General features: G+C 69.4%; 63 protein-coding genes, 1 tRNA gene and 1 pseudogene. 33 read left to right on the top strand and 32 right to left on the bottom strand.

The annotated features are described in order from the left end of the window. On the bottom strand, positions 1-610 hold a 610-nt coding region (locus AAEX60_RS00005; protein WP_342100104.1), incomplete at its 3' end, for a DegT/DnrJ/EryC1/StrS family aminotransferase. Beyond that, positions 607-1,254 carry an acyltransferase gene (locus AAEX60_RS00010; RefSeq protein WP_342100106.1) on the bottom strand — a complete coding sequence of 216 codons (648 nt, stop codon included), beginning with the start codon at positions 1,252-1,254 and terminating at the stop codon, positions 607-609. The genes AAEX60_RS00010 and AAEX60_RS00005, both read right to left, overlap by 4 nt. 135 nt (positions 1,255-1,389) lie before the next feature. Here AAEX60_RS00010 and AAEX60_RS00015 point away from each other — a divergent pair, with 135 nt between their 5' ends. Together AAEX60_RS00015 and AAEX60_RS00020 are read left to right on the top strand one after the other, a co-directional pair. After that, complete coding sequence (locus AAEX60_RS00015; protein WP_342100108.1) at positions 1,390-2,055, top strand: hypothetical protein; 666 nt, start codon at positions 1,390-1,392, stop codon at positions 2,053-2,055. Beyond that, positions 2,055-3,368, top strand: coding sequence for an O-antigen ligase family protein (locus AAEX60_RS00020; RefSeq protein WP_342100110.1), 1,314 nt, complete (start codon positions 2,055-2,057; stop codon positions 3,366-3,368). The genes AAEX60_RS00015 and AAEX60_RS00020 overlap by 1 nt, the downstream gene beginning before the upstream one ends. Here AAEX60_RS00020 and AAEX60_RS00025 read toward each other — a convergent pair. Further along, the gene (locus AAEX60_RS00025) at positions 3,329-4,579 is read right to left on the bottom strand and encodes a glycosyltransferase (protein ID WP_342100112.1); all 1,251 of its coding nucleotides are present in this window, start codon (positions 4,577-4,579) and stop codon (positions 3,329-3,331) included. The two genes, AAEX60_RS00020 and AAEX60_RS00025, sit on opposite strands and share 40 nt — an antisense overlap. Then, complete coding sequence (locus AAEX60_RS00030; RefSeq protein WP_342100114.1) at positions 4,576-5,931, bottom strand: O-antigen ligase family protein; 1,356 nt, start codon at positions 5,929-5,931, stop codon at positions 4,576-4,578. The genes AAEX60_RS00025 and AAEX60_RS00030 overlap by 4 nt, the downstream gene beginning before the upstream one ends. A 43-nt stretch (positions 5,932-5,974) precedes the next feature. On the opposite strand from AAEX60_RS00030, the gene AAEX60_RS00035 reads away from it, so the two are divergent. Further along, positions 5,975-7,096 (top strand): glycosyl transferase, encoded by a 1,122-nt coding sequence (locus AAEX60_RS00035; RefSeq protein WP_342100116.1) that lies wholly within the window; start codon positions 5,975-5,977, stop codon positions 7,094-7,096. Positions 7,097-7,124: 28 nt separating this feature from the next. Here AAEX60_RS00035 and AAEX60_RS00040 read toward each other — a convergent pair whose 3' ends face one another. Then, a complete protein-coding gene (locus AAEX60_RS00040) occupies positions 7,125-8,180 on the bottom strand; it encodes a glycosyltransferase (protein ID WP_342100118.1) in 1,056 nt (351 codons plus the stop codon). A 119-nt stretch (positions 8,181-8,299) separates the two neighbouring features. Between AAEX60_RS00040 and AAEX60_RS00045 the strand changes: the two genes are divergently transcribed. After that, on the top strand, positions 8,300-9,652 hold the full coding sequence (locus AAEX60_RS00045) for a lipopolysaccharide biosynthesis protein (RefSeq protein WP_342100119.1): 1,353 nt from the start codon (positions 8,300-8,302) through the stop codon (positions 9,650-9,652). Positions 9,653-10,102: 450 nt separating this feature from the next. Here AAEX60_RS00045 and AAEX60_RS00050 read toward each other — a convergent pair whose 3' ends face one another. The 4 genes from AAEX60_RS00050 to AAEX60_RS00065 are packed head-to-tail and all read right to left on the bottom strand — an operon-like array spanning position 10,103 to position 15,784. Further along, positions 10,103-11,368 (bottom strand): hypothetical protein, encoded by a 1,266-nt coding sequence (locus AAEX60_RS00050; protein ID WP_342100120.1) that lies wholly within the window; start codon positions 11,366-11,368, stop codon positions 10,103-10,105. After that, positions 11,365-12,918: a glycosyltransferase family 87 protein gene (locus AAEX60_RS00055; RefSeq protein ID WP_342100121.1), complete on the bottom strand. Its 1,554-nt coding sequence runs from the start codon at positions 12,916-12,918 to the stop codon at positions 11,365-11,367. Before AAEX60_RS00055 ends, AAEX60_RS00050 begins: the two co-directional genes overlap by 4 nt. 3 nt (positions 12,919-12,921) lie before the next feature. Further along, positions 12,922-15,372 (bottom strand): transglycosylase domain-containing protein, encoded by a 2,451-nt coding sequence (locus AAEX60_RS00060; protein ID WP_342100123.1) that lies wholly within the window; start codon positions 15,370-15,372, stop codon positions 12,922-12,924. After that, positions 15,365-15,784 (bottom strand): DUF5318 family protein, encoded by a 420-nt coding sequence (locus AAEX60_RS00065; RefSeq protein WP_342100124.1) that lies wholly within the window; start codon positions 15,782-15,784, stop codon positions 15,365-15,367. Before AAEX60_RS00065 ends, AAEX60_RS00060 begins: the two co-directional genes overlap by 8 nt. Before the next feature lie 92 nt (positions 15,785-15,876). On the opposite strand from AAEX60_RS00065, the gene AAEX60_RS00070 reads away from it, so the two are divergent. The 3 genes from AAEX60_RS00070 (at position 15,877) to AAEX60_RS00080 (ending at position 18,450) form a co-directional block, all read left to right on the top strand. After that, positions 15,877-16,761: an aminodeoxychorismate lyase gene (locus tag AAEX60_RS00070; RefSeq protein WP_342100127.1), complete on the top strand. Its 885-nt coding sequence runs from the start codon at positions 15,877-15,879 to the stop codon at positions 16,759-16,761. A gap of 249 nt (positions 16,762-17,010) precedes the next feature. Further along, complete coding sequence (locus AAEX60_RS00075; protein WP_342100128.1) at positions 17,011-18,219, top strand: MFS transporter; 1,209 nt, start codon at positions 17,011-17,013, stop codon at positions 18,217-18,219. A 39-nt stretch (positions 18,220-18,258) separates the two neighbouring features. Then, positions 18,259-18,450 (top strand): hypothetical protein, encoded by a 192-nt coding sequence (locus AAEX60_RS00080; RefSeq protein WP_342100130.1) that lies wholly within the window; start codon positions 18,259-18,261, stop codon positions 18,448-18,450. 101 nt (positions 18,451-18,551) lie between these two features. On the opposite strand, the gene AAEX60_RS00085 is transcribed toward AAEX60_RS00080, so the two are convergent. Further along, positions 18,552-18,627 (bottom strand) — tRNA-Ala (locus tag AAEX60_RS00085). 118 nt (positions 18,628-18,745) lie between these two features. On the opposite strand from AAEX60_RS00085, the gene AAEX60_RS00090 reads away from it, so the two are divergent. Beyond that, the gene (locus tag AAEX60_RS00090; protein WP_342100132.1) at positions 18,746-19,018 is read left to right on the top strand and encodes a glutaredoxin domain-containing protein; all 273 of its coding nucleotides are present in this window, start codon (positions 18,746-18,748) and stop codon (positions 19,016-19,018) included. A gap of 4 nt (positions 19,019-19,022) precedes the next feature. Here AAEX60_RS00090 and AAEX60_RS00095 read toward each other — a convergent pair whose 3' ends face one another. The 4 genes from AAEX60_RS00095 to AAEX60_RS00110 all read right to left on the bottom strand — a co-directional run bounded on the left by AAEX60_RS00095 (position 19,023) and on the right by AAEX60_RS00110 (position 24,346). Then, positions 19,023-20,195, bottom strand: a complete 1,173-nt coding sequence (locus AAEX60_RS00095; protein ID WP_342100136.1) for a metallophosphoesterase family protein — start codon at positions 20,193-20,195, stop codon at positions 19,023-19,025. A 260-nt stretch (positions 20,196-20,455) separates the two neighbouring features. Beyond that, positions 20,456-21,715 (bottom strand): glucose-1-phosphate adenylyltransferase family protein, encoded by a 1,260-nt coding sequence (locus AAEX60_RS00100; RefSeq protein WP_342100137.1) that lies wholly within the window; start codon positions 21,713-21,715, stop codon positions 20,456-20,458. A 205-nt stretch (positions 21,716-21,920) separates the two neighbouring features. After that, the gene (locus AAEX60_RS00105; RefSeq protein WP_342100138.1) at positions 21,921-23,345 is read right to left on the bottom strand and encodes an ABC transporter permease; all 1,425 of its coding nucleotides are present in this window, start codon (positions 23,343-23,345) and stop codon (positions 21,921-21,923) included. Positions 23,346-23,569: 224 nt separating this feature from the next. Further along, on the bottom strand, positions 23,570-24,346 hold the full coding sequence (locus AAEX60_RS00110; RefSeq protein ID WP_446721205.1) for an ABC transporter ATP-binding protein: 777 nt from the start codon (positions 24,344-24,346) through the stop codon (positions 23,570-23,572). 144 nt (positions 24,347-24,490) lie between these two features. Between AAEX60_RS00110 and AAEX60_RS00115 the strand changes: the two genes are divergently transcribed. The 4 genes from AAEX60_RS00115 (at position 24,491) to AAEX60_RS00130 (ending at position 27,554) form a co-directional block, all read left to right on the top strand. Then, entirely contained in the window at positions 24,491-25,054 is a 564-nt protein-coding gene (locus AAEX60_RS00115) for a DUF4282 domain-containing protein (protein ID WP_342100141.1), read from the top strand. 102 nt (positions 25,055-25,156) lie between these two features. Then, positions 25,157-26,596: a sensor histidine kinase gene (locus tag AAEX60_RS00120; RefSeq protein WP_342100143.1), complete on the top strand. Its 1,440-nt coding sequence runs from the start codon at positions 25,157-25,159 to the stop codon at positions 26,594-26,596. Further along, positions 26,593-27,321: a response regulator transcription factor gene (locus tag AAEX60_RS00125; RefSeq protein ID WP_342100146.1), complete on the top strand. Its 729-nt coding sequence runs from the start codon at positions 26,593-26,595 to the stop codon at positions 27,319-27,321. Before AAEX60_RS00120 ends, AAEX60_RS00125 begins: the two co-directional genes overlap by 4 nt. 50 nt (positions 27,322-27,371) lie before the next feature. Continuing rightward, positions 27,372-27,554, top strand: coding sequence for a hypothetical protein (locus tag AAEX60_RS00130; RefSeq protein WP_342100147.1), 183 nt, complete (start codon positions 27,372-27,374; stop codon positions 27,552-27,554). Between the two features lie 190 nt (positions 27,555-27,744). On the opposite strand, the gene AAEX60_RS00135 is transcribed toward AAEX60_RS00130, so the two are convergent. The 3 genes from AAEX60_RS00135 to AAEX60_RS00145 all read right to left on the bottom strand — a co-directional run bounded on the left by AAEX60_RS00135 (position 27,745) and on the right by AAEX60_RS00145 (position 32,120). Next, positions 27,745-30,024 carry an esterase-like activity of phytase family protein gene (locus AAEX60_RS00135; RefSeq protein WP_342100148.1) on the bottom strand — a complete coding sequence of 760 codons (2,280 nt, stop codon included), beginning with the start codon at positions 30,022-30,024 and terminating at the stop codon, positions 27,745-27,747. A gap of 262 nt (positions 30,025-30,286) precedes the next feature. Continuing rightward, complete coding sequence (locus AAEX60_RS00140) at positions 30,287-31,066, bottom strand: Fpg/Nei family DNA glycosylase (RefSeq protein ID WP_342100150.1); 780 nt, start codon at positions 31,064-31,066, stop codon at positions 30,287-30,289. Beyond that, positions 31,059-32,120 carry a winged helix DNA-binding domain-containing protein gene (locus AAEX60_RS00145; protein ID WP_342100151.1) on the bottom strand — a complete coding sequence of 354 codons (1,062 nt, stop codon included), beginning with the start codon at positions 32,118-32,120 and terminating at the stop codon, positions 31,059-31,061. Before AAEX60_RS00145 ends, AAEX60_RS00140 begins: the two co-directional genes overlap by 8 nt. A gap of 123 nt (positions 32,121-32,243) precedes the next feature. Between AAEX60_RS00145 and AAEX60_RS00150 the strand changes: the two genes are divergently transcribed. Beyond that, positions 32,244-34,703 (top strand): suppressor of fused domain protein, encoded by a 2,460-nt coding sequence (locus AAEX60_RS00150; protein WP_342100154.1) that lies wholly within the window; start codon positions 32,244-32,246, stop codon positions 34,701-34,703. A 121-nt stretch (positions 34,704-34,824) separates the two neighbouring features. Here the strand turns inward: AAEX60_RS00150 and AAEX60_RS00155 are convergent, their stop codons facing one another. Together AAEX60_RS00155 and AAEX60_RS00160 are read right to left on the bottom strand one after the other, a co-directional pair. Continuing rightward, positions 34,825-37,605 (bottom strand): YhgE/Pip domain-containing protein, encoded by a 2,781-nt coding sequence (locus tag AAEX60_RS00155; protein WP_342100157.1) that lies wholly within the window; start codon positions 37,603-37,605, stop codon positions 34,825-34,827. Positions 37,606-37,613: 8 nt separating this feature from the next. After that, positions 37,614-40,556 (bottom strand): MMPL family transporter, encoded by a 2,943-nt coding sequence (locus tag AAEX60_RS00160; RefSeq protein ID WP_342100158.1) that lies wholly within the window; start codon positions 40,554-40,556, stop codon positions 37,614-37,616. A gap of 123 nt (positions 40,557-40,679) precedes the next feature. On the opposite strand from AAEX60_RS00160, the gene AAEX60_RS00165 reads away from it, so the two are divergent. The 11 genes from AAEX60_RS00165 to AAEX60_RS00215 all read left to right on the top strand — a co-directional run bounded on the left by AAEX60_RS00165 (position 40,680) and on the right by AAEX60_RS00215 (position 52,383). Next, positions 40,680-41,294: a TetR/AcrR family transcriptional regulator gene (locus tag AAEX60_RS00165; RefSeq protein ID WP_342100160.1), complete on the top strand. Its 615-nt coding sequence runs from the start codon at positions 40,680-40,682 to the stop codon at positions 41,292-41,294. 79 nt (positions 41,295-41,373) lie between these two features. Then, positions 41,374-42,279 carry a phosphatidylinositol-specific phospholipase C domain-containing protein gene (locus AAEX60_RS00170; RefSeq protein ID WP_342100162.1) on the top strand — a complete coding sequence of 302 codons (906 nt, stop codon included), beginning with the start codon at positions 41,374-41,376 and terminating at the stop codon, positions 42,277-42,279. 366 nt (positions 42,280-42,645) lie between these two features. Beyond that, positions 42,646-43,197: an RNA polymerase sigma factor gene (locus AAEX60_RS00175; RefSeq protein ID WP_342100164.1), complete on the top strand. Its 552-nt coding sequence runs from the start codon at positions 42,646-42,648 to the stop codon at positions 43,195-43,197. Then, a complete protein-coding gene (locus AAEX60_RS00180; protein WP_342100167.1) occupies positions 43,197-44,252 on the top strand; it encodes a hypothetical protein in 1,056 nt (351 codons plus the stop codon). Before AAEX60_RS00175 ends, AAEX60_RS00180 begins: the two co-directional genes overlap by 1 nt. A 205-nt stretch (positions 44,253-44,457) precedes the next feature. After that, the gene (locus tag AAEX60_RS00185) at positions 44,458-45,378 is read left to right on the top strand and encodes an EamA family transporter (protein ID WP_342100169.1); all 921 of its coding nucleotides are present in this window, start codon (positions 44,458-44,460) and stop codon (positions 45,376-45,378) included. Between the two features lie 335 nt (positions 45,379-45,713). Then, positions 45,714-46,205 (top strand): RNA polymerase sigma factor, encoded by a 492-nt coding sequence (locus tag AAEX60_RS00190; protein ID WP_342100171.1) that lies wholly within the window; start codon positions 45,714-45,716, stop codon positions 46,203-46,205. Beyond that, positions 46,198-47,523, top strand: coding sequence for a hypothetical protein (locus AAEX60_RS00195; protein ID WP_342100174.1), 1,326 nt, complete (start codon positions 46,198-46,200; stop codon positions 47,521-47,523). Before AAEX60_RS00190 ends, AAEX60_RS00195 begins: the two co-directional genes overlap by 8 nt. Before the next feature lie 224 nt (positions 47,524-47,747). Continuing rightward, positions 47,748-48,128 (top strand): DUF6394 family protein, encoded by a 381-nt coding sequence (locus AAEX60_RS00200; protein ID WP_342100220.1) that lies wholly within the window; start codon positions 47,748-47,750, stop codon positions 48,126-48,128. Between the two features lie 8 nt (positions 48,129-48,136). Continuing rightward, the gene (locus AAEX60_RS00205; RefSeq protein ID WP_342100176.1) at positions 48,137-49,876 is read left to right on the top strand and encodes a potassium channel family protein; all 1,740 of its coding nucleotides are present in this window, start codon (positions 48,137-48,139) and stop codon (positions 49,874-49,876) included. A 178-nt stretch (positions 49,877-50,054) separates the two neighbouring features. Next, positions 50,055-50,576: a hemerythrin domain-containing protein gene (locus AAEX60_RS00210; protein ID WP_342100179.1), complete on the top strand. Its 522-nt coding sequence runs from the start codon at positions 50,055-50,057 to the stop codon at positions 50,574-50,576. 316 nt (positions 50,577-50,892) lie between these two features. Next, complete coding sequence (locus tag AAEX60_RS00215; protein ID WP_342100181.1) at positions 50,893-52,383, top strand: DUF1846 domain-containing protein; 1,491 nt, start codon at positions 50,893-50,895, stop codon at positions 52,381-52,383. A 257-nt stretch (positions 52,384-52,640) separates the two neighbouring features. Here the strand turns inward: AAEX60_RS00215 and AAEX60_RS00220 are convergent, their stop codons facing one another. From AAEX60_RS00220 to AAEX60_RS00230, 3 genes and pseudogenes are all read right to left on the bottom strand, one after another. Beyond that, positions 52,641-54,518 (bottom strand): hypothetical protein, encoded by a 1,878-nt coding sequence (locus AAEX60_RS00220; RefSeq protein WP_342100182.1) that lies wholly within the window; start codon positions 54,516-54,518, stop codon positions 52,641-52,643. Positions 54,519-54,817: 299 nt separating this feature from the next. Beyond that, positions 54,818-55,129: pseudogene (locus AAEX60_RS00225) on the bottom strand (hypothetical protein); the annotation flags it as partial. A 203-nt stretch (positions 55,130-55,332) separates the two neighbouring features. Then, positions 55,333-57,204, bottom strand: a complete 1,872-nt coding sequence (locus AAEX60_RS00230; RefSeq protein ID WP_342100184.1) for an exo-alpha-sialidase — start codon at positions 57,202-57,204, stop codon at positions 55,333-55,335. Positions 57,205-57,728: 524 nt separating this feature from the next. Here AAEX60_RS00230 and AAEX60_RS00235 point away from each other — a divergent pair. Both AAEX60_RS00235 and AAEX60_RS00240 read left to right on the top strand, forming a co-directional pair. After that, positions 57,729-58,970: a sensor histidine kinase gene (locus AAEX60_RS00235; protein WP_342100187.1), complete on the top strand. Its 1,242-nt coding sequence runs from the start codon at positions 57,729-57,731 to the stop codon at positions 58,968-58,970. Further along, complete coding sequence (locus AAEX60_RS00240; protein WP_342100189.1) at positions 58,967-59,626, top strand: response regulator transcription factor; 660 nt, start codon at positions 58,967-58,969, stop codon at positions 59,624-59,626. Before AAEX60_RS00235 ends, AAEX60_RS00240 begins: the two co-directional genes overlap by 4 nt. 267 nt (positions 59,627-59,893) lie before the next feature. Here AAEX60_RS00240 and AAEX60_RS00245 read toward each other — a convergent pair whose 3' ends face one another. From AAEX60_RS00245 to AAEX60_RS00285, 9 genes are all read right to left on the bottom strand, one after another. Beyond that, a complete protein-coding gene (locus AAEX60_RS00245; protein ID WP_342100192.1) occupies positions 59,894-60,790 on the bottom strand; it encodes a carbohydrate ABC transporter permease in 897 nt (298 codons plus the stop codon). After that, positions 60,790-61,734: a carbohydrate ABC transporter permease gene (locus tag AAEX60_RS00250; RefSeq protein ID WP_342100194.1), complete on the bottom strand. Its 945-nt coding sequence runs from the start codon at positions 61,732-61,734 to the stop codon at positions 60,790-60,792. The genes AAEX60_RS00245 and AAEX60_RS00250 overlap by 1 nt, the downstream gene beginning before the upstream one ends. Positions 61,735-61,771: 37 nt before the next feature. Beyond that, positions 61,772-63,103 (bottom strand): ABC transporter substrate-binding protein, encoded by a 1,332-nt coding sequence (locus AAEX60_RS00255; protein ID WP_342100195.1) that lies wholly within the window; start codon positions 63,101-63,103, stop codon positions 61,772-61,774. 84 nt (positions 63,104-63,187) lie between these two features. Next, complete coding sequence (gene gnpA / locus AAEX60_RS00260; RefSeq protein ID WP_342100197.1) at positions 63,188-65,404, bottom strand: 1,3-beta-galactosyl-N-acetylhexosamine phosphorylase; 2,217 nt, start codon at positions 65,402-65,404, stop codon at positions 63,188-63,190. Positions 65,405-65,754: 350 nt separating this feature from the next. After that, positions 65,755-69,618 carry an endo-alpha-N-acetylgalactosaminidase family protein gene (locus tag AAEX60_RS00265; protein ID WP_342100199.1) on the bottom strand — a complete coding sequence of 1,288 codons (3,864 nt, stop codon included), beginning with the start codon at positions 69,616-69,618 and terminating at the stop codon, positions 65,755-65,757. Between the two features lie 1,133 nt (positions 69,619-70,751). Further along, positions 70,752-71,978 (bottom strand): RHS repeat-associated core domain-containing protein, encoded by a 1,227-nt coding sequence (locus AAEX60_RS00270; protein ID WP_342100200.1) that lies wholly within the window; start codon positions 71,976-71,978, stop codon positions 70,752-70,754. Positions 71,979-72,395: 417 nt separating this feature from the next. After that, positions 72,396-73,655, bottom strand: coding sequence for an ROK family transcriptional regulator (locus tag AAEX60_RS00275; RefSeq protein WP_342100202.1), 1,260 nt, complete (start codon positions 73,653-73,655; stop codon positions 72,396-72,398). Between the two features lie 140 nt (positions 73,656-73,795). Next, positions 73,796-74,995, bottom strand: coding sequence for a galactokinase family protein (locus tag AAEX60_RS00280; protein ID WP_342100203.1), 1,200 nt, complete (start codon positions 74,993-74,995; stop codon positions 73,796-73,798). Further along, a complete protein-coding gene (locus AAEX60_RS00285) occupies positions 74,992-75,783 on the bottom strand; it encodes a nucleotidyltransferase family protein (protein WP_342100222.1) in 792 nt (263 codons plus the stop codon). Before AAEX60_RS00285 ends, AAEX60_RS00280 begins: the two co-directional genes overlap by 4 nt. A 203-nt stretch (positions 75,784-75,986) precedes the next feature. Here AAEX60_RS00285 and AAEX60_RS00290 point away from each other — a divergent pair, with 203 nt between their 5' ends. The 3 genes from AAEX60_RS00290 (at position 75,987) to AAEX60_RS00300 (ending at position 79,596) form a co-directional block, all read left to right on the top strand. Next, complete coding sequence (locus AAEX60_RS00290; protein ID WP_342100204.1) at positions 75,987-77,405, top strand: phosphoglucomutase/phosphomannomutase family protein; 1,419 nt, start codon at positions 75,987-75,989, stop codon at positions 77,403-77,405. 227 nt (positions 77,406-77,632) lie between these two features. Beyond that, positions 77,633-78,664, top strand: a complete 1,032-nt coding sequence (galE, locus tag AAEX60_RS00295; RefSeq protein ID WP_342100205.1) for a UDP-glucose 4-epimerase GalE — start codon at positions 77,633-77,635, stop codon at positions 78,662-78,664. Between the two features lie 191 nt (positions 78,665-78,855). Continuing rightward, positions 78,856-79,596, top strand: a complete 741-nt coding sequence (locus tag AAEX60_RS00300) for a FadR/GntR family transcriptional regulator (RefSeq protein WP_342100207.1) — start codon at positions 78,856-78,858, stop codon at positions 79,594-79,596. An 18-nt stretch (positions 79,597-79,614) separates the two neighbouring features. On the opposite strand, the gene AAEX60_RS00305 is transcribed toward AAEX60_RS00300, so the two are convergent. Then, positions 79,615-80,811 carry a GDSL-type esterase/lipase family protein gene (locus AAEX60_RS00305; protein ID WP_342100208.1) on the bottom strand — a complete coding sequence of 399 codons (1,197 nt, stop codon included), beginning with the start codon at positions 80,809-80,811 and terminating at the stop codon, positions 79,615-79,617. Between the two features lie 136 nt (positions 80,812-80,947). Between AAEX60_RS00305 and AAEX60_RS00310 the strand changes: the two genes are divergently transcribed. From AAEX60_RS00310 to AAEX60_RS00325, 4 genes are all read left to right on the top strand, one after another. Further along, positions 80,948-82,567 (top strand): ABC transporter substrate-binding protein, encoded by a 1,620-nt coding sequence (locus tag AAEX60_RS00310; protein WP_342100209.1) that lies wholly within the window; start codon positions 80,948-80,950, stop codon positions 82,565-82,567. Positions 82,568-82,643: 76 nt separating this feature from the next. Beyond that, positions 82,644-83,609: an ABC transporter permease gene (locus AAEX60_RS00315; protein ID WP_342100211.1), complete on the top strand. Its 966-nt coding sequence runs from the start codon at positions 82,644-82,646 to the stop codon at positions 83,607-83,609. A gap of 1 nt (position 83,610) precedes the next feature. Next, complete coding sequence (locus AAEX60_RS00320) at positions 83,611-85,581, top strand: dipeptide/oligopeptide/nickel ABC transporter permease/ATP-binding protein (protein ID WP_342100213.1); 1,971 nt, start codon at positions 83,611-83,613, stop codon at positions 85,579-85,581. After that, positions 85,578-86,408 carry an ABC transporter ATP-binding protein gene (locus AAEX60_RS00325; RefSeq protein ID WP_342100215.1) on the top strand — a complete coding sequence of 277 codons (831 nt, stop codon included), beginning with the start codon at positions 85,578-85,580 and terminating at the stop codon, positions 86,406-86,408. Before AAEX60_RS00320 ends, AAEX60_RS00325 begins: the two co-directional genes overlap by 4 nt. Positions 86,409-86,520: the final 112 nt, after the last annotated feature.

The following is an 86,520-nucleotide window of genomic DNA, read 5'->3' on the forward strand; positions in this document are numbered from 1 at the left end:
GCTCCACCTCGGCATCCGCGACGGTGATCATGCCACCCTCACCCGAGGTCATGTTCTTGGTCGGGTACAGGGAGAACGCACCAAACGTGCCCCACGACCCCACCGCAGTACCATCCAGCGACGCGCCATGAGCCTGCGCGGCATCCTCGAACAGCAGCAGGCCGTGCTTGTCCGCGATCTCCTTGAGCGCCTTCATGTTGGCCGGATGCCCATACAGGTGCACCGGCATGATGCCCTTGGTCTTGTCCGTGATCGACGCCTCGACACTCTTCGGGTCCAAGCAGAAGGAATCCGGCTCGATGTCGGCAAAGACCGGGGTCGCACCCGTCAACGCCACCGAGTTCGCCGTCGCCGCGAAAGTGAACGACGGCACGATCACCTCGTCACCAGCAGCGATACCCGCGGACAACAGACCAATGTGCAGGGCCGACGTGCCCGAGTTCACCGCCACGGCCTGACGGCCCGGGGTGAACTGCGCCGCGAACTCGGCCTCGAAATCAGCCACCTCCTGGCCCTGGGCCAGCATGCCGGTACGCATCACACGCGTGACGGCCTCGATCTCCTCCTCGCCAACAATCGGCTTGGCCGGCGGGATGAACGCTTCAGTCACTTGTCTTCCTCCATGTCGGTGCTGGCGGACCCCTCGGCCACCAGGGTCAAAACCTCGTTGTCCTCGACGAACACATCGCCCGTCTTCTCGTCGCGGAACTGCTTCTTGCCAGCAGCGTCCGTGCCGTCCTCGGCCAGCGGAAAGCCGGAGCGGCCCACCCATTTGATCCGACGCGCCGGAACACCAGCCACCAGCGCGTAGTCCGGAACGTCCTTGACCACCACGGAACCCGCCGCGACGGTGGCCCAGCGGCCAATCGTCACCGGGGCGACGCAGGTGGCGCGGGCACCCACGGAGCAACCCTCCTTCAGGGTCACCCCCACCGGCTCCCAGTCCGAGGCCGACTTGACCGTGCCATCCGGATTGATCGCGCGCGGGAAATGGTCATTAGTCAGCACCACCGCCGGGCCAATGAACACGCCGTCCTCCAGATGGGCCGGCTCGTAGACCAGCGCGTAGTTCTGGATCTTGCAGTTGTTGCCCACATGCACGCCCTCACCGATGTAGGCGCCACGACCGACGATCACATTGGTCCCGAGCTCGGCGCCGTGGCGCACCTGCGCCAGGTGCCAGACCGAGGAGCCGTCACCGATGGTGACGCCGTCATCCAGATCAGCGGTGGGTTGAATGCGTACGTTGTTCACTTGGCCTCCACAGGCAGGTGTCGAATCTCTCCACAGGCTACCGCGTCCGGTATTGCAGCATGAAGGCGACGCGACGAAAGGCCCACCGAAGCATTCATGACGGGCATGCGGTGTGTGGGCCGGTAGCATCGCAGCGTGGAGAATGACGAGACCTTTGACCTGATCGGCTACGTGACCGGTCTGAAGCGCTTCCTGGTGCCCGCCGCCCTGGTGGGTCTGGTGACGATGATCGCGGTCAGCCTGCTGGGGATGCGGGGCGGCCCCGTCTCGGCTCCCGAGGAGCACGCGGCCAAGGCCCACGTGATGGTGCAGCCGAAGGCCTCCGAGACCGCCATGAGCAATCCGCAGGTGGAGCTGCTGCCCCAGCTGATGCGCACCTTCGTCGCTCTGGAGGACGTGCCGCTGTTCACCGAGGCCGTCTCCAAGAAGCTGGGCGGCACCCCCACCTCCGACGAGGTGCGGGACCGCTGCACCATCTTCTGGGGCGGCGGCTCGCTGCTGCTGGCCATCAACGCAAAGGCGCCCAGCGAGGAGGAGGCCCTCAAGCTGGGCCAGGCGTGCGCCGAGGAGCTGGTGGAGCTGGCTCCGCAGATCATCAAGGAGCCCAAGGCCGAGATGCCCACCCTGGTGCTGGTGGAGGACGCCAAGACGGTGACCCAGACCGACGACGGCACGATGACGGCGCCGTCGCGCTTCGCCGGCGTGCGCAATGGGATCGCCGCCGGCCTGGTGGCCGCCCTGCTGGCCGCCGTCGTGCTGGACTGGCGCAGCGCCCGGCGCCGCAACAAGTCCGCGGCCTGATGCCCGTCATCCCCCGGCTGCTGCTGCCCCGGCTGCGCCTGACCGGGCCGATCGAGCGGCGGGATGCGACGCTGCTGCTCACCCTGGCCGGCGCCCTGATCACGGCCCGGGTGCCGATGAGCTTCCTGGCGCTGCTGGGGCTGCCCGCGGTGGTGATTGCCGTCCAGGGTTGGCGACGCGGGGTGCGCTGGCCGCTGGCGCTGCGTCGGCTGCTGGCCTGGTGCGCGGGCGCCTCGCTGGTCTCGGTGCTGGTCTTTGTCCCGCAGCAGCTGCCCAGCACCGCCAACAACTTCGTGGTGATCCTGGCCGCCATCCTGATGGCCGGCGCGGTCTTCTCCACCGGACGGATGACGCGGGCGGCGGACCGGCTGCTGGACGGCCTCTACCTGGGCCTGCTGCTGACCTGGGCAATCTCGGTCTTCGAGGCCGTCACGGGCTTCAAGTTCATCAGCGTGCTCTACCCCGGCGGGAACACCACGGCCGCCATCGTGCGCAACCGGTTCTATGTCAGCGCCTTCTTCCCGAACTACAACGACTACTCGGTGGCGATGGTGCTGCTGTGCACCGTGATCCTGGCCAAGCTGGTCTTCCAGCACGACGCGTCGCTGCCGGTGCGGCTGGGCCGGTGGGCCATCCTGGGCAGCGCGGCCTTCTTCATCACCCACATGGGCTCCCGCGGCTGCCTGCTGGGCCTGGCCGCCGCCACCCTGGTGATCCTGGCGCTCTCGGTGCGCACGCTGCGGCCCCGGGCCATCCGGGAACGGGCCGTCTTCTGCTTCCTGCTGGTCTGCTCCGGCGGCGCGGTGGGGCTGGCGCTGAGCCCGTGGATGCAGGACAACTCGAACTTCCAGCGGGTGGCGATTGCCCAGCTGATTGGCAAGGTGCTGGCGGGTGAGCCGGTGCGGACCCTGATCGGCTTCGGTTCCTATGCCGAATACACCCGGGCCGCGGGGCTGCGCTTCACCCGCACCCTGATGGACCCGCACAACCTGCTGATTGAGGTGGTGCTCTGGTACGGCCTGCCGGCCCTGGCCTTCTACCTGGCCTGCTGGTGGACCGTCGTGCACCGCGGGCTGCTCACCCGTCGGCCCAATCCCGGCTGGCGCGCGGTCAGCGCCGTCACGGTCACCGCGCTCTACCCGCTGCTGGGCGTGGTCACCTCCTCCACCCTGCGCTATCACCTGGTGTGGCTGTGGCTGATCGTCGCCATGGCGCACGTGCGCCGGTGGCACCTGGCAGAGCGGGCGCAGCAGCTTGCTGCCGCGGACTCCGCTCAGGCCCCGGCCGCGGTGCCGGCCAGGGCCACCAGCTGAGCCATCAGCGACGGGTAGTTCCTGGCCTGGTCATGGCCGTCGGCGACGACCTTCCGGGCGGCCGCGCGCTCCGCCGGATCCTTGGCCCGGCCGTGCCAGCGCCAAAGGGCGTCGGCCAGCTCCGCACCGTCGGGCGCCGCCGAGAGCAGCTCGCCGCCCGGGCCGGCCGCCGGCACCAGGTCCGGGATGCCGCCCACCGCGGGCGCCAGGCTGGGCACGCCGAAGGCCATCGCCTCCATGATGGAGACCGGCACCCCCTCGGACTCCGAGGTGTTGACGAACAAGTCCACCGGGCCGGCGTGGAGGTGCTGCCGGACGGTGGCATTGTCCACGCTGCCGGGCAGCCGGACGTGCAGGTTGGGCAGCCCGGCCAGCGCCTGGACCCTGGCCTGGAGGTCGTCGAAGAGCTCACCGGCGCCGAAGTGGGTCCAGCGCACCTGCAGTTCCGGGTGCTGCCGGCAGAGCAGCTCCAGGGCGTCGACCAGCCGGTCCACCCGCTTGACCGGGTAGAGCTGGGCGGTGCTCAGCAGGTGCAGCTCCCCGTCCGGTGAGCTCGGGGCCGGCTCCGCCGGCAGCTCGACGCCCAGGGGGCTGAGCTGCACGATCCGGGGCGGCAGCCCGTACTGCTCGATCACGGTGCGCCGGCCGTCGGTGGAGATGGCCAGCTGGGCGTCCAGCTGCGGACCCAGCAGCCGCTTCAGCCCCAGATAGCCGCTGGGATGCCGGCTCTCGTACAGGTCCCGGCCGTGCGCGCGGGTGACCACATGCCCGACGCCCGCGCCCTTGAGCAGCTGCGCACCATAGGTCCAGACATCCCACCAGTAGGTATAGACGACGTCGATCGGTCCGTGCTGGGCAATCCAGGCAGCCAGCGCGTCGCGATGCGCCAGGGCGCCGCCGACGCTGCGCACCACCTCCGTGGCGGTGGCCCGGTTCAGCCGTCGGTGGCGGGCCAGCCAGAGCAGTTCCCGGCGCAGCAGGGGGTGGCCAAGCGCCCGCAGCCGGGCGCGCTTGCGCTGGGCCGGGGTGATCCGGTTGATGCAGTCGTCGACGCGGACCCCGTCGGGCAGCGGCCGGGGCTCGCCGTCCATGTGCCAGGGCATCACGATCACCTCGGCGTCCTCCCGGGCCCAGTAGGGCGCCTCGGGCTCGACGAACTGTTCCCCCGGCAGCCAGGGGAAGGCGCGGGTGATGATCACGATCCGGGTCATGCGGGCTCCTCACCGGCGGTGGGGTGGTGGTCGGCGGTGGACGGCGCCGGATCGACGCCCCGGCGGCCACCCACCCCCAGCAACAGGGCGACCACCAGCCACCACCAGAAACTGACGGCGTAGTTCTTGAACAGGTAGAAGTCGAACAGGAAGGCCGGGATGGTGGCCACGACGGCCAGCAGCGGCAGCACGTCGGCAAGCGCGGCGGTTCCCCGCTCCGCGGCCAGGGCCCGCCAGCGTCGCCACGCCACCACCAGCACAGTGCCCAGCAGAACCAGCAGCGGCACCATCCCCAGCAAGCCCAGCTCCACCAGCACCCCGAGGAAGACCGAGTGCGGGTTGGTCACGGCCCGCCCGAAGCCCGTCTGCACCAGCCCCCGCCACGGGATGGGCGCCAGACCGGTCTCGAAGGCATACCAGGGCCACAGCCGCCCGGACCCGATCCCGAAGACCTGGTTCTCCCAGCTGGTCTGCCACGCCTGGAGGGCGGTGGCCAGATTGGCCTGGCGGCCCAGGTCACCGCTGGTCAGCAGCCGGCTGGAGCCGGGGACGAAGGCCAGCACCGCCCCCAGCAGCACCGCCACCCCGCCCAGCAGGGCACCGGCCAGCCGGGCATGACCGCGCAGCCCGTAGAGCAGCACCATCAGCGTGATGAAGCACAGCAGACAGGCCAGCCCGGCCCGGGAACCGGTGAGCAGGATGCCGGCGGCGCACAGGGCGGCTCCGGCCAGGCTCACCACCCGTCGCTCCCCCCGCAGCCCGGCGGCCAGCAGGATCCCCAGGCACAGCAGCAGCACGACGTGGAAGATGGCGGCGCCGCCCATCCCGGTGCCCAGCCGGATGGAGTGCCGGGCCAGCATGGTCCGGGGCCCCGCCAGCAGGGTGGTGGCGGTGATGGTGACGGCCCCCAGCCACAGCGCCTGCCGGGCCCTGGCACCACCGATGGCCGCGGCCAGACCCCAGGCCGCCAGCATGGTGACCACGGCCGTCGCCAGCGGGAAGAACAGGTAGTGCCGCCCGATCACCACCCAGGGCTTCAGGATGCGCGGCAGGATGGTCTGCGACGCGCTCCAGAACGCCCAGCCGAACAGCACCAGGCCGCTGGCCAGGACCACCCGCCCGGCCCGGGTCAGGGCGTCGCGACGCAGCAGCGCGGGCAGGCAGAGCAGGGACAACCCGGTGAAGCCGATCAGGAAGAAGGACCACAGCTCCGGCTTCCCGTGCAGGCCGATCCGCAGGTCGACGAACTGCATCGCGGCCAGCCCCAGGGCCAGCAGGGCCAGGGGAAGATCCGGCCGGGAGGGCACCAACCGGGACAGGCGGGCGGCGGGAAGCTGGGGGGCGGTACTCACGCCAGCAGCCTAGCCCCGGGCGGGGCGTCGGTAGGATCGACGCATGTTCGACACCCAGGCCCGTCGCATGGTCTTCCACACGCCCCTGCCGCTGAACCGCCAGGCCACCACGGCCAGCGGGATCCGCCCGGTGCGGATGCGGGACGCCTTCGAGGAGCTGGGCTACGAGGTGTGGGAGGTCACCGGCTACGCCAAGGAGCGGGCGACGGCGGCCCGTCGGGTCCGGGAGGCGCTGGCCGCCGGCACCACCTTTGACTTCTGCTATTCCGAATCGTCCACCATGCCGACGTCGATGACGGACCCGCACCACCTGCCGCTGCACCCGCGGCTGGACTTCACCCTGCTGGGTGCGCTGCGCGCCGCCGGCACCCCGGTGGGGCTCTTCTACCGGGACATCCACTGGTCCCTGGACAGCTACGGCGCCGGGATGAACCCGCTCAAGAAGCACGCGGCGCTGGCGGCCTACCGCTATGACCTGCGTGCCTACCAGCGCTGCCTGAACGTGCTCTACCTGCCGTCGGCCGAGATGGCGCCGCATGTGCCGGTCGGCACCCTGCGCACCCGGGCCCTGCCACCGGGCCATGCCATGCCCGCGGTGAGCGAGCCGCCCGCCGACGGGGTGCACCTGTTCTATGTCGGCGGCCTGGGCGGCCACTACCACCTGCCCAAGCTGTTGGAGGCGGTGCAGCTGGTGGCCGCGGAGGGCCATGACGTGAGCCTGACCATGTGTACCCACGCCAACCAGTTCGAGGGCCAGAAGGAGCACTACGAGGCCTTCCTGGGTGGCCCGGTCCGGGTGGTGCATGCCTCCGGGGAGGAGCTGGCCCCCTACTATGCGCAGGCCAACACCGCGGCCCTGTTCGTGGAGCCGCACGACTACTGGACCTTCGCCGCCCCGGTGAAGATGTACGAGTACGTCGGTCAGGCCCGGCCGATCCTGGCCAGCGAGGGCACGCTGTGTGGGGAGGTGGTGCGGGAGAACGGCTTCGGCTGGACCATCCCGTACACCGTGGAGGCGGCCGCGGACCTGCTGCGCGACCTGGCCCGACACCCGGAACGGATCCGGGAGCAGCACCAGCAGCTGGTGGCGCATCGCGTCGAGCACTCCTGGCTGCAGCGCGCCCGGACCGTGGCCGAGGACCTGTCCCCCGCCGAGCCGGCCTGACGGCTCACCGGGGCGGGCTCATCGGGGCTCACAGGGGCCTGGGTTCCACCCCAAGGAAGGCGGCCAGCTGGTTGGCGGAGTGGCGCCCGTCGTGCCAGCGCTGGACGAAGGCGGTGCCGCGCGCGGCCGTCTCCCGGGACGCCTCCCGGTCCGCCACCAGGCCCCGGATCACCTCTTCCAGGCTGTCCGGGGTGGCGTCCACCAGGGGTGGGGCCGCCGGCATCACGTCGACGGTGCTCTGCCCCACCGCGGCCACGGTGACCCGGCCGCTGGCCATCGCCTCGATCGCGGTGACGCCGTAGGTGCCGGCCAGCAGCTGGTCGATCACGATGTCCACTGTGCGCAGGAAGCCGGGCACCTCCCGGTGCGGCATCCGCGGCGGGGTGACGTATTCCACCAGTCCCTCGTCGTGCAGCCTGCGCAGCACGGGCTCCACGTACTGGGTGCCCTTGATCGGCGGGACGGCGCGGCTGGGCATGTGCAGCACCCGCGGCACCCGTCGCTCCAGCAGCGGAGCGTCGTTCAGGTAGCCCGACGGGTCCAGGCAGATCGGCAGCCAGGTGGCGTCGGGCTGGTCCTGCAACAGGTCCGGAGTGGAGACGAACAGCGGCACCCCGGCGCTCTGGGCAATCCGGTTGTTGCGGTCCGCGCGGGCCTGCTGCACCTGCCGCCAGGCCTCGTCGCCCTCCAGGAAGTAGGAGTGCTGGTGGCGGGCGATGTGCGCATCGGGCCGACGGATGTCCGTGCCGTGCGCCAGCAGCGCGACGGGGAAGCCGGCCTCGCGTAGGAAGGCGACGTCGGCGGCCAGGTCCCGGCGCTGCGGCACCTGGAAGAAGGTCTGGTAGCCGTCCAGCGCCACATGGCTGTAGCGACGCAGGAAGGACTTCATCCGGGCCTTGCGCAGCAGCGGTGCGAAGAAGACCGGTGCCGGGATCTGACGGTCCGTGTCGAACCGGAATTCATGCCGCCGCACCGGGCCCCGGTTGAAGGAGTCGGCGGGCACCCCGAGGTGGCGCTCGACGGCCTTGGCCCAGGCGTGGGCCTGCCCGGCATAGTTGGCGGGGCCGATCGCAAGACGTGTCATCAGCTCATTCCTTCCCAGACTGCGTCCATGCTCGCACAGGTCACCGACGTCGGCTCTCAGCCGATGCCGGGAGGGCCCGGGTTAGGCTTGCCCCCGCCGACCTTCCCCGTAGGAGACTGATGAGCGAGACCACACCCACCCCGTCCCGGCTGGGAAAGCTGCGCTCCAACCAGTTCCTGCGGCACGTGCTGACGTTGATGACCGGCACCGCCGTGGCCCAGGTGATCCCGCTGGCGGCCCGCCCCATCCTCACCCGGCTCTACACCCCGGAGGACTTCGGCCTCTACGGGCTCTACATGGCGCTGGCGACGGGCGTGGTCACCGTCGGTGCCCTGCGCTATGACCTGGCCGTCGTGATGCCGGAGGAGGACTCCGACGCCCGGGCCCTGGTGAAACTGGCCAGCCGGATCGCGCTGGGGGTCTCCCTGCTGACCACGCTGGTGCTCACCCTCTGGGCACGCCCGATCGCCGGAGCCATGCGGCATCCGGAGCTGGCGCCCTACCTGCCGGCGGTGGGCCTGCTGGTGCTGGCCATGACCCAGATCAGCAGCCGGCAGTACTGGCTCAACCGGCGCAAGCGGTACAAGGAGATGGCCCGCAACCGGATGGGCCAGTCGGTGGGCACCGTCGGCACCCAGTTGGGGGTCGGTCTGGCGCTGGGCGGCCCGGTGGGCCTGGTGCTGGGCAGCCTGGTGGGCCAGTGGTTCAGCAGCCTGAACCTGTGGCGGCTGACCCGACGGGAAACCGCCCCGCAGCCCGGGGACTCGGCGCTGGCGATGGCCAAGGAGTATCGCAAGATGCCGCTGGTCAACGGGCCGAATGCCCTGGTGGACACCTTCCGGCTGCAGGGCATCAACATCCTGATCGGTGTCTTCTTCAGCAAGGCCCTGCTGGGCCAGTTCACCCAGGCCTGGTCCCTGCTGCAGATGCCCATGGGCCTGATCAACGGGGCCCTGAGCCAGGTCTTCTTCCAGAAGCTGGCCACCACCCGTCGCGGCCAGATGTTCGCGGTGGTGCGCAATGCCATGCTCCGCTCCCTGGCGGTGGGCATCGTGCCGTTCACCCTGATCTGGCTGTTGGCGCCGTGGCTCTTCCCCTTCGTGCTGGGCGGCAACTGGCGGCCCGCCGGGGAGATGGCCCGGATCCTGGTGCCCTGGCTCTACCTGAACTTCGTCACCTCGCCGGTCTCCATGCTCTTCCTGACCGTCCGCCGGCAGGGTGTGATGTTGTGCTTCGCCCTGGCCTACATGGCGGTGCCGCTGACCCTGATCTGGCGCTTCCACAGCTCCATCCACCAGACCATGAGCCTGGTCTCCTGGGGGATGGCGGGCCTGCTGGTGATCTTCATGGGCCTGTCCCTGCTGGTGGCCAAGCAGTACGACGACGGCTTCGGCTCCCGGCAGGATGGGGGCGACGGCAGCGAGGTCACCGAGGACGAGAAGCAGGGCATCGCGCAGGCCGAGCAGGACTGATCTGCAGCTGGTTCCTGTCAAGCCGGGCACGCGGACCCGGGTCATGGTGATGGTGCCGTCGGGGCATCCAGGGCCGCCAAGGTCCTGCCCCTCAAGACGCAGCACCCTGCCCTCTCGCGGTGTGAGGCCGTCTCCGTGACCCACGCACCCCCACCTCCCAGCACCCGACCTCACGGGGGTGGACTCGGCACACCCGGCGGTTCTGCTGTTGACAGTGCCCCGGCGCCCGCGCCCATGGCGAAGGTTGATCCCGGCGAGACCCCGTAACGCCGGCGCCCGGGCAAGGGCCCGCCAAAGTTGGCAGACTTTTGTGGATTTGAACGTGTCCAATCGGTTTCTGCGACCGCTGGGCTGCCAACTTTGGCACCGGGTCAACTGACCAGAGTCCTTGGGCGCCAGCATGCGGCGGATCAGCACCTCGCCCATCCTGCGCAAAGTGCCTGCCGCAGGTCAGCTGGCCCAGGCGCCGGTGAAGAACTGCCAAGCCCACCACAGCATCACCAGCACACTGCCGGCGGAGAAGGCGATCACGGCCGCGCGGCTGGCCAGGACCGGCGCCGGCAGCACCGGCCCGCCCGAGGCATGCCGTCCCGCCGCGGCGGCTGGGGCCGTCGCAGCCATCGCTCGATTCCTGCCCTCCGACAGGCCCACGGACCGCCCCACGTCACCACGATCATCGAGGCTGTCGAGGAGTCCCCCGGCCGAAGCGCCGAAGCCCACCCGGGCCAGCTCGGCCAGCAGCAGCCACAGCGGGAACCAGAGCAGCACCGCGCGGTTCACGCTCATGAACCACCAGGAGGTGGCGAAGGCGAAGACCTGCACCCCCACCCAGCCCGCCTCGGCCACGCGTCGCCGCCACAGCAGCACGACGGTCAGCGCGGCGCCCACCGCCATCGAGACCACCTCAGCGGCGAAGACCGTCGCAACGGCCGGCCGGTCCGGCCAACGTGACGGCTTGGCGGCGGCCAGGGTGTGCTCCAGCGCGTCCAGCGGATTGGTGAAGCCGCGGTTCCAGCCGCTCTGCTGGGCCTCGAACCAGGCCTTCCAGGAGCCGGTCAGGTGGTGCAGGTAGGCGGCATAGCCGAACAGCACGACAAAGGCGCCGGCCACCAGGGCGGCATGGGCCAGGCGCTTCGCGGCGGGAAGGCCGTGCTGGGTGAGCGCCAGCAGACCCAGCGCGCCGATCAGGAAGAGCCCCGAGACCCGGAAGCTGCAGGCCAGACCGGTCAACAGCGCCGCCTGCCCCCAGTGCCGGTTGCGGGCCCGTTCCCAGGCCCAGAAGGCGGCGGCGCAGAACGGCGCCTCAGTGTAGCCGACGGCGGTGAAGACCGTCGTCGGCGCGAACAGCCACAGCCCGGCCGCCACCGGGCCCCCCAGCCGCAGCAGCGCCCAGGCGGCCAGGGCGGAACAGACCGCGGCGATCCCCACCCCGGCCAGGCCCATCGGGATCCCGACGGTGTGCGCGGCGCGCAGCAGCAGCGGCAGGCCGGGGAAGAAGGCCCGGTCAATCGGGTTGGCATAGCCATGGGCGGCGATCGCCTGGAAGTGCGCGGCATCCCAGGCACCCAGCAGGTCATGCCCGGAACGACGCTGGGTGATCATCGCCAACAGGGCGACGGCCAGCAGCAGCCCCCGGCTGAGCAGCCAGCAGCGAGCCACCCACCATGCGTCGGAGGAGAGCCGGGCGGGGAGCCGATGGCCGGGCACCGTGCTCATTCCGGGGCTCCCCGACGCGGGCGCGCGGGCCAATCCCCGTCGTTGGGCCCAGCCGCGTCAGCCGAGTCCGTCGCGGCCCCTCCACCCGCTTCCGGGTCCACGGTGGGGTCGGGATCCTCCTCTGCGTGGCCGAACAGGCTGAGCTCCCCTTCCCGGGCCCCCAGCGGCCGGTCGACGGCATGGTCCAGCACGCCGCCAATCGGGTCGTCCACCAGCGGGGTACGCACCGGGTCCAGCCAGGGGTGCAGCACGTCGTAGCGGACCTGGGCCACCAGCCAGCCCAGCACCAGCACCCGCAGCCCGATGGCGCCCCAGTAGAGCACGTCGGGGCTGCCGTCGCCGGGTGAGAGCTGCCCGCCCAGGTGCCCCCAGACCGCCCAGCAGTAGAAGACCTCGGCGGCCGACCAGACTGCCCAGTCGGAGACCTTCGGCCGGGCCAACGGCACCAGCAGCACCAGCCACAGCACCTGCTGCGGCGAGTAGACCTTGTTCAGCAGCAGCCAGCCGGCCACCAGTAGGAAGACCACCTGCCCCACCCGGGGGCGACGCGGGGCGCGCCGCACCAGGTGCGCCACCCACGCCAGCCAGGTCAACATCAACACCAGCACCAGGGTGGACAGCATCGGGATCTGCACCCCGGCCGCCTTGAGCACGAACCAGACCGAGCCTAGGTCCGGGCCGCGACGCTGCCAGGCGGTGAAGAAGGAGGTCCAACCCGACGGTTGGGAGAGCATCAGCGGCAGGTTCACCGCGGCCCACACCAGCGCGGCCCAGCCCGCCGTGGTGAGCCAGGGCGAGGGGCGGCCCGCCCGCAGGCAGAGCATTCCGAGCCCGATCAGCACCAGCACCGGCCAGAAGCCGGCGCAGATCGCCAACCCCAGCAGCACCCCGGTGGCCGTCTGCCGGCGCAGCGCCCAGGCCAGCAGCCCCGCGGCGGTCAGGGCCACCGCCAGCAGGTCCCAGCTGACCAGCGCGCCGGTCAGGATGCCGGGGGCCCCGGCCACCAGCAGCGCGTCCCAGCTGCGCAGGCGGCCCGACGGACTGTGGGCCAGCCCCCGGGCGGAACCGCGCCCCAGCAGCAGCGCGCACCCCACCAGCGCCAGGAAGCAGCAGAAGAGCAGCACCGCGCTGGTCAGGAAGAACAGGTGCGCGCCGTCCACCATCTGCTGGCCGGTGGCCTGGTCGATCGGCTTGGCGCCGAAGACCGTGGCGAGCCCCCGGGAGAGCAGCACCAGCACACCCACCAATGGCGGGCGGTCCAGCGGCACGTCACGGAAGGGCATCCCGCCGCGGCCCAGCAGGGTGTTCTGGTAGAGCAGCGGGATGTCGGAATAGCACAGCCGCAGGAAGGCGTCGACGGGTTTGCCGTCCTGGTACTGCTGGCAGGGCCGGTGCCGCAGCAGGGTCGCCAGCCAGGTCAGCGTCGCCAGAAGCAACGCCCACGGCGCCGGGTTGAACCACAGCCCGCCGCGACGGGCATGCCGCCCCACCGGGCCACCCAGCCTGGCGTCGAGGTCCAGACGGGGTGGGGCGTGGGTCGAGCCGGGCATGGGTCAGCCGTTCCCGCCGGATCCGGCGGTGGCCTTGCCCGCGCCCTGGCCACCGGTGGCCTGACCGCCCGAGCCCTGACCACTGGTGCCGTTGCCCTGACCGGTGGTCTTGGCGGTGGCCTTCTGCGTCGTGGTGGCCCGGGTGGGCTGGGTGGCGGCCTTGCTGGTGGCCGGTGCCGTCGCCTTGGTGCTGGTCTGCTTGGGTGCGGTGGTGGTTTGCTTGGGCGCCGACGTCGTCTGCTGCGCGGTGGCGGTCGGCTTGCTGGTGGCGCCCGGCGCGGTGCCCGTCGCGGTAGCCGAGGGCTGCGCGCTGGCGGTGTCCGGCTTGCTGGCCGACGCCTGGCTGCTCGGCTGCTCGCTGGGCTTCTGGGAGGCGCCGTCGGACGAACCATTGCCCTGACTGGTGGCGGTGCGGCTGGGGCGCGGCACGTAGACCCGGCCCTTCTCCTCGCCGTAGTTCACGTTGGCGGCCTCCGGGAAGGACTTCTCATCCTGGCCCTCCATGGCCACCTTCATGAAGTCCCGCCACACCATGGCCGGATAGGTGCCGCCGAAGAAGGCGCTGTCTCCCGGCTGGCGGTAGTTGTCCAGCGAGCCGTTGCCGTCGTCCCCGGCCACGAACATCACCGCAGTGGAGATCTGCGGGGTGTAGGCGGTGAACCAGGCCGAGGTGATGATGTTCTTCCCATTGCGCTCGACGCCATTGGTGCCCGTCTTGCCGGCCACCTCGAAGCCCATCCCGGAGACCCGGCCACCGGTGCCGCTGCTGACCACCGAGGTCAGGGCGGAGGTGACGTCCCGGGCGATGCCCTTCTCGACCGACTGCTTGCCCTTGGTGTCGGCGGAGTAGATCACCTTGCCCTTGGCGTCCTTGACCTCCTTGACCACGTGGTTGGCCACGTGCACACCGTCATTGCCCAGGGTGGCGAAGCCGCCGGCGTTCTCCAGCGGGCTGACCTCGGCGATGCCCAGCGCCACCCGGCCATTGGGGTCCCAGCCGGCGCCCTTGGGCACGCCCGCGTCATTGGCGGCCTTGATGATGGCCTGCGGGCCGTTGTCGATCTTCTCCGTCATGTCCACGAAGGCGGTGTTGATGGACTCCGCCAACGCCTTGCGCAGGGTGACGGTGCCGTACTGCATCTGGAACTCGTTGCGGATCGGCACCGAATCGCCGCGCGGGGTGTAGGTGTCACCGTTCAGGCTGGAGCGCAGGCTGAGCCCGCCACGCAGACCCGCGATCGTCGCGTAGGTCTTGAAGGTGGAGGCCGCCGGGCGGTCCGTCGTGGCCCAGTTGCGGGTGTTCTTGATGTAGTCGGCGCCGCCATAGGCGGCCAGCACCTCGCCGGTGCCCACCTTGACCGAGGCGATCGCCGGATGGATGGCGGCGGCACCGCCCTCACCATTGGCCCCGACGATCTTCTTGTAGTAGCTGCCCACGTCGACGGCCCGCTTCTGCAGCTTCTCGTCGAAGGTGGTGGTGATCTGCAGGCCACCGCCCTCGATCTGACCCTGGGTGAGGCCCTTGGCCATCAGCTCGTTCTGCACCATCTTCAGCAGGTAGCCATTGGTGCCCGACCAGCGCTGGTTGAGCGGGATGTCCGGGAAGGTGGGCAGCGCCTTGGACCACTGCGCGTACTGCGCGGGGGTGATCTTGCCGGCCTCCTGCATGCCCTGCAGCACATAGCGGTAGCGGCCCAGCAGCCGGTCCTTGTTGCCCTTGGCGGCCGACGGGTCATAGGCCGACGGGTTGTTCAGCACGCTGGCCAGCACCGCGGCCTGCGGAATGGTCAGGTCCTTGGCGTCGACATTGAAGTAGCTCTTGCTGGCGGCCTGGATGCCGTAGGCGCCGCGGCCGTAGTAGATGGTGTTCAGGTAACCCTGGAGGATCTCCTCCTTGGGCATCTCCTTGCCCATCTTGGTGGCCAGCGCCAGCTCCCGCAGCTTGCGGGACATGGTGCGGTCCTGGCTCAGGTAGAGCACCTTGATGTACTGCTGGGTGATGGTGGAACCGCCCTGGACCTCACCACCGCGGGCGATGGTCCAGGCGGACCGGATGATGCCCGACGGGGAAATGCCGCGGTCGCTCCAGAAGCTGCGGTTCTCCGCCGCCACCACCGCGTCCTTGATGGAGGCCGGCATCTGGGCATAGGTCAGGCTCTGCCGGTTCTGGATGGCGAAGCTGCCCAGCTTGGTCTTCCCGTCGTTGTAGTACAGGAAGCTGGTGTTGGTGGTGAAGTCCTTGTTGGGGTCGGGCAGGGTGGTGCGGTTGTAGAAGACCAGGCCCGCGATCATGCCCACCAGTGCCATCAGCAGCACGCCGACGGCCAGCACGCTGGCGATCCGGGCGGCCAGCCGTCGCTTGCTGCGCGGCGCGCCGTCCTTGCCGTTCTTCCCCGCTGGGGCCACGGAGTGCGCCCCGCCGTCGACGGGCTTGTCAGGTGTCTTGTCAGCCATAGATGTCCTCAACTGTTTCCTGGCGGCGCGGCGGCCTGCGCTTCCTGCCATCCCCGAGCTTGTAGGTCAGCACCAAGTGGTTCCAGAAGCAGTCGGGGCACACCTCGACCACCCTGACCGTGAACTCGCCGTACTGTTCCTGCATCTCGACGAGGTCCTCGCTGGACTTGATCCTGCCGCTGAACTGCCCCAACTGGTCGCCGAAGGTGTAGTTCAGGTTGGTGAGCCGCTCGCCGCCGCAGACCGGGCAGTCCTCGTCGCTCGGCTCACCATGGTGCAGGGCGGCGCGCACCAGCAGAGGATCCGCATCACACGGACCGTTCTCGCTGAGGGCACGTTGCGGCTGCTGCAGGGCCACCAGAGCTCGGCGACGCTGCAGCGCATGACTCATCACCTCACGCTGCGACCACATAGATGCCCACCAGAGTATGCGCCCCAGCCTGACACCCGGCTGAGACGGGCCGATGCACGGTGACCGCGCTGGCTGGCAGTAGCCTTTCGGGAATGAAGCCCAAGCCCGGTTCCGCGCCCGCCCAACTCGTCGCCGTCAACGGCCGCGGGATCCTGTCCGCCAAGAAGCACGTCGCGACAGCAGATGACCTGGGCTTCACCCGCGGCGACGGGGTCTTCGACGCCACCCGGGTGGTGACCGCCTCCGACGGGGTCTCCCGCGTCGACAACCTGCCCGAGCACCTGGCCCGGATGGACCGATCCTTCTTCCTGCTGACCGGTCAGCACATTGACCGGGACGCCTGGCGCGCGCTGGTGGAGGAGGCCGTCGAGGCCTGGAGCCACCCCGGCGAGGCCACCCTGAAGCTGATGCAGACCTCCGGGCTGGAGAGCACCCAGGGCATTCCGCTGCTGGTGCTCAGCATCACCGAGATCACCCCGGCCGCCCTGGCCCAGCGCGACGGGATCGACGTCGTGACCCTGAGCCGCGGCATGGCCAGTGATGCCTGCGCCGACGCGCCCTGGTTGCTGGGTGGCGTGAAGTCCTTGAGCTACGGCATCAACATGGCCGCCAAGCGGGAGGCCCACCGTCGCGGCGCCGACGACGTCTTGTTCACCAGCACCGATGGTTACTGCCTGGAAGGCCCCACGGCCGCCCTGGTGATGGCCCGCGAGGGGGTGCTTGTCACCACGCCCGTGGAGGGCACCGGCGTGCTGGACTCGATCACCCAGAAGCAGGTCTTCAAGGCGGCCGCCAAGGACGGTTGGAAGACCGAGTACCGGCTGATCAAGCCGAAGGAACTCACCAAGGCCGACGGGGTGTGGCTGGTCAGCTCGGTCCGGGGCGCTGCCCCGGTGCTGCGGCTCGACGGCCGGGAACTGGCCACGGACAAGAAGCTGACCAAGAAGATCAAGGGCTACGCCGGCTTCGCGGGCTGAGCCGCCCGGGCGGCCCGTTGCCCTGCACGTGGAGTGACCGGCTTACGCGTTGGACGGTTGCCCTCCGATGGTTATTTCCGTCGTAGGGCGACGGTTGGGTCAGCAGGGCAACCGTCCAACGCGCAAGGTGGATGACCGTCGAGCGCAGCCGCGTTACAGTGGCAGTATTCGCACGCTGCGGAACCCACCGCTCCTGACCGTCCGGGAGATGCGTGGCAGGTGATCGACAGGGCGACCCCAAGGGCCGCCATGACTTTCACACGCAATCGTTTCCTCCCCGCCAGCCTCTGGCTGATCTTCTTTGTCAACGGAGCCGTGCTCTCCAGCTGGGCACCACGCATCCCCGAGGTCAAGCACGCCCTCGCACTGGGCGACGGGCAGCTCGGCGCGGCACTGTTGGGCATCGCTGCCGGATCCGTCCCCGCCCTGCTGCTCACCGGGCGCCTGCTGCAGCACCTGCGGCCCGGCCCGGTCTCGGTGGTCTCCGCCCTGGCCTTCGCGGCCTCACTCCCCCTGATCAGCCGCTCCGGATCGCTGTTCGAGCTCATCGGGGCCTTGGTGCTCGCGGGTGCCGTCAGCGGCGTGCTCGACGTCGCGATGAACACCGCCGGGATGGTCCACCAGCAGCAGGCCGGCACCCGCTTGTTGTCCACCCTGCACGGCGGCTACAGCCTCGGCGTGCTCGCGGGTGCCGCCAGCGGCGTCGTCGCCACCGGCACCCAGACCAGCGTCGCACGGCACTTCACGCTCATGGCCGGGCTGCTGATCGGGCTGACCGCGCTGGCGGCCGTGCCGCTGTGGCGGCAGCCAACGCAGCGGAGTACTGCGCCCATGCTCACCGACGAGGATCGCGCGACCGGCCGGCGCTGGTGGCAGACCACGCTGCCGACGACCATCGCGGCGCTGGCCGTCTCCGCGCTGCTCATCGAGGGCCTGGTCACCGACTGGTCCGCCCTGTTGATCACCCGCGACCTCGGGGCGCCCGCATCGTGGGGCGCGACGGCGCTGACGGTCTTCAGCGTCGCCATGTTCGTGTCCCGCTCCGTCGGCGACGCGATGATCGCTCGCGTCGGGGAGGAGCGTGTGCTGGCCAGCAGCGCGGTGACCATCACGCTGGCCATGGTGAGCGGCGCCAGCCTGGGCCAGCCATTGTTGATGATCACCGCCGCCGGCGTGATCGGGCTGGCGCTGGGTCCCGTCTTCCCGCTGGCGGTCACCCGCGCCGGTCGCCTCCATCCCGGCCAGGAAGCAGCCATGACGGCCCGGGTCAGCGCCGTCGGCTACCTCGCCTACCTCGCCGGCCCACCCGGCATCGGTGCGCTGGCCGAACATCTCCCACTTCCCACGGTCCTCGTCCTCGTCGTCGGCCTCGCCAGCGTGGGGATCGCAGCCAGCCGGAGACCGATGGACGCCCGTGACGCCGCGGGCACGGCTGAGGCCCCGCCGCCGGAATTGTAGTTTCGATGATCCGTGCCAACCCGAAGTGAAGGAGCAACCGTGAAGAACCGGGCAACCCAGACCGCCTCGATGATCTTCATCCTGATGTGTGCCCTGACCATCCCGATGTGCGTCCGCGAACCCAGCACCGGCCACCTGGTGTTCGCCGTGCTTGCAATCATCGGGTTCCCGCTGGTGGCCTACCTGCTGACGTCAGCCATCCTCCGCGCCCGCGGCACCCGCGGCCAATGACGGTGACGGGGGCAGCCGACGCCGGGTGAGCTCGCGTGTGGCCGCCCCCAGACGAGTCAGCGATCACTCCCCCAGCGGGAAGTGGCCGCCGGCCAAAGGACTGGTGGAGCGTACGGGGTTCGAACCCGTGACCTATTGCTTGCAAAGCAATCGCGCTACCAACTGCGCCAACGCCCCGTCGCCCCAAAGGGCTACCGGGCAAGTCTACGGCAGCGCTGCGGCGGGCAGCAAAGCGCGCCCTCGGGAGACACCCAGATCGGACGGACCATCCGCTGGAGCTGGCAGGATCGGGGGCATGGAGACCACGCACACCGAAGCCATCACCCGTCGCGGTGAAGACCACGCCATCGTCTACTGGCGCCCAGGCTGCCCCTACTGCGAGCACCTGCTGGCCGGCCTGGACCCCGATGACGGCCGGATCAGCCTGGTTAACATCTGGACCGACCCGGAGGCCGCCGCCTTCGTCCGCGGCCTCCAGGACGGCAATGAGCTGGTGCCCACCGTCGTGGTGGGTGAGCAGGTGCTCACCGCACCCGACGGTGACGAGGTGCTCGCGGCCCTGGCCTGAGGGATCAGAAGGGCAGCGGCGCCGGCTCGGTGATCCGGACGTTCTCCACGGTGTTGACGTCGACGCCCAGGTCCTTGGCATACAGGTTGCGGGTGGTGAACTCACCGGGCTTGCGCTCATCCAGGGTGAAGACCCGGCAGCCACGCAGGTGGTGCTTCTGGGCACCATCCAGGCCATAGGTGCCATAGCCCGTGCCGGGGGCGTAGCCCAGGTGCACGCCGAAGTAGTTGCCCTCGTAGGTGTTGATGTGGTCATGGCCGAAGTAGATGCCCATCACGTCGCCCTGCTCGCGCACCGTGTTGTAGATACCGGAGTTGAACTGGCTGACGTACTCGCGCTCATTGCGCTGCGGATCGGTGATCTGGTGCTTGGCCAGCGCCTTCTTGTGGGACTCCTCGGTCCAGTCGGTGGGCGAGCCGTACCACATGAACCGGGTCTCCCAGACGGGGATGTGCATCCACATCAGGCCGGGAACCGGGCGGCCGCCATTGCGTCGGGTGAGCTCCATGCTCTGCTCGCGGTACCAGGCCACCTGGTCCGAGTGCAGGGTCTCGTAGCTGTACTCCTCCACCTTCTGCCCGTCCAGGGTTTCCTTCTCATAGCGGCCGGAGTCCAGCAGCCACAGGGCCGCGGCCGTCCCCTTGCCCCGGCGCCCGGCAATCGGGAGCAGCACATTGGAATGGCCGTTGAGGGCGTCGTCGCGCACGTTCAGGTTGTGCTCGTAGCCGGTCAGGAAGTCCATGATCCTGGTCTCGGTCATGCCGGACTTGGCCAGCGAGTCCTCGTCGTGGTTGCCGAAGGTCAACGCCCACGGCACCTTGGCGGCCTCGACGGGCGCGATCACGTTGTTGTAGGCCTGCTTGACCTGCTGGGCGGTGGCCGGATCCCCGTTGATGATGTCACCGTTGAAGACCACGAAGTCGGGCTTCTCGCGCTCGACGGCCTTGGTGATCAGCTCGATGGTGCGCTTGTCGGTCAGGTGCCCGTCCTGGGTGTCGTTGAACTGCAGGACGGTGAACTTGCCGTCGCTGCCGAAACGCAACTTGGCCTTGGGGTTCTTCTTCTTGCCGCGACGGCCTTCCGGCAGCGCGCTGGCCTGGCTGCCAACAGCGGCAGCGGCGGTGACTCCGGCGCCCAGGGCGAGCACGCCCCGGCGTCCGACGGTGAGGTTGGACATTGTTGCCTCTTCCTGAGGTGAGTGGGTGATGCCCCACCGACGCTAGGACTCCCCGGCAACGGCCCGGTTTCCCTGTGGGTAACGGATCACGACGGATACATGTCCCGCCCTCAAGCCGCTGAAACTCCTCATGATCGGGTGCGATCCGTCGTTCCCCGGGCCCCCCGGTCTGACTGCGCAGCCGTTGGGTGTCCGGGCAGCAGTTCTAGCGACTGCCCCTGACAGTTGCTGCTGCACAGTCATGGGGCTGAGGCGGCTGGTCAGGCGGTACCCCCGGGCGCCACCCGCCCGCCGGCCTCCACCGTCGCCCCGTCGGGCACCACGGCACCCATCCCCACCAGCGTGACCTCCTCGGACTTCAACCGGGACTCCTCGTCCTGGGCGTGGTCCGCGCCCACGCTGGCCGCGACGCCCACGCGGCTCCGGGCATCCAGCACCGCCCAGCCGACCCGAGCCTGGGCCGCCACCCGGACCCCGCGCATCAGGACCGCATCGTGCACCACGGCGCCGGCCTCCACCACCACACCCGGGCCAATCACGCACCGCTCCACCCGGCCGTGGATCTCGGCGCCGTCGCCCAGCATGGAATCAACCACCTCGGCACCCTCGTGCACCCGGGCCGCCGGGCCCTGCGGGGAGGCGGTGCGGATCGGCCAGTCGGCGCGGTGCAGCAGGTCCACCCGGCCCGCCAACAGGTCCTGGTGGGCCCGGAAGTAGGCCGACGGGCGGCCCAGGTCCCGCCAGTAGCCAGGCATTGGATGGGCGGCCACCTTGCCGCGCTCCACCAACCGGGGCAGCAGGTGCTCGCTGAAATCACCCAGACCGGTGTCGCCGGCCTCGGCCTGCCCGGAGAGCTCGTCGTGCAGCTCCTCCAGGGTGCTGAGCAGGACGTCGGCGTCGTACAGGAAGACCTCCGCGGCGATGGTCTCGGTGTGCGGCTGGTCCGGCTTGTGGTGGACGCCGGTCACCCGGCCATCGGCGACGTCCACCAGGGTGTGGTGGCCCGCCTCGCCCAGGCCGATGGTGGCGGTGACCACGGTGCACTCCGCCCCGGCCTCCCGATGGGTGCGGAGCACCTCCCGGTGGTCCAGGGCGTAGACGTGATCGGCGGACAGCACCAGCACCTGGGTGGGGTCATGCTTGCGGATCAGCTCCCGGATCCGGAACAGGGCGTCGGCATTGCCGGTGGCCATTCCCTCCTCGTCCTCGCCGATCCCTTCCTGGGGAGGCAGGACCCGCAGCCCGCCGTGGTTGCGGTCCAGGTCCCAGGGGCGCCCGTGCGCCAGGACGTCGTCGAAGCTGGAGGCGTGGTACTGCACCACCACCCAGACGTCGTCGATGCGGCTGTTGACCAGATTGGACAGGCAGATGTCCAGCAAGGAGAAGACGCCGCCGAGGGGCAATGTGGGTTTGGCCCGACGCTGGGTGAGGACCTCCATCCGGCTGCCCTTGCCCCCGGCCAGCACCAGGGCCAGCACCCGCTCGTCGGTCACCGTCTCGGCCACAGTCTGCGCAGTCATGGTGCCCACCCTAGGCAGGTTCCACCCCGGAAGACCCCACCGCAAGGGAGGTGACTTTTCGGACCGACGCCGACTCTCTGCGTCCCGCAGGCGCCCCAGGACGGTCGAGCTGGTCGAGGCGGTGGCCCCCTCGACCAGCTCGGGGACCGTGGCGGGGATCAGCTCGGCAATCGTGGTTGGGACCCCCGAGCACCGTCGGTGGGGCTCACTCGGCGCGGACCAGCCCCGCGGCCAGCACCTGGCGCAGGGTCAGCCTGGTGGCGGCCAGGCTGGCCCAGACCAGCCCGATCCCGGCCAGCAGCACCGCACCAACGGTGAGCGCGGCTGTCGGGTCCGTCAGGCTGTTGGCCACGCCCAGCGGCAGCACCAGCGCCAACGCCGCCGCCCCGGAGAGCAGCACCACCGCCAGGATGGGGCGCAGCACGGCCCGGCGTCGGGCCCGGTCGATCATGGAATCCGGCATCCCCAGCATGTCCAGCCCGACGTAGAGCTGGCGTCGGTCCAGCACCGCGGCGGTCTGGTTGATCCCCACCGAACACGCGACAGTGACGAAGGTGATGGCCAGGGTGAGCAGCACCCCCGTGCGGATGTCGTCCATCATCAGCCGCTCGGTGGGATTGTCCGGAGGGATGTTGGTCATCGCCAGTCCGACGCCCAGGAAGACGGCGACGAAGGTGGTCAGACCCACGGCCCCAATCTGGCGCCACACCTGCTTGGGATCCTCCAGGACGCTGCGGGCGGCCAGCAGCTGAGGCGCGGTCCGGGCCCGACGAAGGTCAACCCGGGCCACCAGCGAGACCACCCATGGCCCGGCCAGGTTCACCGCCAGCATCGGCAACGCGAACATCACCACCATCATCACGCCCATCGCCAGCTCATCAGCGGCCGCCCCGAGCAGCTTGCCCAGCACCGAGGCCAGCAGGATGCCCGCCACCGCCAGCACGGCGCGCCAGCGCGAGGTGAGCGGCGCCTGCTGCCGGGTCCGGACCCCGAGCGGGGAGATCTCCACCTTGCGCAGCCCGATCACCGAGCTGACCAGCGCCAGCGCCACGATCCCGAGGACCGCACCCACGACGGGCAACAGGCCCAGCCACATCCGGCCGGCGCCGATTGCCGCGCCGTTGAAATGCAGCAGGCCGAAGACCGGCATCAGCGCCAGGTAGCCGATCACTCCGGCCAGCGCACCGGCCAGGGCCATGGCCCCGGTCTCGGCCAGCGTGAGCAGCCGCAGGACCGACGAGGTGGCGCCAAGAAGCCGCAGAGAACTCAGGCGGGTGTCGCGGCGACGGGCGGACAGCCGGGCAGCCGCCCCGGCCAGGGTCATCAGCGGGATCAGCAACAGCACCAGGGCCACCGCGGACAGGAAGCGGTACATCCCGGCCAGTTCACCCGTCGTGCCGAAGAAGAAGTGCACCCCGCCCGCCACGGACAGGCTGAGGGTGCTGGCCACGGCCATGGCGGTGACGGGCAGCAGCCAGCTCGCCCGGTCCGTGATGGTGGGCCGGCCCAGCAAGCCCAGCAGCTGCCGGGTGATCCCCACACCAGAGGCCCGTCGGGGCAGGATGGGGTCGCCGGGCGCCTCGATCGGGTCGCCGTGGGGGGTCTCGACACGCTCGGACGCCGTGGTCACCACGCTCCCCGAGCCTGTCGATGGGTCCCCCGTCCTCGGTGGCCGCTCGGGATTGTTCTTCCCGCGTCGGATAGATCCGTCGCGGGATGACGAAACCCGAGCGCCGCCCGAGGGGTGCGCCTCCGACGCCGATCCCAGGGACTCGGCCGGCTCGGATGCCGTGGCCGGATACTGCGACCCCCACGGATCCATCGCGTCGGCCTCGGTCCACACCACCCGGGGACTCATGCCACACCCGCCAGGTTCGGGCGCAGCGCGTGACTGTCGCTGATGATCTGGCCGTCCTGCAGCCGAACGATCCGGGAACACTGGGCGGCGACGTGCTCATCGTGGGTGACCATCACCAGGGTGCGGCCGCGGCCGACGGTGGCGTGCAGCAGCGCGCCCAGCACCTCGCCGGAGGTGTGCTGATCCAGCGCGCCGGTGGGTTCGTCGGCGAAGGTGATGCTGGCACCGGTGACCTGACTCCGGGCGATGGCCACCCGTTGCACCTGGCCACCGGACATCTCGCCCAGCCGACGGCCCTCCAGACCGGCCAGCCCCAGGTGGGCCAGCCAGCCGACGGCCTGCGCCTCGGCGTCGTGCCGGGTCATCCCGGACAACATCAGCGGCAGGGCGGCATTCTCCAGAGCGGTCAGCTCGGGCAACAGCAGCCCTTGCTGGAAGACGAAACCGAAGGACTCGCGGCGCAGCCGGGCGCGCTCACCCTCGTCGAGTTGGTCAATCTGGGCACTCTCCCGCGGGGTGGACAGGCTGATCCGGCCGGAATCGGCGGGCAGGATCCCCGCCAGACAGTGCAGCAGGGTGGTCTTCCCGGAGCCCGACGGGCCCATCACCGCCATGGACTCGCCCAGCCGGATGGCCAGGTTCACCCCACCCAGGGCGACGGTGGGGCCATAGGTCTTGGTCAGCCCGGTGGCGATCATCACGGCCCGCTCATGGCTGTGGCTCGGGATCGTCGGTGAGGCCGACGGATGCTGGTTGACAAGCTGGTTCATCATGGCCACCAGCCTTTCCGGGGGGAGCCTCAGCGGGCGTCGGTCCGTCGGATGGTTCGCTGAGGACACCACTGGGTCCACGGCATGAGAACCACATCACTCCTAAGCTGTCCCAGTACGTAGAATTCACCACCCGAAAGGCAACACATGAGCGAGCAGGGCAACTCCAACGCGAACCAGAACCCGTGGGAAGGACCCCAGAATCCCGGGAACCCCCAGGGCAGCTGGGGCCAGCCGTCGCAGCCCGCCCAGCCCTCACAGCCAGCTCAGCCGTACCAGCCCTATGGGGCGCCGTCGGCCTCGGATCCCTACAGCATGCCGCAGGCGTCGCAGCCCTACGCCGCGCCGCAGATGTCCGGCCAGCAGCCGACGAACCAGCCCAGCGGAGACCTCGGCAGCGAGGCGAAGGGCCTGATCGGATCGCTGTTCGACTTCAGCTTCCGGCACTACGCCACGCCCAAGATCGTGCGGATCGCCTACATCCTGTCCACCGTGCTGATCGGCCTGATGGTGCTGGGCATGATCATCGCCGCCTTCGGCCTGATGAGCGACGACCAGGCCGGGATGGGCCTCCTGACGCTGATCGCCACCCCGCTGGTGGCGCTGTTCTACCTGGCCATGGTGCGGATGTCCATGGAGATGTACGTCGCGCTGACCCGGATGGCCGAGGACCTCGGCCACCTGCGGCAGGAACTGCGCGAGCGTCGCTGACCCCCCCCAGCGCCCCTGACCACACCTCCACCCGCGGAATGAGGACACCCCCACTCCGCGGGTGGACGCATTCTGTCAGTGGCTGCTTCTAGGCTGGGCACCATGCCAGTCACCTCCACCCCCGGCCTGCGCCGGTTCAAGCCCCGGTGGGGCGACGTCGTGCTGGCCGGATTCCTCTGGTTCCTCAGCATGGCGGGGCTGGGCGACAGCTCCCTCACTGGGCGGGGTGGCTTTCTGCTGCCCTTCTTGTGGAGCCTGGGTTACACCCTGCCCCTGGTCTGGCGACGAACCTTCCCGGTGGTTGCGACGCTGGCCCTGCTCCCCGCCCATCTGCTGCAGGTTGCCCTGAACGACGTGCCGATCCCCGGCAATGTGGTGGTGCCGGTCATGATCTACGCCGTGGCCCGCTACGGCGAGCAGACCTGGGCCAAACGCTGCCTGTGGCTGGCGGTGGCCGGCAGCCTGCTGGCCGGGTTGGACTGGGGCTGGAATGTCAGCTGGGGCAGCAACGCCCTACTGGACAACACCGTCCGGGTACTGGGCAATGCCATCGCCTGTCTGGCCGTGGTGCTGGCCTGCTGGTTCGCCGGCCAGTGGGCCCGCCAGCGGGACCTCACCACCCAGTCCTGGAAGGAACGGGCCGAAGCGCTGGAGCGGGAGCGGGCGCAGGGCCGGGCGCTGGTGGCGCAGGAGGAGCGCAACCGCCTGGCGCGGGAGATGCATGACATCGTGGCCCACTCGCTGAGCGTGATCGTGGTGCAGTCCGACGGGGCCGGATACCTGGCCTCGCATTCCGAGCTGGGGGATCCGGAGGCCCGCCTGGCGCAGGTGACCAAGGCCATCGAGACCATCGGCCAGACCGCCCGCACCGCCCTGGGTGAGACCCGACGGTTGGTAGGGGTGCTGCGGCAGGAGGACGAGGAGATGGAACTGGCGCCCTCGGCCACCATCGACCAGATCGGTGAACTGGTGGAGCAGCTGCGCGCCGCCGGGATCCCCGCCACCTTCCGGGTGCTCGGCGACGAGGGCTCCCACGGCCCCTTCTCCGAGGGCGCCCAGATGGCGGTCTACCGAGTGGTGCAGGAATCCCTCACCAATGTGATGAAGCACGCGGGCGCCGGTGCCACCGTCGACGTCACGCTCACCCACGGCCGCGACGGTTTGAGCGTCCGGGTAGCCGACACCGGCTCCGGCCCCACCGGCACCGACGGGCTGGGCCATGGTCTGGTCGGGATGCGGGAGCGGATGGCCGCCTGGGGTGGCCAGCTCAACGCCGGGCCCCGACGCGGAGGCGGCTTCGAGGTCTTCGCCACCCTGCCGGCCCAACCGGGGCCACCACCAGCCAGCGCCACCGCGCCGGCCCCACCACCCGTCGGACCCGTCACAGCCGGCCCGGCGCCCACCACACAGACCAGACCAGGCCCGGGACCCACCGGAGCCATGGCGCCCGGACCCACACCCACCACGCAGCAAGGGCCCGCCCCCGCCCCGGCGTCCATCACCCGACCCGCCAGTCACCCACCCGAGAGGACCCTGCCATGACCGTGCCCCCCGTCCATGGAATGCCGCCCCAGGCCGAAGGCCAGATCCGGCTGCTGTTGGCCGACGACCAGGAGATGGTGCGCGCCGGTTTCCGGATGGTGCTGGACGCCCAGGCCGACATGACGGTGGCCGGGGAGGTGGGCACCGGCGCCGAGGCGGTCCGGGTGGCGTCCGAGCTGACCCCCGACGTGGTGCTGATGGACATCCGGATGCCGGTGATGGACGGCGTCGAGGCCACCCGGCAGATCACCGAGGCGCGCCAGGCCGCGGGCGCCGAGGCCCCCAAGGTGCTGGTGCTGACCACCTTTGACCTCGACGAATACGTCTACGCCGCCCTCAAGGCGGGGGCCGCCGGCTTCCTGTTGAAGGACGCGGGCCCGGCGGAGCTGTTGGCGGCCATCCGGGCGGTGCACTCCGGGGAGTCGGTGGTGGCACCGTCGGCCACCCGTCGGCTGCTGGAGCGCTTCCTCCCGTCGCTGCCCTCGGGGCCGGCCGAGCAGCGCACCGCCGAGGAACGCTTGGGCGTGCTCACCGAGCGGGAGCGCGAGGTGCTGACCGAGGTGGGGCGTGGCCTGACCAACCAGGAGATTGCGGGCAAGCTCTTCCTGGCGGAGGCGACGGTGAAGACCCACATCGGCCACATCCTGGCCAAGCTGAACCTGCGGGACCGGATCCAGATGGTGGTGCTCGCCTATGACACCGGGTTGGTCAAGCCTCAACCGTGAGCTGACCTTCAGGGTGTTCTTGGCCCCGCGGGTTGCCTAACGTCGGGGACATGATGAAAAACGCCGCAAAGTTCTGTGCCAGTTCAATTTCCGCGCTTGCTCTCGGCGGCCTCGTGGCCGTCGTGCCGGCCCAGGCAGCGACTCCGGTTGCCTCCTCCCAGACCACCGTCGTCATCCAGCAGGGCATCCCGCTCCAGACCCAGGGACGCACCCGAATCATCTGGATCGCGTGAACCCCGGCGGTACTTCCCCCGAGTACCGCAGGGGCCACGCGCCAGATCTCCACAGTCCAGAAACCGGATCGCTCGGCACCCCCGTGGGTGCCGGGCGATCCGGCGTTCTGCGCGGTGAACGTGACTCCGACCGGCCCAGTCACGCTCACCGCGGCTGAGCTCGTCGAAGCGCCCTGATCCCGTCGAAGGGTCAGTTCCCGGAGCCGTACTCCGCGACGGCCTGCACCGCCAGGTCGGGCTGGTCGCTGAAGACGTGGTCCATCCCGGCGGCCAGGAAGGCCTTGACCTCAGCCTTCATGTCACCGATGTCGGCCGGATTGGCGCTGCTGCGGTACTCCTTGGGCAGGAAGGAGTTCTCCGCCCGGAAGGTCCAGCCGGTCACCTCCAGGCCCACGGCGTGGGCATTCTTGATGGCGTCGGTGGGCTTGCCCAGCGAGCCGTCGGCGTTGCGCGGGATCATCACGTTCTTGCACAGGCCGACGCTGTCCGCGTACTTGGCGATCTTCTTCATGCCCGACGGGGTCACCATGTCCTTGTAGGTGGTGGTGTTCCCCGCGGCCTTCAGGTCCGCCGGGGCGCCGGAGCAGTCGACCAGCTGCACCAACTGCACCTTGGTCAGCTGGTTCAGTTCCTTGAGGTTGCCCACCTCGAAGCTCTGGATCATCACCGGTGAGTTCTTCCTGCCATAGCCATTGGCCTCCAGCACCTTGACGGTGCCCTCCTCCTGGCTCAGGCCGATGGAGTCGAAGTAGCTGCCGTGCTTGATCTCCGGGATCACGCCGACGGGCTTGCCACTGCAGGTCCTGGAGCGACGGGCCAGGTCCACCACCTCGTCGAAGGTGGGCACCTGGTACAGGCCGTCGAACTTGGTGTTCTGAGGACGCAGCTCGGGCAGCCGCTCCTTGGCACGCAGGCTGCGCAGCTCCGCCAGGGTGAAGTCCTCGGTGAACCAGCCGGTCAGCTTGCTGCCGTCGATGGTCTTGGTGGTCTTGCGGTCCGCGAACTCGGGGCGGGTCGCCACGTCGGTGGTGCCGCTGATCTCGTTCTCGTGCCGGTCAACCAGCACGCCGTCCTTGGTGCTGACCAGATCCGGCTCGATGTAGTCGGCGCACTGGTTGATGGCCTCCTCATAGGCGGCCAGGGTGTGCTCCGGGCGGTAGCCGGAGGCGCCACGGTGGGAGAAGACCGTGTGCTGCGGATTGGCCGCGGGCACCTTCTTCTTGGCCAGGTCGACGATGATCATCTCGGTGTTGTCCGGGCTGCCGGGCTTGCGCGCATCATTGCCGGGGTAGTTGTTGTCGTCGGCAACCAGCAGCCGGCCGTCCTTGAGCCGGACCACGGTCTCGACGCTCTGGAAGGGGAACTGGAAGGTCTTGTCCACGCCGTAGCCCGGGTCGTTCTTGATCCCGATCCCGGCCGGGTTGTCGATCTTCAGCAGGTCGACGACCAGCTTCTTGGCCAAGAAGCCATCCTTCTCCTGCTTGTTCAGGTTGATCTCGTAGATCCGCTTGGTGACGGACTTGGCGCCCCAGAAGTCGTCGCGCTCGACGACCAGCATCCTCTTGCCGTCGGTCATGAAGGCGTCGCCCACCAGGTTGTCATCGGTGTCCGACTGGTACTTCCAGGTGCGGCCCGTGTACTTGTTGGTGCGGGTGTCGAACTGGCTGATGACGCGGGTGCGCTTGTCGTCGCCGTTCAGGTAGCCCTCGAGGATCGGGTAGAGGTAGCGGCCGTTCTGGCTGGCGGCCATCGCCTCGAAGCCCTTGGAATTGCGCAGGTTCGCGGTCTCGCCCTTGGCCAGGTCGGGGCTCGACGGGCTCTTCACGCCGGGCATCGGGACCGGCTTGCTCAGCAGCACGCCGTCGGCGCTGAAGTGCAGCAGGTAGGGGCCGAACTCCTCACCAATCCAGAAGCTGCCGTCCTTGGCCACCACCAGCGATTCGACGTCGAAGTCCGCTCCGGTGAGGTTGCGCTGCCTGGTGTGCTCATTGGTGATCTTGAAGCCGGCATTGTGGTTGGGGTCGCGCAGCTGGACGAACTTCTGCACCTTGATGGTGCCCTTGCCGCCGTCGGCGGTCTCCCAGCGCGGCTTGACCTGGTAGATCCGCAGCAGGAAGTCGTCGGAATTGGCCTTGGCGCCAAAGCCATTGTCCGGCAGGCCCCAGTAGGAACCGTTGCCGATCTCCGCCATCGCGGAGAAGCCGGGGATCACCTGGCCGGGGAAGGGCCCCTTGCGGCCATTGGCCGGGGTCACCTTGGCGCCGGATTCCGGCCCCTTGGCAACGTAGTCGGCGCTCAGCGAGGCGCGGGCGTCCAGGGTGGGGACGACGGTCTTGGTCGTCTTGACGGCCTTCGGCGCCGGCTTGTCCGCGGGAGCGGCCTGCACGGGAGCGACGGCGGTCAGGGGCAGCACCAGCGCGGCCGTGCCCAGGGCGACGGCGGCGAGGCGCGAGATGTGTGGGGTACGCATGGTGCCCACCCAAGCGGGTTCGGGAGAGCTTCAGATGAGGATTTGGTGAGCCGTGGGTGAACAACAGCAGTCCGGAACGGGGCCCACAGGCCCCCACCTGCGACCCCCATCTGCGACTGCGCAGCCGTTGGGTGTCGGGGCAGCCGCTGCATCAGCTGCCCGAAGAAGCAACGGCTGCGCAGTTGAGGGGGCGACGGAGGGGCCATGGCGGTGGAGCGTGACCTGGTGGAGCCAGACATGAGGGGACCACAGCGGTGTGGGGTCAGCCGAGCGGCTGGCAGCGCGGGCACCACCAGCTCAGCCGCTCCTGGGTGTCCGGTCCGAACTCCTCGCACTGGATCCGGGTGCGGCAGCGGGGGCACGGCTTCCCGGCGCGGCCGTAGACCCACCGCCCGTCGCGGCCCGAGGCGGTGGGCACCCGCTTCACCTTGCTGGCCGCCAGCAGCCGCTGGGCCGTCCGGACCAGCCCGAGGAGGTCCGGGACGTCGGCCACCGGTGTGCGGGGGTTGACCCGCTGGTGGAAGAGCGATTCGGCCCGGTAGATGGTGCCGATCCCGGCCAGATTGCGCTGGTCCAGCAGCGCCTCCCCGATGGTCCGGCCGGGCTCGCGCAGCAGGTTGGCGACGGCGACCTGCTCGTCCCAGTCCGGCCCCAGCAGGTCGGGCCCCAGATGCCCCACCACCTGGTCCTCGTGATCCGTGCGCACCAGGTCGACCATTCCCAGCCGCAGCCCGACGGCCTGCTTCTGCTCGGTGGCCAGCAGGGCGCGCACCTCATGCGCCGGGCCGGGGGTGTGGGCGTCGGCGTCGACGATCCGCCAGGTGCCGTCCATCCGCAGGTGGGTGTGGATGGTCCATCCCCCGTCAAGCCTGGTGAGCTGGTGCTTGCCCCGGGGCAGCACCTCCAGCACCCGCTGCCCAACCAGGTCCCGCGCGGCCGCGGCCGCCGACGGCACGCGCAGTTCCACCCGGGTCAACACCCGGCCGGCCAGCGCCGCGTGCAGGGCCGCACACGAGCGTGCGACGGAATCACCTTCAGGCATGCCAGAAGTCCACCATCCGCTGGGTGGCCACGGCCAGCCGCGAGTCCTCGCCGTCGGCGCCGTCGGCCAGATGGAGCCGCACCTCCACCGGCGGGCCGCTCTTGCGGGTGGACTTCACCCGCCGGAAACAGCCGGAGTCGACGCCGTCGATGATCACGAATCCCCAACCAGCCTCGGCCGCGTTGAGGTGCAGTTCCCCCAACCGGTGCCCCGGCAGGCGCGGGAAGCGGGGCCGGTCGTGGCTGAGGAAGGCCTCGTCGAAGGTGGGCAGCAACAGCACCCCGCCCAGTCCGCCGGCGGGACGCTCCTCATGCGGCAGGCTCCACAGCTCCACCTCGTCGACCACCTCATGCGCGAAGTCCCGGTGCGCGAAGACCGCCAGCGCCTCCCGCTTGGTGACGGTGCACCAGCGCTGCAGGTCCCGGATGGACGTCGGCCCATGACCCGCGACGAAGCGGCGCACCAGCCGGTCGGTGGCCTCCTCCCGGCCCACCGGGTCAGTGACCGCAACCACGGAGTCCAGCAGGGTGTAGGTGTGTTCGGCCTGGTCGGTCAGGGGTCCGGAGCAGATCACGCCGCGCAGCTCGGCCACCAGCAGCAGGTGTGCCACCACCTGCCCCTGCTGCGGGAAGCCGGTGGTGGGCAGGTGCGGCTGCAGTTCCTTGCGGGTCATCGGCCGGCGCGCCAGCAGATCGGTGAAGACGTCGAAGGCCCGGGCCAGCACCTCGTCGGTGATCCCCAGCTGTCGGTGCCGGGCACGCATCCCGGACAGCACCTTGGGCGAGGTCAGCTCGAGCAGCCAGCGGAGGTCGTCGCGGTGCACACAGTGCCAGGTGGGCCGCAGGACGTGGGTGCGCAACACCTCACCCGAGCTGATCGCGGCCCGCACCGCCGCGTCGTCGACGCCCGCCCGCAGCCCCAGGGACCAACGGGACAGCGGCGGATCCTGCGCCTGGACGGCCAAGCTGTGCCGCACCGCCTCGGCCACCGATGGCGCCCGCGGGCCGGTGAGCTGCTGCTGGGCGAGCCGACGTTCGACGATGCCGAGGACCATTCCCCGAGACTATCCGTGGCTTCGTCCCGATGGACTCGACGGATGCTGAGCGGCCGCCAAGGATCACCCCACCCGCGGTTGATCGTTCACCTTCCTGACCCCTTGGATTGCTTCACTTCCGGCATGGGATTCCTCGACAAGTTCCTCGGCAAGGACGCCAACCAGGGCGTTCCCGCGACCACGCAGGCCCCGGCACCGGGCCAGCCCCTGCCCTTCGACCCGACTGAGCGGATCCCGGCCGAGCGGTTGGAGATCGTGCCCGGGATGCAGAATGTGGTCACCCTGGACGTCCAGGCGGTGCACGGCATCCGCTACCTCCTGCCGCGGCGCACCCCCTACGGCCAGGGGCTGGCGGTCAGCGCCGGGCAGACCGAGCTGCGGTTGGTGGTGGACCCGTCGGGTGTGGTGGAGTTCACCCCCACGTGGGGCTCCCTGAAGGTCCCCGAGGCGCTGCTGATCGAACTGTGGACGGCGCTGCAGCCGGTGCCGGGCGAGCATCGCTCGCCCAGCCTGCCGCAGGTGGTGTGGCGGGTGGTGGCCAATGCCAGCTCCCAGCCGTCTGCTTCCCCGGCACCGCCGCTCGCCCCGACGACCCACGCGATGCCTCCGCAGGCGCCGGGGCAATCGGCCCGGAGCGCTGTTCCCCCGCCGCAGGCGGCGGCGGGTTGGGGACAGCCCGGCAGCATGCCGTCCGCTTCCCCCGCACCGGGATCGCAGCCATCGGCACGCCAGCCCTGGACGCCACCACAGCCCCCGGCATCCCAACCGTCCGCACCCCAGCCATCCGCACCCCAGCCGTCGGCCCGAGGAGGAGCGACGGCCGCGCCCCCGCCCAACCCGTGGGCTCGTCCGCAGGAGCAGCCGGCCACCGACCAGCCGGATCAGGGGGCCGCGGCGGCCGACGCTCTGGGCACATCCTCGCCGGCGGCCGCTCAACCGGCCACCGAAGCTCCGGAAAGACCTGCTTCGACCCCGGAACACACCGACCCGATGCTGGGGGCGGCCGCATCATTGGGCGCCAGCGCCGCGGCGGCTCGGCCGCAGACGCCGCCCCAGCCCGAGGCGGAGCCGCACCCCGCCCCCGCCTCCGAGCAGCTGCCCCGGGAGACCGCTGAGAACCACGACGAGGCGCTGGCCGCGGCCGCCGGTGTCGGGGCGGCCTCGGCGGCCGCAGTCCAGACACCTGCCCAGCCTGACCCGCGCACCCAGCCCGGCACCGCGCCGCAGCCTGACCCGCAGACCCAGCCCGACACTGAGGGCCAGCCCGACCCGGTGCCCCTCCCAGCCCAAGGGGCGCAGCCCGATCCGGAACAGCAGCCAGCCCCGCAGACCCAGCCCGACACTGAGGGCCAGCCCGACCCGGCGCCCCTCCCCGCCCAGGGGGCGCAGCCCGCCCCGGAACAACAGCCGAACCCCGAGGGGAAACCGGCCCCGGCGGAAGCGCCCGTCGCCCTGCCGCACGGCATCGACCCGGTCCTGGCCGCCGCGGCCAGCGCGGGCGCCGCCGGCGCCGGCGCCGAGGCCACGGCACAGCCCACCGCCGGTCGCGACGACGAGACGGCCGGCTGGGACGTGATCACCGAGGCCTGCCGCCGGGTCCACGGCGAGCAGCGCCCCCACCAGTTCCGCGTCCACATCCCGCACTTCACGGGCGGCAATGATCCGCTCAGCCTGGTGGAGGCCTACCGGGTCACCGAGGGCGAGCCGCACTGGCACTACGTCGGCTACGGCCTGAGCGACATCCACCTCTCCAACCGCACCGACGACCCGGAGGCGAAGTCCGGCCGGGGCTATGAGCTCACCTACCGGTTGGCCGACCCCTCGGCCGCCGACCCGCAGGCCGGCCCGCCGATGTGGCCCGTGGTGGAGCTGCAGTTCCTGGCGCGCTACGTGCTCGGGTCCGGAAATGACTTCCTGGCCGGCGACCACATGCGGCTGGCCCGGCCGGTCACCTCGGCCGCGCCCACGACGCTGACCGGGCTCGGCTTCCTGGCCGACCCGCAGCTGGCCGAGACCCGCAGCCCCGCCGGTTCGGTGACGTTCATCCAGGCCGTCGGGCTGACCGAGGACGAGATCGACACCATGGCCAACTGGAGCGGCAGCAGATTCCTAGAGCTGTTGACCAGCCGGATCCCGCTTGCGGTCACCCGGCTGCAGCGGGAATCGCTGCTGACCGATCCGCAGGTCCGCGCCGCCCGCGACGAGGGGCTGCAGCGCGACGGCTCCAACACCGGCACCATCTTCGCCAACCTCCTGAACTGGCAGCCAGTCGGGGAGGGCCAGACCATGGTCAGCCTGGACGTCGCCGGGGTCCGGGCGCTGCACACGCTGCTACCGGCGCGGCTGCCCTTCGGGCGTCGCTTCGCGCTGGAGTATGGCGACGGGAATGGGCGCCGTCTGCTGGGCTTCCAGCCCAACCAGCGGCCGAACATCCACGTCGACCAGGCGCTGATTGTGGTGGACGCCACCCGGGAGATGCTCGACGAGTTGTGCCGGATGCTGCCGGCCCAGCCGGGCGATTTCCAGCTGCCCAACTACCCGGGGCTGATCTGGCGGGTCCTGCCGGAGCCCACCCAGCGATAGTGAACGGCTGGGCGGGCCGCCCACGGCAGAGACCGTGAGTGGGTCGCCTGTCCTGTGGAACTTTGGGTAGCGAAGTCACCACCCAAAGTTCCACAGGACAACCGTCCAGCCTCTTCAGTCCTCAGTCCCGGGTCTGACCCGCGGCCCGACGGTAACCGGCGGGGCTCAGGGTGCGCCGACGGGTGACCGCCAGCAGCCCGGCCACGGCGGCCAGCAACCAGAAGGTCAGCAGCAGACCCACCGGGCCGACCCCCATCGGGGCGCCGGTGACGATCCGCCGCAGCCCGGTCAGCGCGGGCGCCAGCGGAGAGGCGCCGTGCACCGCGGCGAAGCCGGACGGCACAGCCGAAACCAGACCGACGGCCGCGGTCACCGCCGCCAGCACCGCGGCCAGCGTCCGGCCCAACCCGCCGAACCAGGCCGCCAGGGCATGGTTGACGGCCGTGAAGGCAAGCGCGGCCAGGACCAGGAAGGCGGTCAGCTCCACGCCCCGGCCGAAGCCTAGGTGCATCGCCGTCGAGCCTAGGATGCCCAGCAGCACTGCCTGACCCGCGGCCACCGTGGCGCCCGGGACCATGGTGGCGGCGGCCAGCTGCCAGCTGGGACGCGACGAGGTCAGGGTGCGGGAGGCCACGGGCCGCACCAGTAGCCAGGTGGCCAGCGCCCCCAGCCAGGTGCCCAGGGTGAGCACCAGGGTGGTGATCTGCTTCAGCGGGGTGGCGATGGAGTCCGCGCCGCCGGTGACCGGGGTGGCCACCACCGTGGACAGCTTCTCCCGCTCCGCCGCGGAATAGCTGGGCACCTGCTGGGCGCCGTCCGAGACCTTGTCCGCGAAGGTGCGGGTGCCGGTGGCCAGCTTGTCGGCGCCGCCGCTGAGCTTGGTGATGCCGGTGGCCAGCTGCTGCACCCCGTCGTTGGCCTGCTTGACCCCGACGGTGTACCTGGTGACCCCGTCGGCATAGGTGGCGACGCCATCGGTGTACTTCCCGACGCCATCCAGGTAGGCGCCCACCCCGGTGGTGTACTTGCCGACGCCCGCGGCCAGGGTGTTGGCGCCGGCCGCGTACCTGTCCACCCCCTGCGCGAAGCCACCGACACCCTGGGTGTAGTCCGCGACGCCATCGGTGTACTGGTCCACGCCGGTGGACAGCTGGGCCGCGCCGGTGGCCAGCTTGGTGCCGCCGGTCTTGAGCTGGGCGGACTTGCTGGCCAGGGTGTCGGCGCCGTCGCTGAGCTGCTTCACCCCGGCCGTCAGCTGGGCCAGCTGGCCGGCGATCTGCTTGGGTAGCTGGTCCACCAGCCTGGTCACACCCGACGAGAGCTGCCCGGCCCCGTCGGCCAGCGCGGCGGCCCCGGACTTCAGGCTCTGCCCGGTCTTGGGATCCTTCACCTCCAACGCGGCCGCGGCCGTTCCGGCCCCGGCCTGGAAGCCGCCCTCGAAGGCCGGCCGGGCGGCCTTGGCCACCTGGGGGCAGGCCGCGGCCGCCACCTTGTCGGCCAGGGCCGAGTCGGCCACCAACTGGGTCAGCTGCTGGTTCTGCGGCAGCTGGGCCTTGGCCAGGATGGTCTTCTTCTGCTCAGCGGTCAGCGCCAGTTCCGGCGGCAACTGGTCCAGGCTGGTGGCCAGCTGCTGCTGCAGCGTGGCCTGGTACTTGGCCAGGTTCTGAGGGGAGAGGGCGGTGCGCATCCCGTCGGCGATCTGCGCGGAGCACTGGGCACCGAACTGCTTGGTGTAGGCGTCGCTGACCTGCTGCGGGATCGGCGCCTTGCCGTCGCGCCAGGCCACCAGCTGGTCCTGGTAGCGGGTCAGACCCGACGACAGCCCGGCCGCGCCTCCGGCCACCTGCTGGGCGCCGGTCTTCAACTGGCCCAGCTGGGCGAACTGCGCGTTCCCAGCGCCCGTGCCCTGGGCCAGCCCGGCCTCCAGCCGGTTGATCCCGCCGGCCAGCTGGCCAATCCCGTCGACCACCTGCCCGGTTCCCTTGGTGTACTGGGAAATCCCGCTGCTCAGCTGGCTGGCGCCGGAATCCAGCCCCGCACCTGCGCCGGTCAGCTTCTTGCCGCCGGCCACCAGCTGACCACCACCCTCGGTGAGCCGTTTTCCGCCGGCCGACAGCTGCGTGGCACCGCTGGCCAGGGTCTTCCCGCCGGTGGACAGCTGCGTGCCGCCCTGGGCCAGCTGATTGCCGCCGGTGATCACCTGCTGGCCACCCGTGGCCAGTTGCGTCCCCGCGTCGGTCAGCTGGGCCATGCCCTTGCCCAACTCTCCGGTGCCCTTGGCGGCCTGCGCGGCACCGTCGTCCAGCTGCTCGGCACCGTCGGCCAGCTGGGTGGCGCCATTGCCGATGGTGGTGAGCTGCTTGCCCATGGTGTTGAAGCCGACGTAGATGTTCTTGAGGTAGTTGCCGGTGAGCATGGCATTGGTGCTCTGCGCGGCCAGGTCCGCCACCTGCCGCGCGATCTCGGAGTCCTTCACCGGGGCCGCCGGGGAGGTCTGCACGTCGATGGTGGCCTGCTGCGCGCCCTCGGCCGCCTTCACGCTGGTGGCGGCGGCGGAGAAGTTCTCCGGGATGGTGACCACGGCGGCATAGCGGCCGTCGGCCAGGCCGGCCGCGGCATCGGCCGGGTCGCTCAGCACCCAGGTGATGTTGCGGCTCTGCTTGGCGACGATCTCGGCGGACAGCTGGCGGCCCATCGGCACCTGCTGGCCGTTGATGGTCACGGCCTTGTCCGCGTTGACCACGGCGGCGGTGATCTTGTCCAGCCGGTGGTCCCGGCCCCAGGCGGCGCCCAGCAGCACGCCGGCCAGCAGCAAGGGCACCAGCACCAGGGCCAGCAGACTCCGGCGGCCCAGCGGGCGGTGACTGTTGACCAGTTCGGGGCGGAAGGATGGCAGCAACATGGCAGACCTCACAGGCTCTCGGTGAGCTGGTGGGCGGCGGAACCACCCGGGGCGGGGACGGGGGACGACGGGCTGGTGGCACCCGGCGGGGTTGAGTCCTGGGGAGTCGAGTCCGACGTCGACGGGACGGGCGATGAGGAGCTCCGGGTGGTCCGTGCCACCGCCTCCCGGGCCACCAGGTTGATGGTGCGCTCGGGGCGCCAGCGGGCGATGGCCCCCCGGTCATGCACCCCCAGCACGAAGGCCGGCGCCCCCGCAATGTCCCCATTGGCGGCCACCACCTGCTCCGCGGCCCGACGGGCGTCCTCGACGGCCCGCTCCAGCGCGGCCAGGTCCGGCCCGGCCAGGGAGTCGGCCCCGTCGACCAGCACCACCCGCGGGTTGCGGCGCAGGGCGGCGGCCAGGTCATGGGCCAGCCCCGACGCGCTGGTGGCCTCCAGCTGCGCGGTGACCCGACGGACGTCGGCGGCCCGGCCGGGCAGCAGCTGGCCACCCACGCGTGCCTTGCCGTCGGTGACCGCCAGCCGGCCGGACAGGGCCAGCAGCAGCGCCCGACGGGGGTAGGAGTCGCCCTGCACCACGGCAACCTGGCCCGGTTCCAGGTGCAGGCTGGTGGCGCCGAACAAGCCGTCGGCGCTCAACGAGTCGGCGTGCAGCGCCTCGGTGTGCACGGGGGTGGGCCAGCTGTCCAGCTCCAGTTCCCGATGCAGGCCCTCACCCTCGACGTCGAGCACCGGCAGCAGCCGGTCCAGCCAGCCGGGCAGCCACCAGGCCCTGTCCCCCAGCAGCTGCAGCACCGCGGGCACCAGGGTCATCCGGACCAGGAAGGCGTCGGCGGCCACGCCCAGGGCCAGGCCGAATGCGATCTGCTTGATTGGCCCCATCCCCTCCGGGACGAAGAAGGCGAAGACCGCGAACATGATCACGGCGGCGGCGGTCACCACCGGCGCGGAGCCCTTGAAGCCGCTCAGGATGGCCTGGCGCGCCAGCTCGGTCCGGTCGGCGTCGGGATTGCGTCGCCGGGCATGCACATAGTCCTCGCGCATTCGGCTCACCAGGAAGACCTCGTAGTCCATCGCCAGGCCAAACAGGATGCCCATGATCACAATCGGCATGAAGCTGATGATGGGGGTGGGCTTCTCCAGGTTGATGACCTGCGCGCCGATCCCCCGGTTGAAGACCAGCTGGGTGGCCCCGAAGGCCGCGCCGACGCTCAACAGGTAGCCGACGGTGGCCTTCACCGGCACCCAGAAGGAGCGGAAGACCATCATCAGCAGCACGAAACTCAGGCCCACGACGAAGATGCCGAAGGGGATCAGGGCATTGGCCAGCCGCTGCGAGATGTCGATCTGGATGGCGGTCTGGCCCGTGACCGCCGTCTCGGTGCCGGGGGTGGTCAACCACTCGTCGTGCTTGTCCACCAGGCGCTGCACCAGCGTGCCGGTGGCCGGGTCGTCGGGGGCGGTGGTGGGCACCACCTGGACGAATCCGGTGTCGGCATTGCGGTTGGGAGTGGCAATCAGCACCTGCTGCACGCCCTCGGTTGCCTCGATGTCGGCCTTCAGCCGGTTCATGATCCCCATCGGATCGTCGCTGGCCAGGATGTCCGCGGTCACGATCAGCGGGCCATTGAAGCCGGGGCCGAAGTGCTTGGCCACCAGGTCATATTCGACGCGCGCCGGGGTGCCGGCGGTCTGCTGCCCGGCATTGGGCAGGCTCATCCGCAGGCTGGCGGCGGGCACGGACAGGGCGGTCAGGCCGACGACCACCACCAGCAGCGTGACCACCGGGAAGCGGGTCACCACCCCCACCCACCAGTCATAGGGAGACCGACGGCGGGGTGCTGCGGGCCGCGCCGGCTGCCCGTCGGAATCCTCGACGACGGCTTGGGCGGCCTTCGCGCGAGCCGTGGCCCGGGGCCGCATCCGCTCCCCCAGCAGGCCCATCAGCGCGGGCAGCGCGGTCAGGGCAATCACCACGGCCAGCGCCACGGCGACGGCGGCGAAGGCCCCCATCACGGTGAGGAAGGGGATGTTGGCCAGCGCCAACCCGATCAGGGCGATGCACACCGTGAGGCCGGCGAAGACCACCGCGGAGCCAGCGGTGGCAACGGCCTGGGCGGTGGACTCCTCCGGGTCCAGCCCGGGGTGCCCCGGGGTGCCCCGCAGCTGCTCCCGATGCCGGGACAGGATGAACAGCGCGTAGTCGATCCCGACGGCCAGGCCCAGCATCACCGCCAGCATCGGGGTGGTGGAGTTCACGTCGGCCAGTCCGGCGGCCAGCATGATCAGGCACATGGACAGGGCGACGCCCACCACGGCGGTCAGCAGCGGCAGGCCGGCGGCGATCATCGAGCCCAGGGTGACGAACAACACCACCAGCGCCACGATCAGGCCCAACCCCTCGGTGGCGGTCATCGTCGGCACCTCGATGGCATAGGCCTGACCACCCATGGTGATCTCGGAGCCGGGCGGCAGCTCGGCCTCCAGCCGGTTGGCGACGTCCACCAGCCGCGCCCGGTCCCCGTCGGTGATGGTGGCCATGGTCTTGTCCAGTTGCAGCTGGATCATGGCGGCGCGCCCGTCGTCGCTGAGCAGCCCGCTGGTCATCGGGTCATAGGGGCTGGTGGCCCGGCTCACCATGGGGTCCGTGGCCAGGCCCTTGACCACCCGCTCGACCCCACTCCTGGCGGCCGTGTCCTTGCTGGGGGTCCCCTCCGGCAGGATCACCAGCGCATTGGCCGACATCGCGGCCGCCTCCGGGAAGGTGAGGTGCAGCTTGTCCAGCGCCATCTGGGAGGGGGCGCCGGGGATGGAGAAGTTGTCGCTGTACTTGCCGCCGAGGGTCGCGGTCAGGCCGCCCAGCGCAATCAGCACCGCCAGCCACAGGGCCAGCACGCGACGGCCGTGCCGGTAGCAGGCGCGGCCCAGGCGGTACAGGAAGGAAGACATGAGGCTCCAGAGCGGCTGTGGGAGGGGTGCTGACAGGTGTTGGATACAGTTGTGTATCCGATACAGGAGTGTACTCAGCCCGGCGTATGCTTCCAACCGTCGCCCCACCCGGAGAGGACGCCCGTGAGCACCCCCAACTCCCCCCGCCGCGCAGCCACCCGCGATCGGTTGGTCACGGCCGCCATCCCGGTGATCGCCCACAAGGGCGTGCTGGGGGCCAGCGTCGAGGAGATCTGTGAGGCCGCCGGCTTCACCCGCGGTGCCTTCTACTCCAACTTCGATTCCAAGGACGATCTGTGCATCGCCATCCTCGAGGTCCTGTGTGACCGGCACCTGACCGCCGCGCGAACGGCAATCGACCGGATGGACCACTCCCTGGCCCTGCCGGAGCGGCTCTCCCAGACCCTGCAGCTGTTCATCGCGACGGCGGGCGAGGACGCCAACACGGTGCTGGTGATGAGCGAACTACGGCTCTACGCCGCGCGGGAGCCGGCACTGCGCACGGCCTTCAACTCCTTCGAGGCCGGGGTGACGCCGTTGTTCGCCGGCCTGATGGGCGACGGGCTGCGCTCCGCCGGGCTGAGCCTCACGGTGCCGGTGGAGCAGGCGATCTCCCTGCTGCACGCGGTCTACGACCAGACCGCGCTGGACCAGCTGATCCGCGGTGAGCAGCCCGATTCCCCGGAGGCCGCCAACCAGCTCAGCCTGGTGCTGCGCTCGATGCTCGCCCCCACCTGAGCCACACCCGCACCGGACGTTCAACCAGCCGTCATCCAGACGCCCCGCTCCCGCCATCCCGACGGTGGATCGTTGGTCCATGAGCTTGCTGCGAGGACTCAACGACAGCGCCCTTGCACCATTTCCCTCCGCCACCCCCTACCTGGCACCGCGCCGCGCCATCCCGGGTAGCCAGCTCAAGCCCGCGCCGGTGCAACCGCAGGACTGGATGGGCGCGCTCGACCCGTCGTTGCGGCTGGATGCGCTCACCATCCCGGGTACCCACAATTCCGGCGCCACCCGCGGTGGCCGCTGGGTGGCCTGCCAGTCCCGCCCCGTGCGCGCGCAGCTCGACGCCGGGGCGCGCTACCTGGACATCCGGGTGCGGCATCACCGCGGGAGCTTCCGGATCCACCACAACCAGTTCTTCCAGCGGCTGACGCTGGACGAGGTGCTGGAGGCCTGCCAGGACTTCCTGCAGGCCCACCCCACCGAGAGCGTGCTGCTCTGTCTCACCCAGGAGTATTCCCGCAGCGACGCGGCGGAGCTGGCCCGCACCTGGGCCCGGATCCGCAGCCGCTTCCGGGGCCTGCTGCGGGATTCGCGACGGGTCCCGACCCTGGCCCAGGCCCGCGGCCAGGTGGTGGTGGTCACCCGCAGCGCCGGCTTCGCGGGGCTGGACCACCGCGCCTGGCAGGTGTGCGACGACTGGCGGATCGACACCCGTCGGGTCTGGGATGAGCGCAAGTGGCCCGGCGTCACCGATCATCTGCGCCGCGCCCGGGCCGCCCGCGGCGACGGCCGGATGTGGAGCGTGCACGCCTCCTCCAATGGCCTGCGGCTCACCCCCGCCGACGCCGCCCGTCGGCTGGAACCCGCCCTGACCACGCACTTCGACGAGCTGCCCGTCCGTGGCCAGGGCGGGGAACCGGAACGCAATGGCGTCGTCCTGTTGGACTTTCTCTCCGACGAGCAGTCCGCCCAGCTCTGGCGCCGCAACCTCTGAGCAGCCTCACCCGCGCGATCTTCTGGCAGGTGATCCCGGTGCACGCGGCCGAGCCTCGTCGGGATGTCGAAGCACTGCTCGCGAACCCGGAGTAACCGTTCTCGGGCCCCGGTGAGGTTCACGTCCTCTTCCGCCCCCCAGCCGCTGGCCCAACCCTTCGGTGGCAGGACTGGCCCGATTGTCCAATTCTGGAAATCGACCTCTGGTTTCCCGCCCGCAACCAGCTCACCGCTCAGCATCACCCAGCCCCGGAATTCTGGAGGTCCATTTCCAGGAATGGACGCTCGATCCGGAATTTCCGCCGCCCGCTGGCCGGCGACAACCCGGGGTGACTACTGTGAGCACAGCGAAGAACGAGGGGCGACGATGCCGAAGCACAGCGCCAGGGCCGTTGCCCTGCAGGACTTCCTGGACCGTGAAGGTCCGGAGTTGCGCCGCGTCGCCTTCCTGATGACCGGCTCCTGGACCGCCGCGGACGACGCCCTGAGCACAGCGGCCACCCGGCTGGTCCGGGAGCGCGCCGATCTGGAGGACCTCCCCCAGCTCACCCGCACCGCCCGTCGTCACCTGTTGCACCACCTGGCCACCAAGGAGGGCAGCGCGCACTTGGTGGACGAGGTCCGGCCCGGCAGGCACGCGGCGGATCCGGGGCTGCACCTGATGTCGGCGCTGGCCACCCTGCCCTTCACCCAGCGCGCCGCCGTGGTGCTGAGGCGCTTCTGCCACCTTGCCCCGGACCGGATTGCCGAGGCGCTGGAGGTGCCTCCGGAAGAGGTCGCGGGCCTCCTCACGTCCGGGATCGACGGGTTGCGCGAGACCCTGACCGACATGGGAGACCAGCTGGTGACCGATGACCCGGCCGGCTCCGCCCGTTACCGTCGCCCAGCCGAGACCACCCACGAGGAGTTCGACGGCTGATGCGGATCCACCTGGACGAGACCCTGGCCAAGGCCAGCCGGGATGACCACGACCCCACCACGGTCACCGCGGAGACGGTGCTGGCGGGGCTGGCAAGCACGGAGCGTCGCCGGTTGCGCTGGTGGCTGGCCGCCGGTCTGGTGCTGGCCCTGCTGGTGGGATTCCTGGCCTGGTATCGCCCGCGGCTGGGCCCGGCCCCCGTCGCCCCAACGCCCACCCCCAGCGTCCCACCGGAATACCGCTGGGATGGCTCCGACCCCTACACGCTGAGGTTTTCCGAGGAGGAGTTGGCCCGCCGCTGCCCCCGTAGCCCCGGCGAGAAGATCGACGAGGCATCCTCCCAGCTGTTCCCCGGCGGGCTGGTCGTCTACTACCCCGCGGGCGCCAGCCCGATGAACACCGAGACCGGGGAGATGGACCCGCGGGCGCGCCAGTGCTTCCTGGGCTACCAGGTCAAGCCGTCCATGGCCGACGTCACCCGCCGCGAGGTCACCGACACCACCATGGATGTCACCGCCCTGTGCAGCCAGCAGACCGGCTTCGACCTCACCGACCACGACTGGCACCTGGTCACCACCGCGCGTCAGCCCGCCACCGAGCGGCGGCCGGCCAGCGCCCTGGTGGCCTTCGTCAGCGATTCCGGTTGGGTGGCCAGCTGCCAGCTGGTCGAGAAAGCACCCACCCCGATGCTGGACCTGCAGCGGATCAGTCTGGCCGAGCCCGGTGACTGCCCGGAGCTGATGCCCAACCCGACCGATGTGGTGGAGACCGGCCGCAGCGTGCAGATCAGGGAACTGTCCCTGCAGGCGGTCGCGCCCGTGCTGGATTCCACCAAGGAGAAGGTGGATTCCCGGGTGGCGACGGTGGAGATCTCGGCGCCCGGGTTGGGGCTGCGGTGGAGTCTGCCCGCCACGGACGGGATTGTGGTGGCCAACACCAGCCGTCGGCTCTCAGCGCCGGTCACCATCTCCAAATCCTCGGAGCCGATGGCCCTGACGCTGCGGATGCTGGACGCCCGCGGAAAGGAAGTCCGGCGCTGCTCACCACCCCACTGATGCCAGCCGTGGACACGAGGGACACCACATACCGAGCACGCTCAGCAGGTAGTGTCCGTTTCCGGAAAGCGACCTCTGGATTTGGGACTGCCGACCACCACCCGCCCAGCCCCGCGCAGCCCGGGAGAACCGGCGGTCATTTCCCAGAACTGGACGCCTGCCCCATTGCGTGAACGCGCTGAAGGCCGTTGAAGGAGAGGACCCGATGCCACGACGCGATGTTGGCTTGGCGCTGCTGGTCATCCTGGTGTGGGGCGTGAATTTCGTCGGCGCCAAGATCGCGATGGAGAGCCTGCCTCCGCTGTTGATGGCGGCCCTGCGTTTCACCCTGGTGGCGCTGCCGGCGGTCTTTCTGGTGCCACGGCCACGGACGGGTTTCTGGCCGGTGCTGTTCTCCGGGCTGACGATGGGCGCGCTGCAGTTCGGGCTGCTCTACACCGGCATGATGCTGGGGATGCCGGCCGGGCTGGCGTCGCTGGTGTTGCAGGTGCAGACCCTGTTCACCGTCGTCATCGCGGCGATGGTGCTCAGGGAGAGGCCGAACTGGATGCAGGTGGCGGGCATCCTGATCGGTTTGCTGGGCATGGCAGTCGTGGGGGCGCAGTATGTGTCGGCGGCGCCGGCCCTTCCCTTCCTGCTGTGCGTCGCCGCGGCCGCCAGTTGGGCCTGCGGCAATGTGATCACTCGACGTTTCCCGCCGCGCAGCGGCTTCTCGCTGGTGGTCTGGTCCGCGCTGGTGCCGCCCATCCCGCTGCTGCTGGCGTCCTTCTGGCTGGAGGGTGGCCCCGCCAGCGCCTGGAATGCCGTCCAGCACATCAGCCTGCGCTCCTTCGGCGGGCTCGCCTTCATCGCCTATGCCGCGTCCATGTTGGGCTATGGCATCTGGAACCTCTTGTTGAGCAGGCATTCCGCCGCGACGGTGGCACCCTGGTCCATGTTCGTCCCGGTGATCGGGGCCGGTGCCGCTTGGCTCTACGACGGGGAACTACCCACCCCGCTGGGCATCCTGGGTGCCGCGATCACCGTCGTGGGCGTACTGCTGTCACTGGGGGTCGGCAACCGGGCGCTGCGACGGCGTCAGGATCACCCCGACCCGACACCCCACACCGAGCCGCCGGGCCTGTAGGCCCGCGGTCGCCAAGGGTCCCCGCGCCCGGGCACGTCAACATTCGCGATCACAATCCCCGAGCCCATCGAGGGACCCTGAACCGCCTCACTCAGCCCTTGGTGACCACGATCCCCGAGCCCGTCGAGGGGCATCGGCCGCCACTTCCGAGAATTGACCTCCAGATTTTGGTCCATCCACAGCCCGGCCCGCTCAACGACGTCGCCGGGCGTGATTCTGGAGGTCAATTCTCGAAAAACCGCTGAGCCGCCCCCGCAAAGTGGTGCGGCCCGGACCGCTCACATGGGGCCCTCCGGCGCCTCATGATGTGTGAAGGGACCACGGGAGGAGGGGTGATGGGCACACGGACCGAGTTCGAGCAGCTCTGCCATGACCACTCCGCGGATCTGGTGAACTTCGCCATCCTGGTGGCTGGCAACCGGCCCGCGGGCCAGGACCTGGCCCAGGACGCGCTCGCCGAGCTCTGGAAACGCTGGGAGGGCAGCACCATTGAGGATCCGGTGGCCTACCTGCACACCATCGTGATCCGGCGACAGCACCGCAATGGCCAACGCTTCTGGAACCGGGAGCGCGCCACCGAGACCCCGCCCGCACCACCCGCGCCGGCCGGAGACGGTGCGGTGCTGGACCGGCTCTGGCTCACCCAGGCGCTGGCCGCCCTGCCCACCCGGCAGCGCGAGGCGCTGGTGCTGTGCCACGTCCACGACTATTCGACGGCCGATGCCGCCGCCGTGCTGCAGTGCACCCCCGCGGCGGTCCGCTCGCTGTGCACCCGCGGGCTGACGACGCTGCGCTCCAGCCTTGTGAAGGAGGACACCAATGCCTGACGACGAACTCCTCACCGCGCTTCACGCCCTCCGCCAGCACGATGAAGAATCCCTTGACGGCGCCCAGGTCATCACGGCTTCACGGCCGCGCTGGCCCCGCTGGCTCGCCCTGGCGGCCGTGATCCTGGTCTTGACGGGGGTCACCGGGTGGACGATGCGGGACCGGTGGCCACGCACCGGGCCGAACCCCCTGGGCACCCCCGCGCCCGGGGTCACCCTGATAGACACACCTTGGTTGCTGCAGTCCGTGACCGTCCAGGGGAAGACCGCGCGGGCGGAGAAGACCGGGGTCAGCGCCAGCTTCACCGGCAAGGAGTTCGAGCTGGTGGACCCGCTCGGAACCCGGGTCAACTGTCCCTATTCACTCAACGACGCCACCCTCGAACACGGCACCTGCAGCATCGCCACGCCGTCCATTGCTGGCACGCCACCGGCCGGATGGGAAGCGGCCAACGGTGCCATGGTGACACTCGGTGCCAGCAGCAGCTCCCGGGCCCAGATCAACAGCGCAAGCCTGACCCTGCACTTCGCGGACACCACCCTCACCTTCACCCCGCGGGAGAAGACCAGCACCCATCCGCTGCCTCCGATCCAGGGCAGCTGGCGACTGCTCACCGTCGCCGACCAGCAGGGAAACCACGACGTGTCCCAGAGCGGCGTGGTAGCCCGGCTCGATGAGCAGTACCTCACCCTGGAAGCCCCGAACCGGGCTGCGGATCGGCTGGGCGGGTTCCGGATCTGGTGCCGGTACACCCAGTCTGGCGGAGGGCTCACCCCCAAGGACTGTTCCTTCGACCAGGGTTACGTACCCTCGAAGCCGCCAGGCTGGGACGCCGCCACCGCTGCCGCCTCCCGGGCCGCCACCCGAGGCCGGGTCTCGGTGACCCATGCCGCAGACACGATGACTTGGCGCGTGGCCGACACCACGTTGACCTTCGGTCATCCCACCACGGGTGCAGCTCCGCACGTTCCGGTCACGGGCAGCTGGAAGCTGACCACCGTTGTGGATGCCAACGGCACCCACGACGTCTCTTCCGTGGAGAACCTCCTCACGATCCACGACAACGGCCTGGTTGACGGCAGCGATCCACTCAATCCGTTCGACTGCAAGCATTCGGTCACCGGCAACCAGGTCAGCTTCACGCAGTGCCGGGTGGGGACCGTGGGTGCCACCGCAGAACTGTCGGTTCCTGCAGCGCATGCCCTGCGTGGATTCGGCCTGATCACCGCGAACTCCCAACCGGTCTCCGCGTCGCGCTCTGACCGGGAGCTGGTGCTCACCGGCAAGGAGATGACGCTGACCTTCACCCGTCGCTGACCTTCACAAACCCTCGCCAGACCCCACCAACACCACTGCGCAGCAGTTACGTCCCGGTGCAGCTGCTCCAGCAGCTGCCCGGACACCCAACGGCTGCGCAGTCGTGGCGGACGACGCGCCCCGGGATCCCGCGGGTGCGGCAGTGGGCCGTGGCAGCCTCACGTGCCGATTAAGGCTTTCGCTCGATAACTGTTGCCGCCGGGGGCTACCGTGGCGGGGTGAACATGGAGAAAGTGGTCTTCGGATTCTTCGTCCTGTTGTCCGCGACGCTGAACTTCGGCTTCTTCGTCGGCGACATGGGCAATCCGCAACTGCACAATGTCTACGAGCTGTATGCCGCCGTGGTGGTGAACCTGATTGCCACGGTGCTGAAGTTCGGTGACCGGACGCAGATCGGCGCGGTGCACCTGGCCACCTCCCTGGTGGCGGTGATCCAGCTGGTGGCCGCCACCGGGGTCTACATCTGGGCCTCGCAGGTCTCCGCCCACGGCCTGGACGTGAACGCCATCTCCTCGGTGGTCTCGCTGTCCGGCGGTGCGCTGCTGGCCAACATCGTCTCCCTGGTGCTGCTGGTGATCGAGACCGCCGCCTACCGTCGCCGCTAGGCACCCCGGTGCCCTCCCCGCTGCTTCCGCCCGTGATCACCCGTCGCCCGTGGCAGTCCACCCGTCGTCTGCGACGGGTGGAGGTTGACGTCCCCACCGACGTCCCGTCCACCGAGGCGATCTTCCTGGTGCTGCGGCGGATGCGTTTCCCGCTGATCGTGCTGATCACCATCTTCAGCATCAGCACGCTGGGCCTGGCCCTGATCCCCGGGATCGACGATGACGGCAACCAGTGGCGGATGAGCCTGTTCGACGCCTTCTACTTCATCAGCTACACCGCCATGACCATCGGCTATGGCGAGCTGAACTACACCTTCACCACCTCCCAGCGGATGTGGGTAACGCTGAGCATCTACGCCAGCGTGGTGGCCTGGGCCTATGTCTTCGGTTCCCTGTTCGCGCTGCTGCAGGAACCGGCCTTCCGCAATGCCGTGAACATGCAGCGCTTCCGACGCAAGGTGAAGGGCATCCACGAGCCCTTCCTGCTGCTGGTGGGCTATGGCCAGGCCGGCCGCACCCTGGCCAATGCGTTGGACCATTCCGGCCGACGCCTGGTGGTGATCGACGAGGATCCGGACCGGATCGACGTGTTGACCACGGACCAGCTGGCCAGCGACGTGCCCGCCATCCAGGGTGACCCGCGCAACCCGTCGCAGCTGGGCCTGGCGGGGTTGGCGCATCCGATGTGCGAGGGCATCATCGCGATGACCGACAAGGATGAGATGAACCTGGCCGTGGTGATGGCGGCCGACCTGCTGCGCCCGGAGGTGCCGGTGATAACCCGGTGCTCCGAGCGGGCCAATGTCCCGCGGATGCTTGACTTCACCCCGCAGGCCGTGATCAATCCCTATGACCGCTACGGCGCCTACCTGGTGATGCAGCTGAACCGGCCGGCCACCCACCAGATCAGCTCCTGGCTGATGAGCGAGCCGGGCACCGAGATGCCGCCCATGCATGACCAGCTGGCCAGCGGCCGGTGGATGGTCAGCGCCGACGGCCGCTTCGGGCACGAGGTGGCGCTGGACCTGCGCAATGCCGGCCTGGAGGTGTTGGAGGTCTCCCCGGAGGACGGGATGCCGGACTTCACCGACATCGTCGGCTTCGTGGCTGGCGTGGAGAGCGACACCACCAACCTGTCGATGGCCGCCCATGCCCGGCTGGTGAACCCGGAGATCTACCTCTCGGTGCGGCAGAAGTCCATCCACACCACCAGCCTGCTGCGCGCCTTCGAGCCGGACAGCGTCTTCATCGCGACGGACCTGGTGGCCTTCGAGACCCTGGCCCGGCTGGAGTCCCCGCTCTACTGGGGTTTCGTGGAGCACATCCAGCAGATGTCCAATGAGGACGCCATCGCGCTGCGGGAGCGGATCACCGATCGGCTGGACCAGTGGTGTCCGATCCCCCGGCTGGTGCCCATCACCAGCCACGCGGCCCCCGCGGTCACCCGCTGGCTGGAGCGCGGGCACACCGTCACCCTCGACGACCTGCTGCGGGACCCCGACGACCGCGCCCAGCCGATCGAGGCGATGGCCTACATGTTCAAGCGCGGCGACTGGATCAGCTATCTGCCCGAGGGTGACATCGAGCTCCAACCGGGCGACGAGATCGGGCTGCTGTGCCGCAACCGCGGGATCGTCCAGCTGAACAACACCCTGTTCAGCGACGCGTCGGTGGAATACCTGTGCACCGCGCATGAGGTGCCCAGCACCTGGGTCTGGCGGGCGATCAAGGGCCGGCACAACCGTTGATGACGTCGGCGAAGACCTGTGGGGTGGACGAGGGCAGCCCCCTCCGCTGACCCGCCCCGGGCCCCGACCCTCGTACCGCCGGTTCGCGCCGATCACGGCCGCAACGGTTCCGGGACGGCCGTAACCCCCCCCTGAATTAGCACGGCATATTTCAGGTAAATTGGCGTATGCTGAGGTCATGTGCGAATACTGCGGCTGCCGTTCCATCGACCTCATCGGGCGCTTCTCCGAGGAGCACTACAGCGTCGTCGACCGGCTGGGGGACTTCGGACGGGCCGTCGCCACGGGTGACCTGGACCGGGTGGGCCACGCCGGCACCACCTTGGCCAACCTGCTGTGGCCGCACACCAAGGCGGAGGAGGCGGGGCTCTTCCATGAGATGCGCAAGGACCCCGACTTCGCGCCTACCATCGATTCCCTGTGCGACGAGCACTCCAGCCTGGACGAGCAGCTGGAGCGGATCATCGACGGGGACCTGGCCGAATTCCCCGCCTTCGAGAAGGCGCTGCGCAACCACATCGACCACGAGGAGAACGGCCTGTTCCCCGCCGCCGCGGTGAGCATCGACGGCCCCACCTGGGAGACCATCAACCAGCTCACCCACGACTTCGACCACGAGGCCGGGATTGACCACAGCCACGACGGCCAGCACGGCGAAGGTCTGGGCGAGCGAGCCCACCCCGCCCCGCACCACCACTGAGCCAATCTGGACCGGCGCCAACACCGGAATGCCCAGAACGGACGCCCCGCCCACGCAGTTTCCCACCCCGGGCCGAGTGGTTTGCGCCACAAACTGCATTCTCAGTCGGGCCCGATGCCTCCATGACATCAGCCCGAAATCAGGATGCAGTTTGTGGCACAAACCTCCCGGTCTGACCTCACCGCCACGTCGCGAGCGCCGATAGCCACCCGCGACGACACCCGCAGTGGGCAAAGACCGGGGGCCAAGACGGAGGCTGCCACCCGTCGCTGGGTATGCTCGCCGGGTTGAACCCACTCCCCGCTAGGAGATCCACATGCACCCCATCGGTTTTGACCGCGACCGCTATCTGGAACTCCAGTCCCAGCACATCGACGAGCGTCGCAAGCAGTTTGGCGGCAAGCTCTACCTGGAATTCGGCGGCAAGCTGTTCGACGACATGCACGCCTCCCGGGTGCTGCCCGGCTTCAGCCCGGACCTGAAGATCCAGATGCTGCGCACCCTGGCCGACGAGGCCGAGGTGGTGATCGTGGTGAGCGCCCATGACCTGGCCCGGCACAAGGTGCGGGCCGACCTGGGAATCTCCTATGCCGACGACGTGCTGCGGCTGGCCGACGCCTTCCGCGGCTACGGCCTGTTGGTGAGCAGCGTCGTGATCTCCCACGTCACCGAGGAGAACCGTCAGGCCCGGGCCTTCAAGCGCAAGCTGGAGAAGCTGGGGCTGAAGGTCTACCGGCACTACCCCATCAAGGGTTACCCCAATGACGTCGCTCACGTGATCAGCGAGTCGGGCTACGGCAAGAACGAGTACGTGGAGACCTCCCGGGATCTCGTCGTGGTGACCGCCCCCGGGCCGGGCAGCGGCAAGATGGCCACCTGTCTGAGCCAGCTCTACCACGACCACCAGCGCGGGATCGGCTCGGGCTACGCCAAGTTCGAGACCTTCCCGATCTGGAACCTGCCGCTTGACCACCCGGTCAACGTCGCCTACGAGGCGGCGACGGTGGACTTGGACGACGTCAACATGATTGACCCCTACCACCTGGCGGCTTATGGCGAGCAGGTGATCAACTACAACCGGGACGTGGAGGTCTTCCCCGTCCTCAGCCGGCTCTTCGAGACCCTCTACGGCAGCTCGCCCTACAAGTCCCCCACCGACATGGGGGTGAACATGGCGGGCAAGGCGATCAGCGACGACGCGGCCTGCCGGGAGGCGTCCAAGCAGGAGGTCATCCGACGCTGGTACAAGGCCCTGGTGCAGGAGCGACGCGAGGGCCTGGAGCCGCACCAGTCGGACAAGGTGGCCCTGCTGATGAGCCAGCTGGAGATCGAGGGCACCGACCGGCCCGTCGTGAAACCGGCCCTGGAGTTGGCCAGGAAGACCAAGGCCCCCGCAGCCGCCGTCGAGCTGCCCGACGGGCGGGTGATCACCGGCAAGACCTCCGCGCTGCTGGGTGCCTGCTCCGCCATGCTGCTGGACGCGCTGAAGGCCCTGGCCGGGATCGACCCCGAGGTGAAGCTGCTGGCCAACGAGACCATCGAGCCGATCCAGACCCTGAAGACGCAGCACCTGGGCAGCAAGAACCCCCGGCTGCACACCGACGAGGTGCTGATTGCCCTGAGCGTCAGCGCCAATTCCGACGACAATGCTCGCCGCGCCCTGGCCGAGCTGGCCCGCCTACGCGGCTGCGATGTGCACACCACCACCATCCTGGGCAGCGTCGACGAGGGGATCTTCCGCAACCTGGGGGTGCACGTCACCAGCGAGCCGGTCTTCCAGTCGAAGGGTTTGTACCGGAAGCGCTGATCTGGGGCTGAGGGCTGGCCGCGGGCAAGGACACCCGCTTCCAGCCAGCATGCCCACGCCAGCGCCGGGAGGAGCGACGTAGCGGTGTCGGACCACCTGTGAAGGCAGACCCGGCTGACAACGCAACCACGGCGGCCGAGCCTGTCGAGGCCCTCCCAACAGGGCCGCCGCCCTCTCACCAGACCCCGCGACAAGCTCGGGGACCGCGGTTGCCACGCGCCTTCGAGGTCCGCGGTTGTGGACCGGAGGGCAGCCTCTCAGGGGCGGGGGACGCCGGGGCCCTGGGTGCGGCTGCAGAGTTTCCAGTCCAGCACCAGGGTTCCGGTGCGGCCGGTCACCTCGATCACCGAGGGTTTGCGGCCAATCGCCGTCCAGTCGCTGCGCAACCGGGCATAGTCGGTCTCCAGCACCTGGCCGTCGACGACGAAGGGGCCACCCCAGGTGAGCCGGTGCTCGTGGTCCGGGGTGGACCAGACCAGGGTGTCGCGCAGGTGCTCCAGCCGGCACCTCTTGAGGTAGTCGACGAAGTGCGCCAGGGAGCCGAAGTCGGAGCGGTCGGCCAGCATCACGGCCCAGCCGGTGATCAGCCCGCGCTGCACCAGCTCCGACTCATTGGGCATCTCGATCCGGTTCAGCGCCATCGCGCCGAAGTAGGAGTCGTCCCGCCGGCCAGCGACGATCCGCTCGCTCAGCGTCGTCTCGTCGAACTTGGCGGCCGGGAAGTAGAGGTGGCTCAGCTCGTGTCGCTGCCCCTCCAGGTAGCCGCGTCGCGCCCGCAGGTCATGCAGCGCCAGCAACACATTGCGAACCTGGGCCACATCGGGCCGGATCCCATTGCCCACCCAGCCCGACGGCGTGGCCGGACGCGCGTCGGAGCCCAACATGGTGGAGCCGGGGTGGGTGGAGAAGAGCTGGATCTGCCCGGGCAGCGCCGCCACCCAGATGTTCTCCTGGTCACCGAAACTGCCCGGCTGGTGACGCTGGGCGCTGCTCAGCAGGTAGTGCGGGGTGCGGTAGGTCTGCACGTCGGCCCGGTTCAGGGCGGTGCCCTGGGTGATCGGGTTGAGCGAGCGGACCAGGGCGGACAGCACCCGCCGGGACGGCACCTTGCGGAAGGGCGCCAGCGGGGCCAGGTAGCTGTTGGCGTCCAGGTGCAGCCGCTCCAGGGCCTCCATTGTGATTCCGATGGACTCCGGGGTGGTGAAGGCCTCCATCCCCCAGTACAGGTGCAGCAGGGCGTCGCGCCGGCTGGTGACGCCGGGCAGCCCCTGCCGGGAGACCTCGAAGCTGGCCTCGCTGACGTCCAGGCCGTGGGAGCTGGTGATCAGGTGATCGGCCTGTGCGAAGGCGATCTCCCGCACCACCTGCGGGATCCGGTAGCGGCGCCGGGCCAGGAAGATCGACGTGTAGCGGCTGGGCTCGAAGTCCGGCCGATTGCGGGAGAAGGCACTGGCCACCACCGGGCCGATCTCGGACACTTCCGGGTAGGCCTTGGGCAGCGCGTCGGAGCGGCCCGACGAGGCGACGAAGTGCCCGTCGAAGCGGTGCATCGCCAGGTCCAGCATCAGCAGGTCCAGCACCATGGTGGCGCGGGTGGTGAGCTCCTGGTCCTGGCAGTGCTCGATCAGCAGGGTCAGGGCGGAGATCTTGATGGCGTGGAAGGTGCCGGACAACCATTCACTGAAGCCGTGCCGGAAGCGGTTGCCCAGCCACTCCAGCAGGCGTCGACGGGCCCGCTCGGCCTTCTGCCGGCCGGTGCGGCCGTCATTGGGGAAGGTGCGCTCGCCAAAATACTGCCCGGCCAGGTATTCGCAGACGGAGAAGACCACTTGGTGGCCCTCGCTCCAGTGGCACATGGAGTCGTCGCCGCGCTCGTCCATCCAGAACCGGAAACCCAGGACGCTGTGCTCGATCCCCTCCCGCAGCACGTCGGGCAGGGCATCACCGCCATCCAGCAGAAGGGCCAGCACCACCATCATCCGGTAGTCGGCCAGGTCCTCCCGGGCATCGATCTGCGCCAGGTATTCCTCCAGCCAGCCCGGGTCATGAATGCCCTCGGCGATGGCGTGCGCCACGGCGGCATAGCCGGTGGCACCCTCGCCACCGGACGACACCACCACCGGGGGCTGGCTCATCGCACTCCTCATTCACCTCGTCGGGGCCCGGCGACACCCTTCACCGTCGCGATCCCGAGTGACGATTCTCTCCCACGACCGGGCCAGAGCGCATCCCCCCTGAGTCGGATCTGGACCCGCCGGACCGCGCGGCTCGGATCCGGTGGACACCGGAAGGCGAGTGCCACGGGCCCGGTTCCGGGACGCACGCCATCCCTCCGGTGGCCAGCCTCGGCTCCGGATTCCGAGAAGTGACCCCCCGTCGTCCGGCCGCCCGCCCCTCCCCGCGGGGCGTGGCAGTACCAGTCGGATTTCGGCGGTCAGTTCCCAGAATTGGACGCCCGACCACAGCCGGGGCACTCGCTGGCCTCTTCCTCAGGGGTGAGCCGCTCGGCCAACAGCTCCAGGACGTGCCGATACTCACGCCCCGTGGCACGAGACATACCCAACTCACAGGTCCGGTTGGCGCTGGCGAAGGCCTCCACCGGTTGGCCGTCCGCCTGGCGCTGGGCCACCACGGCGGCCACCTCCTTGGCCTCCGCCACGGTGGCCGAGGCGGTCAGCTCCGGGTGCAGCATGCCCCGATCCCCCGCGAAGCCACAACAGCCGGTGTCCACGGGAACCACCACCTCCAGGTCACCCGCCGGACCCGGCCCAACCATGAGCGCAGCCACCGCCGCGCGGACCTCGACACCAGCAACCGCTGTAGGCCGAGCCGATCCGACGCGTCGCAGCCGGGAAGTGGTTGATCGAATTCCCCGGGAGGCACCTCCAGACGCGGGTGGGCTGGTGTGGTCCACGGGGACCACACCAGCCCAACCCGGTGTGAGAGTGCTCAGCCGAAGGTCACGGTCTGGCCGCGCAGCTCGACGGTAGTGAGGTCCTCCCCGGAGGTGGAATTCCACGTCGTGGCCGGAGTGAAGGACCCGGCATCCAGGTCCGCCTGGGTGATCAGGTGGTAGGCGCTGGTGCAGGTGTACTGGGCGCCGGCCGCCAGGCTGCGGTAGCGGCAGTTCTTGGCATCCACCGCGGGGTCCAGCCCGCGCAGGTTGCCCGTGGGCGAGACGGTGGTGGTCTGGTCCGACACATTCTTCACGGTGTAGCTGAAGGACAGCCGGTCCCCCACCCGGTAGCTGGCCCGCGGGTTGGTCAGCGTGCCGCCGCTGACCTCGATCCGGCCGGGGATCTCGCTCGGCAGGCGCGGCACCTTCACCACCAGCGTGCCCGTGGCCCGGCGTCCCTGGGCGTCGGTCACCACGACGGGCAGCCGGTAGGTGCCACCCTTGGTCTCGGCCGGCACCTGCACGGCCACCCGGGTCTGGACGCTGGCCCCGGGCTGCAGCTGGCCCACGGACGCGACGGCGGTCTGCCACCCCGCCGGGGCGTCGATCTGGACGGAATGGATCTTCTGCACCGGCCCCAACTGGTTGGTCAGCCGCAGCGACGTGGTGGCCGACCCGCCCCGCTCGATGGTCAGCTCCCCCGCGGGCGCGATCCCGGTGCACATCCCACGCAGCCAGGACAGGTTGAACTTGGCGAAGATGATGCCATTGTGGCCCGGTTCATAGGCCAGGCCGATCCGCCCGTCGGGCAGCACGGCCAACGTGGAATACGCCATCGCACCCGCCCGGAACTCCCGCGCGATGGGCCAGGTGGTGCCGTCATCACAGCTGGCCCGCACGGTTCCATGGGCCCGGCTGGTCTTGCTCGCGGCATTGGAGAACAGCAGCACCTTGGCCTCCGGGCTGCCCGGGGCGGCATTCGGGAAGGCCCGGATGATGGAGCCATTGTTCACCGGGTCCGGCAGGGCGCGTTCCAACCGGACCTCACCGTAGGTGACGCCGCCATCCTCGGAGATGGCCACCTTGCGATAGCCCGAACCGCCCGAATCCCGGGAGTTCAGCATCACCCGGCCATCGGACAGCTCCACCACCTTGTTCTCGTCCATCCGGGTGCCCACCGGCTTGCCCGACTGCCACGTCTTGCCATGGTCGTCGGAGTAGATGGTCACCGCCTGCATGTCACCCGACGCGATCCGGATGGTGAACTGCTGCAACAGGCGCCCGGCGTGGGGGCCCTGCGTCAACTGGATGCCCTGTCCCGAGGCCGCGAACCGGGACCGGACCGTCAGGTCGGGAGTGATGTCGGGCGTGATGATCCGGTGGGTCCAGGTCTTCCCGTCGTCACGCGAGGAGCTGACCTCGGCATGCAGCACCTTGCGATCCTGCAGGTCAACCCCGGGCTGCGAGGCAATAAAGCCTGCGTCCATGGAGTACACGTGGAAGTTGAAGATCTCGCCGGTGGTCCGGTCGATCACATAGCTCGGGTCCGAGTACCCCTCCACGGGCGCAGTGGTCTTGCCCGCATGCACCGCGGTGGTCGGCTGCCAGGTCCGGCCCATGTCCTCTGAGCGACGCTGCAGGATGGAGTTCGGGCCCGGGGCGTCGATGCCGGTGGGGCGGCCATCATAGGAGGTCAGCAGCGTGCCCCGGTTGGTCACCGCCAGGGCGGGGATGCGGTAGTTCGGGAAGACCCCGTCGCCACCCATCGCCAGGGTCTGTTCCGTGTAGTTCGGGGTGCCCGCCCAGAACGGATCGGGCGTCAGGTCGACGTCGGCCTGGGCGACGGCCGCGGGAGCGGCCAGGCCAAGGGCACCGACGGCCATCACCAGACCTCCCAGCAGGGCGGCGGGCTTCTTTGCACGCATGGGTTCTTCCTCTCACGGGGGCTTGATATCGGATGTCCGATGTCTAACACCTCAACCTAGGGTCCGCCCCGAGGGCCGTCAACGACATCGCGCCAGATGAACACCCAGCATGATCGCTTCCCCTGCAGGGTTTCGCGGGCGCCACCGAGCCGCCATCAACCACGCGCCACCGGACGGCGGGAAGTCCGCACCATGGCCGAGGCCTGGCCCCATCCAGCCGACGTCGTGCACGGCGCTGCCCGGGCGCGCGGTAGCCCGGACGACCCTGAGCGCGGCTGGCGGTGTTTGCGATTCACTGGGCGGTCCCGGCCGAACCCCGCAACCGGGGCTGGCGTCCAATTCTGAAAACCGGCCACCGAAATCCCCGGCTTCCGACCATGCCCGTCGGCGGAACCGGAGCGGGCGAGATTCCGGGGTCGATTTCCAGAACTGGACGCCAGCCCCATTCACCGGCCCGCGGGTCGACCCGGCCAAGACCGTGGTGGCATCCCTCCCGAACGCCCCCGGTTCTAGGCTTGGGGACGATGATCAGCACCGTGCGCAGCTCCTTCGACGAGCTCGGTCACGCCACCTGGGCCCTGGACCTGGCCGTGGCGGGCCTGCTGTTCGTTTTCACGGTGATCCCGATGGCGCTCGGTGGGCTGGGCGGCGGGCAGGGTGCCGACGCCCTGTTGATCGGCACCGGGATGTGCGCGGCGGTGGTCACCCGGCGCCGCTTCCCGATGCTCACCCTGCTGCTGATCACCCTGCTGTGCATCCTGCACGCCCTGACGCTGACCTTCCCGATCCCTTCCCTGGTCAGCGTGCTGCTGGTCTCCTACTCCGTGGCCCGCTGGGTGCCCGGGCACCGCTCCCGCGTGGTGCTGGTGCTGGGGGCAATCGGCGCCATCGTGGGGCCACTGCCCTGGGTGGCCAACTACGCGGCCGGGATGGCCATGCTGGCCACCGCCAAGACCCTCTACGTGCTCACCGCCCTGCTCTGCTTGGGACTGGTGGTCACCTGCTATGCCATCGGCCGACGGGTGCGGGAGTCCGCCGAGGCGAGCCGCGCCCGCATCCTGGCCGAGGCGGAGCGGCGGGCCCTGGAACTCTCCGAACGGGAGCAGGCGGCCCGGATGACCGAGGCCACCATCCGGGCCCAGATCGCCCGGGAGCTGCATGACATCGTGGCCCATTCCCTGTCCGTCATGATCGTCCAGGCCGAGGGCGGCCGCGCCCTGGCGGCCAAGAAGCCGGAGCAGGCACCGATGGTGCTGGACACGATCGCGGAGACGGGGCGGGAGGCCCTCACCGAGATGCGTCGGATCGTGGGGGTGCTGCGCGGCGGCGTCGGCGAGGACGCGGCCTTCGCCCCCACCCCAGGCCTGCCCGACATCCCGGAGATGGTGGCCCGCTCCGGTGACCGGGTACACCTGTACGTGGAGGGCACCCCGCCGGTGGTGCCGCCGACGCTGGGCCTGACGGCCTTCCGGGTGGTGCAGGAGGCGGTCACCAATTTCCTCAAACATGCCGGGCCCGATGCCACCGCCACCGTGACCCTGACCTATTCAGCCCAGCTGATCGTCGCCGAGATCAGCGACGACGGGCTGGGCGCCGAGGCCGACTCCGACGGCAGGGGGCACGGCTTGCAGGGGATGCGGGAACGCGTCGTGTCCATGCATGGCCAGCTGCTGGCCCAGCCGAAGGCCACCGGGGGTTTCCTGGTGCGCGCCATCCTCCCCGTCCCGCTTGCCCTTGATTCCCTACCCGCACAGGAGATGCCATGACCACCCCGATTCGCGTGCTGCTGGCCGATGACCAGGCGCTGGTGCGCAGCGGTTTCCGGATGCTGATCGAGGCCGAGGACGACATGGAGGTGGTGGCCGAGGCCTCCGACGGGCAGCAGGCCCTGGCCGTACTGGCCAAGCACCCGGTGGACGTGGTGCTGATGGACATCCGGATGCCGGTGATGGACGGGGTGGAGGCCACCCGACGGTTGGCGGCCAGCGGGGCCCCGACGAAGGTGCTGGTGCTGACCACCTTTGACCTCGACGAATATGTCTTCGCCGCGCTGAAGGCCGGAGCCTCGGGTTTCCTGCTGAAGGACGCCCGGCCCGCCGAGCTGTTGAACGCCATCCGCACCGTGGCGGCGGGCGACGGGGTGCTGGCCCCCTCGGCCACCCGACGGCTGCTGGAGCACGTGGTGCCGATCCTGCCGTCGACCCCCGGCGGGGCCGACCCCCGGCTGGAGCTGCTCACCGACCGGGAGCGCGAGGTGCTGGTGGAGATTGCCCACGGCGCCACCAATTCGGAGATCGCGTCCACCCTGTACATGGCCGAGGGCACGGTGAAGACCCACATCGGCCGGCTGCTGGCCAAGCTGCATGCCCGGGATCGGGTCGGCCTGGTCCTCTTCGCCCACGAGGTGGGGCTGACCCGCTAGGAATCGGCCCCGGGGGGACCCTCCACAACTCTTGGTCACCCGACCAGTTATCCCGATAGAGCGATTGGCGATCTCCGTTGCCACTATGGCACTGGAGTCCGACAATCGCTCTATCGGGATAACTGGACACCCGACAAACTCCGGGACAGGCCGAGGGATCAGGGCCCCGGCCCGGCAGGCGGACCCAGACCCGACGGCGACCAGGGCCAGCCAAGGGGCCTCGACGAGCGGTTCGTGAGCCTGTCGAAGGGCGGCCGCGTGCCGGGTCTATCCCTTGACGGCGCCGGCGGCCAGGCCGGACTGCCAACGCTTCTGCAGCCCCAGGAAGAGCACGATCAGCGGGATGACGCCCAGCAGCGCTCCCTGCAGCACCGCCCCGTACTGCGGGTTGAAGTAGCTCATCATCCCGTACAGGCCAAGCGTGACGGGCTTGAGCTCGGCGGAGTTGAGCATCATCAGCGGCAGCAGGAAGTTGTTCCAGGTTGCGACGAAGATGAACAGGAAGATGGTGACCATCGCCGGGGCCAGCAGCCGCAGGACCATGGTGAAGAAGATCCGGGCCTCCCCCGCACCGTCGATCCGGGCGGACTCCAGGATCTCGTCGGGCACCGACGACTGGGCGTAGACCCGGCCCAAGAAGACACCGAAGGGGCTGACGCACGACGGGATGATGATGGCCCACATCGTGTTGGTCAGGCCCATCTTGTGGAAGACCAGGTAGAGCGGGATGGTCAGCAGGGCGATGGGCAGCAGCAGGCCGGCCATGATCAGGATCTGGACGGCACTGCGCCCGGCAAAGCGGAACTTGGCCAGACCGTAGCCGCAGGCCACGCTGAGCAGGGTGCCCAGCACCCCGGCCAGGGTGGAGTACAGCACGGAATTGCCCACCCAGCGCCAGAACATCCCCTGGGTCCAGCCCATCAGCGCGTGGTAGTTCTCCGTGATGTTGTTGTGGGCGAACAACCAGCCGCTGGTGGAGACCAGATCGGCATTGGACTTGGTGGCCGAGATCATCAGCCAGACGATCGGCGCCAGCGAGTAGACGAGCACCAGCAGGAGCACGGCGAGCGTGATCAGCCGGGCGGGGCGCGAGGGGCGCAGCGACGGGGGCAGCTCGTCCACGTCGGTACGAGCCTTCGGCAGGAACTTGGTGAGCGCGGACATCAGTCGGCCTTCTTCTGGGCGTAGGCGTAGACGACGGCGAGCACACCGGCAATCAGCGCCATCAGGATGGAAATGGCCGAGGCGGGCCCGTCACCCGACGGGGAGATACCGCCCATCATGGTGTTGTAGGCCATCATCATCGGCGTGTAGTCATTGCCCATCCACGGGTTGACGGTCTGGAGCACGGCGGGTTCGTTGAACAGCTGCACCGTGCCGATGATGCTGAGCAGCACGGCCAGCAGGGTGGCATTGCGCACCAGCGGGATCTTGATCTGGCGCACGATGGTCCACGACGACGCCCCGTCGAGCCGGGCGGCCTCGTAGAGGTCGTGCGGAATGGCCTGCAGCGCGGCCAGGAAGATCAGCATGTTGTAGCCGGTGAAGGTCCAGGTGGTCATGTTGGCCATGGACCACAGGATCACCTTCGGGGAGAAGAAGGGGATGTGGATCCCCACCAGCCCCAGCACCTGGTTGATCGGGGAGAACTGCGGGTTGTACATGTAGGTCCACATCAGGGCGGCCACGACGCCGGGCACCGCGAAGGGCAGGAAGAAGCCCAGCCGGAAGATCCCGACCCGCTTGACCATCTGCGAATCCAGCAGCAGGGCCAGGGCGAGTGCGGCGCCGATCATCACCGGTACCTGCACCACGCCGAAGGCCAGTACCCGTCCCATCCCCCGCCAGAAGGCCGCGCCCTCGGCGATCTCCACATAGTTGCGCAGGCCGACGAACTGGTTGGCCAGTTCACCGCCGCCGTAGAGGCCACCGCCCGAGGGCACGGCCCGGAAGAAGGACGAGTAGACCGACACGCCGATCGGGATCAGGAAGCAGAAGCTGAACAGCACCGCGAAGGGTGTGACGAATGCCCAGCCGGTCAGGGCCTCGCGTCGCCGCCCCGGGTGGGGCTTGCGCCCCACCCGGTGAACCGAAGTCGAAGTCGACATTGCTTGCCTTTCTCAGATCTGCGTGTCGTGGTGGCGGTCAGGCGACGGGAAGCCCGGCGTCCTTGAGGGACTGGACGGAGGTGGTCTGCGCGGCCTCGAAGATCGCGGAGACCTTGCCCTTGCCCTCACCCGCGGCGGCGGCGGCCTTGTTCATCGGGTCGGCGACGGCCGGCCAGGTGGGGACGTAGCCGAAGTTCGGGTTGATGGACTCGTTGGCCTTGCCCAGCTCGGCCATCACATCCTGCCCACCGAAGAACTTCTTCACCTCGGCCGGGGTGGTGACGGTGCCCTTGGCGGCCACCACCAGGCCCTGGGTGGCCAGCTCGGTGGTCTGGGTGTTGAACCAGTTGTTGAACTCCATCGCCTGGCTGGGGGCCTTGCAGCCCTTCATCACGGCCACGCCGGAGCCACCGTCGGGGCCGGTCATCTGCTTGTCGCCGAAGGCGGGCAGCTGGGCCACCTGCCACTGGCCGACATTCTTGGAGCCGGCCATGTCGCCGGCCAGCAGGGAGGCCTCCCAGGCGGCACCGATGGTGCCGATCAGCTTCTGGTCCACCAGGGCCTTCTTGAAGCCGTCGCCCCAGCGATTCTCCACCAGCGCGGCCTTGCCGTCGATGGCGCCCTGCCAGAACTCGGTGACCTTGGCGGTCTCCGGGCTGGTCACGTTGACCTTCCACTTGTCGCCCTCGGCGGTGTACCAGGAGGCGCCCGCGGCGGCGGCCTGAGCGGCCAGGCCGTACTGGGCCTCGTCGGGCTGGAAGGCGACGGCGTACTTGCCCTTGGCGGCGGCCTTCTTGGCGACGTCGGTCAGCTCGGCGACGGTGGTGGGGGCCTTGAGGCCCAGCTTGTCGAACTCGGCCTTGTTGTAGAAGTAGACCAGCGGGCCGGAGTCCTGCGGCAGACCGACGGTGGCGGGGCCAACCTTCATCAGGCCCATGGCGCCCTCACTGAAGCCGTCCTTGTACTTGTCGGCGTCGGCGGAGACGTCGGCCAGCAGGCCCTTGGTGAACAGCGACGGGATCTCGGCGTAGCCCACCTGAGCCAGGCAGGGGGCGGTGTTGGCCTTGGCGTCGTTCTCCAGCTTCTTGATCATCTCGGGGGCCTTGCCGTCGAACTTGGTGGCCTTGACCTGGATGTTGGGGTGTTCCTTGTTCCACTTGGCGACGATGTCAGCCACCTTGGTCATGCCCTCACCGTCGGGCAGGCGGTGCAGGTAGTCGATGGTGACCTTCTCCGTGCTGGCGGCCGACGAGGAACCGCCGGCCGAGGACGCCTGCGTGGCGGGCTTGTCGCCACCACAGCCGGTGAGTCCGAGTGCCACGACGGCCAGTCCGGCGACGATGCCGCGGCCCGCGAAGCGAGTGTTCATTTCTTCCTCCGGTGTTCGGTACTGCTGTTTGGATGGTGCTGATCTTGGTACTGCAGGATTTCTGGTGCTGCGTCCGCAGCCTGTTCAGTTGTCGTTGGTCTGGATCCACTGCAGGCCGGCGGGTGGCAGCTCCACCGCCCACTGCTGGCCGTCGGCCCCGTGCACCGTGGTGTGTACGGCCTCGGTGGCATTGTTCACCGCCAGCAGTTCTCCCGCCTCGGCCTGGTGGGCCACCTCCACCCGGGGATCGTCGGCGATCCACCGGCCGAAGTCGGCCTCCCGGCCCGCCGCCCAGTACAGCGCACGGTGCAGCAGGCGGGAGTTCTGGTGGCTGTAGGGCAGGCCGCCCAGGTAGACGGCCCGGCCGGCGCCGAAGGTGTTGACCGCCGCGTCCACCTGGCCGTCGTGCGCCGCCAGCACCTGCACCTGATCGGTCACTGGCAGGACGTCGCGGGTGCCCTCACCCACGTCCAGGGCGCCGGTCAGGTCGGCGGTGAGGAAGTGTTCGGTCACCGGCTCGCAGCGACGGTTGGTGGAAAGCCCCCAGCCCGTCTCGTGGTCCACGCCGAAGACATCGCTGAGCTGGAAGACGGCGCCGCCCACCGGCCAGGCCGTCGGGTCACCGACGCCCACCAGGCCGCCGCCCTTGGCGACGAAGGCGCGCACCGCGGCGCACAGCGCCGGATCCTCCCAGGCCGGGCCGCCGGAGAAGGCGGTGCCGATGGCGCCGGCATTGACCAGCACCCCGATCCCCTCGGGGACGCCCTGCGCCACCTCGTCGAAGGAGAGGAAGTCGACGTCGAAGGGCAACCCGGCCAGGGCTTCCAGCACCCCCAGGTAGCTGTAGGCCTGCCGGTACCACAGGGCGTGCGCCACCATGTGGGTCTGCCAGCTGCGCAGCGAGCCCCAGGCATTGACGATCCCCACCCGGAAGCCGGCGACATCGGGGCGCTTCCCGGCGAAGCGCTCGTGGATCTGGCGGAACTCCTGGACGATCTCCTCCATCCGGTCAATGAAGTCCGGGTGCTCCAGGGCCAGGCTGAGGTAGCCGCCATAGCCGATCCGGTCCAGCGGGGAGCGCACGATGGCGCGTCGGGCCGCCAGCCAGGACTCGTTGGCCTCGGCCACCGGGTCGCCGCCGGGGTGGAAGACGTCGGGGAAGAAGTAGGGCAGCAGCCGGCCCTCGGTGTACTTGACGCCGGGGATGTCGCTGATCATCCGGCAGGTGGCCGCGGAGCCGACGCTGCCCACCACGGCGTCCAGCCCGGTGCGGGCGAACAGCGGGCCATAGGGCTCGGTGCCGATCCAGTTGTCGCCCAGGAACATGATGGCTTCCTTGCCCTGGGCATGCACCTGGTCCACCAGTTCGGCCACCCGGCCGGTGACGAAGTCGTGCTGGAAGGCAATCCAGTCCCGGAAGGCGCGGCTGGGCAGCCGGAAGGGAGAGTTGTAGTAGCCCTCGTCGACGAAGTCCTCGGCCTGCAACTGGTAGCCGTGGGCCTGCTCGAAGGCCTCCATGGCGGCGACGCTGACGCTGGCGGAGTAGCCGAACCAGTCGACGAAGCGCTCCTTCGCGTCGGCGCCGTAGACCAGGGTGAAGTGGTAGAAGAAGGTGGTGAAGCGCACCACGTCGACGTGCGGGTGGCTGGCCAGCCAGTCGGCCAGTGCCCCCCGGACGTGCTGCCAGGTCTCCTCGTGACGCACGTCGTAGGGGGATTCCTTGATCCGGGTGAGGTCGTCGGCCCAGTTGTTGGTCAGGTAGTTGTACATCTGGGTGGGGTCCCAGACCTGTTCGGCCAGGAAGTTCACCGTGTAGACGTGGCCGGCCTGCGCATCGCTGAGCACGACGGTGTGGCCGTCGGGCTCCAGCCGCCACTGCTCGGCCGGGACGACGCGGGACTGGGTGCGGTCAATCACCTGCCACCAGCGGGCCACGTCGCATGCGCAGTCCGGGGTGACCTGCTGGGAAAACCAGGGCGCCATGATGTCGATGGCCAGTTCCCCGTCGGCCATGGCCGGGGTGCGCTCGCTCATCAGGTAGATCCGGGTGCGCTGCTCCGGGTGGGCGTCGGCCCAGGCCTGGTCACCGCGGCCGACGAAGTAGGTCTCGTAGACCTTGACCGCCAGCTCGTTGACCAGCTCGGGCAGCTCGGTGCCGTCGCTGTTGCGCACCGCGTCGGCGCCCAGACGGTCCAGCAGGACCCGGATCTGGTCATCCAGACCGGTCTGGATCGGCAGCGTCAGGCGGCCGGTGGCCGGGGACACCTGACCGGTGGCGGGCTGCTGCGTGGACCTGTGCATCTGGACTCCCTCGACCAATGCTGGAAACGGCTGCGAAACAGAATATGTTCGCTCGATAAACGAAATGCTACGCCTCTTCCGGCTCAGGTCAACCACCGGTCACCAAAAGTGAGCGATCCCACCCCGAAAGCCCGCCGCGACCCCCCCGCCGAAACCGGGTCTGACTTCAGCAGATCCTGCACTGGCGGGGCTCCGTCGCCCGGCCGGGCGACGCTCCGGGGACGGCGCGCCGGCCGGATCAGCATGCCCCGGAACAGGGTGGCCGGAACAGGGTGGGCCGGAACAGGAGGACGCCCCGGGCCCCGGAGGAGGCCCGGGGCGTCCAGCCCCTCACCGTGTCGGACTTGCGCTCAGGCGCGCTTGCCCCACAGGTTGATCTCGTTGGCCCCGCCGAAGGCGGCGCCATTGATCGCGTTCAGCCCAACCAGCTTCACGTGCTGCCCGGTGGTGTTGGGCGGCAGGGTGATGTGCTGCACCTCGGCGGTGCCGGCAAAGCTGCCCTTGGCCACCGGGGTGCCCCAGTCCTTGCCATCGGCGCTGACGTAGATCTCGTAGTCCTTGATGGCACCGTTGCCCTTGCGCACCTGGTAGTCGAAGGCGGCCAGCTCATGCTTGCTGCCCAGATCGAAGGTGATCCAGTGCGGGTAGGTGGCCGGGGTGCTCACCCGGGACCAGGCGCTGTGCCACATGGTCGACGGGTTGCCGTCGACGGCGGCCTGGGCGGAACCGTCACCGCTGCCGGGCTCGGCGCTGCTCACCCCGCTGATCTTCAGCCGGGACTGCGGGATCAGGCCCTCGGGCAGGGTCTGGGTGGTCAGCGTGGAGTCCACCGTGCGCGTGCTCTCGCCCACCCGGTAGCTCACGCTGCTAGACAGGGTGTAGCTGCCCTTGGCGTCGGCCGGAACCATCACCTTCCAGATGGTCTTCACCGTGGCGCCGGGCTCGCCGCTGGCGGCACCGTCCTGGGTCCCGGTGGCGGTCCAGCCGTCGGGCAGGTCAAGGCCCATCTTGACGTCGCTGATCGCGACGCCCTCGTGGTTGGTGAAGGTGGTGGTGAAGACATTCTCCTCACCGGGCACCACCGCACGCGGGCCGCTCAGCTCGGCGGTGGCGCAGGCACCGGGGGTCTCGACGGCGCCCAGGTCGGTGATCTTGAGGTTGTCCATGATGAAGTCGGCTTGGGCCCCGCCGACGGCATTGCGTCGGATCCCGATCCACGGGTCTCCGCAGCCGCCGGTGGTGAACTCCTGGCTGAACCGGGCGGTGGTGCGCTGCTGCCCGAAGGCGGTGGCCTTCAGCTCCACCTGCTTGGTCTGTTCCCCGGCCTGGTCGACGCCGGTGACAAAGCTGTAGGCGCCGGCGGTGGCGTTCTGGTGGTCGAACTCCACCCGGTACTTGTGACCGGGCTTGAAGTCGACGCTGCCCTGCCAGGTCCGGTAGACCAGCCCGCGTCCCTCCTCATGGGACTTCAGCGACCACTGGCCGTCCAGCACGTCGTCCACCAGCTTGCCGTTCCAGCCGGCCTGCGTGTACGGCGCGTGCTTGGTGGCCAGGTGGGTCCGGGCATCCCCGCCCGCCTGACCGGTGACAAACGGGCCCCAGCCCTGGTCCAGGCTCTCGAAGCTCTGGTCCACCAGGACATTCCCGCTGACCGACTTCTCCTCGGTGGGCACCACCCGCACGTCGTCGATCCGCACGGGGGCGGTGCCGTCGGCGGCGGTGACGGCCAGCCGCACCTTGCCATTGCGGGGGGCGGTGAACAGCACCTTGACCCGCTGGAAGTTGGTGCCGCGCAGCTCGTCGGAGGAGACGTGGTTGGGCATGGTGGAGCGCTCGATGCTGGTGCTGGCGTCCACCCCCTTGCCGTTCACGGTCAGGGTGACGGGGCGGCTCTGGCCGGGCTTGACCTCAACCCAGGCCGACGCGGCGTAGCGCTTGCCGCCGGCCAGCTTCAGGTCCTGGCTGATCCCGGACTTGCCCTCGCCCAGGCTTGCCACGTGCAGACCGTTCTCGGTGGTCTCCAGGCCGGTCTTGCCCGTCGGATTCCACGGGCCCAGATCGGCACCGTTGAACCCGGGGTCCGCCACCGGCGTTCCCTGACCCCAGGCGGGATCGGTCTGCACGCGGGTCTTGCCGGGGTAGATCACGTAGGCCGTGTTGGCCTTGGCCTCAAGGGTGATCTTCCCGGAGTCATTGCCGACGGTGCCCACCGCGGTGCGGCCCTTGTCGGACAGTTCGTAGACGGTGAAGGACTTGGCCCGGGCCAGGGCACCGGTCAGCGTCCAGGTGGTGGTCCCGCCGTCGGGGTTGAAGTGATAGGCCTTGGTGGCCTGCTGCGGGGTCTTGCCGCCCCAGGGCAGCAGGTAGGAGCCGCCGTCCAGCGCCAGCTGGCCGTCGATGAGGAACTGCCGGTGGCCGTTGGCGTCGGTGCTGCGCACGCCATTGGTGAACTGCACCTCGTGATCGGTCCACTTGGTGATCTGGTTGTGCTGCAGGAACTTGGTGGGCAGCTGGTTGGTCCAGACATTGTTCTTCAGGGCATTCCAGTCATTGTGACCGGTCCAGCCCTCCGCCTCGACGATGGTGGAGCCGGCCAGCAGCGGGTGCGGGTTCCAGACGTCCTTCTCCCCATTGCGGATGAAGCGGATGATCTGACTGTTGATGCCCTTGTTGGTGGCGCCGCCGTAGTTGCGGTCGGTGGCCCAGTGGGACCACAGGCTGTTGCGCTCGTGCGAGTAGGCCCATTCGGAGGCGACGCTCCAGCCCTGGCCGCGCAGCTTGGCGTCCATCTCATCGGGCAGCCAGCCGAAGCCGTAGTAGACGTCCCAGTACAGGGTGTCCAGGTTGCCCTTGGTGTCCTTGCGCAGCTGCGCGGTGCGCTTCAGCAGGTTGCCGGAGTTCAGGTCATCGCGCTGGTTGATGTAGTAGCTCTGGTTGAGCCAGTTCCAGCCGAGGGCGGTCTTGTCCACCAGCTTCTCGTCGAAGGCCTTCGCCTCCGGGTAGGCCTCCGTCGCGTTGACGTGTACGCCGAAGTCGCTGCCCCACTTCTTGCCCTCCTTGAGCAGCGTGTTCATGTCCTTGAGGCCACCGGCGCGCTCGTTGTAGTTGCCGGCGTAGTCCGGGTGGGCCGAGTCATGCCCCTCGGAGGCATAGCCCTTCAGCAGGGTGAACTGGCCTAGGCCGTCGGTGGCCAGGCTCAGGCGCTTGACGTCGTCCAGGGTACGCAGGAAGGGGTGGGTGGCCAGGCTGGAGAAGTTGAACGGGATGTGCTGGATCACCCGGTCCGGCACCTTGTCCGCATCCTTGGCGACGTGGGCGATGTCCCGGAAGGCGATGGCACCGTCCTGCCAGTCGACGGCCTGGTCCTGGTTGCGGTCGGTGGTGATGACCACCTTGGCCCAGGGCAGCTCGCTCTGCTTGGCGGCACCCTCACCACGCACGGTCCACTGGCCGGGGGTCAGGCCGACGCGCTTGCTGCCGTCGGTATTGGCCTGCACCTGGCTCCACAGCCGCCCACCGTCCTTGGTGGTGGCACCCTTGGGCTTGTCATAGGTGCCATTGGTCTCCACGGAGGCCGCCAGCTGGGCGGTGTTCAGGATGCCGTAGGTGGACCCGACGGCATTGGCCTGCACGGCGGTCTGCTCGGTCAGCGGCGCAATCTGGTCTGCATTGCGGGTGGAATTGGTGTCCACCTTGGTCAGGGCGCTGGTGGCACCCGGCTGGTCGGAGGAGACCGAGACCAGGTCCAGGCCCGGGATCTCCAGGGTGTTGACGACGTCCTTGGCGCCGTCGCGCACCTTCTGCACCTGCCAGGTGAGCACATTGCCCTTGACGGTGGCGCGCACGATGATGGAGACGCCCGGCATCCCGGGGACGGTGAGGACGTAGTTCACGCCCCCCATCAGCGGCTCCACACCGACGGTCACCCGCTGCGGCGTGCCGTTGATCACGACGCTGTCCAGCACCTTCGGCTGGCCGCCGAGGATGGCCCCCGTCTTCAGGTCGCGGTAGCGCAGGACCTGCGGGAAGAGCCGGGAGACGTGGATCTCCAGGTTGTTGGAGCGGATGATGAAGGATTCAGCCGGTGACGGCGCGGGTGCGGCCGGCTTGGCTGGCGGCGCGGCGTGCGCCGGGGTGGCGGCACCCAGACCGGTGAGGCAGAGGACGGCGGCGGTTGCCCCCGCCACCGCCACGCGTGAGATGTTGCTGCGCATCGTGGACTCCCTTGACCAATATGTTCGAGCAGTAAACGAAACGTTAGGCGCATTCTCAGGAAACTGTCAACGCTCGCTCAGCCAGACTGCTCACCGACGCGCTGGGCGAGTGGGAAAGATCACCTGGGTTGAGCGTGCTCGCGAGACCGGACGCGTCGGTGTGAGCCCATCTGACCCGGGTTGTCGCACATCGCGACCACGGTGGCCAGTCTCACCACCGACCAGTGGCATGCACAAGGGAGTCGATCACGTGAGGCGCTGCAGGCGAGACCCCTCCGATGACTTCGACCTGTACTCCGCCGACTGATCCGCGACATCACTACGGACGAGCCGCCCATCACCCGGGTGATGGGCGGCTCGTGCCCCTTCAGAGAGAAACAGCCGATGCTTGGAACAGCTCATCCTGCGGCAGCCGGGATGATCACCACTTGCCTTGATCATGCCGTCGAAGCATGAATCCTGCGAAGGCGAATGCGCCCGCCATGACCAAGCAACCCACGAGCCCCTCGGTACGGACCTGACCCGTGCGCCGGAACCCTACAACCACTGCAGCTGCCAACCACATGGCTGCACACGAGTAGAACAACCAGAATCGCCTTCTCATTCTAGGAAGCGCCTGGCGCGGGATGGAAGTTGGCTCCCACGTTCCCCTACACCACTGAAGATCAATTCCCCCGCGATTTTGACGAAATCTCGCCCAGCCCTACCCTCGGAAGCGAGGGAGTCCGTCAGAGCGTAGAGAACGCAGCGCGTTCCACTGGTTGTAGTCAATATGGGAATCAGTAGTCCCATCCCGCGCTCCTCCACTTCCAGACGGTAAATCTGACTGAACTCCCAGCGAGAATCAGCCACGAGACCCCTGTACTCGACAATTGAACTCTCGGGGTAAACGACACCTCCAGCACGACTCAATCGCCACAATAGCCACGAGAAAATCGCCGCGATTCCTGCAAACGCAATGAGAATCATTAACCGTGATTGGAGCAGGACCGTAAGCAGAGCGGATCCAAGGGCGACGCTGTATGTTACTCCGTAGACGATGTGAACATAACGGGACCGGAATATCTTCATCTGACAATCTCCTTGGCGCATGGGGGTTACCACTCAAAGAATTCTTTCATCTAGCGCGATGACTAGCCCCCCAAGCCGAATACCATGTCTGCGAGACCGCTACCGAGAACATCCCCATAGTCGGTCACTCCGCCACTATCTATTGTCTGATCGGACATCTCTGACACTGCTCCACCAACAAAGAGACCAGCCGCACCCGCGACGGCTAGGTTTCCTGTTCCTGCGCCCACGACAGCGGTGGCGAGGGCGCCAGCTCCCCATCCCAAGACACTGGACTGCCAATGCCAGAGCCCAGTTGGGTCGGTGTTGTTGATGGGGTTTCCCTCGGCGTAGAGGTAGGGGTTTTGTTCTTGGCCTGAGGGGTCGGCTGTGGTGAAGCGTGCGATGGTGGGGTCGTACCAGCGGGCTCCCATGCGGATCAGGCCGGTGGAGAAGTCCCGGGGCAGCCCGACATCCATCAACGTGTTGGCCTTGGCCTGGTCACTCCAGCGGTAGTAGCTGCGGGGCTGGCCGTAGGGATCGTAGCGGTAGTAGGCCTCCTTCCCGCCATCATCACCGGTCATCGCGACCACGGAGCCGAGGCGGTCCTTGTGGAAGTACTCCATCTTCCCGCCGACCTCGTACCCGAGGGTTTGACCATTGGGCATGGTGAACAGCTTCACCTGTCCCTGACCGTTCGGGGAGGTATAGCCCTCCAGCCCGACCGGGTTGTAGGTGTAGGTCACCTCATGGGCCCAGGTCAGGTTACGGGTACCGGTGGGCAGGACCTGCGCATTGGTGAACGCGAAAGTCTGCCCGGTGTCGGGGACGGTCCACTGGGCCACGTCACCGACACTGCTGGTCTTCACATTGCTACGCCCTTGCACAGAACCAGCAAGCCAACCCTGGGCTGCGGTCTCATCACCATTGGCATCCCACCCCAAACCGGCGGTCTTGCCATCCGCGATGGTCAACTCATCGGCCCGGTTGTGGTCAAAGGTTCGCGCCGAAACCAGGGCGTTGTCATTCGCCCCCGCACCAAGCCCGGCGATGGTGGCCTTGGTACGGTTCCCGTTCAAGTCATAGGCGTACGTGAACGACGCGTTGGTGGTGGCGCCGTTCTTCTCCACCGCTGACGTGAGGCGGTTCATCGAGTCATAGCTGTAGGTGGTGGTCACCCCGGCGGGGATGAACTCGCCGGTCGTGTCGATCATCGTCTGGACGTTGACACGGTCGACTCCCCCGGTGGTGTAGCCGTAGGTCTGGTCCACCATGGTTTGCGGATTGGCGCCAGCGCGGGCGGTCTTCACCCCGACGATTCTGCCAGAATCGACAGCGGGCCGGTGCGGTTGTGGGTGAACTTCACGCAGCCGCTGGGCAGGTCAGTGTTGGCGGAACCGGCCAGCGGGCAGGTGGCGCCGTAGGTGGCCTTGGCGAACCCGGATCAGTGCGCCCCAGGCCTCGACAAGCTCGACCGCCGTGGTCGCGTTCCCTCGACACGCTCGGGGACCACGCCAAGGTTCGTCGTCGGGCTCGGAGCCTCGCAGAGCGGTTCCGCGAAGAGACGCGAGCGAGCGTCGACGAGACGCAGCGCCAGAGGCTGCCGACCCGACGACGAACCATCCGGGTCACTGCGCCCAGGGCCTCGACAAGCTCGGCCACCGTGGTTGCGTCTCCTCGACAGGCTCGGGGATCGTGGAAAGACAGGCTCGGGGACCGTGCGCCGGTCAGGACGCGGTGCGCACCGGGGCCAGCGTCGGGTCCGCGAAGACGTCATCCAACGCCATCAGCGCACCACCGTGCGCGGCGGAGTTCATCCCCAGCCGGGTGAGTTCCAGCCTGACCTGACCGCCGTTGACCATCCTTCGCCGCTCCAACTCCTCGGCCAGCGGCTCCAGGATGAACCCGCCGAAGAAGGTGAAGTAGCCGCCCAGCACAATCACCCGGGGGTTGAGCACGTCGTTCAGCACGGACAGGCCGTTGGCCAGGTTGTGCGTGATCTGCGCCAGCGCGGCCAGGGTGGTCGGGTCCCCGGCGCCGGCCCGCTGGGCGATGGTGGTCAGCCGCTCCTCCAGCGGGCGGTTGGCGTCCACCAGCTCCCCACCGTCGGGCGCGCACAGCCGCAGCAACGCACCCAGGCCGACGATGGTCTCCCAGCAGCCGGTGCGGCCGCACTTGCAGGGTCCGCCCGCGGGGTCCAGGGGCAGGTGGCCCACCTCACCGGAGAATCCCTTCCAGCCGCGCACCAGCTGGCCGCCGGAGATGATGCCGGCACCAACGCCGATGTCGCCGGTGAGGAAGAGCAGGTCCTCCACCCCCTCCGGGGCGTAGCCGACGTACTCGGCCAGGGCCGCCAGCTTGGCGTCGTTCTCCAGATGGATCGGTGGGGCGTCGTCACCCAGCCGGGCGCGCAGTTCCGCCACCAGCGCGACATCCCGCCAGCCCAGGTTGGGGGCGAAGCGGACCGAACCGGCCTGGTAGTCGATCACGCCGGGCGGGGAGACGGTGATGGCCACCGGCATCATCCCGACGCCGTGCATCCGCTCCAGCGCGCCACCCAGCTGCTCCGCCACCAGGTCCAACACCTGGTCCGGGGTGAGTTCGTCGGCGGCGACGGGCAGCAGGGTCTCGGCCACGACGTCGCCGGCCAGGTTCATGGTGGTCAGGGCCAGGTAGTCGACGCTGATCTCCACGCCGATGGCCCCCACATGGCTGCCGTCCAGCGACACGTCCAAGCCGGGCCGCCCGACGGTGCCCTTGCGCTTCACCTCACCCTCGCGGACCAGTCCGCGATCCACCAGCTCCCCGATCACGCTGGACATGGTGGCCCGGGACAGGCCGGTCTCGGTGGCCAGCCGGGCCCGGGACCGCCCACCGTGGGTGCGCAGGTGCCGCAGGATCAGCCCCATGTTGGCGGCCCTCATCTGGGCCTGGTCGAGCGGTCCCCCGCGCCCGGGAACCCGCCCGGGCCTGCTACTGGCGCTCACCGCTCGCTTCCTCTCGCTCATCCTGCCCGGCCGGAACCGGTCCGGGTCATTGTGCTGCACACGCTAGCTCGCCGGGGGATCGACGGGAAGGACATCGCCACCTGGCCGGCCCCGCCCGTCAGCGGATCCCCACCGGCCGGTCAGTCCGTGATCTCGCGTGCCGGGGCCGACGGGCGGGTCACCAGCGTGGTGGCCCGGGCCGCCTCCTCGGGATACTGCGTCCGGTAGCCGGACAGCCATTGCTCCGCGAAGCCCTCCGCCTCCCCGGCCGGCACCAGGGCCCAGACGCTACCGCCGAAGCCGGCCCCGAAGCTGGACGACGCCACCGCGCCCCGCTCGACGGCCAGCCGGACCAGCGCCTCGGTCTGCGGCACCTGGTTGTGCAGGCCGTCGGCGGCCAGGGACTGGGACAGGGCCACCTGGCGGCCGAAGCCGTCCAGGTCTCCCGAGGCCAGCGCGTCGACGGCGCCCGGGATCACCTCAGTGGACTCGACGATGAACTGGTGGAGCCGGGCGGACAGCGTGGGGTCCTCGGCCACCAGGGAACGCAGTTTCCCGGCGGCCTGCGGGGAACTGGCCAGGGCGGCGGCCAGGTTCGGATGGTCGTGCCCGGTGGCATTCCACCGCCGCAGGACCTCGGTGGCATTCAGCGAGGCCTGGTTGTAGCCGCCCAGGGCGGCGCCGGTCTTCTCCGCGGCCACTCCACTGACCAGCACGACGAAGGACAGCTCGTTGGGCAGGTCCACCCGGCGCACCAGCCCGGGCGGGTTGAAGCTGAACTGCCCCAGCCGGCCGGCCTCGCTGCACAGCATGGCGGTGTGATCCTCCGAGCCGCCCAGGGTGCCCACCCCGCCGTGCCCGGCCAGGCTGCCGAAGGTCTTGCCGTTCTCGACGCAGGCCAGGTAGCCGGCCAGTTGCACATCGTTGGTGATGTTGCTGCGCCACAGCTCGGTGGCGTCAAAGCCGTTGTGCCGCACCAGGGCCATGGCGGTGGCCACCACCAGGGCGGAGGAGGAACTCATGCCGCTGGCCAGCGGCAGGTTGGAGTCCACCTCGATCCGGCAGGGTGCCAGCGGCCCGAAGTTGGCCGTCAGCCGGGTGACCACGCTGGCCAGGTAGCGGCCCCAGTGCCCGGCCGGGAGCTCGGCTCCACTGCCCGGGGTGAGGTCCACGGGGTCCGGGAGCGCGGTGCTGCGGGCCTGGATGCCCTCGTCGGCCGGGGTGACGGTGGCCGTGACGCCGCGGTCCACGGCGCAGACCAACACATTGCCGCCGGCATAGTCGGTGTGCTTGCCCAACACCTCGATCCGGCCGGGCGCGAAGTAGCGGGTGCCGCTCACAGGGTCACGTCCTTGCCGGCCAGTGCCCGGGCCACGTCCGCGACGTCCGCCCGGCCGGACATGTCCAGCACCCCGTCGGCCACCGGGACGACGGTGACGGCCTCCCCGGAGTGCACGACGTGGCGCACCGCGTCGACGATCTCGAATTCGCCCCGCGCCGAGCGCTCGATTGCGGCGCAGGCGGTGAAGATGCTGGGGCCGAACAGGAAGCAGTTCATGCTGACCAGGGCGTGTGGGCCGTGCTGGGCCACCACCTCCGGGCTGGGCTTCTCCACCATCTCCACCAGACGGCTCTGCTCGTCGGTCTCCAGGATGGCGAAGGCCGCCACCCGCTCGGCCGGGATGTTGGAGCGGGCCACCAGCTCGGCGGCGTCGAAGCCCAGGGTGGCGCTGCCCGGGGCGGCCAGCAGGGCGCGCAGGCAGTCGGCTGGGTAGTAGTTGTCCGAATTGACCACGACGAAGCGGTCCTGGCCACAGAACTCGCGGGCGGCGGCGACGGCGTCGGCGGTACCCAGGGCCTCGGCCTGCACCGCGAAGCTGATGCTCACCCGGCTGGTCTGCAGGGCGGCGAAGTGCTCCCGGACCAGGTCATGCTCCGGGCCGATCACCAGGCAGACCTCGGTGATCCCCGCGTCGGCCAGGGCGTTGATCACGTGCTCGACGAAGGGACGGCCCTGCTGCCCCAGCGGCATCATTGCCTTCAGCCCCAGGGCGGCGATCTTCTGCTGCTCCTCGCTCAGTTCGGCCGACGCCTGCTTGCGCAGCCGGGTGCCCAGGCCGCGGGCCATGATCACGGCCTTGCGCACGGACGGGCTGGGGGTGCCGGAGCTCTGCTCGGCTGGGCTGGACTCGGTAATTTGTTCGGGCATGACAGTAATTCTACGGACCCCGGAGGGTCGGGCCGACAGCACCGCTCACCACGGCTGAGCGCTTGCGCAGCCGGGGTGCGCAAACCCTTCCCACCGAGCTCCGCGCGGGATAAGTTCGGTGCATGATCGAATTCGGTACCGGCGGTTGGCGCGCCATCATTGCGGACGGTTTCACCAAGGCCAATGTGCGCCTGTTGGCGCAGGGTCTGGCCGACAGGATGCACGCCGAGGGGGTGGCGGAACGGGGCACGGTGATCGGCTACGACCGGCGCTTCCTCTCCGACCAGGCCTGCTGGTGGGCCACCGAGGTCCTGGTTGGCAATGACATCCCGGTGACGGTGATCGACCGGCCGGCGCCCACCCCGATGATCATGTGGACCGTGCGGAACAAGGGCTGCGGTTACGGCCTGGCCATCACCGCCTCCCACAACCCGGCCAGCTACAACGGGATCAAGGTCTTCACCGAGGGCGGCCGGGATGCCGCCGCCGAGATCACCGGCGAGCTGCAGGCCCAGATCAATGCGCTCACCGAGGACGCGGTGCGCTCGGTTCCCGCCCACGAGGTGCGCAGTCATCCGCTGGTCACCGTGCAGACGTCGATGAACTGGTACCTGGACGCCATCCTGGGCCAGCTGGACACCGAGACCATCCGGCACCGGCACCTGAAGGTGGTGCTGGACCCGATGTTCGGCGTCTCCCAGACCTGCCTGCAGACCATCCTGATGACCGCCCGGTGCGACGTCGAGGTGATCCACTCCCGGCACGACGCCCTGTTCGGCGGCCGGATGCCGTCGCCCCAGCTGGAGACCCTGCATGAGCTGCGACGGGTGGTGCTGGACCACGGCGCGGACCTGGGCATGGCCACCGACGGCGATGCCGACCGGCTGGGAATCTTCGACGACAAGGGCAACTACCTGTCCGCCAACCAGGTGATGGTGCTGCTCTACGAATACCTGCTGACCGGCAAGGGCTGGCAGGGCGACGTGGTGCGCAACCTGGCCACCACCCACCTGCTGGACCGGGTGGCCGAGGCGCACGGGCAGAAGTGTCACGAGGTTCCGGTGGGCTTCAAGCACATCTCGTCGAAGATGGCCGAGACCGACGCCGTGATCGGCGGCGAGAGCTCCGGCGGCCTGACGGTGCGCGGGCACATCGCCGGCAAGGACGGGGTCTACGCCGGCTCCCTGCTGGTGGAGATGCTGGCCCACAGCGGCCGCAAGCTGTCCGAGCTGTGGGGCGACGTCGTCGCGCGCTACGGCAGCCTGGAGATGGTGGAGACCGCCTGGAGCTTCACCCCGCAGCGTCGCGCCGAGTTGCTGGCCACCCTGTTCGAGCGGCGCGAGCTGCCCGCTTTCGACGTCGAGGTGGAGAATGTCTCCTATCTGGACGGGGTGAAGGTCTTCCTGGCTGACGGGGGCTGGCTGGTGGCCCGATTCTCCGGCACCGAGCCGGTGCTGCGGATCTTCGCCGAGCGGGAGACGGAGGAACTGGCGCACCAGACCGTCAACGCGATGGTGGACTTCCTCGGCCTGGGCGGCTGACCCCCGTCCCCGCGCCCCGCGCCCCGCGCCACCTCCTGCGCCATCCCCCCGCGCCGCTCGGGTTTCGTCACGACGCGACGGATGTATCCGTCGCGGGACAACGAAACCCGAGCGCCAACCCCCACACCCTGCTTCCGGAGCCCGTCGCAGGGACCTCACATCCCGGGCACAGCCATTTCACAGCCAGCCCCGTAGGCTGGTGATCAGAAGTCCACGAAAGGTAATCCATGCGCGTCCTCGTCACCGGCGGAGCCGGCTACATCGGCTCCCACACCACCCTGGCCCTGTTGCAGCAGGGGCACGATGTCTTGGTCGTCGACGACCTGTCGAACAGTTCGGAGGAGTCGTTGCGCCGGGTGGCGGAGCTGGCCGGGCGCGAACCGCGCTTCGTCCGGGCCAATGTGCGTGACGAGCAGGCGCTGGACGCCGCCTTCGCGGACTTCTCCCCGGAGTCCGTGATCCACTTCGCCGGCTGGAAGGCCGTCGGGGAGTCCACCCAGATCCCGCTGACCTACTACCGGGAGAACCTGGGCTCCACCATCACCCTGCTTGAGACCATGGCCAAGCACGGCTGCCACACCATCGTGTTCAGCTCCTCGGCGACGGTCTACGGCGAGCTGTCCGAGCCGCCCTTCCTGGAGAGCAGCCCCACCGGCGCCACCAATCCCTATGGCCGCACCAAGCACATGATCGAGCAGATCCTGGCCGACGCGTCGGCCGCCGATCCCGAGCTGCGGGTGGGCGTGCTGCGCTACTTCAACCCGATCGGCGCCCACGAGTCCGGCCGGATCGGCGAGGACCCCAAGGGGATCCCCAACAACCTGCTTCCCTTCGTCGCCCAGGTGGCGGCCGGGCGTCGGGAGAAGCTGATGGTCTTCGGCGACGACTACCCCACCCCCGACGGCACCGGCACCCGGGACTACATCCATGTGGTGGACCTGGCCGAGGGCCACCTGGCCGCCCTGGACCACCTGACCGAACACGATGGATACCACGTGTGGAACCTGGGCACCGGCAAGCCCAACTCGGTGCTGGACATCGTGCACGCCTTCGAGAAGGCCTCCGGCCAGACGATCCCCTACCAGGTGGCGCCCCGTCGCCCCGGTGACGTCGCCTCCTCCTATGCCGACGTCGCCCTGGCGGAACAGGAACTGGGGTGGAAGGCGCACAAGACGGTGGACGAGGCCTGCGAGGACACCTTCCGCTGGCAGTCCGCCAACCCGAACGGCTTCGGCGCCGCGGAGCCGGAGGCCGTCTGAGCCCTCCGCGAGGGGCCGGACGGCAGGGCCACGCGCCCGCCACCCGGCCCGACCCTCCGACCCGCCGTAGATCCGACGTCTGATGTCGCGCTAGAATTCAGCAGTACCGGACCGTTCCAACCCGGTCAGCACCGACTCGGGCGACACGCCAGGTGTCCCGACGCTCCGGGCGACAGAGGGGATCGCAGAGCATGGGTACTTCCCGCCGGACATTGGCCGCGGACAGCGTGCGGGAGCGCATCAAGGCCTACATCGTGGAACACCAGCTGCTTCCGGGCGCCCTGATGCCCACGGAGTTGGTGCTGTGCGAGGAACTGGGCGTCAGCCGCAGCAGCCTGCGCGAGGCCATTCGCCAGCTGGATGCCCTCGACATCGTCGACGTCCAGCACGGGCGCGGCACCTTCGTCGGCAACATCTCCCTGGCACCGCTGGTCAACAGCGTGACCTTCCGGTGCACCATCGACCCCCGGGGGCCGGCCAAGGTGCTGCGGGAGATCGTCGACGTGCGCCGGGCGCTGGACGCGGGCCAGGCGCAGGCCGTCGTGTCCACCATGCAGGGTTCGCACGACGAGCAACTGCATGCCTTGGCCGACGCGATGACGGCCAAGGCCGAGGCGGACGAGGACTTCACCACCGAGGACCGGGCCTTCCACACCCTGCTGATGGGCAAGGCGACGGGCAACACCCTGGCCCAGAACCTGATCGGCGCATTCTGGGACATCCACACCGTGATGGTGAAGCAGGGCAATGTCCACCGGCACGAGGACATCATCGACACCGCCAAGGCCCACACGGCCATGCTGGAGGCCGCCGAGGCCGGTGACCTGGCGGGCTACCTGGCCGCCGTCGATGCCCACTACCGGCCGCTCAGCCAGGTGATCGAGCGCCTCGACGGCCCCACGCAGTCAGCGGAGTCGACACCTCGGGGCTGACCCCCCCGAGCCGGGGCCTCAGCCGCGCGTCAGCGACTGGACGGGCACCAGCCCCCCGTCGCCGAAGACCAGCCGGGCGAAGCGATGCCCCATCTCCACATAGCTGGCCGACGAGGGGTGCAGCCCGTCGGGCAGCGGCGAGCCCTCCTGGTCCTGCGGGCCGTAGAGAGCCCGCCCGTCCAGGTAGTGGATGTTCTCCCCGCGGCTGGCCCGCACCATGGCCACGTGCTGCACCAGGTCACGCGAACGGGCCAGGGTGAGGGCTCCCCCCGCCACGTCCACCGGCTCCCCACCGGCCCGCTGCCGCACGACGCCGTCGGCGCCGGTCACCGGCGTGCTGGGTCCGGGCAGGTTCTCGCTGCCCGGCCAGGAGATGGCCGAGACCAGCACCACGGGGACGTCGGGCTGGCTGGCCCGGATCCGGTCCAGCAGGCCGTGCAGGGCGGGGACGAAGGTGCGGTCACTCATGGTGCGGCCGCCCACCAGGTTGATCCCGACCTTCAGGGAGATGACGTCGGCCGGGGTCTCGGCGATGGTCTCGGCCAGGAAGGGCTCCAGCATGCAGGCGCCCCGCAGGCCCAGGTTGGTGACGTCCAGCCCCACCTCACGCGCGGTCACCACCGGCCACACCGCCAGCGGGTCGTCGGCCTCGGCGCAGTGACTGATCGAGCTGCCGTAGTGGGTCCAGCGGGGTTGGGTGGGCTCTGGGGCCGCGACGACGGGGGCATCCGCCTCCACCCCCAGCAGGTCCACCACCATGGTCTGCGGCAGCCACACCTCCAGCAGCTTCTGCCCGGCCGGCAGGCCGGTGAACTCGACGGTGGCCTCTTCCGCCAGGGTGCGCAGGTCCAGCCCGTCGGACAGCGGGGGGTCGATCAGGTGGGCGGTGACCGGAGTGGGCCGGGCGGCGAAGCGCTCCCCGTCGACGGTCAGCACGAAGGAGCTGGCATGGGATCCGATCCCCCCGGGCAGGAAGCGCTGGGTGCAGCGCACCCGCAGCCGCAGGTTGGTGGCCGACGTCGTGCCGGCCAGCCGCACCCCGCTCCCCTCGGAGTAGAGGTGCGTCACGCCCAGCCAGCCGGGAGAGACCTGCCACCAGTGACATTCGGGGATCCGCACCGGCCGCACCCCCGGGCCCCGCTCCAGCAGGTCCCGGTGCCCCTGCACCCTCAGGGTGTGCCCGTCCAGGGCAATCACGTCCGCCACGTCATTCATTGCGCGCTCCCGAAAACCGAACTCTGCCAACTCCCGCCCAGGATTCCGGTCGATTGTGGGGCGGGGGACTTTCTCTTCGACCCAGACTGCCATAACATCAGACATACGACGTCCAACATCTTAGGAGAGTTCAACGATGAACGAGATGCACACCCTGTCACGTCGGCGCCTTCTCCAAGCGGTGGGCGCCATGGGGGCCGCGGCCTCCCTGTCCGCGACCCTGTCCGCCTGTGGCACGACGCCCGACAAGCGCGCCGGCGATGCCAGCACGCCCGGGGCAGCCGGCACGGCCAAACCCGACGGCACCATCACCGCCGCGATCAGCTATGAGCTGGGCACCACCGGTTTCGACCCGATGACCACCTCGGCGGCGCTGACCGTCGCGGCCAACTGGCACACCATGGAGGGCCTGACCGAGATCCTGCCCTCCGGTGATCGCAAGGTCTACGCCGCCCTGGCCAAGGAGCTGCCGAAGAAGGTGGACGACACCACGTACGAGGCCACCCTGCGCGACGGCGCGAAGTTCCACGATGGCAGCGACGTCACCGTCGATGACGTGGTCTTCAGCTTCCAGCGCGTCCTGGACCCCGCGAACAAGTCGCTGTACTCGCAGTTCATCACCTTCGTGAAGGAGGTCACCAAGAAGGACGACAAGACCGTCACCATCAAACTGTCCCGGCCCTCCACCCTGGTGGCCGAGCGGATCGCCGTCGTCAAGATTGTCCCCAAGGCGGCCGTCAACGCCGACCCGAAGGCCTTCGACGCCAAGCCGGTGGGCACCGGCCCGTACAAGATGACCGACAACTCGGCCACCTCGAAGCAGCTGGTCTTCGAGCGCTTCGACGGCTACACCGGCCCCCACCCGGCCAAGGCCAAGAAGATGGTCTGGCGGGTCATGCCCGACGACGGCACCCGCATGAATGCCCTGACCTCCAAGACGGTCCAGGCCATTGACCTGGTGCCCGACCTGTCCATCAAGACCCTGGAGCAGAGCAGCAAGGTTGACCTGGAGCAGGGCTTCGCACTGCTCTTTGCCATGTTCAACTGCGGCTCGGCCCCGTTCAAGGATGTCCGCAACCGCCAGGCGGTGCTCTACGCCTTCGACATGGCCAAGGTGATCCAGACCGCCTACATGGGCAATGCCACCCCGGCCACCTCCTTCCTGCAGGAGACCCACCCGGACTACCAGAAGGCGTCCACCGTCTACACCTACAACCAGGAGAAGGCCAAGCAGCTCATCGCCGAGACCGGCATGAAGTCCCTGCGGATGCTGTGCAGTGACCACGCCTGGGTGCAGAAGGCCACCCCGCTGCTGAAGTCGGCCCTGGAGGCCATCGGCCTGACCGTGCAGTTCGAGCAGAAGAAGTCCCCGGACGTCTACAACACCATCGACGGCAAGCCCGGCGCCTATGACCTCGTCGTGGCCCCCGGTGACCCGTCGGTCTTCGGCTCCGACCCGGCGCTGCTGATGGGCTGGTGGCTCTCGGGCGACGTGTGGACCGACCAGCGCCTGCACTGGAAGGGCCAGCCGGCCTACGACGAGGTGCAGAAGCTGCTGACCGAGGGCCAGCAGCAGACCGGCGAGGAGCAGAAGGCCACCTGGAAGAAGCTCCTGGACCTGGTCAGCACCGAGGTGCCGATCTACCCGCTCTTCCACCGCAAGTCGGCCACCGGCTATGACCAGACCAGCCTGACCGACTTCAAGCCCATCCCGTTGACCGGCCTGTGCCTGCTCGACGTCGGAAGCACCAAGTAACTTGATCCCCCCCGCCTGGTGGTGGAGCACCCGCTCCACCACCAGGCCTGTCTCTGTCACACAGGAGTGATGCCGCATGACCACCTTGCTCAGGCTGATGGGCCGGCGTCTGCTGGCGCTACCCGTCATGGGGCTGGGCGTGACCTTCCTGGTCTTCTTCGTGATGTCCTTCTCGCCGGCCGATCCGGCGCGACTGGCGCTGGGTGAGTCTGCCCCTCCGGAGGCCATTGCGGCCTACCGCGCCGCCAATGGACTCGACGACCCGCTGCTGGTGCGCTACGTGCGCTTCCTCGGCGGTCTGCTGCACGGAGACCTGGGAACCAGCGCCGGTAACACCCCCGTGGTCGACTTCGTCCGTCGGGCCTTCCCCATCACGCTGCAGCTCACGCTGCTCGGCGTCGCCATCGCGGTGGTGATCGCCTTCATCCTGGGCGTGGTCGCGGCCCTCTTCCGGGACCAGTGGCCGGACCAGGTGATCCGGGTGCTGTCCATCGCCTGCCTGGCCATGCCCGGCTTCTGGCTGGCGATCCTGCTGATCCAGTCCCTGTCCACGGTACCCGGCGGCGCCGGGCTGTACCCGGCGGTGGTCTCCCAGTGGGTGCCCTTCCGGGAGAATCCCGGGGTGTGGCTGAACAACATCAGCCTGCCCGCCCTCTCGGTGGCCATCCCCGTCTCCGGCTCCCTGACGCGGGTGGTGCGCACCGCGGTGGTGGAGGAACTCGACCGCGACTATGTGCGCACCGCCATCGGCGCCGGCATCCCCAAGGTCGTGGTGATCGCCCGCAATGTGCTGCGCAATGCCCTGATCACGCCCATCACCGTGCTGGGCCTGCGGATCGGCTACGCCATGGGCGGTGCGGTGATCATCGAGATCATCTTCAACATCCAGGGCATGGGCCAGCTCATCCTGGACGGCGTCACGCGCAACGACGTCTTCCTGGTGCAGGGCGTGACCCTGTGCGTGGCCATGGCCTTCATCGTGATCAACATCATCGTCGACCTGCTCTATGTGCTGGTCAACCCACGGATCAGGACGGTGTGACATGCGTTCCCAACTCACTGAACGTCTCAGCCAGCCGGGTCTTCGGCTGCGCAGCCTGCCCTGGTCCTCCCGGATCGCGCTGGGCGTGATGGTCCTGGTGGCCCTGCTGGCCGGCATCGGCCCCCTGCTGGTGCCCTTCGACCCCTTCGCCTCCGGCACCCCCGCCCAGCCACCGAGCGGTGAGCACTGGTTCGGCACCGACGTGATCGGGCGCGACGTGTTCTCCCGGGTCGCCACCGGTGCGCGCTACTCCCTGATGATCGGACTGGCCTCCACCGCGGTCGCCCTGGCCGCGGCCGCCGTGTTGGGCTCGATCGCCGCGACCGCCAACAAGTGGGTCTCGGAGGCGCTGATGCGCACCCTGGACATCATCATGAGCTTCCCGGGCATCGCGCTGGCCGCGGTCTTCGTCGCCGTGCTGGGGCCCTCAATCCCGGTGATCGTGTTCGCCATCGCCTTCCTCTACACGCCGCAGCTCACCCGCATCGTGCGGGCCAATGTACTCACCCAGTTCGGCGAGGACTATGTCAACGCCTCCCGGGTGATGGGCTCCTCCACGCCGTGGATCCTGGTCAAGCACGTGGCGCGCAACTGCCTGGCGCCCATCCTGGTCTTCGCGACGGTCCTGGTGGCCGACGCCATCGTCTTCGAGGCGTCGCTCAGCTTCATCAATGCTGGCGTCCGACCCCCGAACCCGTCGTGGGGCAATGTGTTGGCCGACGGCAAGCAGCTGCTGCTGATCGGCGCCTGGTGGCCCACCTTCTTCCCCGGCCTGATGATCATGATCACCACGCTGGCCCTCAATGTGCTCTCCGAGGGGATGACCGACGCCATGGTCTCGCCCGGTGCCCAGCGCAAGGTCAAGCTGGCCGACGAGGTGGAGCAGGCCGGCGCCCCGGCGCCGGTGGCCGATCCGCGGGTGGCCGAGGTCACCGTGCCGTTGGAGGAGCGCCTGGCAGCCCTGGCCATCACCGAGGGCTCCCGGGGTGGACGTCCGGACTACACCGGCGATGCCGAGCCCCTGCTGGAGGTGCGGGACCTGACCATCCGCTTCCCCGAGCAGCATGGCGACGTAGACGTGATCGACCACGTCACCTTCACCGTGCGGCCCGGGGAGACGATGGGCCTGGTGGGCGAGTCCGGCTCCGGCAAGTCCATCACCTCGATGGCCATCATGGGCCTGCTGCCCAAGACGGCCGAGGTGGGTGGCCGGATCCTGTTCGAGGGCCGCGACCTGTTGCAGCTGTCCAGCAAGGAGCACAATGCCCTGCGCGGCCACGAGATCGCGATGGTCTACCAGGACGCGCTGAGCTCCCTGAACCCGTCGATGCTGATCCGGTCCCAGCTGAAGCAGCTCACCAACCGCGGGGGCAAGCGCTCGGCGGAGGAACTGCTGGAGCTGGTGGGCCTGGACCCGAAGCGGACGCTGGCCTCCTACCCGCACGAACTGTCGGGCGGGCAGCGCCAGCGGGTGCTGATTGCCATGGCGCTGACCCGCAATCCCAAGCTGGTGATCTGCGACGAGCCCACCACCGCCCTCGACGTGACCGTCCAGAAGCAGGTGATCGACCTGCTCAATGACCTGCGCGACAAGCTCGGCTTCGCAATGGTCTTCGTCTCCCATGACCTGGCCCTGGTGGCCAGCGTCGCGCACCGGATCACCGTGATGTACGCCGGTCAGGTGGTGGAGTCGGGCAGCACCCACGAGATCCTCACCGATCCGCGCCACGAGTACACCCGGGGCCTGCTGGGCGCCGTCCTGTCCATCGAGGACGGGCGCGGCCGGCTGCACCAGGTGCCCGGTGTGGTGCCCAGCCCGCGGGAATTCCCGCAGGGTGACCGGTTCGCGCCGCGTTCCTCGCGGCCCGACCTCACCGAGCCTGCGGTGGTGCGCCACATTCCCGGAACCACCCACGACTGGTGGGCCCAGCCCTCGCTTGACGGCTCCGCCCCCGAGGAGGCCAACGCATGAGTACGCCAGCCAGCCCCGCCCCACGGGCCGTCCCCCTCCAGGATGAGCCGCCGGTGATGGAACTGCGCGACGTGAGCGTGCAGTTCAGCACCCGCACCGGAGGCCTCTTCCGGCCGGGGAAGGTCACCGCAGTGGACCACGTCGACTTCCACGTCAGCAAGGGCGAGACGGTGGGCATCGTCGGCGAATCGGGCTCGGGCAAGTCCACCCTGGCCCGGGTGCTGATCGGTCTGCAGGCCCCCACCTCCGGCACCGTGTTCTTCCAGGGCAAGCCGATGAAGTACGACGCCCGGAGCCGACGCCGACTGGGCCGGGCGGTGGAGGTGGTCTTCCAGGACCCGTCCACCGCGCTCAACCCGCGGATGGTGGTGCACGACCAGCTCATCGACCCGCTGGAGGTGCACGGCATCGGCAATGCCGCCTCCCGGGAGGAGCGGGTGCGCGAACTGCTCCACCTGGTCGGCCTGCCCCAGTCGGCCTTGGGGGTGCTGCCCCGCCAGATCTCCGGCGGCCAGCGGCAACGCGTCGCCATCGCCCGTGCCCTGGCGCTGGAGCCGGACGTCATCGTGGCAGACGAGCCCACCAGCGCCCTGGACGTCTCGGTCCGCGCCCAGGTGCTCAACCTGCTCACCGACCTGAAGCGGGAGCTGGGCCTGGGGATGGTCTTCATCAGCCATGACATCTCCACCGTGCGCTACGTCTCCGACCGGATCGCGGTGATGACGGGCGGGCGGATCATCGAGACCGGACCGGCGGCCGAGATCTTCCGCGCCCCGCGGGAGGACTACACCCGCACCCTGCTGGACGCGGTGCCGCACCTGATCTAGTCACCGAGAAGACCACTGGGGGGGGGGGGGGGGGGGGGGGGGGGGGGGGGGGAGGAGAGGGGAGGGGGGAGGGGGGGGGGGGGGGGGGGGGGGGGGGGGAGGGGGGGGGGGG

The organism is Luteococcus sp. H101, from assembly GCF_038433155.1.
Classification (GTDB): domain Bacteria; phylum Actinomycetota; class Actinomycetes; order Propionibacteriales; family Propionibacteriaceae; genus Luteococcus.

Coding starts and splice junctions, on each gene's coding strand:
- AAEX60_RS00240 (WP_342100189.1), top strand. CDS start 58,967: ATGACCACCCCGATTCGCGTGCTGCTGGCCGATGACCAGGCGCTGGTG.
- AAEX60_RS00180 (WP_342100167.1), top strand. CDS start 43,197: ATGCGGATCCACCTGGACGAGACCCTGGCCAAGGCCAGCCGGGATGAC.
- AAEX60_RS00135 (WP_342100148.1), bottom strand. CDS start 30,024: ATGCGTACCCCACACATCTCGCGCCTCGCCGCCGTCGCCCTGGGCACG.
- AAEX60_RS00185 (WP_342100169.1), top strand. CDS start 44,458: ATGCCACGACGCGATGTTGGCTTGGCGCTGCTGGTCATCCTGGTGTGG.
- gnpA (WP_342100197.1), bottom strand. CDS start 65,404: ATGCACAGGTCCACGCAGCAGCCCGCCACCGGTCAGGTGTCCCCGGCC.
- AAEX60_RS00235 (WP_342100187.1), top strand. CDS start 57,729: ATGATCAGCACCGTGCGCAGCTCCTTCGACGAGCTCGGTCACGCCACC.
- AAEX60_RS00250 (WP_342100194.1), bottom strand. CDS start 61,734: ATGTCGACTTCGACTTCGGTTCACCGGGTGGGGCGCAAGCCCCACCCG.
- AAEX60_RS00290 (WP_342100204.1), top strand. CDS start 75,987: ATGATCGAATTCGGTACCGGCGGTTGGCGCGCCATCATTGCGGACGGT.
- AAEX60_RS00140 (WP_342100150.1), bottom strand. CDS start 31,066: ATGCCTGAAGGTGATTCCGTCGCACGCTCGTGTGCGGCCCTGCACGCG.
- AAEX60_RS00025 (WP_342100112.1), bottom strand. CDS start 4,579: ATGACCCGGATCGTGATCATCACCCGCGCCTTCCCCTGGCTGCCGGGG.
- AAEX60_RS00130 (WP_342100147.1), top strand. CDS start 27,372: ATGATGAAAAACGCCGCAAAGTTCTGTGCCAGTTCAATTTCCGCGCTT.
- AAEX60_RS00325 (WP_342100215.1), top strand. CDS start 85,578: ATGAGTACGCCAGCCAGCCCCGCCCCACGGGCCGTCCCCCTCCAGGAT.
- AAEX60_RS00265 (WP_342100199.1), bottom strand. CDS start 69,618: ATGCGCAGCAACATCTCACGCGTGGCGGTGGCGGGGGCAACCGCCGCC.
- AAEX60_RS00220 (WP_342100182.1), bottom strand. CDS start 54,518: ATGAGCCAGCCCCCGGTGGTGGTGTCGTCCGGTGGCGAGGGTGCCACC.
- AAEX60_RS00060 (WP_342100123.1), bottom strand. CDS start 15,372: ATGGCTGACAAGACACCTGACAAGCCCGTCGACGGCGGGGCGCACTCC.
- AAEX60_RS00050 (WP_342100120.1), bottom strand. CDS start 11,368: ATGAGCACGGTGCCCGGCCATCGGCTCCCCGCCCGGCTCTCCTCCGAC.
- AAEX60_RS00075 (WP_342100128.1), top strand. CDS start 17,011: ATGACTTTCACACGCAATCGTTTCCTCCCCGCCAGCCTCTGGCTGATC.
- AAEX60_RS00310 (WP_342100209.1), top strand. CDS start 80,948: ATGAACGAGATGCACACCCTGTCACGTCGGCGCCTTCTCCAAGCGGTG.
- AAEX60_RS00255 (WP_342100195.1), bottom strand. CDS start 63,103: ATGAACACTCGCTTCGCGGGCCGCGGCATCGTCGCCGGACTGGCCGTC.
- AAEX60_RS00020 (WP_342100110.1), top strand. CDS start 2,055: ATGCCCGTCATCCCCCGGCTGCTGCTGCCCCGGCTGCGCCTGACCGGG.
- AAEX60_RS00285 (WP_342100222.1), bottom strand. CDS start 75,783: ATGGCCCGCGGCCTGGGCACCCGGCTGCGCAAGCAGGCGTCGGCCGAA.
- AAEX60_RS00100 (WP_342100137.1), bottom strand. CDS start 21,715: ATGACTGCGCAGACTGTGGCCGAGACGGTGACCGACGAGCGGGTGCTG.
- AAEX60_RS00170 (WP_342100162.1), top strand. CDS start 41,374: ATGAGCTTGCTGCGAGGACTCAACGACAGCGCCCTTGCACCATTTCCC.
- AAEX60_RS00315 (WP_342100211.1), top strand. CDS start 82,644: ATGACCACCTTGCTCAGGCTGATGGGCCGGCGTCTGCTGGCGCTACCC.
- AAEX60_RS00110 (WP_446721205.1), bottom strand. CDS start 24,346: ATGATGAACCAGCTTGTCAACCAGCATCCGTCGGCCTCACCGACGATC.
- AAEX60_RS00065 (WP_342100124.1), bottom strand. CDS start 15,784: ATGTGGTCGCAGCGTGAGGTGATGAGTCATGCGCTGCAGCGTCGCCGA.
- AAEX60_RS00300 (WP_342100207.1), top strand. CDS start 78,856: ATGGGTACTTCCCGCCGGACATTGGCCGCGGACAGCGTGCGGGAGCGC.
- AAEX60_RS00035 (WP_342100116.1), top strand. CDS start 5,975: ATGTTCGACACCCAGGCCCGTCGCATGGTCTTCCACACGCCCCTGCCG.
- AAEX60_RS00200 (WP_342100220.1), top strand. CDS start 47,748: ATGGAGAAAGTGGTCTTCGGATTCTTCGTCCTGTTGTCCGCGACGCTG.
- AAEX60_RS00045 (WP_342100119.1), top strand. CDS start 8,300: ATGAGCGAGACCACACCCACCCCGTCCCGGCTGGGAAAGCTGCGCTCC.
- AAEX60_RS00155 (WP_342100157.1), bottom strand. CDS start 37,605: ATGTTGCTGCCATCCTTCCGCCCCGAACTGGTCAACAGTCACCGCCCG.
- AAEX60_RS00245 (WP_342100192.1), bottom strand. CDS start 60,790: ATGTCCGCGCTCACCAAGTTCCTGCCGAAGGCTCGTACCGACGTGGAC.
- AAEX60_RS00040 (WP_342100118.1), bottom strand. CDS start 8,180: ATGACACGTCTTGCGATCGGCCCCGCCAACTATGCCGGGCAGGCCCAC.
- AAEX60_RS00230 (WP_342100184.1), bottom strand. CDS start 57,204: ATGCGTGCAAAGAAGCCCGCCGCCCTGCTGGGAGGTCTGGTGATGGCC.
- AAEX60_RS00145 (WP_342100151.1), bottom strand. CDS start 32,120: ATGGTCCTCGGCATCGTCGAACGTCGGCTCGCCCAGCAGCAGCTCACC.
- AAEX60_RS00150 (WP_342100154.1), top strand. CDS start 32,244: ATGGGATTCCTCGACAAGTTCCTCGGCAAGGACGCCAACCAGGGCGTT.
- AAEX60_RS00120 (WP_342100143.1), top strand. CDS start 25,157: ATGCCAGTCACCTCCACCCCCGGCCTGCGCCGGTTCAAGCCCCGGTGG.
- AAEX60_RS00055 (WP_342100121.1), bottom strand. CDS start 12,918: ATGCCCGGCTCGACCCACGCCCCACCCCGTCTGGACCTCGACGCCAGG.
- AAEX60_RS00090 (WP_342100132.1), top strand. CDS start 18,746: ATGGAGACCACGCACACCGAAGCCATCACCCGTCGCGGTGAAGACCAC.
- AAEX60_RS00115 (WP_342100141.1), top strand. CDS start 24,491: ATGAGCGAGCAGGGCAACTCCAACGCGAACCAGAACCCGTGGGAAGGA.
- AAEX60_RS00210 (WP_342100179.1), top strand. CDS start 50,055: ATGTGCGAATACTGCGGCTGCCGTTCCATCGACCTCATCGGGCGCTTC.
- galE (WP_342100205.1), top strand. CDS start 77,633: ATGCGCGTCCTCGTCACCGGCGGAGCCGGCTACATCGGCTCCCACACC.
- AAEX60_RS00070 (WP_342100127.1), top strand. CDS start 15,877: ATGAAGCCCAAGCCCGGTTCCGCGCCCGCCCAACTCGTCGCCGTCAAC.
- AAEX60_RS00125 (WP_342100146.1), top strand. CDS start 26,593: ATGACCGTGCCCCCCGTCCATGGAATGCCGCCCCAGGCCGAAGGCCAG.
- AAEX60_RS00215 (WP_342100181.1), top strand. CDS start 50,893: ATGCACCCCATCGGTTTTGACCGCGACCGCTATCTGGAACTCCAGTCC.
- AAEX60_RS00190 (WP_342100171.1), top strand. CDS start 45,714: ATGGGCACACGGACCGAGTTCGAGCAGCTCTGCCATGACCACTCCGCG.
- AAEX60_RS00095 (WP_342100136.1), bottom strand. CDS start 20,195: ATGTCCAACCTCACCGTCGGACGCCGGGGCGTGCTCGCCCTGGGCGCC.
- AAEX60_RS00195 (WP_342100174.1), top strand. CDS start 46,198: ATGCCTGACGACGAACTCCTCACCGCGCTTCACGCCCTCCGCCAGCAC.
- AAEX60_RS00175 (WP_342100164.1), top strand. CDS start 42,646: ATGCCGAAGCACAGCGCCAGGGCCGTTGCCCTGCAGGACTTCCTGGAC.
- AAEX60_RS00320 (WP_342100213.1), top strand. CDS start 83,611: ATGCGTTCCCAACTCACTGAACGTCTCAGCCAGCCGGGTCTTCGGCTG.
- AAEX60_RS00305 (WP_342100208.1), bottom strand. CDS start 80,811: ATGAATGACGTGGCGGACGTGATTGCCCTGGACGGGCACACCCTGAGG.
- AAEX60_RS00160 (WP_342100158.1), bottom strand. CDS start 40,556: ATGTCTTCCTTCCTGTACCGCCTGGGCCGCGCCTGCTACCGGCACGGC.